The 115,343-nt window shown below is 61.2% G+C and carries 100 protein-coding genes and 3 pseudogenes (2 of these 103 only partly in view); 55 read left to right on the top strand and 48 right to left on the bottom strand.

The annotated features are described in order from the left end of the window. The 8 genes from BLU46_RS18935 to bioB all read right to left on the bottom strand — a co-directional run. Positions 1-883 carry the 5' portion of a GGDEF domain-containing protein gene (locus tag BLU46_RS18935; protein WP_063026713.1) on the bottom strand. Its footprint begins 407 nt before the window's first position, so 883 of the gene's 1,290 nt are visible here — the first part of the coding sequence; its start codon is at positions 881-883; its stop codon lies beyond the left edge, outside the window. Between the two features lie 263 nt (positions 884-1,146). Further along, positions 1,147-2,952, bottom strand: coding sequence for a phenylacyl-CoA dehydrogenase (locus tag BLU46_RS18930; RefSeq protein ID WP_003211060.1), 1,806 nt, complete (start codon positions 2,950-2,952; stop codon positions 1,147-1,149). 337 nt (positions 2,953-3,289) lie between these two features. Beyond that, the gene (locus BLU46_RS18925) at positions 3,290-3,571 is read right to left on the bottom strand and encodes a pyrroloquinoline quinone biosynthesis protein PqqE (RefSeq protein ID WP_093204363.1); all 282 of its coding nucleotides are present in this window, start codon (positions 3,569-3,571) and stop codon (positions 3,290-3,292) included. A gap of 107 nt (positions 3,572-3,678) precedes the next feature. Then, positions 3,679-4,359 carry a dethiobiotin synthase gene (gene bioD, locus BLU46_RS18920; RefSeq protein ID WP_063026711.1) on the bottom strand — a complete coding sequence of 227 codons (681 nt, stop codon included), beginning with the start codon at positions 4,357-4,359 and terminating at the stop codon, positions 3,679-3,681. After that, on the bottom strand, positions 4,356-5,165 hold the full coding sequence (gene bioC / locus BLU46_RS18915) for a malonyl-ACP O-methyltransferase BioC (protein WP_093204358.1): 810 nt from the start codon (positions 5,163-5,165) through the stop codon (positions 4,356-4,358). Before bioC ends, bioD begins: the two co-directional genes overlap by 4 nt. Continuing rightward, entirely contained in the window at positions 5,158-5,889 is a 732-nt protein-coding gene (locus tag BLU46_RS18910) for an alpha/beta fold hydrolase (RefSeq protein WP_093204354.1), read from the bottom strand. The genes bioC and BLU46_RS18910 overlap by 8 nt, the downstream gene beginning before the upstream one ends. Then, complete coding sequence (bioF, locus tag BLU46_RS18905) at positions 5,882-7,060, bottom strand: 8-amino-7-oxononanoate synthase (RefSeq protein ID WP_093204349.1); 1,179 nt, start codon at positions 7,058-7,060, stop codon at positions 5,882-5,884. The genes BLU46_RS18910 and bioF overlap by 8 nt, the downstream gene beginning before the upstream one ends. Before the next feature lie 155 nt (positions 7,061-7,215). After that, positions 7,216-8,271 (bottom strand): biotin synthase BioB, encoded by a 1,056-nt coding sequence (gene bioB, locus BLU46_RS18900; protein ID WP_063026704.1) that lies wholly within the window; start codon positions 8,269-8,271, stop codon positions 7,216-7,218. 90 nt (positions 8,272-8,361) lie between these two features. Between bioB and BLU46_RS18895 the strand changes: the two genes are divergently transcribed. From BLU46_RS18895 to rarD, 5 genes are all read left to right on the top strand, one after another. Further along, positions 8,362-9,099: a ComF family protein gene (locus tag BLU46_RS18895; protein ID WP_093204345.1), complete on the top strand. Its 738-nt coding sequence runs from the start codon at positions 8,362-8,364 to the stop codon at positions 9,097-9,099. 57 nt (positions 9,100-9,156) lie between these two features. Beyond that, entirely contained in the window at positions 9,157-9,921 is a 765-nt protein-coding gene (locus tag BLU46_RS18890; RefSeq protein WP_093204342.1) for a TOBE domain-containing protein, read from the top strand. 71 nt (positions 9,922-9,992) lie between these two features. Further along, positions 9,993-11,891, top strand: a complete 1,899-nt coding sequence (locus tag BLU46_RS18885) for a PhoX family protein (RefSeq protein ID WP_093204339.1) — start codon at positions 9,993-9,995, stop codon at positions 11,889-11,891. Between the two features lie 178 nt (positions 11,892-12,069). Further along, positions 12,070-13,044 (top strand): serine/threonine protein kinase, encoded by a 975-nt coding sequence (locus BLU46_RS18880; RefSeq protein WP_093204336.1) that lies wholly within the window; start codon positions 12,070-12,072, stop codon positions 13,042-13,044. 107 nt (positions 13,045-13,151) lie between these two features. Beyond that, positions 13,152-14,036, top strand: coding sequence for an EamA family transporter RarD (gene rarD / locus BLU46_RS18875; RefSeq protein WP_063026696.1), 885 nt, complete (start codon positions 13,152-13,154; stop codon positions 14,034-14,036). Between the two features lie 222 nt (positions 14,037-14,258). On the opposite strand, the gene BLU46_RS18870 is transcribed toward rarD, so the two are convergent. Further along, positions 14,259-14,777, bottom strand: coding sequence for a glycine cleavage system protein R (locus BLU46_RS18870; protein ID WP_093204332.1), 519 nt, complete (start codon positions 14,775-14,777; stop codon positions 14,259-14,261). A gap of 484 nt (positions 14,778-15,261) precedes the next feature. Between BLU46_RS18870 and BLU46_RS18860 the strand changes: the two genes are divergently transcribed. Further along, positions 15,262-17,439, top strand: coding sequence for a malate synthase G (locus BLU46_RS18860; protein WP_093204325.1), 2,178 nt, complete (start codon positions 15,262-15,264; stop codon positions 17,437-17,439). A gap of 159 nt (positions 17,440-17,598) precedes the next feature. Here the strand turns inward: BLU46_RS18860 and BLU46_RS18855 are convergent. Next, positions 17,599-18,039, bottom strand: a pseudogene (locus BLU46_RS18855) (response regulator); the annotation flags it as partial. Between the two features lie 246 nt (positions 18,040-18,285). Here BLU46_RS18855 and BLU46_RS18850 point away from each other — a divergent pair. The 8 genes from BLU46_RS18850 to BLU46_RS18815 all read left to right on the top strand — a co-directional run bounded on the left by BLU46_RS18850 (position 18,286) and on the right by BLU46_RS18815 (position 27,302). Then, positions 18,286-20,208, top strand: coding sequence for a putative nucleotidyltransferase substrate binding domain-containing protein (locus BLU46_RS18850; RefSeq protein WP_172834543.1), 1,923 nt, complete (start codon positions 18,286-18,288; stop codon positions 20,206-20,208). Then, positions 20,205-20,912 carry a 3'-5' exonuclease gene (locus BLU46_RS18845; protein ID WP_093204316.1) on the top strand — a complete coding sequence of 236 codons (708 nt, stop codon included), beginning with the start codon at positions 20,205-20,207 and terminating at the stop codon, positions 20,910-20,912. The genes BLU46_RS18850 and BLU46_RS18845 overlap by 4 nt, the downstream gene beginning before the upstream one ends. 261 nt (positions 20,913-21,173) lie before the next feature. After that, on the top strand, positions 21,174-21,692 hold the full coding sequence (locus BLU46_RS18840) for an RNA polymerase sigma factor (protein ID WP_010167452.1): 519 nt from the start codon (positions 21,174-21,176) through the stop codon (positions 21,690-21,692). After that, positions 21,689-22,657 (top strand): FecR domain-containing protein, encoded by a 969-nt coding sequence (locus BLU46_RS18835; protein WP_093204313.1) that lies wholly within the window; start codon positions 21,689-21,691, stop codon positions 22,655-22,657. Before BLU46_RS18840 ends, BLU46_RS18835 begins: the two co-directional genes overlap by 4 nt. A 211-nt stretch (positions 22,658-22,868) precedes the next feature. Further along, positions 22,869-25,298, top strand: coding sequence for a TonB-dependent siderophore receptor (locus BLU46_RS18830; RefSeq protein WP_093204309.1), 2,430 nt, complete (start codon positions 22,869-22,871; stop codon positions 25,296-25,298). Positions 25,299-25,360: 62 nt separating this feature from the next. After that, complete coding sequence (locus BLU46_RS18825; protein WP_093204304.1) at positions 25,361-26,464, top strand: PepSY-associated TM helix domain-containing protein; 1,104 nt, start codon at positions 25,361-25,363, stop codon at positions 26,462-26,464. Continuing rightward, positions 26,461-26,637 (top strand): hypothetical protein, encoded by a 177-nt coding sequence (locus BLU46_RS33065; protein ID WP_017476405.1) that lies wholly within the window; start codon positions 26,461-26,463, stop codon positions 26,635-26,637. Before BLU46_RS18825 ends, BLU46_RS33065 begins: the two co-directional genes overlap by 4 nt. Positions 26,638-26,672: 35 nt before the next feature. Further along, the gene (locus BLU46_RS18815) at positions 26,673-27,302 is read left to right on the top strand and encodes a glutathione S-transferase (protein WP_093204300.1); all 630 of its coding nucleotides are present in this window, start codon (positions 26,673-26,675) and stop codon (positions 27,300-27,302) included. Between the two features lie 219 nt (positions 27,303-27,521). On the opposite strand, the gene creD is transcribed toward BLU46_RS18815, so the two are convergent. The 4 genes from creD to rloA2 are packed head-to-tail and all read right to left on the bottom strand — an operon-like array spanning position 27,522 to position 31,541. Further along, a complete protein-coding gene (creD, locus tag BLU46_RS18805) occupies positions 27,522-28,871 on the bottom strand; it encodes a cell envelope integrity protein CreD (protein ID WP_093204293.1) in 1,350 nt (449 codons plus the stop codon). 52 nt (positions 28,872-28,923) lie between these two features. After that, a complete protein-coding gene (gene creC, locus BLU46_RS18800) occupies positions 28,924-30,363 on the bottom strand; it encodes a two-component system sensor histidine kinase CreC (RefSeq protein WP_063026676.1) in 1,440 nt (479 codons plus the stop codon). Beyond that, positions 30,363-31,031, bottom strand: a complete 669-nt coding sequence (gene creB, locus BLU46_RS18795; protein WP_063026674.1) for a two-component system response regulator CreB — start codon at positions 31,029-31,031, stop codon at positions 30,363-30,365. Before creB ends, creC begins: the two co-directional genes overlap by 1 nt. 9 nt (positions 31,032-31,040) lie before the next feature. Then, positions 31,041-31,541, bottom strand: coding sequence for a retropepsin-like aspartic peptidase RloA2 (rloA2, locus tag BLU46_RS18790; RefSeq protein WP_063026672.1), 501 nt, complete (start codon positions 31,539-31,541; stop codon positions 31,041-31,043). A gap of 171 nt (positions 31,542-31,712) precedes the next feature. Between rloA2 and BLU46_RS18785 the strand changes: the two genes are divergently transcribed. Beyond that, positions 31,713-32,600 (top strand): acyltransferase, encoded by an 888-nt coding sequence (locus BLU46_RS18785; protein WP_063026670.1) that lies wholly within the window; start codon positions 31,713-31,715, stop codon positions 32,598-32,600. On the opposite strand, the gene BLU46_RS18780 is transcribed toward BLU46_RS18785, so the two are convergent. Continuing rightward, positions 32,597-33,166: a DUF2780 domain-containing protein gene (locus BLU46_RS18780; RefSeq protein WP_017476413.1), complete on the bottom strand. Its 570-nt coding sequence runs from the start codon at positions 33,164-33,166 to the stop codon at positions 32,597-32,599. The genes BLU46_RS18785 and BLU46_RS18780 overlap by 4 nt on opposite strands. A gap of 153 nt (positions 33,167-33,319) precedes the next feature. On the opposite strand from BLU46_RS18780, the gene BLU46_RS18775 reads away from it, so the two are divergent. The 5 genes and pseudogenes from BLU46_RS18775 to BLU46_RS18760 all read left to right on the top strand — a co-directional run bounded on the left by BLU46_RS18775 (position 33,320) and on the right by BLU46_RS18760 (position 35,970). Further along, complete coding sequence (locus BLU46_RS18775) at positions 33,320-33,955, top strand: sigma-70 family RNA polymerase sigma factor (RefSeq protein ID WP_063026668.1); 636 nt, start codon at positions 33,320-33,322, stop codon at positions 33,953-33,955. Continuing rightward, positions 33,952-34,629, top strand: a complete 678-nt coding sequence (locus tag BLU46_RS18770) for an anti-sigma factor (RefSeq protein ID WP_093204282.1) — start codon at positions 33,952-33,954, stop codon at positions 34,627-34,629. The genes BLU46_RS18775 and BLU46_RS18770 overlap by 4 nt, the downstream gene beginning before the upstream one ends. Continuing rightward, positions 34,629-34,742, top strand: a pseudogene (locus BLU46_RS33435) (outer membrane lipoprotein carrier protein LolA); the annotation flags it as partial. The gene BLU46_RS18770 and the pseudogene BLU46_RS33435, both read left to right, overlap by 1 nt. A 123-nt stretch (positions 34,743-34,865) precedes the next feature. Further along, positions 34,866-35,387 (top strand): hypothetical protein, encoded by a 522-nt coding sequence (locus BLU46_RS18765; protein ID WP_063026664.1) that lies wholly within the window; start codon positions 34,866-34,868, stop codon positions 35,385-35,387. Between the two features lie 124 nt (positions 35,388-35,511). Then, complete coding sequence (locus BLU46_RS18760; RefSeq protein WP_063026662.1) at positions 35,512-35,970, top strand: anti-sigma factor domain-containing protein; 459 nt, start codon at positions 35,512-35,514, stop codon at positions 35,968-35,970. Between the two features lie 65 nt (positions 35,971-36,035). Here BLU46_RS18760 and fdhA read toward each other — a convergent pair whose 3' ends face one another. From fdhA to BLU46_RS18710, 8 genes are all read right to left on the bottom strand, one after another. Beyond that, positions 36,036-37,235: a formaldehyde dehydrogenase, glutathione-independent gene (gene fdhA / locus BLU46_RS18755; protein ID WP_003209194.1), complete on the bottom strand. Its 1,200-nt coding sequence runs from the start codon at positions 37,233-37,235 to the stop codon at positions 36,036-36,038. Positions 37,236-37,428: 193 nt separating this feature from the next. After that, on the bottom strand, positions 37,429-38,286 hold the full coding sequence (purU, locus tag BLU46_RS18750; protein WP_003209192.1) for a formyltetrahydrofolate deformylase: 858 nt from the start codon (positions 38,284-38,286) through the stop codon (positions 37,429-37,431). A 120-nt stretch (positions 38,287-38,406) separates the two neighbouring features. Beyond that, a complete protein-coding gene (locus tag BLU46_RS18740) occupies positions 38,407-39,039 on the bottom strand; it encodes a sarcosine oxidase subunit gamma (RefSeq protein ID WP_093204277.1) in 633 nt (210 codons plus the stop codon). Between the two features lie 132 nt (positions 39,040-39,171). Continuing rightward, positions 39,172-42,189 (bottom strand): sarcosine oxidase subunit alpha, encoded by a 3,018-nt coding sequence (locus BLU46_RS18735; protein WP_093204273.1) that lies wholly within the window; start codon positions 42,187-42,189, stop codon positions 39,172-39,174. Beyond that, positions 42,186-42,488 (bottom strand): sarcosine oxidase subunit delta, encoded by a 303-nt coding sequence (locus BLU46_RS18730; RefSeq protein WP_093204269.1) that lies wholly within the window; start codon positions 42,486-42,488, stop codon positions 42,186-42,188. Before BLU46_RS18730 ends, BLU46_RS18735 begins: the two co-directional genes overlap by 4 nt. 15 nt (positions 42,489-42,503) lie before the next feature. After that, positions 42,504-43,754 carry a sarcosine oxidase subunit beta gene (locus BLU46_RS18725; protein ID WP_003209185.1) on the bottom strand — a complete coding sequence of 417 codons (1,251 nt, stop codon included), beginning with the start codon at positions 43,752-43,754 and terminating at the stop codon, positions 42,504-42,506. A 22-nt stretch (positions 43,755-43,776) separates the two neighbouring features. Beyond that, positions 43,777-45,030 carry a serine hydroxymethyltransferase gene (gene glyA / locus BLU46_RS18720; RefSeq protein WP_063026656.1) on the bottom strand — a complete coding sequence of 418 codons (1,254 nt, stop codon included), beginning with the start codon at positions 45,028-45,030 and terminating at the stop codon, positions 43,777-43,779. 270 nt (positions 45,031-45,300) lie between these two features. Further along, positions 45,301-46,029: a TraX family protein gene (locus BLU46_RS18710; protein ID WP_093204262.1), complete on the bottom strand. Its 729-nt coding sequence runs from the start codon at positions 46,027-46,029 to the stop codon at positions 45,301-45,303. 90 nt (positions 46,030-46,119) lie between these two features. Between BLU46_RS18710 and BLU46_RS18705 the strand changes: the two genes are divergently transcribed. From BLU46_RS18705 to BLU46_RS18695, 3 genes and pseudogenes are all read left to right on the top strand, one after another. Then, positions 46,120-47,160 (top strand): threonine aldolase family protein, encoded by a 1,041-nt coding sequence (locus BLU46_RS18705; RefSeq protein WP_010167499.1) that lies wholly within the window; start codon positions 46,120-46,122, stop codon positions 47,158-47,160. A gap of 182 nt (positions 47,161-47,342) precedes the next feature. Next, a complete protein-coding gene (locus BLU46_RS18700; RefSeq protein ID WP_093204256.1) occupies positions 47,343-47,543 on the top strand; it encodes a hypothetical protein in 201 nt (66 codons plus the stop codon). Positions 47,544-47,631: 88 nt separating this feature from the next. Then, positions 47,632-48,165: pseudogene (locus BLU46_RS18695) on the top strand (REP-associated tyrosine transposase). A 113-nt stretch (positions 48,166-48,278) separates the two neighbouring features. Here the strand turns inward: BLU46_RS18695 and gbcB are convergent. Then, positions 48,279-49,379 (bottom strand): glycine-betaine demethylase subunit GbcB, encoded by a 1,101-nt coding sequence (gene gbcB / locus BLU46_RS18690; protein ID WP_048722255.1) that lies wholly within the window; start codon positions 49,377-49,379, stop codon positions 48,279-48,281. A 401-nt stretch (positions 49,380-49,780) separates the two neighbouring features. On the opposite strand from gbcB, the gene gbcA reads away from it, so the two are divergent. After that, positions 49,781-51,076, top strand: a complete 1,296-nt coding sequence (gene gbcA, locus BLU46_RS18680; RefSeq protein ID WP_003216945.1) for a glycine-betaine demethylase subunit GbcA — start codon at positions 49,781-49,783, stop codon at positions 51,074-51,076. Between the two features lie 863 nt (positions 51,077-51,939). Here the strand turns inward: gbcA and etfB are convergent. From etfB to BLU46_RS18650, 6 genes are all read right to left on the bottom strand, one after another. Further along, entirely contained in the window at positions 51,940-52,710 is a 771-nt protein-coding gene (gene etfB, locus BLU46_RS18675) for an electron transfer flavoprotein subunit beta (protein ID WP_093204251.1), read from the bottom strand. A 10-nt stretch (positions 52,711-52,720) separates the two neighbouring features. Continuing rightward, complete coding sequence (etfA, locus tag BLU46_RS18670) at positions 52,721-53,941, bottom strand: electron transfer flavoprotein subunit alpha (RefSeq protein WP_093204246.1); 1,221 nt, start codon at positions 53,939-53,941, stop codon at positions 52,721-52,723. Then, the gene (gene dgcB, locus BLU46_RS18665) at positions 53,941-55,881 is read right to left on the bottom strand and encodes a dimethylglycine demethylation protein DgcB (RefSeq protein WP_093204242.1); all 1,941 of its coding nucleotides are present in this window, start codon (positions 55,879-55,881) and stop codon (positions 53,941-53,943) included. The genes etfA and dgcB overlap by 1 nt, the downstream gene beginning before the upstream one ends. A 158-nt stretch (positions 55,882-56,039) precedes the next feature. Then, positions 56,040-58,100 (bottom strand): dimethylglycine demethylation protein DgcA, encoded by a 2,061-nt coding sequence (dgcA, locus tag BLU46_RS18660; RefSeq protein WP_063026642.1) that lies wholly within the window; start codon positions 58,098-58,100, stop codon positions 56,040-56,042. Positions 58,101-58,115: 15 nt separating this feature from the next. Then, positions 58,116-58,646 (bottom strand): DUF5943 domain-containing protein, encoded by a 531-nt coding sequence (locus BLU46_RS18655; protein ID WP_017476435.1) that lies wholly within the window; start codon positions 58,644-58,646, stop codon positions 58,116-58,118. A 77-nt stretch (positions 58,647-58,723) separates the two neighbouring features. Beyond that, positions 58,724-59,701, bottom strand: coding sequence for a dipeptidase (locus tag BLU46_RS18650; protein WP_003216932.1), 978 nt, complete (start codon positions 59,699-59,701; stop codon positions 58,724-58,726). A gap of 219 nt (positions 59,702-59,920) precedes the next feature. Between BLU46_RS18650 and BLU46_RS18645 the strand changes: the two genes are divergently transcribed. Then, positions 59,921-60,322, top strand: a complete 402-nt coding sequence (locus tag BLU46_RS18645; protein ID WP_063026640.1) for a lysozyme inhibitor LprI family protein — start codon at positions 59,921-59,923, stop codon at positions 60,320-60,322. A gap of 42 nt (positions 60,323-60,364) precedes the next feature. Further along, positions 60,365-60,781: a DUF3010 family protein gene (locus BLU46_RS18640; protein ID WP_093204237.1), complete on the top strand. Its 417-nt coding sequence runs from the start codon at positions 60,365-60,367 to the stop codon at positions 60,779-60,781. A 137-nt stretch (positions 60,782-60,918) separates the two neighbouring features. On the opposite strand, the gene BLU46_RS18635 is transcribed toward BLU46_RS18640, so the two are convergent. After that, positions 60,919-61,863 carry a GlxA family transcriptional regulator gene (locus tag BLU46_RS18635; RefSeq protein WP_093210169.1) on the bottom strand — a complete coding sequence of 315 codons (945 nt, stop codon included), beginning with the start codon at positions 61,861-61,863 and terminating at the stop codon, positions 60,919-60,921. A 193-nt stretch (positions 61,864-62,056) separates the two neighbouring features. Here BLU46_RS18635 and BLU46_RS18630 point away from each other — a divergent pair, with 193 nt between their 5' ends. The 6 genes from BLU46_RS18630 to BLU46_RS18605 all read left to right on the top strand — a co-directional run bounded on the left by BLU46_RS18630 (position 62,057) and on the right by BLU46_RS18605 (position 67,507). After that, a complete protein-coding gene (locus tag BLU46_RS18630; protein WP_093204233.1) occupies positions 62,057-63,001 on the top strand; it encodes a choline ABC transporter substrate-binding protein in 945 nt (314 codons plus the stop codon). A gap of 87 nt (positions 63,002-63,088) precedes the next feature. Continuing rightward, positions 63,089-63,976 (top strand): BKACE family enzyme, encoded by an 888-nt coding sequence (locus BLU46_RS18625; protein ID WP_003216924.1) that lies wholly within the window; start codon positions 63,089-63,091, stop codon positions 63,974-63,976. Between the two features lie 177 nt (positions 63,977-64,153). Continuing rightward, positions 64,154-65,119: an L-carnitine dehydrogenase gene (locus tag BLU46_RS18620; RefSeq protein WP_093204228.1), complete on the top strand. Its 966-nt coding sequence runs from the start codon at positions 64,154-64,156 to the stop codon at positions 65,117-65,119. Positions 65,120-65,237: 118 nt separating this feature from the next. Next, positions 65,238-65,714 carry a thioesterase family protein gene (locus tag BLU46_RS18615; protein ID WP_093204223.1) on the top strand — a complete coding sequence of 159 codons (477 nt, stop codon included), beginning with the start codon at positions 65,238-65,240 and terminating at the stop codon, positions 65,712-65,714. Positions 65,715-65,723: 9 nt separating this feature from the next. After that, the gene (locus BLU46_RS18610; protein ID WP_093204219.1) at positions 65,724-66,884 is read left to right on the top strand and encodes a gamma-butyrobetaine dioxygenase; all 1,161 of its coding nucleotides are present in this window, start codon (positions 65,724-65,726) and stop codon (positions 66,882-66,884) included. Positions 66,885-67,243: 359 nt separating this feature from the next. After that, complete coding sequence (locus BLU46_RS18605; RefSeq protein WP_017476443.1) at positions 67,244-67,507, top strand: hypothetical protein; 264 nt, start codon at positions 67,244-67,246, stop codon at positions 67,505-67,507. A gap of 106 nt (positions 67,508-67,613) precedes the next feature. Here BLU46_RS18605 and gbdR read toward each other — a convergent pair whose 3' ends face one another. Both gbdR and BLU46_RS18595 read right to left on the bottom strand, forming a co-directional pair. Then, positions 67,614-68,717, bottom strand: coding sequence for a choline metabolism transcriptional regulator GbdR (gene gbdR, locus BLU46_RS18600; protein WP_003216915.1), 1,104 nt, complete (start codon positions 68,715-68,717; stop codon positions 67,614-67,616). A 541-nt stretch (positions 68,718-69,258) separates the two neighbouring features. After that, positions 69,259-70,635 carry an L-serine ammonia-lyase gene (locus BLU46_RS18595; RefSeq protein WP_063026626.1) on the bottom strand — a complete coding sequence of 459 codons (1,377 nt, stop codon included), beginning with the start codon at positions 70,633-70,635 and terminating at the stop codon, positions 69,259-69,261. Between the two features lie 436 nt (positions 70,636-71,071). On the opposite strand from BLU46_RS18595, the gene BLU46_RS18590 reads away from it, so the two are divergent. From BLU46_RS18590 to choV, 3 genes are all read left to right on the top strand, one after another. Further along, positions 71,072-72,019, top strand: a complete 948-nt coding sequence (locus BLU46_RS18590; RefSeq protein WP_093204215.1) for a choline ABC transporter substrate-binding protein — start codon at positions 71,072-71,074, stop codon at positions 72,017-72,019. Positions 72,020-72,086: 67 nt separating this feature from the next. Continuing rightward, a complete protein-coding gene (choW, locus tag BLU46_RS18585) occupies positions 72,087-72,932 on the top strand; it encodes a choline ABC transporter permease subunit (RefSeq protein ID WP_003216909.1) in 846 nt (281 codons plus the stop codon). Beyond that, positions 72,929-74,107 (top strand): choline ABC transporter ATP-binding protein, encoded by a 1,179-nt coding sequence (choV, locus tag BLU46_RS18580; protein ID WP_063026624.1) that lies wholly within the window; start codon positions 72,929-72,931, stop codon positions 74,105-74,107. Before choW ends, choV begins: the two co-directional genes overlap by 4 nt. 274 nt (positions 74,108-74,381) lie before the next feature. Here the strand turns inward: choV and BLU46_RS18570 are convergent, their stop codons facing one another. Continuing rightward, positions 74,382-76,316, bottom strand: coding sequence for a BCCT family transporter (locus BLU46_RS18570; RefSeq protein ID WP_231988902.1), 1,935 nt, complete (start codon positions 76,314-76,316; stop codon positions 74,382-74,384). Between the two features lie 375 nt (positions 76,317-76,691). On the opposite strand from BLU46_RS18570, the gene betI reads away from it, so the two are divergent. From betI to yccS, 10 genes are all read left to right on the top strand, one after another. Further along, positions 76,692-77,285, top strand: coding sequence for a transcriptional regulator BetI (gene betI, locus BLU46_RS18565; RefSeq protein ID WP_010167549.1), 594 nt, complete (start codon positions 76,692-76,694; stop codon positions 77,283-77,285). A gap of 61 nt (positions 77,286-77,346) precedes the next feature. Next, on the top strand, positions 77,347-78,819 hold the full coding sequence (gene betB, locus BLU46_RS18560; protein ID WP_076017806.1) for a betaine-aldehyde dehydrogenase: 1,473 nt from the start codon (positions 77,347-77,349) through the stop codon (positions 78,817-78,819). A 157-nt stretch (positions 78,820-78,976) separates the two neighbouring features. Continuing rightward, positions 78,977-80,680, top strand: a complete 1,704-nt coding sequence (gene betA, locus BLU46_RS18555) for a choline dehydrogenase (protein ID WP_093204201.1) — start codon at positions 78,977-78,979, stop codon at positions 80,678-80,680. A 216-nt stretch (positions 80,681-80,896) separates the two neighbouring features. Continuing rightward, complete coding sequence (locus BLU46_RS18550) at positions 80,897-82,339, top strand: TldD/PmbA family protein (RefSeq protein WP_093204197.1); 1,443 nt, start codon at positions 80,897-80,899, stop codon at positions 82,337-82,339. Then, on the top strand, positions 82,339-83,655 hold the full coding sequence (locus tag BLU46_RS18545) for a TldD/PmbA family protein (RefSeq protein ID WP_093204192.1): 1,317 nt from the start codon (positions 82,339-82,341) through the stop codon (positions 83,653-83,655). Before BLU46_RS18550 ends, BLU46_RS18545 begins: the two co-directional genes overlap by 1 nt. 329 nt (positions 83,656-83,984) lie before the next feature. Further along, positions 83,985-84,875, top strand: a complete 891-nt coding sequence (locus tag BLU46_RS18540) for an alpha/beta fold hydrolase (RefSeq protein WP_017476453.1) — start codon at positions 83,985-83,987, stop codon at positions 84,873-84,875. A 36-nt stretch (positions 84,876-84,911) separates the two neighbouring features. Further along, entirely contained in the window at positions 84,912-86,339 is a 1,428-nt protein-coding gene (gene mdtD / locus BLU46_RS18535; RefSeq protein ID WP_003216894.1) for a multidrug transporter subunit MdtD, read from the top strand. Positions 86,340-86,469: 130 nt separating this feature from the next. Beyond that, positions 86,470-87,807, top strand: coding sequence for an ATP-dependent RNA helicase DbpA (gene dbpA / locus BLU46_RS18530; protein WP_231988901.1), 1,338 nt, complete (start codon positions 86,470-86,472; stop codon positions 87,805-87,807). 164 nt (positions 87,808-87,971) lie between these two features. Beyond that, positions 87,972-89,150: a BaiN/RdsA family NAD(P)/FAD-dependent oxidoreductase gene (locus BLU46_RS18525; RefSeq protein ID WP_093210168.1), complete on the top strand. Its 1,179-nt coding sequence runs from the start codon at positions 87,972-87,974 to the stop codon at positions 89,148-89,150. A gap of 238 nt (positions 89,151-89,388) precedes the next feature. Continuing rightward, positions 89,389-91,572, top strand: coding sequence for a YccS family putative transporter (gene yccS / locus BLU46_RS18520; protein ID WP_003216889.1), 2,184 nt, complete (start codon positions 89,389-89,391; stop codon positions 91,570-91,572). A gap of 104 nt (positions 91,573-91,676) precedes the next feature. Here the strand turns inward: yccS and BLU46_RS18515 are convergent, their stop codons facing one another. After that, on the bottom strand, positions 91,677-92,414 hold the full coding sequence (locus BLU46_RS18515; protein ID WP_093204188.1) for a substrate-binding periplasmic protein: 738 nt from the start codon (positions 92,412-92,414) through the stop codon (positions 91,677-91,679). A 221-nt stretch (positions 92,415-92,635) separates the two neighbouring features. Between BLU46_RS18515 and BLU46_RS18510 the strand changes: the two genes are divergently transcribed. Continuing rightward, positions 92,636-93,088, top strand: a complete 453-nt coding sequence (locus BLU46_RS18510; protein WP_063026602.1) for a GNAT family N-acetyltransferase — start codon at positions 92,636-92,638, stop codon at positions 93,086-93,088. Between the two features lie 115 nt (positions 93,089-93,203). On the opposite strand, the gene BLU46_RS18505 is transcribed toward BLU46_RS18510, so the two are convergent. From BLU46_RS18505 to BLU46_RS18495, 3 genes are read right to left on the bottom strand one after another with little or no spacing between them, the layout of a single operon-like run. Beyond that, positions 93,204-93,500, bottom strand: coding sequence for a winged helix-turn-helix domain-containing protein (locus BLU46_RS18505; RefSeq protein ID WP_008434063.1), 297 nt, complete (start codon positions 93,498-93,500; stop codon positions 93,204-93,206). A 19-nt stretch (positions 93,501-93,519) separates the two neighbouring features. After that, positions 93,520-94,020, bottom strand: a complete 501-nt coding sequence (locus tag BLU46_RS18500) for a M48 metallopeptidase family protein (RefSeq protein WP_010167569.1) — start codon at positions 94,018-94,020, stop codon at positions 93,520-93,522. A 43-nt stretch (positions 94,021-94,063) separates the two neighbouring features. Continuing rightward, positions 94,064-96,175: a putative bifunctional diguanylate cyclase/phosphodiesterase gene (locus BLU46_RS18495; RefSeq protein ID WP_093204183.1), complete on the bottom strand. Its 2,112-nt coding sequence runs from the start codon at positions 96,173-96,175 to the stop codon at positions 94,064-94,066. A gap of 308 nt (positions 96,176-96,483) precedes the next feature. Between BLU46_RS18495 and BLU46_RS18490 the strand changes: the two genes are divergently transcribed. Further along, positions 96,484-97,149, top strand: a complete 666-nt coding sequence (locus tag BLU46_RS18490; protein ID WP_063026596.1) for a polysaccharide lyase family 7 protein — start codon at positions 96,484-96,486, stop codon at positions 97,147-97,149. Positions 97,150-97,246: 97 nt separating this feature from the next. Here BLU46_RS18490 and fba read toward each other — a convergent pair whose 3' ends face one another. The 6 genes from fba to tkt all read right to left on the bottom strand — a co-directional run bounded on the left by fba (position 97,247) and on the right by tkt (position 103,457). After that, positions 97,247-98,311: a class II fructose-bisphosphate aldolase gene (fba, locus tag BLU46_RS18485; protein WP_003177554.1), complete on the bottom strand. Its 1,065-nt coding sequence runs from the start codon at positions 98,309-98,311 to the stop codon at positions 97,247-97,249. Positions 98,312-98,436: 125 nt separating this feature from the next. Further along, on the bottom strand, positions 98,437-98,772 hold the full coding sequence (locus tag BLU46_RS18480) for an MliC family protein (RefSeq protein WP_063026594.1): 336 nt from the start codon (positions 98,770-98,772) through the stop codon (positions 98,437-98,439). Between the two features lie 60 nt (positions 98,773-98,832). After that, positions 98,833-99,060 carry a hypothetical protein gene (locus BLU46_RS18475; protein WP_063026592.1) on the bottom strand — a complete coding sequence of 76 codons (228 nt, stop codon included), beginning with the start codon at positions 99,058-99,060 and terminating at the stop codon, positions 98,833-98,835. A 29-nt stretch (positions 99,061-99,089) separates the two neighbouring features. Next, positions 99,090-100,253: a phosphoglycerate kinase gene (locus BLU46_RS18470; RefSeq protein WP_063026590.1), complete on the bottom strand. Its 1,164-nt coding sequence runs from the start codon at positions 100,251-100,253 to the stop codon at positions 99,090-99,092. 19 nt (positions 100,254-100,272) lie between these two features. Further along, complete coding sequence (gene epd / locus BLU46_RS18465) at positions 100,273-101,322, bottom strand: erythrose-4-phosphate dehydrogenase (RefSeq protein ID WP_063026588.1); 1,050 nt, start codon at positions 101,320-101,322, stop codon at positions 100,273-100,275. A 137-nt stretch (positions 101,323-101,459) separates the two neighbouring features. Next, entirely contained in the window at positions 101,460-103,457 is a 1,998-nt protein-coding gene (gene tkt, locus BLU46_RS18460) for a transketolase (protein ID WP_063026586.1), read from the bottom strand. Between the two features lie 248 nt (positions 103,458-103,705). Here tkt and BLU46_RS18455 point away from each other — a divergent pair, with 248 nt between their 5' ends. From BLU46_RS18455 to BLU46_RS18435, 5 genes are all read left to right on the top strand, one after another. Beyond that, positions 103,706-104,701 carry an ArsR/SmtB family transcription factor gene (locus tag BLU46_RS18455; protein ID WP_017476469.1) on the top strand — a complete coding sequence of 332 codons (996 nt, stop codon included), beginning with the start codon at positions 103,706-103,708 and terminating at the stop codon, positions 104,699-104,701. Between the two features lie 19 nt (positions 104,702-104,720). Then, positions 104,721-105,911: a methionine adenosyltransferase gene (gene metK, locus BLU46_RS18450; RefSeq protein ID WP_017476470.1), complete on the top strand. Its 1,191-nt coding sequence runs from the start codon at positions 104,721-104,723 to the stop codon at positions 105,909-105,911. 222 nt (positions 105,912-106,133) lie between these two features. Continuing rightward, on the top strand, positions 106,134-106,475 hold the full coding sequence (locus BLU46_RS18445) for a hypothetical protein (protein ID WP_017476471.1): 342 nt from the start codon (positions 106,134-106,136) through the stop codon (positions 106,473-106,475). A gap of 110 nt (positions 106,476-106,585) precedes the next feature. Beyond that, entirely contained in the window at positions 106,586-108,259 is a 1,674-nt protein-coding gene (gene ligB, locus BLU46_RS18440) for an NAD-dependent DNA ligase LigB (RefSeq protein ID WP_172834598.1), read from the top strand. Between the two features lie 81 nt (positions 108,260-108,340). After that, positions 108,341-108,736, top strand: a complete 396-nt coding sequence (locus BLU46_RS18435) for a DUF1090 domain-containing protein (RefSeq protein WP_093204175.1) — start codon at positions 108,341-108,343, stop codon at positions 108,734-108,736. Between the two features lie 6 nt (positions 108,737-108,742). Here BLU46_RS18435 and BLU46_RS18430 read toward each other — a convergent pair whose 3' ends face one another. Beyond that, the gene (locus BLU46_RS18430) at positions 108,743-109,192 is read right to left on the bottom strand and encodes a c-type cytochrome (protein WP_017476474.1); all 450 of its coding nucleotides are present in this window, start codon (positions 109,190-109,192) and stop codon (positions 108,743-108,745) included. A 128-nt stretch (positions 109,193-109,320) separates the two neighbouring features. Between BLU46_RS18430 and mltA the strand changes: the two genes are divergently transcribed. Next, entirely contained in the window at positions 109,321-110,493 is a 1,173-nt protein-coding gene (mltA, locus tag BLU46_RS18425; protein WP_063026580.1) for a murein transglycosylase A, read from the top strand. A 78-nt stretch (positions 110,494-110,571) separates the two neighbouring features. On the opposite strand, the gene BLU46_RS18420 is transcribed toward mltA, so the two are convergent. Together BLU46_RS18420 and BLU46_RS18415 are read right to left on the bottom strand one after the other, a co-directional pair. After that, on the bottom strand, positions 110,572-110,958 hold the full coding sequence (locus BLU46_RS18420; RefSeq protein WP_017476476.1) for an MAPEG family protein: 387 nt from the start codon (positions 110,956-110,958) through the stop codon (positions 110,572-110,574). Positions 110,959-110,989: 31 nt separating this feature from the next. Next, positions 110,990-111,823: an EamA family transporter gene (locus BLU46_RS18415; RefSeq protein ID WP_063026578.1), complete on the bottom strand. Its 834-nt coding sequence runs from the start codon at positions 111,821-111,823 to the stop codon at positions 110,990-110,992. 198 nt (positions 111,824-112,021) lie between these two features. On the opposite strand from BLU46_RS18415, the gene BLU46_RS18410 reads away from it, so the two are divergent. After that, entirely contained in the window at positions 112,022-113,191 is a 1,170-nt protein-coding gene (locus BLU46_RS18410; RefSeq protein ID WP_093204171.1) for an MFS transporter, read from the top strand. Positions 113,192-113,264: 73 nt separating this feature from the next. Beyond that, entirely contained in the window at positions 113,265-114,530 is a 1,266-nt protein-coding gene (locus BLU46_RS18405; RefSeq protein ID WP_063026575.1) for a cation:proton antiporter, read from the top strand. Here BLU46_RS18405 and BLU46_RS18400 read toward each other — a convergent pair. Next, positions 114,524-115,343, bottom strand: partial view of a formate/nitrite transporter family protein gene (locus BLU46_RS18400; protein WP_093204166.1) — the 3' portion only. It continues 68 nt past the right edge of the window; the window shows 820 of its 888 coding nt (coding positions 69-888); its start codon lies off the right edge, out of view — the gene reads right to left on this strand; its stop codon occupies positions 114,524-114,526. The genes BLU46_RS18405 and BLU46_RS18400 overlap by 7 nt on opposite strands.

Raw genomic sequence — 115,343 nt, 5'->3', positions numbered from 1 at the left:
GGCGCAGTACCTGATCGCCCACATCGTGCCCATGGGTGTCGTTGAAGCGCTTGAAGTGATCGACGTCGCCCATGGCCAGCACGTAGTTGCGCCCCAGCCGCTGCATGCGTTCGTTGAGTGCGCGACGGCCCGGCAGCCCGGTCAGCTCGTCACGGAAGGCCATTTGATAAGCCTCGTGGGCCACACCGGCGGCAATCATCAGCATCACCTGGCTGCACATGATGTTCAGGGTGAACGGCAGGATGAAGGTCTGCGGCAACATCCAGAACAACCCCAGCAAGCCCACCAGTTGCGCGGCGTGCAGCGGTCTTGGCTGGTACCAGTACTGCGCGGCCAGAGTGACAAAACCAATCAGGAACATCGGGTAGGAAAGCTGGATCAGGCTCATCCAGCGGCCATGCAAGGCGGGCCAGCGAATCTCGGCCAACCAGCTCAACACGGCCTGGGGAAAACTTTGCTCAAGGGCCAGCGCCACGCTGCCGATCGCCAACAGCACCGCGCACCGTGCGATGAAGTCGCGAAACAGGTGGGTTTTTTCCTGCCAGAGCGCGTAGATGCTGAACAGCAGCGGCAACAACAGGCAGCACAGATGGAAAACCACCGCCGCGTCGTCCCGAACTCGGCCATGGTCGCGGTAATAATCGGTCTGGGTGTCCAGCAGGAAGTAGACCACGTACACCGTGATCATCAGGAACAGCTCGCGCTGGCGGCGGTAGACCGCGCAGTACGAACCGCCCAGCAGCAACACGAGGGTCGGCAGCACATTGAACAGTGAGGTGAAGAACACATTGAGGTCCTTCACATACGCAGCCGAGAGCCCCGCCATCAGCAACAGCAGTGAAGGTAAAAAATGACTGAAACGTAAAGCAGACACGCGTGGCAAGGGTAAAGCTCCGACCCACTAAAAAGATGGCACAGTGCCTTCACTGATCACAGTTAAGCACATTCGATGTGATGCGTATCACATTGCCATCACTTTAACGGCCGAGCGGCGCAATCCCTGAGTGCTGCGCTGTGGTTTTTTATTGACTGGCGTGGAGCGGGACGCAGAGCATCCCAGGCTGCATTCCCACGCGGAGCATGGGAACGAAAAAAAAGCCGCCGCTCCCTAAGGAGCGGCGGCTTTTGAAATGAACCCGCCGAGGCTTAGTAGCCCAGGTCGAAGTTCTCTTCTTTCATGTCCATCAGGTTGTTGGCGCCCGACAGCATGGTTGCAACGTGGGTGCGGGTACGCGGCAGGATGCGCTGGAAGTAGAAGCGCGCAGTCTGCAGCTTGGCGGTGTAGAAACCTTCTTCGGTGGTGCCGGCAGCCAGTTTCTCGGCGGCCAGGCGGGCCATGTCAGCCCAGAAGTAGGCCAGGCAGGCGTAGCCGGAGTACATCAGGTAATCCACCGAGGCGGCACCGACTTCTTCACGGTCTTTCATGGCCGCCATGCCGACCTTCATGGTCAACTCGCCCCACTCTTTGTTCAGTGCCGCCAGCGGTGCAACGAATTCCTGTACCGCTTCGTTGCCTTCGTTGGCCTGGCAGAACTTGTGGACGATCTTGGTGAAGCCCTTCAGCGCTTCGCCTTGGGTCATCAGCACTTTACGGCCCAGCAGGTCGAGGGCCTGGATACCAGTGGTGCCTTCGTACAGCATCGAAATGCGGCTGTCGCGAACGTTCTGCTCCATGCCCCACTCGGCGATGAAGCCGTGGCCGCCGTAGATTTGCACGCCGTGGTTGGCGGATTCAAAACCGACTTCGGTCATGAACGCCTTGGCAATCGGGGTCATGAACGCCAGCAGTGCGTCAGCCTGTTTCTTGGCTTCGTCGTCGGTGCCGTACTTGACCACGTCAACCTGCTTGGCGGTGAAGTACACCATCGCGCGGTTGCCTTCGGCGAAGGCTTTCATGGTCAGCAGCATGCGGCGCACGTCAGGGTGCACGATGATCGGGTCGGCAGCCTTGTCCGGTGCTTTCGGGCCAGTCAGGGAGCGCATTTGCAGGCGGTCGCGAGCGTATTTCAGGCCGCCCTGGAAGCCGATTTCAGCGTGGGACAGACCTTGCAGCGCGGTACCCAGGCGAGCGGTGTTCATAAAGGTGAACATGCAGTTCAGGCCTTTGTTCGCCGGGCCGATCAGGAAACCGGTGGCCGCGTCGAAGTTCATCACGCAGGTAGCGTTGCCGTGGATGCCCATCTTGTGCTCCAGGGAACCACAGGACACGGCATTGCGCTCGCCAATCGAACCGTCGGCGTTCGGTACGAACTTCGGAACGATGAACAGCGAAATGCCTTTGGTGCCAGCCGGTGCGTCCGGCAGGCGGGCCAGCACGATGTGGACGATGTTGTCGGCCATGTCGTGTTCGCCGGCCGAGATGAAGATCTTGGTGCCGGAAACCTTGTAGGAGCCATCAGCCTGAGGCTCGGCCTTGGTGCGCAGCATGCCCAGATCGGTGCCGCAGTGCGGTTCGGTCAGGCACATGGTGCCGGTCCACTCGCCCGACACCAGTTTGGTCAGGTAAGCCTCTTGCTGTTCCGGGGTGCCGTGCTCGGAAATGGTGTTCATCGCGCCGTGCGACAAGCCCGGGTACATGCCCCACGACCAGTTGGCTTCGCCGACCATTTCGCTGACTGCCAGGCCCAGGGACTCCGGCAGGCCTTGGCCACCGTGCGCCACGTCGTGGGCCAGGCTTGGCCAGCCGCCTTCAACGAACTGTTTGTAGGCTTCTTTGAAACCGGTAGGGGTTTTAACGCCTGACTCGCTCCAGGTGCAACCTTCGATGTCACCCACGCGGTTCAGCGGTGCCAGTACCTGCTCACAGAACTTGGCGCCTTCTTCGAGAATAGCGTCAACCATGTCCGGGGTAGCGTCCTGGCAAGCCGGCAGACTCTGATAGTGCGCTTCATAGCCGAGCAGTTCGTCACGAACGAAGCGAATATCACGCAAGGGGGCCTTGTAGTCAGGCATAGCGATAAACCTCTGCTGATGTATCTGGGATGAACAACCGCGTGGATTGTTGTAGCGGTCAAACAGTTGTTTGAAACATACGTTTACGACCTATCCTTGTCAAGCGTCGTGCAAATGCCGTTTGTCATGACGCAGGTCAACGTCAGGCACGGCAAGGCCTGCAGCGAAATGCCGCATGACGATTCAGGGGGAAAAAGATTATTGAGCGGTGAAGATCAATGTGGGAGCTGGCTTGCCTGCGATGCGGGCGCCGCGGTGTATCAGGAGGATCGAGGTGACGCTATCGCAGGCAAGCCAGCTCCCACAGAGAAGCCAGCTCGCACGATAAGAGGGGGGGTTATGCGTAAGTATCGATCAACGTGCCGAGCATTTCGTCGGAAGCCTTGGCCACTTTGGCGCCCAGCTCGACCTGGAACTTGCCTTGGGCCATCTCGACCATATTGCTCGCCGAGTTGCTGGCCTGATTGGCATCTACCGAACGCAAACGATCATTTTGCGCGTCCGAAGGCTGGGTAGTGGCGGCGCTGGCGATCTTGCCGGCGGCCTGGTCGACAAGGTTCTGCCCGGTCTGAATGGCGCTCAGTCCCGAGTAAAACGCACTGCTACCAGAGATTTCCATGGCGTGAACCTGCCTGAAAGAGAATCGTGAAACCTCATTGAAGCAGACATACCGGCAAAAGGCCCGTTAAAAACACTAATGGCATAATGCCTTATTGATAGGCAAAACTAGTCAAGCAGGTCCAGTTGCAAGTACTCGGCGACCGCTTCGGCGCTGGGATGCTTGAGCTTGGGCACCCTTCCCAGGCATGGCGCGGGGAGTCGCTCAGCCAGGGTTGCAAGGTTCTCTTCCAGACGAGAGGTCTTGGGATCGATGATATTGGCTACCCAACCCGCCAGCGGCAAACCGTCCCGGGCGATGGCTTCGGCGGTCAGCAACGCGTGACTGATACAACCCAGTCGCACCCCCACCACCAGGATCACCGGCAGCTTCAGCGCCTGGGCCAGGTCCGACAGATTGTCCTGATCCGCCAAGGGCACACGCCAACCGCCGGCGCCTTCAATCAAGGTGAAGTCTGCCTGCTTGGCCAGCACATGCTGCATCGGCTTCAACAACGACTGCACCGTCAGTGCCACACCGGCTTCGCGGGCTGCCAGATGCGGCGCGATGGCCGGCTCGAACGCCACCGGATTGACCTCGGCATAGGTCAAGGGCAGTGAACATTGCGCCAACAACGCCAGGGCATCCGAATTGCGCAGACCTTTGGGGGTCAGTTGGCACCCCGAGGCTACCGGTTTGCCCGCTGCCGTGCTTTTGCCCGCTTGCCGCGCGGCATGCAGCAGGCCGGCAGCGATGGTGGTCTTGCCGACGTCGGTGTCGGTCCCCGTGATGAAGTAAGCGGCATTCATAGAGGTTTCTCCAGGACGGCGTACACCACTTGATAAGTCGCCGGCAGGCCTTGGGCCTGGCGGAACTGCTCGTAGGCTTGCACCAGTGCAACAATCCGCGCCCGGCCCGTCAAGCCTCCGGGGCGCCCCGGGTTCAGATTGTGCGCACCCAATGCCTTCAGTTCGTGGGTCAGGCTGCGCACGTCGGGGTAGTGCAACACGTGGGGACACTGCTCCAGGCTGCGCACCCGCAAACCACTGGCTGCGCACAGTTGCTCATAAGCACTGAACGGCCGGAAGCGGTTCACGTGAACCATCCCATCCGCCGCGCGCCAGCTTTCGCGCAACTCATCCAGCGTACCTACGCAGAGACTGGCAAACGCCAGCACGCCACCCGGCTGCAACACCCGCCGCGCTTCGCTGAGTACTGCCGCAAAATCCGAACACCACTGCACGGCGAGGCTCGAATAGATCAGCCCGCAACTGGCATCCTGCAATGGCAAGCGCTCGGCATCCCCGGCGATAAAATGTTGCGCGCCACCCAAGGGCCGGGCGTGGTTGAGCATGCCCTCGGCGATATCCAGGGCCAAACCCTGGCTATCCGGAAATGACTGGCCCAACACACGACTGAAATAGCCCGTGCCACTGCCCAGGTCCAGCCAGCGTTGTGGAGAAAGACCTTCGGGCAAACGCCGCAACAGCTCGCTGCCCACCGCACGCTGCAACTCGGCAACACTGTCGTAACTGGCGGCTGCGCGGGAAAAGGAGGCCGCTACCTGGCGCTTGTCTGGCAAGCCGCCGGGTAGCACATGGGACAAATCAGTCATCACCGCACTCATGCAAAAAAGCCTGGATGGCCCCCGCCACACCGTGGGGGTCCTCCAGTAGAAAAGCGTGACCGGCCTGTTCAATCAGGCCGATTTCAACATCGGGCAACAAGGTCAGCAGGTCGCTGGCCGCCTCGGCCGGCACCAGGTCGTCCATGCCGGCAAACAGGTGCAACTGTGGGCCACGAAAGGCCAGCAACGCCTCACGGGTATCCAGTTGAGCGAGTAACTCAAGGCCATTCATCAGGACCGGGGACAGCGTATTCGGCGCCCCGCTGACCAACAAGCGCGCCAGCCCGCGAGGGTCTTCCGCGCCCTTGGCGCACAACAGGCCGAAGCGCTTGAGCGTGACCTGGGAATCGGCATTGCACCCGGCGAGAAACGCATCGAAGGTTTCGCCGGGCATTGCGCTCGGCCAGCCGTCATGGGCGACAAAACAGGGGTTGCTGGCCAAGGTCACCAGGCCACAGCAACGATCGCCCCGGCGAGCTGCAAGCTCCGAAGCCAGCATCCCGCCGAGGGACCAGCCGCCCAGCCAGGCGTTGTCCGGGAGGCTGGCGTCCAGCTCGTCCAGCCATTCGTCGAGGTCCGCGCCAGCCAGCGCCGGCAAGGGTTCGATATGCACCCGCAGGTGTTCATCCAGCCCTTGCAGCGCCGCCGCCAGCGGTTCCAGCGGCGAGATGCCGAGGCCCCAGCCAGGCAGCAATATCAGTCGATCACGCATGGTCGGGCTCCTGGCCTAACAAGCGGAAACACTCTTCCAATGCGTTTAACAATAGCTGCACCTGGGCTTCACTGTGGGCCGCCGTCAGGGTTACCCGCAGGCGAGCGCTGCCGGCGGGCACGGTTGGCGGACGGATCGCAGTCACCATCAGCCCACGCTCGCGCAGCATCTGCGACAAACGCACGGCACGGGCACTGTCGCCAATCATGATCGGCTGGATCGGCGTGAAACTGTCCATCAGCTCCAGGCCAATCTGCTCGGCGCCCTGGCGGAACTGGCGGATCAACCCGTTGAGATGCTCACGCCGCCAATGCTCGGTACGCAGCAATTCCAGGCTTTTCAGCGTGGCGCAGGCCAATGCCGGCGGTTGGCTGGTGGTGTAGATATACGGGCGGGCGAACTGGATCAGGCTTTCGATCAGCTCTTCGCTGCCCGCGACAAACGCGCCGGCAGTACCGAAGGCTTTGCCCAGAGTGCCCACCAACACCGGAACGTCTTCCTGGCTCAAACCGAAATGCTCGACGATCCCACCACCCTTGGCGCCCAAAGGCCCGAAGCCATGGGCGTCATCCACCATCAGCCATGCGCCCTTGGCTCGGGCTTCACGGGCCAGTGCCGGCAGGTCAGCCAGGTCGCCGTCCATGCTGAACACGCCATCGGTGACCACCAGCGTATTGCCGGTGGCTTTCTCCAGGCGCTTGGCCAGGCTGGCCGCTTCGTTGTGCAGGTAACGATTGAAGCGCGCCCCGGAGAGCAAACCGGCATCCAGCAATGAGGCATGATTGAGACGGTCTTCCAGCACCGTATCGCCCTGACCCACCAGCGCCGTGACGGCTCCGAGGTTGGCCATGTAACCGGTGGTGAACAGCAGCGCCCGCGGGCGGCCAGTCAGGTCGGCCAAGGCTTCTTCCAGTTCATGGTGCGGCGTGCTGTGGCCAATCACCAGATGCGAAGCACCGCCACCGACACCCCAACGCGCCGCGCCCGCGCGCCAGGCTTCAATCACTTGCGGGTGATTGGCCAGGCCCAGGTAATCGTTGTTGCAGAACGCCAGCAACGGCTGGCCATCGACCACCACGTCAGGGCCTTGAGGGCTCTGCAGCAGTGGACGTTGGCGATAAAGGTGTTCGGCACGACGAGCCGCAAGACGCGCGGCGAGATCGAAAGACATGCAGACCTCGGTTAAGCAGGCTAAACGCGGTCAACCCTGTGGGAGCTGGCTTGCCTGCGATTGCGACGACACATTCAACATCAATGTGTCTGACAGACCGCTATCGCAGGCAAGCCAGCTCCCACACTGGATCGCACTTCGGCAGGAGAAATGGCTTAAACAGCCGCGTTATAGAACTGCTCGCTGCTCTTCTGCTCCACCAGCGCCTGCTCGATCGCCGCCTGGTGCACTTCGTCGGCGTGCTCTTCGCGAGCCTCCGGCAAGATGCCCAGGCGCGAGAACAGTTGCATGTCCTTGTCCGCCTGCGGGTTGGCGGTGGTCAGCAGTTTGTCGCCGTAGAAAATCGAGTTGGCACCGGCAAAAAACGCCAGGGCCTGCATCTGCTCGTTCATCGCCTCACGCCCGGCCGACAGCCGCACATGGGACTGCGGCATCAGGATGCGCGCCACTGCCAGCATACGGATGAAGTCGAACGGGTCGATGTCGTCGGCGTTTTCCAGCGGCGTACCGGCGACTTTCACCAGCATGTTGATCGGCACCGATTCCGGATGCTCCGGCAGGTTGGCCAGCTGGATCAGCAGGTTGGCGCGGTCGTCCAGGGACTCGCCCATGCCGAGGATGCCGCCGGAGCAGATCTTCATCCCCGAATCACGCACGTACGCCAGGGTTTGCAGGCGCTCAGCGTAGGTACGGGTGGTGATGATCGAACCGTAGAACTCCGGCGACGTGTCGAGGTTGTGGTTGTAGTAATCGAGGCCAGCCTGGGCCAGGGCTTCGGTCTGGTCCTGGTCGAGGCGACCGAGGGTCATGCAGGTTTCCAGGCCCATGGCTTTCACGCCTTTGACCATCTCCAGCACGTAGGGCATGTCTTTGGCCGACGGGTGTTTCCAGGCGGCGCCCATGCAGAAACGGGTCGAGCCGATGGCCTTGGCGCGGGCGGCCTCTTCGAGGACCTTCTGCACTTCCATCAGCTTCTCTTTTTCCAGGCCCGTGTTGTAGTGGCCCGACTGCGGACAATATTTGCAATCTTCCGGGCAGGCGCCGGTCTTGATCGACAGCAGCGTGGAAACCTGGACGCGGTTGGCGTCGAAATGCGCGCGGTGCACGGTCTGCGCCTGGAACAACAGGTCGTTGAAAGGCTGGACAAACAGCGCTTTGACTTCGGCTAAAGACCAATCGTGACGCAGGTTGGCAGTGATGCTGGCGCTCATGGGCGATTCCTTGATTATGCTTTGGCAAGCCCTGCGGACAGTAATACCCACAGGCACGACACGGATGCTCGGCATATTTAAGGAAGATTCATGCACTGTCAACTTGAGAAGAAACACGAGGTTTACATCTGGTTAAAAAGCAACCAAATCTGTTTGATCTGTGATGAAAGCAGCGAAACGGCCCATTCCATCTGCAACACCTGCGAAACCGAACTGCCTTGGTTGATGGATCAATGCGAAGTGTGCGCGCTGCCATTGCCCATGTCAGGCCTGGTGTGTGGCCAATGTCTGAAGCGACCACCGGCGTTTAAACAGGTGGTTGCCCCCTGGATCTACAGCTTTCCCATCGACAGCTTGATCAGCCGCTTCAAGCATCAGGCCCGATGGCCGCTGGGCCATTTGCTCGCGCACCTGCTGGGGCAGTTTCTGCAACACCGTTATGACGATGCGCAGCTGACGCGCCCCGACTGCCTGCTACCCGTGCCCTTGGCTCGCAAACGCCTGCGGGAACGGGGTTACAACCAGTCAGCCATGCTCGCGCGCTGGCTGAGCAAGGACCTGAATATCCCCTACGATGAGCACCTGCTGTTACGGCCTCATGAAACGGTGGCGCAACAGGACCTGGACGCCAGGACCCGCCAGCGCAACCTGCTCCAGGCCTTTGCCTTGGCGGACGGTGCGCAAGTCAACGGCCGGCACCTGGCGCTGATCGATGACGTACTGACTACCGGCGCCACCGCCAACAGCCTGGCCAGCCTATTGACGGACGCCGGCGCCCGACAGGTGGATGTGTATTGCCTGGCACGCACGCCCAAGCCCGGCACATGACTTGACTCTCAGACGCCCTGCCCGCAACGTCTGCCCATTCCATCGAAGCGTGTCCCCATGTCCCTGCCTACCCTCTTGAGCCAACACATCGTCCGTCGCCCCCAGCGCATTGCGCTGCTGCAACACATTGCCGAGCAGGGCTCCATCACCCGCGCGGCAAAGAGTGCGGGCTTGAGCTACAAGGCAGCGTGGGACGCCATCGACGAGTTGAACAACCTGGCGCAAAAGCCCTTGGTGGAACGCAGTGTCGGCGGCAAGGGCGGTGGCGGCGCCAAGCTGACGGAGGAAGGCGAACGGGTGTTGCGCCTCTACCAGCGTCTGCAAGTGCTGCAAGCCCAGGTGCTGGATTCCGCCGAAGACGCCAGCGACTTCAACCTGTTGGGCCGCCTGATGCTGCGCACCAGCGCGCGCAACCAGTTGCACGGCAAGGTCATGGCCATCGACAGCCATGGCCGCAACGACCTGATTCGCCTGGAACTGGCCGGCGGGCTGAGCCTGGATGCACAGATCACCCACGACAGCACCTTGCATCTGGAGCTGGAGATCGGCACCGAAGTGGTGGCCCTGATCAAGGCTGGCTGGCTGGAAGTGCTGGCCGTCTCGCAGTCAGCAACACCAGGACACAATTGCTTGGAAGGAAAAATCGAGGCGATTCTCGACGCCGAAGACGGCCCCAGCGAGGTCCGTATCACTCTGCCCAATGGCCAGGTTTTGTGTGCCCTGGCCCGGCCCGACGCACTTGCGCAGATCAGTGCCGCCGAAGGCGTGCAGGTGAAGGTGCAGTTCTCCCCCAGCAACGTGCTGCTGGGCACCCCGGTGTAACGCTTCAAACTGCAACAATTTCGTCACGACCGCTCCTTAAGGTGTCTGCAAAAACCCGCAGGGAGCCTGAAATGAGCCTATTAGAAGAAAACCAAGCCACCGATCTGGAACAGATGGTCGGCCTCACCCGCCGGCGTTTTATCGGTGCCGGCGCCCTGTGCGGTGCCGCGATGTTCCTCGGCGGCAACCTGCTGACCCGCAGTGCCCTGGCGGTCAACGCCGCGTCGAACAGCCCATTGCTGGGTTTCACCAGCATCGCCGCAGCCACCAGCGACACCATCACCCTGCCGCCCGGCTACAGCGCCTCGGTACTGATCAGCTGGGGCCAGCCACTGCACAAAAACGCGCCGGCCTTCGACCCCAGCGGCAACGGCACCGCCAAGGCCCAGGAACAACAGTTCGGCGACAACAACGACGGCATGAGCCTGTTTGCTTTCCCCGGTGACGACAACCGCGCGCTGATGGCGATCAACAACGAATACACCAACTATCGCTACCTCTACGCCCACGGCGGCGCGCCGCAATCGGCGGAAGACGTGCGCAAGGCGCTGGCCAGCGAAGGGGTGTCGGTGATCGAAGTGCGGCGCAAAGGCGACACCTGGCAGTTCGTCCAGGACTCGCGCTACAACCGGCGCATCCACGGCAACTCGCCGATCCGCTTCGGTGGCCCCGCAGCGGGCCATGCCTGGCTGAAAACCAGCGCCGACAAAACCGGCAAAAAAGTCCTCGGCACCTTCCAGAATTGCGCCAACGGCAAGACCCCGTGGGGCACCTACCTGACCTGCGAAGAGAACTTCACCGATTGCTTCGGCAGCAGCAACCCGCAACAAACCTTCGACGCCGGGCAGAAACGCTACGGCGTGGTGGCCGCCAGCAAAGACATCAACTGGCACCCCCACGACCCGCGCTTCGACATGGCCAAGAACCCCAACGAACTCAACCGCCATGGCTGGGTGGTGGAAATCGACCCGTTCGACCCGCAATCCACACCGGTCAAACGCACCGCCCTGGGTCGCTTCAAGCACGAAAACGCCGCCCTGGCGGAAACCCGCGACGGCCGCGCCGTGGTGTACATGGGCGACGACGAACGCGGCGAGTTCATCTACAAGTTCATCAGCCGCGACAAGATCAATCACAAGAACCCCAAGGCCAACAAAGACCTGCTGGACCACGGCACCTTGTATGTGGCGATTTTCGACGCAGGCGACGGCAATGCCGACCATCCCAAGGGCCAGGGCCAATGGGTCGAACTGACCCACGGCAAGAACGGCATCGACGCCAACAGCGGTTTTGCCAGCCAGGCCGAAGTGCTGATCCACGCACGCCTGGCCGCCAGCGTGGTGAAAGCCACCCGCATGGACCGCCCGGAATGGATCGTGGTCAGCCCCACTGACGGCCAGGTGTATTGCACCCTGACCAACAACGCCAAGCGCGGCGAAGACGGCCAGCCGGTCGGCGGCCCGAACCCCCGGGAGAAAAACGTCTACGGGCAGATCCTTCGCTGGAAGGCCAACGCCAACGACCATGGCGCGCCGGATTTCAGCTGGGACCTGTTTGTGGTGGCCGGCAACCCGGCGGTGCATGCCGGAACGCCCAAGGGCGGCTCGTCCAACATCAACCCGCAGAACATGTTCAACAGCCCGGATGGGCTGGGTTTCGACAAGGCCGGGCGGTTGTGGATCCTGACCGATGGCGACTACAGCAACGGCGGCGACTTTGCCGGGATGGGTAATAACCAGATGCTGTGTGCCGACCCGTCGACCGGAGAGATTCGGCGGTTCATGGTGGGGCCGGTGGCGTGTGAAGTGACCGGGATCAGCTTCTCGCCGGACCAGAAAACCCTGTTTGTGGGGATTCAGCATCCGGGGGAAACCGGTGGTTCGACCTGGCCGGAGCACCTGCCGAATGGCAAGCCACGGTCGTCGGTGATGGCGATTCGTCGGGATGATGGCGGGATCGTCGGCGCCTGATAAGGCCTCTTCGCGAGCAAGCCCGCTCCCACATTAAACCGAGTCCCGGCTTTGGAATGCGGTCAAATGTGGGAGCGGGCTTGCTCGCGAAGGCATCAGAACAGTCACCACCTATCCAACCCTGGGTGCGTTACCATACCCGGCCGGACGCGGCGCCCTGCTGCGCGCAGGAGTTCGCATGGCACACCCGTTTGAAACACTGACCCCTGACCTGGTGCTCGACGCTGTCGAAAGCACCGGTTTCCTCAGCGACGCCCGCATCCTCGCGCTCAACAGCTACGAAAACCGTGTCTACCAGGTCGGCATCGAAGACTCCGAGCCCTTGATCGCCAAGTTCTACCGGCCACAGCGCTGGACCAACGAAGCGATCCTCGAAGAACACAGCTTCACCTTCGAACTGGCCGAGTGCGACGTGCCGGTGGTGGCGCCGATGATTCACAACGGCGAAAGCCTGTTCGAACACGCCGGCTTCCGCTTCACCCTGTTCCCGCGCCGGGGTGGCCGCGCGCCGGAGCCGGGCAACCTCGATCAGTTGTATCGCCTGGGCCAACTGCTCGGGCGCCTGCACGCGGTCGGTTCCACCCGCCCCTTCGAACACCGCGAAGCCCTGGGCGTGAAAAATTTCGGTCACGACTCCCTGAACACCCTGCTGGAAGGCAACTTCATTCCTCGCAGCCTGCTGCCAGCCTACGAGTCCGTGGCCCGCGACCTGCTCAAGCGTGTGGAAGAGGTCTACAAGGCCACGCCCCACAAGAACATCCGCATGCACGGCGATTGCCACCCCGGCAACATGATGTGCCGCGACGAGATGTTCCACATCGTCGACCTCGATGACTGCCGCATGGGCCCTGCCGTTCAGGACCTGTGGATGATGCTCGCCGGTGACCGCCAGGAATGCCTGGGGCAGCTGTCGGAATTGATGGACGGCTACCAGGAATTCCACGACTTCGACCCACGCGAACTGGCCCTGATCGAACCGCTGCGCGCCCTGCGCCTGATGCACTACAGCGCCTGGCTCGCGCGGCGCTGGGACGACCCGGCGTTCCCCCATAGCTTCCCGTGGTTCGGCAGCGAACGTTACTGGGGCGACCAGGTGCTGGCGTTGCGCGAGCAGTTGTCGGCGCTCAACGAAGAACCGTTGAAGCTGTTCTGATCACTACCGTCTGGGCCCTGACCTTGGGCCCTACACTTTCAACACACATCCCCTGACAAATATCCTTACAATCGCGGCTTTGTTAGCTGCCTAAGCAAGGATTCTGCATGCAAGCCGCCAACCCCCGTCGCGGATACATATTGGGCCTGAGTGCCTACGTCATCTGGGGCCTGTTCCCGATCTACTTCAAAGCCATCGCCAGCGTTCCCGCCGCAGAAATCATCGTCAACCGTGTGCTGTGGTCGGCACTGTTCGGCAGTTTGCTGCTGATGGTCTGGAAACACCCGGGCTGGCTCCGAGAACTGCGGGACAACCCCAAGCGCCTGGCAATCCTGGCCCTCAGCGGCACCTTGATCGCGGCCAACTGGCTGACCTATGTGTGGTCGGTGAACAGTGGCCGCATGCTCGAGGCCAGTCTCGGTTACTACATCAACCCGCTGGTGAACGTGCTGCTGGGCATGGTGATCCTGGGCGAGCGCCTGCGCCGCCTGCAATGGGTGGCCGTGGGCCTGGCAGCAGTGGGCGTGGCGCAACAGGTGTGGCAGGTCGGCAGCTTGCCGTGGGTGTCCCTGGTACTGGCAGCCACCTTTGGTTTCTACGGTTTGATTCGCAAGCAGGCGCCGGTCAAGGCATTGCCCGGGCTGGTGGTGGAAACCTGGATGCTGGTGCCGATTGCCATTGCTTGGCTACTGTTCAACCCGTCTGCCCACAGTGCACAGATGGAATTCTGGGGCACCTCCGAAGCGTGGTGGCTGGTGGCCGCTGGCCCGGTGACACTGATCCCGCTGGTGTGTTTCAACGCCGCCGCGCGGCATTTGCCCTACACCGCCCTGGGCTTCCTGCAATACGTTGCGCCGACACTGGTGCTGCTGGAAGCGGTGCTGCTGTTCAATGAACATCTGGCGCCGGCCACGTTGATCGCTTTCTGCTTTATCTGGGCCGGCCTGGTGGTTTACAGCCTCGACGCCTGGCTGACCGTGCGGAAAAACTGATCAAATAACGTACAGGCTCCTGCAAGCTACAGCCGGCGTGGCTTGCAGGCATTCACCCCAAGGTTATCCACAGCCTGATCCCCGGCGTTTGTGCACAAGCCCTTGAAACTGCTCGTTTTTTGCTCAGCCGGCGAAGAGCCGCGGCCCGCCTGGGCTGGACGCGGGGCTCTACAGGTTATCCACAGGCCCATGCAAGATTTCCATGCATAACCTTGTGGGCAACTATTCCTCGCTGCGCAGCTCCAGTTCCACCATCAGGTCGTCTGCCAGGGTTTCCAATGCCGCCTGCAAGATCTCCAGTGGCAGCGTCAACGGCACCGCCAACAAGGCTTCGGCGTGGAACAGCAGGTCGCTGCTCATCGGTGCCGGTCGCACGTCGGTGATCAAGCGCTCCAGGTTGACGCCCTGCTTGCTGAGCAGCGCGGTGATGTCGCGAACAATCCCCGGCCGGTCATTGCCCACCAACGCCATCGCGATCGGTTGCGACTCACTGGCGGCGACCGAACTGCTTTCGCCCTGCAGCACGCGAATGCCATGGGTGGACAAGTCTTCCAGCGCCCCAATCAAATCCAGACGATTTTCCGCCGGCACGCTCACCCGCAAGATCCCGGCAAACTGCCCAGCCATATGCGCCATGCGGCTTTCCAGCCAGTTGCCGCCATGGGACGCGATGCATTGGGCGATGCGTTCGACCACGCCGGGTTTGTCCGGGGCGATGACAGTCAGTACGAGATGGTCCATGGTGTGGTCCTCTTCTTATGATTCTTTAGGAGCGAGCTTGCTCGCGAAGAACGTGAGAGCACCGTTGGGTGTCAGGCATCCCGCGTTATCGTTAACGATCTTCGCGAGCAAGCTCGCTCCTACAAGGTGGACGCAGGCGCCCGCGAAAACAAATCGTGTACCATTTTTATATTTATCTGGAACAATCCAATAGTTTTTTGAGAACATCCCGTACCCCACTGTGACCGTACGACCAAAGTGGGTCGCTAAACGACGTATTTAGTCTAATTTTCACAACCGCAACTCATCATGTAGTATGCCCAATCGCGCACTACATAACGTTAGGTCGATGTCTGCCAAGGCAACCACGCACCGCGACGCAGCCCGCCCAGCCGCCTTCAACGGCATGTACTGGTGCGGCATGTTCGCGGTTTACATGGCCAGAGGCTTCATTGGTAAATTGAAAAGCTGAAAAGCGCATAAGCTCCGCAGAGTGAGGCAAGCAATGACTGAACACGTTCAAGTCGGTGGCCTGCAGGTCGCCAAAGTCCTGTTCGACTTCGTGAACAACGAAGCCATTCCTGGTACCGGCATTACCGCCGACCAGTTCTGGGCCGGTGCCGACAAGGTCATCCACGACCTGGCGCCGAAGAACAAAGCCCTACTCGCCAAACGCGACGATTTTCAAGCGCGGATCGACACCTGGCACCAGGCCCACGCCGGCCAGGCCCACGACGCGGTGGCCTACAAAGCCTTCCTTCAAGATATCGGATACCTGCTGCCAGAAGCTGCGGATTTCCAGGCCTCGACCCAAAACGTCGACGAAGAAATTGCCCACATGGCCGGCCCGCAGCTGGTAGTGCCGGTGATGAACGCCCGTTTCGCCCTCAACGCTTCGAATGCGCGCTGGGGCTCCCTGTATGACGCGCTGTATGGCACCGACGCCATCAGCGAAGCCGACGGCGCCGAAAAGGGCAAAGGCTACAACAAGGTGCGTGGCGACAAGGTCATCGCCTTCGCCCGCGCTTTCCTTGACGAAGCCGCGCCATTGGCTGCCGGCAGCCACGTGGACTCCACTGGCTACAAGATCGTCGACGGCAAGCTGGTGGTCAGCCTCAAGGGCGGCAGCAACAGCGGCCTGCGCAGCGATGCGCAACTGATCGGCTACCAGGGCGACGCTGCCAAGCCGACTGCCGTCCTGCTCAAGCACAATGGCCTGCACTTCGAAATCCAGATCGACGCCAGCACCCCGGTCGGCCAGACCGACGCCGCCGGCGTGAAAGACGTGCTGATGGAAGCCGCCCTGACCACCATCATGGACTGCGAAGACTCCGTCGCTGCCGTCGATGCCGATGACAAGGTGGTGATCTACCGCAACTGGCTCGGCCTGATGAAGGGCGACCTGTCGGAAGAAGTCGCCAAGGGTGGCAAGACTTTCACCCGCACCATGAACGCCGACCGCGTCTACACCGGTGCCGACGGCAAGGAAGTGACCCTGCACGGTCGTTCGCTGCTGTTCGTGCGCAACGTTGGCCACTTGATGACCATCGACGCCATCCTCGACAAAGACGGCAACGAAGTGCCGGAAGGCATTCTCGACGGCCTGCTCACCAGCCTGGCGGCGATCCACAGCCTCAACGGCAACACCAGCCGCAAGAACAGCCGCACCGGTTCGGTGTACATCGTTAAGCCGAAGATGCATGGCCCAGAAGAAGCCGCGTTCACCAACGAGCTGTTCGGCCGCATCGAAGACGTGCTGAACCTGCCACGCAACACCCTCAAAGTCGGGATCATGGACGAGGAGCGCCGCACCACGGTCAACCTCAAGGCCTGCATCAAGGCGGCCAGCGAGCGCGTGGTGTTTATCAACACCGGCTTCCTCGACCGTACCGGCGATGAAATCCACACCTCCATGGAGGCGGGCGCGATGGTGCGCAAGGCCGCCATGAAGGCTGAGAAATGGATCGGCGCCTACGAAAACTGGAACGTCGATATCGGCTTGAGCACCGGCCTGCAAGGCCGCGCACAAATCGGTAAAGGCATGTGGGCCATGCCCGACCTGATGGCCGCCATGCTCGAGCAGAAAATTGCTCACCCGCTGGCCGGCGCCAACACGGCATGGGTTCCTTCGCCAACGGCGGCTGCGCTGCACGCGCTGCACTACCACAAGGTTGACGTATTCGCCCGCCAGGCTGAGCTGGCCAAGCGCGAACGCGCGTCGGTCGACGATATCCTGACCATTCCTCTGGCCCAGAATACCGATTGGTCCGACGAAGAAATCCGCAACGAACTGGACAACAACGCCCAGGGCATCCTCGGTTACGTGGTGCGTTGGATCGACCAGGGCGTAGGTTGCTCGAAAGTGCCGGACATCAACGACGTCGGTCTGATGGAAGACCGCGCCACCCTGCGTATCTCCAGCCAGCATATTGCCAACTGGTTGCGCCATGGCATCGTCAATGAAGCCCAGGTGATGGAAAGCCTCAAGCGCATGGCGCCGGTGGTGGACCGTCAGAACGCCGGGGATGCGCTGTATCGCCCGCTGGCTCCGGATTTCGACAGCAACATCGCGTTCCAGGCGGCGGTGGAGTTGGTGATTGAAGGGACCAAGCAGCCGAACGGTTACACCGAGCCGGTGTTGCACCGCCGGCGTCGGGAGTTCAAGGCCAAGAATGGTCTGTGAGTAAGTGCTAGAAACGAAAAAGCCCTGATCGAAAGATCAGGGCTTTTTTGTGTGTGCTAAAAGCTATTTTTTCTTACTGATTGAGTGTTTCTGAGGCGTATGGGGACGATGCGGGGCAGGACGATACACCTTGTGGGGCTCGTCACTGCCTGGCGACGGGGCTATTCCCAACTCCCGCTTCACCATCTTCGCCAGCTTCACGCTATCAATGGGCTTGAGCAAAAAATCCACCACGCTCAAATGCATCGCATCAATAACGTCGGGCGCTTCAGCGTCCCCCGACATGATGATGATCGGCAGCGCCGCCCGGGTGGATTCGCGTACCTGGCGAATCAATTGCAACCCGTTGCTCGGTGCCATGCGCAGGTCAGTGATCAGTAAGCCAATGGAGCTGCTGGAGCTCAACAAGTCCCATGCCGCCTCACCGCTGTCGGCGGTCATGCAACGAATACCGTCCAAGCCAAGAATTTCTGCCAACAGTTCGCGCGCGTCCTTGTCGTCATCCACGATCAAAACCCGTTGTGGCGGTAAATCAGGCTCCTGCATAACCGCGCTCAGGGCCTCGCGCTCGGCGTCACTCAAAATATCGTGGTCGGACATACGTTTCTCGGCAGTTCTAAACAATCTCCCAGCACAGAAGTCAGACATCGCCGGAAGGGCGAACAATGTGCACTTCGTCGGAAAGTTTGCCTAGTGGGCGTTCTACGGGGTTTGGACGATATTCATGTAAGGTTTTTCCCTAGTCAGTGAGGGCGAATCGCTACCTAGACTTACGTCCAATGGGCACCCGCAGCGCAGGAGTCGACCATGGGGAACGATAACGACAAAAAAACTGCGGTCATAGGTATGAGTAAAGCTGATGCTTTCACACAAGCGGGGAAAACCGCTGTGTTGCAGAACATCCACGGCACCCTGCAATTCCTGCAACGCTTCCCGCCGTTCAACCAGATGGAGAACACCCACCTGGGGTTTCTGGTAGAGCAGTGCCAATTGCGCTTCTACGCCCCCGGCGAGAGCATCCTCAAGCCCTCTGGCGGGCCGGTGGAACACTTCTATATCGTCAAGCAGGGCCGCGTGGTCGGCGAGCGGCCGGATTCAGCCGAAACCACCTTTGAAATCACCACCGGTGAATGTTTTCCGCTGGCGGCCTTGCTGGGAGAACGGGCGACCCGCACCGAGCACAAAGCCGCCGAAGACACCTTCTGCCTGCAACTGAACAAGCCGGCCTTTATCAAGCTGTTCGCCCTTTCCAGCGCCTTCCGCGACTTCGCCTTGCGCGGGGTGAGCAGCCTGCTGGACCAGGTCAACCAGCAAGTCCAGCAAAAGGCCGTGGAAACCCTCGGCACGCAGTACTCGCTGAACACCCGCCTGGGCGAATTGGCCATGCGTCACCCGGTGACCTGCAGCCCGCTGACGCCGCTGCGTGAAGCGGTCACGCAAATGCACGAGCAGCAAGTGGGCAGCATCGTGATCGTCGACGAGCACAAGGCGCCCCTGGGGATTTTCACCCTGCGGGACCTGCGCCAGGTGGTGGCCGACGGCACCAGCGATTTCAGCCAGGGCATCGAGCGCCATATGACCCAGGCGCCGTTCTTTCTCACCCCGGACCACAGCGCCTTCGACGCTGCGATCGCGATGACCGAACGGCATATTGCCCACGTGTGCCTGGTCAAGGATCAGCGCCTGTGTGGCGTGGTGTCCGAGCGCGATCTGTTTTCCCTGCAACGGGTGGACCTGGTGCACTTGGCGCGCACCATTCGCAATGCGCCCAGGGTCGAAAACCTGGTGGCGATCCGTGGCGAAATCGGCCAGCTGGTGGAACGCATGCTGGCCCACGGTGCTTCGTCCACGCAGATCACCCACATCATCACCTTGCTCAATGACCACACGGTGTGCCGCGTCATCGAGTTGACCTTGGCTGACAAGGGCGACCCCGGCGTGCCGTTCAGTTGGTTGTGTTTCGGCAGCGAAGGCCGCCGCGAGCAGACGCTGTATACCGACCAGGACAACGGCATTCTGTTCGAAGCCAGGGACGCCGCCGAAGCCGCCGAGATTCGTGGCCGCCTGCTGCCCCTGGCACAGCAGATCAACCAGAGCCTGGCGCTGTGCGGCTTCACCCTGTGCAAGGGCAATATCATGGCCGGCAACCCTGAGCTGTGCCTGTCCCGAGCCGAATGGGCGCGGCGTTTTGCCGGGTTTATTCGCGAGGCAACGCCGGAGAACCTGCTGGGTTCGAGCATCTATTTTGATTTGCGGGTGGTCTGGGGCGATGAGCAAGGGTGCGAGCAATTGCGTCAGGGCATTCTCGACCAGGTGGCGGACAATCGTTTGTTCCAACGCATGCTGGCCGAAAACGCATTGCGCCAGCGCCCACCGGTGGGGCGTTTCCGGGATTTCGTGCTGACGCGAAAAGGCGCCGACAAGGCGACACTCGACCTCAAGGTGCAAGGCCTCACGCCCTTTGTCGACGGTGCTCGCCTGCTGGCATTGGCCAACGGGATCAGCGCCATCAACACCCTGGAGCGCTTGCGCCAGCTGGTGGCCAAGGAAGTCATCGAACGTCTCGACGGTGCGGCCTATGAAGAGGCCTACCACTTCATTCAACAAACCCGCATGCAGCAGCACCAACTGCAAACCCGCGAGAACCTGCCCTATTCCAACCGTGTCGACCCCGACAGCCTCAACCACCTGGACCGGCGCATCCTGCGTGAATCCCTGCGCCAGGCCCAACGCCTGCAAAGCAGTCTGACCTTGCGGTATCAGCTGTGAGCTTGTTTGGCTGGCTGCGCAAACCCAAACCTGGCCTGGACGCAGCGCAACAGCAGCGGGTTGAGCAATTGCCCAAGCCACGGGAGCTAGGGGACGGTTCGCTGCGAGACCAGCGCTGGGTAGTGGTGGACCTCGAAACCAGCGGCCTGAACCTCAATCGTGACCAAGTGCTTTCCATCGGCGCGGTGGTGATCGAAGACGGTGCTGTGGACTTCTCCCAGCTGTTCGAACGCACCCTGCAACGGGCCGAGACCAAGCTCAGCCCCAGTGTGCTGATCCACGGCCTGGGGCCCAGTGCCATCGCGGCGGGCAGTGATCCGGCTGAAGCGCTGATGGACTTCATGGAGTTTGTCGGCGACAGTCCGCTGCTGGCGTTTCATGCGCCCTTCGATCAACACATGCTGTGCCGGGCGCTCAAGGACAGCCTGGGCTATCGATTGAACCACCCGTTCCTGGACGTGGCCGACATCGCCCCGCTGCTGTGCCCTGATGCCAACATCCGCGAAGCGGGGCTGGATGACTGGATCACGCATTTCAAGCTGCAAGTGGGCGAGCGCCATCACGCCAGTGCGGACGCGTTGGCGACGGCGGAGTTGATGTTGATTTTGTTCAGCCGCGCACGGCAGCAACAGATCGACAGCCCGCACGCGTTACAACAGCGCCTGGGCCAATGGAAACGCCGCAAGCAAGCGCCCTCATTCTAAGTGTGGCGAGGGAGCTCGCTCCCGCCGGGGTGCGAAGCGCACCCAAAATCAGCCAACCCATTTCCAACTGAATAAAATGCACTGCCTGGATTACGACTGCTGCGCAGCGAGCGGGAGCAAGCTCCCTCGCCACAGCAAGCGGCATCATCATGATAGATATCATTACGCCGCCGCCCGACCAACGCCAATTGCACCCGCCTTACACCTCTGCCACAATCGCGAATAATTCTCGTTAGTTTAAACTTCCCGATCGGTGTCGCCTTGTCGTCCATCCAAAGTCCCCACAGTGAGCTTGTTGGCGCGTTATACCGCGACCATCGCAGCTGGCTGTTGGCGTGGCTGCGACGCAATGTGGCCTGCCCCAGCCGTGCCGAAGACCTGAGCCAGGACACCTTCATGCGCCTGCTGGGCCGTGAAGAACTGCGTGAGCCCCGCGAGCCGCGGGCATTTCTGGTGGCCATCGCCAAGGGTCTGCTGTTCGACTACTTCCGCCGCGCCGCGCTGGAACAGGCTTATCTCACCGAGCTGATGCTGATCCCGGAAAGCGAACACCCGTCCCCGGAAGAACAGCAATTGATCCTCGAAGACCTCAAGGCCATCGACCGCCTGCTGGGCAAACTCTCGAGCAAAGCCCGCGCGGCCTTCCTCTATAACCGCCTCGATGGCATGGGCCACGCCGAAATCGCCCAGCGTCTTGGGGTTTCCGTGCCTCGGGTACGGCAATACCTGGCTCAAGGCATTCGCCAGTGCTACATCGCCCTGTATGGCGAGCCGCTGTGAGCCCGGTCAGTTCCAAGCCGGTCTCGGCACGGGTGCTTGACGCCGCCATTGCCTGGCAACTGTCCCTCGATTCGGGCGACGGCAGCGCCGTGGAACAGGAAGAGTTCGCCAAATGGCTGGCCAGCAACGAAGAACACGCCCGGGCCTGGCGCCAACTGGGCATGCTCGATCAGCGTTTCAGTGTGGCCTCAGGCCCGGCCCGTGCGGCGTTGCTGCAATCGCGCGAAGGCATTCGCAAGCGCGTGCGCAAGCTCGGCAGCGGCCTGGCCAGTGTGGTGCTGGTATGCGGCCTGGTGCTCTTCGCCGGCCAGCGCTACGTGCCGCTCAACTATTGGCTGGCCGACCAGCGCACCGCCACCGGCGAACAGCGCACCCTGAAGCTGGCGGACGGCACGGTGATCAACCTCAATACCCACAGCGCCATCGACGTGCGCTTCGACGAAAAACGCCGGCTGATCGTGTTGCAGGAGGGCGAAATCCTCATCGAGACCGGCCACAACGACGCCCGCCCGTTTTTTGTCGAAACTCGCGAAGGCAGCCTGCGCGCCTTGGGTACGCGGTTTATCGTCAAGCGCGAAGACGACGGCACGCGCCTCAGCGTGTTGCAGTCTGCCGTCGGCGCGCAGCCTGAAGCGCTGCATCAGGAGCAGATCTTCAAGGAAGGTCAGCAAGTCCTGATGCGCCGCGACGGCCTCGGCCCGATGCTGGCTATCAGCCCCGGCACCGACGCCTGGACACGCGGCATGCTGGTGGTAGACAACGCGCGCCTCGGCGACGTGGTTGAGGAACTGAGCCGCTATCGCACCGGGTACCTGGGTGTGGATAAACACGTGGCCGACCTGCGGATCACCGGCAGCTTCCCGCTGCACGACACCAACCTGGCGCTGAATGCACTGCTGCCGACCTTGCCGGTGCAGATTCAACAACACACGCCGTGGTGGGTGACGGTGGCGCCCAAGCCGTAGGCTCCTGTGGTGCATAGGCCATTGTCATCGCAGGCAAGCCAGCTCCCACAGGTGGAATGCGTTCCCCTGTGGGAGCTGGCTTGCCTGCGATGAGGCCCTCAAAAACAGCACTCACCCACTAATAGAAATTATTTTCATTCGGCCCTATCACTTTTTGCATCTCGCTCGGCACATAGGCAATTGAGAAATATTTCCATTCAGGAGCCGCCGTATGTCCCGCACGCTAGACACCCTATTGCGCCCCAGCCTGTTAGCCGTGGCCATCGCCCTCAGCGCCCCGCTGGCCAGCACCCAGCTGATCGCCGCCGAACAGGCCTCCAGCGTGCGCGCCTACAACCTGCCGGCAGCGCCGCTGGCCACGACCCTGAACCAGATCGCCAGCCAAGCCGGTTTGGCGTTGACGCTGAACCCGGGCTTGGCGGCGGGCAAGACTTCCGCACCGGTGAAAGGCCAATTCGATGCGCAGGGCGCGTTGCGTGAAGCGCTGCGTGGGACCGGGCTGCAACTGGAGCAAAGCAGTGCAGGCACCTTCAGCCTGGTAGCGATTCCGGAGGGGGTTGTGGCGTTGCCGGAGACCAGTATTACCGGGCAGGCGGATGCGGAAAGTGCGTGGGGGCCGGTGAATGGCTACCTGGCGTCTCGCACCGCTGCCGGCACCAAGACCGATACCGCACTGGTCGAGGCCCCGCGTTCGATTTCCGTCGCCACTCGCCAGCAAATGCAGGACCGCAACGTCCAGAACCTGGATGACGCCGTCAAGTACATGCCCGGCATCGTGTCCGCCAGCTACGGCAGTGACACCCGCTACGACTGGATGCGTGTTCGTGGTTTCGAGCCCACCCAATTCCTCGATGGCCTGCCGCTGCCACGCGGCGTGTACGCCAACCCGAAAGCGGAAACCTGGAACCTCGACCGCCTCACGCTGCTGCGTGGGCCGGCTTCATCCGTCTACGGCCAGACCCCGCCAGGCGGCCTGCTGGATATGGTCAGCCGACGTCCCAGCGCTGAATCGAGCAATGCCATTCAGGTGCAATACGGCAGCGACAACTACCGCCAGATTAACTTCGCCAGCACCGGCAAGATCGATGATGAAGGCCAGTTTCTCTACGGCCTCAGCGGCGTGGTGCGCGATGCCGGCACTCAGGTCGATCACATCGACAACAAGCGCTACAACATCGCCCCCAGCCTGACCTGGAATATTGACACCGATACCAAGCTGACTTTCCTGTCGCAGTTCACTCGTGACGATACGGGCGCCACCAGCCAGTTCCTGCCGATTGTCGGCACCAAGATCCACTCGCCATTGGGCGAGGTGTCCCATCACAAAAATTTGGGTGACCCGGACTACGAGTATTACGACCGCACCTACTACGCACTGGGCTATGCCTTTGAGCATCGCTTCAACGACACCTGGCAGTTCAAGCAGAACCTGCGCTACACCAAGTCGGAGCTGGCTTTCCAGCAACTGACCGTGGGTTCCTACGGTTACTCGACGATTGATGCCGAGGGCAATACCAGCCGTTCGTCGACCAACGTGGACGAGAACATCGGCCAGTTCGCGGTCGACAACAATTTCCAGGCTGACTTCGCCACCGGTGACATCACCCACACCGTGCTGCTCGGCCTTGATCACCAGCGCACCGACACCTCGTACCTGTCGATCTTCGGTGACGGCGGAACGGTCAACCTCTATAACCCGGTCAACACCACGCCGGTGGTGCGCCCGGCGCGCTCCACGGCCTATTACGACTACAACCAGAAAACCATCCAGACCGGCCTGTACGCCCAAGACCAGATGGCTCTGGATAAGTGGCGCCTGACCTTGGGCGGCCGTGAAGACTGGGTGCACCAAGGCACCACGTACTTCAACAAAAACGATGCAACCAATACCGATCGCAGCAAGAATTTCAGTGGCAACGCCGCGCTGAGCTATGTGTTCGACTCGGGCTTCGTTCCGTACCTTTCCTACGCCGAATCGTTCCAGCCAGCGAGTAACGCCAGCGTCTCACCGACCGAGTCGTACAAACCCACCGAAGGCAAGCAATGGGAACTGGGGGTCAAGTACCAGCCGCCCGGCTCAAATACCCTGCTGAGTGCGGCCGTCTACGACCTGACCCAAAAGAACGTGCTCGTTACCAGCTTCGGTGCCGGTGGCCAGTCGATCACCAACCAGACCGGCGAAGTGAAGGTCAAGGGACTGGAACTGGAAGCCGTATCTGACGTGACCGAGAACCTCAAGGTCATTGCTGCGTACACCTTGGCCAAATCCGAAGTTCAAAAAGGCCAATACAAAGGCAACCGCCTGCAACTGATGCCGAACCAGCAAGCGTCCCTGTGGACCGACTACACCTGGCACGCCGGTGTACTCGACGGTTTCGGCATTGGCGCGGGTGCCCGCTACACCGGCAACACCTATGGCGACCAGGGCAACACCTGGCTGGGTAAGGCCAATGCCTACACCGTGTTCGATGCCTCCGTGCATTACGACCTCGGCCGCCTGGACAACAGTCTCAAAGGTGCATCGCTGAAACTGAACGCCACCAACCTGTTCGACAAGGACTACATTTCCACCTGTGATGCTTCCTACTGCTACTACGGCGACCAACGCAGCGTAGTCGCCAGTGCCACCTACCAGTGGTAATCGACTGAGCTAACAACCAGGCCGCCCCCGTGGGCGGCTTCGGTGTGTCTGAAGGCTAGAAAATGAAAAGCAAAACCATCCGCCGCTGGTCCTTCATCCACACTTGGACCAGCCTCGTCTGCACCGTGTTCCTGCTGCTGCTCGCCCTCACCGGCCTGCCGTTGATCTTCCACCACGAGATCGATCACCTGCTGGGCAACGAACCCGAACTGGCACACATGCCCGCCGACACTCCGCAGTTGAACCTCGAACAACTTGTTGCCAAGGCCCAGGCCCATCGCCCCGGCGAAGCCATGCAATACCTGGCCTGGGACGAGGACGACAAGAACGGCGTGATCGCGATCATGGCCGCCACCGCCGGGACCGAACCCAATTCCTCCCACACCTTCATGCTCGACGCCCGCACCGGTGAAGCCGTGGAAACGCCGTCGGCCAACGGTGGGCTGACGATGTTCCTGCTGCGCCTGCACGTCGATATGTTCGCCGGGCTGCCGGGCAAGTTGCTGCTGGCGTTCATGGGCATTCTGTTCGTGTTGGCGATCATCTCCGGCACGGTGTTGTACCTGCCGTTCATGCGCCGGCTGAAGTTCGCCACGGTGCGCCAGGACAAATCCACCCGCCTGCGTTGGCTCGACCTGCACAACCTGATCGGCGTAGTCACCCTGACCTGGGCGCTGGTGGTGGGCGTGACCGGCGTGATCAGCGCCTGCGCCGATCTGATCATCGCTGCCTGGCGTACCGACAGCCTCAGCGCGATGATCGAACCCTACAAAGACGCCCCCCCGCTGACCTTGCGCGCCCCCGCCACCGACCTGCTGACGATCGCCGCCAAGGCCGCGCCGGGCATGGAGCCGGACTTTATCGCGTTCCCCGGCACGCGCTTTTCCAGCGAGCATCACTACGCGGTGTTCATGAAAGGCAGCACGCACCTGACCTCGCACCTGCTGACACCGGTGTTGATCGACGCCAGCAACCTGCAGGTCACCGCCATTGCCGAACGGCCGTGGTACATGGACGCCATGGGCATGTCCCAACCGCTGCACTTCGGTGACTACGGCGGCATGCCGATGAAGATTCTCTGGGCGGTGCTGGATGTGCTGACCATTATCGTTCTGGGCAGTGGCGTGTACTTGTGGCTGGTGCGGCGCAAGGCGGCCAAGTCATGAAGCCACGGCAGTCGAATTTCTGGAAGGTGTTCGGCATCCCGCTGGCCATCGGGCTGCTGAGTGCCGCCGGGTTGTTTGCGGCGTTGCTGGGGGATGGGTTGTGGGACTCGTTGAGCTGGGTGGGGCTGGGCATTCCGGCTGTAATTGGTAGCTGGGCGTTGTTCAAGCGTTGAGATAGATTAGCGCTGCCCTTTTCCGAGGAATGCCCATGTCCACCTCCAGCATGACGTTGTTCCACAACCCTGCCTCGCCGTTTGTTCGCAAAGTACGGGTGCTGTTGCACGAGACCGGCCAACTGGATCGCGTGACCTTGCACGCCTGCGTGCCGACACCGGTCAAGCCTGACGCGGAGGTGATCCAGGACAACCCGCTGGGCAAGATCCCCGCCCTGCGCCTGGCCGATGGCAACGTATTGCATGACAGCCGGGTGATCCTCGATTACTTCGACTATCAACATACCGGGAGCCCGCTGATCCCCCGGAACGGCCCGGCCCGTTGGCGGCGCCTGACCCTGGCCTCCACCGCCGACGGCATCATGGATGCCGCCGTGCTGGTGCGCTATGAAACCGCCATGCGCCCCGAGGAGAAACACTGGGACCTGTGGCTGGAAGGCCAACGCGACAAGATCCGTCGCGCCCTCGACATGCTGGAACAGGACGCCATCGCCGAACTGGCCGGGCCGTTTGACGTGGCCGCGATCAGCGTGGCGTGTGCGTTGGCTTACCTGGACTTCCGCCACCCGGGCATGCAGTGGCGGTCGAGCCATCCGAAGCTGGCGGCGTGGTATGCCGAAGTGAGTCAGCGGCCGTCGATGCTCCAGACCCAGCCACCGGCTTAACCTGCTGCAAGGGTTCCTCTGTGGCGAGGGAGCTTGCTCCCGCTGGGCTGCGCAGCGGCCCCAAAAATCCTGGGAGCGCTTCGCACTTCAGCGGGAGCAAGCTCCCTCACCACAGCAAGCTCCCTCGCCACAAAAAGCTCCCGGGCTTCGGGAAACAGTGCGTTGATCCGCATCATCAACGTTGCTCCTACCTGCTGATCTTCCCGCAACCCCAACGACCTACTCATCACCCACCTCCTTGCGCTTGCCCACGCCATACCAATCCAGCTTGCGGGTCAGCACCATCACCGTGCCCAGCAACCCGAACAGCAGCAACGAGCCCATCAGCAACGCGTAATCCTCGGCACTCAGCAACCCGTACAGCAAGCCATACAACGCCGCCAACGCTGCCGAAAACCCCAGGCCATGGGCGACGCTGCGCAGTACATGGCAGACATAAAACCCGATCAACATCACACAGGCCGCCGCCGATATCAGGTACGCCGGACCAAACCCGATGTGCTCGGACAACGACAACAACAGCAGGTAGAAAAACGCCAGGGCAAACCCCACCAGCGCGTACTGGATCGGGTGCACCGCCAGGCTCTTGAGCACCTCGAACAGGAAGAAACCGGCAAACGTCAGGGCGATAAACAACAGCGCATATTTGATCGCCCGGTCACTCTTGAGGTACTGATCCACCGGGTCGATAAAGCTCACGCCAAAGCTGCGGCTGTTGAAGTCGTCACAGCCGCGCTCGGCCAGGCAACTGCTGAGTGCTTCTTCCAAATTGGTGGAGAAAAATGTGGTCTGCCAATGGGCGCTGAAGCCTTGTGCGGTGACCTCGCGCTGGGTCGGCAGGAAGTTGCCGATAAAGCTCGGGTGCGGCCAGTTGGACGCCAGCTTGACCTGGCTGGTCTTGCCCACCGGCACCACTTGCAGTTGCTCGGTGCCTTGCAGGCGCAGGTCAAAGGCGAAGTCAAAGGGTGCCGGCTTCTGGCTGTCCTGCTCGGGCAGCATCACGTGCACACCCTCCCCCAGCCACGCCACTTGAGTGCCCGGCGAAAACGCCAGTTGCTGGCTGCCCAACTCCAGCTTCAACGCATTTTCGATGCCACGAATGTCGCTGATACCCACCGCCAGATACGCCGGGTCAAAGCGGTAATCGGCAAAGTGTTCCTTGATGCCCAATTGCTCCGGCAATACAAACCGCCCACTGATCCGGCTGTCAGCGTGGAACAACCGCGCTTGGTAAATGCCCCGGGCGCGCACTTCGGTTTGCACCTGCCCGTCGAGGGCAAATTGCTCCGGCAGGAAATACAGATGACCGCGCACCTCACGGGTTTCTTCGTAGCGTTCGTTGAGCTTTTCATTGAGCTTCCACTCCCGGACAGTCTTGCGATAAGGCACCACCAGCACCGGGCCATTGAGGCGCTGGCTGTAGCTGGAACTGCGGGCGATATCCTGCAAGACGTCGTCGCGCAATTGCTGACGGTCGGTAATCACCCCGTGGATCATCAGCAACGGAATCAACAACAGCACGATCAGCAGCGCGATGGCGCCCAGTTTGAAAAGCAGATTGCGGTTCATGAAGCTCTCCCTGTTTTGATGGGGGAGAGTCTGGCGGGCGCTTAAGGGGGATTTATGAAGGGAATGTGGAGACTGTGTGGAGATGCAGTTTTACCTGCACGCCGCCGGGCACGTTGCCGATCTGCAGTGAGCCGCCGTGCAGCTTCATCACCTCTTCGACAAAATTCAGCCCAAGGCCGGTGCTCTTGCGCCCGCTGGCCGGGCGCGGCAGGGAATAGAAGCGCTCACTGAGGCGCGGCAAGGCGTATTCGGGAATCGGCTCGGCCTGGTTGAACAGGGTGAATTCGACGCCGTCATTCACAGCCTTGGCGCTGAACCGCAAGGTGCCACCGGGCGGGGTGAAATCCAGGGCGTTTTCCAGCAGATTCCCCAGGGCCTGACGCAGCAGGAACGGCTCGCCGTACACCTGTACATCCGCAGCAATCGCCTGCTGGACCTGCAACCCGGCGCCTTCGATGCGCGCGCATTGAGCCTTGAGTACTTCGTCTACCAACGCTGCCAGCGACAGGCTGCTCTGGTCTTCAAGGCCCTGGCGCTGCTCCACCTGCGCCAGGTTCAGCAGGCGTTCGATCAATTGCTGCAAGCGCGCACTTTCGCTGTCGATATTGCCCACGAAACGCTGCTGCTGATCCCGGGACATGTCGCCCTGCAACAGCTCCGCCGCCCCGCGAATCGCCGCCAATGGACTTTTCAGCTCGTGGGTCAGGGTGTGCACATAACGCTCGACGTACGCCTTGCCTTCCAGCTGGGTGCGCATGTGTTCCACGGCGGTGGACAACTGCTCCAGCTCACCGCCGCGATAGTGCGGCAACTCGGCACGCCGGCCTTCACTCACCGCTTGGGCATACGCCGTGAGCCGGCGCAGCGCGACACTCAACCACCACGACAGCAGCGCACCGAACAGCAAGCCCAGGCCCACCAGCCCGGCGCCGTACCACAGCAGCCGGTCTTCGGTGCGGTCCACATACGGCTGCAGCGAGCTGTTGGGCTTGGCCACGGTGACCACGCCGATGATCTGCCCGTTATCGCGAATCGGCGCGCCGACGTGCATCACCGACGAGGCCGGGTCATCCAGTTCGCTGCGGGTCGAACGGGCGCCGTATTCGCCGCGCAGGGTCAGGTACACGTCGTTCCACTTCGAATAGTCCTCGCCCACTGCCTCGCCGGTGGAATCCAGCAATACGATGCCCTTGGCGTCGGTGACGTAGATGCGGTGGTTGACCTGGTTTTTCGGCAGGCCCCAGATATTCGCGCCGGGCTGACGCTCGCCGTAGGCCTTGAGCAGTTCGGGCCAGTGGCTCTGGCCGAGGGTGCCGTTCTTCACATCCTCGCGCAGGATTTCCGCCAGCAGGTTGGCGGTGTCCACCAGGGTTTCCTCGGTGGACTGGCGCACACCGGGGCGGATTTCCTTCATCACGGTGCTGAGTACAAAGTAGCCGGTCAGGCCAATAAACAGCGCATACACCAGGAAGAACCGGATCCCCAGGCGCATCAGCTGTTGCCCGGGCTGTAGCTGTAGCCAAGGCCGCGATGGGTCTGGATCGGCTCAGACTCGGGCGCCACCGTACGCAATTTGCTGCGAACGCTTTTGATATGGCTGTCGATGTTGCGCTCGTACCCTGCATCGGCCGCCACGCCCACCGCATCCAGCAGTTGCTCGCGGCTGAACACCCGCTCGGGTTGCTCCAACAGGCTTTGCAGCAGGCGAAATTCATGGCGCGTAAGGTTAAGAGGCTGGCCGCGATAACTGATCTGCATGCGCTCCAGGTCCACCTGGAACACCGCCGGAGCCACACCGGGGCCAACCCGCTTGAGGATCGCCCGTACCCGCGCCGCCACTTCACGCGGGCTGAACGGCTTGACCACATAGTCGTCAGCACCGATCTCCAGGCCCACCACGCGGTCGATCTCGCCGTCCCGGGCACTGAGGAACATCACCGGCACTTCGCTGAAGCGCCGCAGCTGCTTGCAGGTTTCAAAGCCGGTGATATCCGGCAGGCCGATGTCGAGGATGATCAGGTCCGCCGGTGTCTGCCGCTGATGGGTCAGCGCCGCCTGGCCGAGGCTCAGCCAAGTGGTGGTGAAGCCTTCGCCTTGCAGGGCGAAAATCAGCGTATCGGCGATGGCCGCTTCGTCTTCGACAATCAGGATATGCGGCATGGTGGTCCGTCAGCAGTCCGGTTTGTCCGCAGTGTAACGGCGAGCCGGGTTTACCGCAGCGCCGAATTCACGCAGGGCCTTGGCGCCGATCAGCAGCGGGTAGTTGAAGCTGCTGCGGTCCGTGAGGTTGACCTCGACGGTACGCTTGACGTTGCCCAGGCACATTTCCAGGTCGATCACCGGGCGCTTGGCCACCGTGGCTTCGTCCTTGTCGTCATCTTCGTCGGCGCGGCTTTTGATTTTGCTGATGCGCGAGACCTTGTGCTCGTACACCTTGTTGCTGGCGTCCTTGCCGCCGAGGCGGAAGCGCACCCAGTCGTCACCATCACGGGTGAAGGTCTCGATGTCCCGGGCCGACAGCGAGGCGGTCAGCGCGCCGGTGTCCATCTTGGCCTTGAAGGTCTCGCCGATTTCCGGCAGTTGAATGTATTCGTAGCGACCGTAAAGGGTCGGCTCGGCGGCCATGACAGGCAAGGCCACAAGCGCTAGTAGGGCAAGGATGGATTTCACGTAGGAGGTTCCTTGAAATAGATGGGCCAATTCTAGACTGCAAAATCGCCGCTTAGTTAGATCACAGAGCATACCCAGCCCGCTGTGAAACATTCGTAAGCTTATTTGCGATTTGGCCTCTAGACCCAAGCTGCTTATCATGGCGGGCCAAAATGATTCCAAGAGTTACTTATGCGCCGCCTGCTCACCGGCTGTTTCGTCACATTGCTGCTATTGCTCAACACCTTGGTGCTGTTCGGGCCGCTGATGGTGTTCGCCCTGCTCAAGCTGGTGGCGCCCGGCCGCTTTCGCGACTACGCCTCCTGGGCCGTCATGTGGATCGCCGAAACCTGGGCCGAGATCGACAAGCTGATCTTCGCCTTGTGCATCCCCACCCAATGGGATATTCGCGGTGGCGAGGACCTGCGTGGTGACACGTCTTATCTGGTGATCAGCAACCACCAATCCTGGGTCGACATCCCCGCTTTGATCCAGGCCCTCAACCGACGCACGCCGTTCTTCAAGTTCTTCCTGAAAAAGGAACTGATCTGGGTACCCTTCCTGGGCCTGGCGTGGTGGGCACTGGATTACCCGTTCATGAAGCGCTACACCAAGGCGTTCCTGGCCAAGCACCCTGAGCTGGCAGGGCAGGACCTGAAAATCACCAAGGAGGCCTGCGAGCTGTTCAAGCGCCAGCCGGTCACGGTGGTGAATTACCTGGAAGGCACGCGGTTCACCCCGGCCAAGCGCAAACAGCAGGATTCACCCTTCGAGCGCCTGCTCAAGCCCAAGGCGGGAGGCGTGGCGTTCGTGCTCGCGGCGTTGGGTGAACAGTTGGATGCGGTGCTCGACGTCACCGTGGTTTATCCACAGGAAAACATTCCGGGCTTCTGGGACTTGATCAGTGGCGCAGTGCCGAAGGTGATCGTGGATATCCGCACCCGTGAACTGGATCCGGCGTTGTGGCAGGGGGATTACGAGAACGATCCGGTGTTTCGCCAGACCGTCCAGAACTGGGTCAACCAGCTCTGGATGGAGAAGGATGCGCGCATCGCCCAACTGCGCGCGGAGCGGTCTTAGCCGCCAGTGCCCCAGGCCGAAGCCAGTTTGCCCAGCACCGACTCGCTGGCGCCTTGGCCGCCCAGGTATTTCAGGATAACCGGCGCAAACTGGCCAACCATCCCACTGTCCATGCCCAGTGCGCTGAACGCGGTGTTCAGGTCGTTGGTGTTCTTCACGTTACCCAATACGCCATCCAGACCCGAGGTCTTGCTGCCGCCGCTCTGGCCGAGCATGCCGCTCAGGGCGCCGAGGCTGCCCAGGGAGTTGCTGCCGGAGAGCTTGTCCAGGCCCGGTACGCTTTTGGTCAGTTGCGAGTAATCACCGCCGCCCAATTTATTCTTGGCCAGGCCCAGCATTGCGCCGGTACCGCCGACAGCCTGCTCCGGCGTCACGTTCAATTGCGAGGTCAGGGCGCCCAGCAAGCCGGCGGTCTGTGAGGTCGGCGCAGCCGCTGCTGCCTTGTCGCCACCCTGTGCGCCCGAAACGGCATTGGCTACATCGCCGAGGCTGAAACCTGCCGCAAACACCGGGCTGGCCGCCACGGTCAACAGGCAGGACAGGGCAAAACCGCGTGAAATCTTCATCAAGACAACCTCTGAAAGTAAGCGCTAAAAGCAGGAGTTTGACTGGGTGTTACGAAAGATTGTTCCCACCTCACAGATTAGTTCAGAAAACCACTGCATCCGAACCGCCCTGCGCTGCGTATATCCATCACGAACCGCACGGAGGTTGATGGAATGAATGCCCAAGCTGGACTAACCTCAGCCTGCCGTCTTTACCGTCTGCCGTCCCATCGCCCTGTTGCACGTGCCTGGAGAAGCCCTATTTCGACCCACGATGCAGATCAGCTACGGCAATTGCTGGCCCAGTGCTCCCTGGGTAACCGCCAGGCGTTCGAAACGCTCTACCGCAGTGTTTCCCCGCGTTTGCACGGTATTGCCCTGCGTTTCATGGGCCGCCAGGACTTGGCCGAGGAAGTGTTACAGGAGAGCTTCGTGCGCATCTGGTTCAACGCCTCGCGCTATGAGGCCCATCTGTCGGCGCCCTTGACCTGGATGATTAACATCACCCGCAACCTGGCGATCGATCAGTTGCGCAAACACCGCGAACAGCCCTTGAGCGACGGCCAGCAAGACGCCATGGCCGACGAAAGCCCCAGCGCCCATGAATTGCTCGACAGCGAGCGCGAAGCCCACGCCCTGAACCGCTGCCTCGACAGCCTAGAAGGCATGCAGCGTCAATCGATCACCGTGGCTTACTTCCAGGGCTTGTCCTGCTCGGAGTTGGCCGACCACCTGGCCGCGCCCCTGGGCTCGGTCAAATCCTGGATTCGCCGCGGCATGGAGCGCTTGCGCAGGTGCCTTGAATCATGAACTACCAGACCACGTCCCTGCGCCGCGCCCTCGCGGCGGATTACGCCATCGGGTTGATGCCCGCCACCGCCCGTCGACGTTTTGAAGCGCTACTGTTGGACGATGCCGCCCTGCGCGTCGAGCTGGGACACTGGCAGGATGCCCTCCACAGCCTCACCGGGCCGTTACCTGAACGACCAGTGCCGGATCATGTGTGGGAAGGGATCAAAGCCCGGATTGAGCCGCAAGTGCTGCATATGCCGGCGAAGAGGCCATTCTGGATGAACCTGCGGTTGCTGGTAGCGGCATGCGGCGTAGTGATCGCGGTGTTGGTGGGAGTGTTGTACCAGCGCGACCTCGGGGTGGAGTACAACGCTACGCTGGTGGCGGCCAATCAACAGCCTGCGCTGAAGATTCAGGCGTATGCCGATCATCTGCAGGTGGAACCGCTGACCCTGGCGGCGGTGGAGCCGACCCGCGCGCTGGAACTGTGGGCAATCCCGGCGGGCGGCAAACCCATCTCCCTGGGGTTGTTGCCGGTGTCGGGTAAAGGCCGGATCCAGTTGAGCAAAGAACACCAGGCGCTGCTGACGGCACCGTTGACCCTGGCGGTGAGTCTTGAGCCTCAGGGTGGCTCGCCAACCGGACAACCGACGGGGCCGGTGTTGTATCAAGGCCAGTTGGCCTCACTCTAATTCCTGTAGGAGCGAGCTTGTTCGCGAAGGTCGTCAACGATAACGCGGAAAACCTGAAAGACCACGGCGCCCACAGGCTTTTCGCGAGCAAGCTCGCTCCTACAGTGGATTGCCCTTTTGAAATAACCCCTCTTGTTTTAATCCGAACTTGATCTACCCCGCTGTCAAATTTGACAGTATCTGCAACGCGTCCACACGCCCACCATGAAGTCTCCTATCACGTAAGGGAGTACGACATGAAGCTGATGAACATCGCGCTGAGCGCACTGGTACTTTCGACCCTTGTGGGCAATGCCCTGGCAGATGAGATTGCCATGTGCCCGCCCAAGGCAAGTATCAAACCGGAAGAGCCATGGGGGCCGTGGGATATTTTTTATGCCCCCGGCCCTCATAAGGGCGTCTGGGTGGGAGAGAACCCCTTTGGCGATGAAAACCTGCTCAAAAAGCTCCACTTCACGGGGGCGCTTTACCGGGATATCAGCTCAGAAGGAAATGCGTACGTAGTGTCCTGCGACTACGAGGGTGAAGGCTGGTTCGACTTTTTGAGGATGACGCTGTACTCCTTCAAAGGCTGGGCACCCGTGCCGGGGACAAAATGGGTGGATGAGTCGAAAACGGATGAGAGCAAAGCCAAGGCCGGGGCCTACAAAAAAGCCAAGGAGGTCCAATACTGCTATGCAGATTCCACCGAGCAGCATCCGGAAAAACAATGCGCATTCACGTACAAGGAACTGGTCCTCCCACCCAAGCACCATTGACGCTCGTTCTGCGGTTCAGGGCCAATTAATATCACGCAGCCCCAAGGCTCAATACGACGGATGAGGAACCGATCGCCGTTAACTAGGTCCATGAAAGACTACAAAACATGTCAGGAAGAGCCTAATGACTGCGATCAACCCCCAAGTGATTGAGCACAAGCCTTCATTCTGGAACCGCCCACGCCTGTTCATCGGCGCCTGTTTGGTGGTAGTTGCGGGCGTCGGCGGCGCCCTCTACACCCAGGACAGCGTCAAGGCTGCCGCACTGCTGGTGAACACTACCCAGCAACCGGCCACGCAAATCGTGGCCCACAAGGATTACCTCGAAGTGCAGCCGATTGCCGCCACGGCACCGGCCCCGGACCAAAGCCTGGAGCTGTGGGCGGTTCCGGCTGACGGTACGCCGGTGTCACTGGGCCTGTTGCCGGAAGACGGCAAAGGCATTATCGGCATCAACCCTCGCCAGCAGGCGTCGATCAGCAAGCCGGTGACACTGATGGTCAGCTCGGAAACCAAGGGCGGCTCGGTGAGCAAGCAGCCAACGGGGCCAACGGTGTATCAGGGGGCTTTGGCGATTCGCTGATTCTCCCACCCAACCGCAGATGCAAAAAAGGCGACCCTGAGGTCGCCTTTTTATTTGCCCGCGATTTAAGCCGCGCTGAACAACTTGTGCGGATCGATCACAAACTTCTTCGGCACGCCTGCATCGAACTCGCCGTACCCGCGTGGTGCATCATCCAGGCTGATGACTTCCACACCGACGATATCGGCAATGTTGATACGGTCCCACATGATCGCCTGCATCAGCTGGCGGTTGTACTTCATCACTGGGGTTTGCCCGGTGTGGAAGCTGTGGGACTTGGCCCAGCCCAGGCCGAAACGAATGCTCAGGCTGCCCATTTTCGCGGCAGCATCCACGGCACCCGGGTCTTCGGTCACGTACAGGCCCGGGATACCGATTTTGCCGGCCACCCGCACCACGCCCATCAACGAGTTGAGTACGGTGGCCGGAGCCTCCGCCTTGGCCCCTTCATGGCCATGGCCGCGCGCTTCGAAACCCACGGCATCGACGGCGCAATCCACTTCCGGCTCGCCCAGCAACGCAGCGATCTGTTCGTGCAGCGGGGTGTCCTTCGACAGGTCGGCAATTTCAAAACCCTGGGCCTTGGCGTGGGCCAGGCGGATCGGGTTGACGTCACCAATGATCACCACCGCAGCGCCCAGCAGACGAGCGGACGCGGCAGCCGCCAGGCCCACCGGACCGGCACCGGCGATGTAGACCGTGCTGCCTGGGCCAACGCCCGCAGTGACTGCGCCGTGGTAGCCGGTGGGCAGGATGTCGGAGAGGCACGTCAGGTCGCGGATCTTCTCCATGGCCTTGTCGCGGTCCGGCAGTTTCAGCAGGTTGAAGTCAGCGTAAGGCACCAGCACGTATTCGGCCTGGCCGCCGGTCCAGTCGCCCATGTCCACATAGCCGTAGGCGCCACCGGCACGGGCCGGGTTGACGGTCAGGCACACGCCCGTGTGTTGCTCTTTGCAGGAACGGCAACGGCCGCATGCAACGTTGAACGGCACGGACACCAGGTCGCCGATCTTCAGGTTCTCGACGTCGCTGCCCTTCTCGATCACTTCGCCGGTGATTTCGTGGCCCAGGACCAGGCCGGTCTGGGCAGTAGTGCGGCCGCGCACCATGTGTTGGTCGGAGCCGCAGATGTTGGTGGAGACCACGCGCAGGATGACGCCGTGCTCAATCTTCCTGCCACGGGGGTCCTGCATTTTGGGATAGTCGATTTTCTGTACTTCGACCTTGCCGTTGCCGAGATACACGACACCACGATTACCAGACATGCTTTCACCTCGCTGTTGTTTTTATGGAACCGCGTTGCCCAGGCAGGCAGCGCGTTTAAGTGCTCGGGTACAGATGCTGTTTTGCGTTGTTAGTGATGGCCTCTTCGCGAGCAAGCCCGCTCCCACAGTTGACCGAGTTCTACCTTTGAAATGCGGTCGAATGTGGGAGCGGGCTTGCTCGCGAAGGCGTCCATCAGAGCACCACTGTCCGATTGGCGTTCAAAAACACTCGCCGCTCAATGTGATACCCCACGGCCCGTGCCAGGGTCAGGCCTTCGATATCCCGTCCCTTGGCAATCAAATCTTCCGGATAGTGACTGTGGTCCACCACCTCCACGCCCTGGGCGATGATCGGGCCTTCATCCAAATCGTTGTTGATGTAATGCGCGGTGGCGCCCACTAGTTTCACGCCCTTGTTGTAGGCCTGGTGATACGGCTTGGCGCCCTTGAAACCGGGCAGCAGGGAGTGGTGGATGTTGATGGCTTTACCATCGAGCTTGCGGCACAGCTCCGGCGACAGCACTTGCATGTAGCGCGCAAGAATCACCAGCTCGGCGCCGGACTCTTCGATCACCTGCCACACCTGGCGCTCTTGCGACGGCTTGTCGTTAGGGTCCAGGGGAAAGTGGTAATAGGGAATCTGGTGCCAGTCAGCCAGGGGCTTGAGGTCGGGGTGGTTGGAGACCACGGCGACCACGTCCATCGACAGTTGGCCGATGCGCTGGCGGTAGAGCAAATCGTTGAGGCAGTGATCGGCCTTGGAGACCATGATCACCACTTTCGGCCGGTAGTTCGGCGCGGTCAGTTCGAAGATCATGCCGAACGCCTCGCCGCGAGTGGCCAGGCCGTCGCGGAAGGCTTGTTCATCAAAACCGTCGGGCTGGCGGAACTCCACGCGGATGAAGAAACGGCCCGAAAGCCGGTCATCAAACGAGTGGTGCTCCGTGACGTAGCAGCCCTGCTCGAACAGATAGCGGGTCACCGCGTCCACCGTGCCGAGCACGCTGGGGCAGTCGGCGGTCAAAATCCATGTATCGGGTACGCGGCTCATTATTCGTGACTCCTTGATCGTTCCCACGCTCTGCGTGGGAACGCCGCAATGGACGCTCTGCGTCCGCTCTTGGGACGCGGAGCGTCCCGGGATGCATTCCCACGCGGAGCGTGGGAACGATCAGGCCTGGACGCTTAAACCATATTCAGCCGCCGCATCCTGCAACCACAGCCACCAGTAATCCGAGAAGCTGCGACGAATCAGCAGCTCCCAGGTGTCTTCAGCGGTATGGCGAATCACCAGTTGCGACTTGGCGAACACCGTGCCCACCGCCTTGCCTACCGGGAAGCTGTCGGGGTGCACGTCGTAGCTGGTGGACTTCATCAGCACATCCCGCACATTGGGGCCGCTGAGTTCGAGGATCTGCTGGCCGCCGCTGACGTTGACGATCTGGATATGCAAATCACCCAGCGCCTCGCGCAAACTTTTCTCGGCGGCGAATTCTTCACCGCTCGGCACCACCAGCAGCCACTCGTCCGGGCCCAGCCATTGCAGGCTGGTTTCACCCTTGACGATCACTGCCAGGGCGCCGGGCAATTCGATGCCCAGAGCCTTGTGCACGCCGGCGGCGAAGGCGGCGTCGTGGCCATCGCCACGAATGGTCAAGTGGCCGAGGAGTTTCTTTTCACGCACGGTCACGCCGGCGTTCTTGCGACCCTTGCCTACCAGGCTGGCGAGGTCGGCATGGTGCAGCGACGACTCGGCCTTGGCTCCGGAGGTGGGGCGTTGCTGGTAAACATTGGCTGCTGTCATAAAGCACCTGTTTGAATTCTGTAGGTCTTGCGGTGACTGTTCTGGCCTCATCGCGGGCAAGCCCGGCTCCCACAGGGGAATGCATTCCAACTGTGGGAGCTGGCTTGCCTGCGATGCAGGCGACTCGGTCTGTCAGATGTTCTGGCGATCGCCTTTAGGGTCAAAGAACACCGAAGAAACAATCTCCGCCTCGATCACGCTGCCATCCGCCAACGGTGCAAACACCCGCTCGCCGATGCGTTTCAAGCCGCCCTTCACCACGCCCATGGCAAACGAATAGCCGAGGGAGTTGTGGGCATAACTGGAGGTGACGTGGCCGACCATCTTCATCGGAATCGTCTGCTTGGCGTCGAACACCAACTGCGCGCCTTCCGGCAGCCACACGTTGGGGTCAATCGGCTTCAGGCCCACCAGTTGCTTGCGGTCTTCACGCACGCAATCTTCGCGATTCATCCCGCGCCAGCCGATCCACGAGAACGGTTTGGTGCGACCTACACACCAGCCCATGTTCAGGTCGTCCGGGGTCATCGACCCGTCGGTATCCTGGCCGACGATGATGAAGCCCTTCTCGGCCCGCAGCACGTGCATGGTTTCGGTGCCGTATGGCGTCAGGTTGTACTGCTTGCCAGCCTCGACGATTTTCTCGAGCACGCCCATGGCGTAGTCGGCCTGCACGTTGACTTCGTACGACAGCTCACCGGTAAACGAAATCCGGAACACCCGCGCCGGCACGCCGCCCACCAGGCCTTCTTTCCAGGTCATGAACGGGAAGCCGTCCTTGTCCAGGTCGATGTCGGTGACTTCGCTCAACAGCTTACGGCTGTTGGGGCCGGACAACGTCATGGTTGCCCAGTGGTCGGTGACCGAGGTGAAGTACACCTTGAGGTCTGGCCATTCGGTCTGCTGGTAGATTTCCAGCCACTGCAGTACGCGCGCTGCGCCGCCGGTGGTGGTGGTCATCAGGAAGTGGTTGTCGGCCAGACAAGCGGTGACGCCGTCGTCGAAGACCATGCCGTCCTCCTTGCACATCAGGCCGTAGCGGGCCTTGCCCACGTCGAGCTTGGTCCAGGCGTTGCTGTAGATGCGGTTGAGGAACTCGCGGGCATCCGGGCCCTGGATGTCAATCTTGCCAAGGGTGGACGCGTCCAGCAGGCCGACGCTGTCGCGCACGGCCAGGCATTCGCGTTTCACGGCGGCGTGCAGGTCTTCACCGTTGCGCGGGAAATACCACGGACGCTTCCACTGGCCGACGTCTTCAAACTCGGCGCCGTTTTTCACGTGCCAGGCTTGCAGCGCGGTGTAGCGCACCGGCTCGAAGATGTGCCCACAGTGGCGGCCCGCTACTGCGCCGAACGTCACCGGCGTGTAGTTGGGGCGGAACATGGTGGTGCCCATCTGCGGGATGGTCACGTTCAGCGAACGGGCCGCGATGGCCAGGCCGTTGACGTTGCCGAGCTTGCCCTGGTCCGTGCCGAAGCCCAGTGCGGTGTAGCGTTTGACGTGCTCTACCGACTCGAAACCTTCGCGGGTGGCGAGTTCGATGGCGGCCGCGGTGACGTCGTTTTGCAGGTCGACAAATTGCTTCGGCGCCCGTGCGGTAGCTTTCTCGTGAGGCACCTGGAACAGCGCCAGGGTCGGCTCTTCCAGACGGCTCAAGGCTTTGGGCAGCGTCCCTTCCACCGGCGCAAACCCGGCTTCGCTGGCGGCGCGCACGCCACCTTCAAAACCGTCAGCCAGGGAATCGCCGAGGCCATAGACGCCATTGACCCCACCGACGCACACGCGTTTTTGCGGTGCTTCGCCCGGCACAAAACCGAGGATGTCTTCACGCCAGGTCGGCTTGCCGCCCAGGTGCGAGGCCAGGTGAACCACCGGGCTATAACCGCCGGAGCTGGCGACCAGGTCGCAGTCCAGCCATTCGCCGGGACTGGTGACTTTATGGGCTTTCACATCAATGGCCGCAACGCGGGCGCCAGTGACATGCTTGCTGCCACGGGCTTCGATCACGGCGCTGCCGGTGAGGATACGAATCCCCTTGGCGCGAGCTTCTTCAACCAGTGCACCACGTGGGTTGTGGCGTGCATCAGCCACCGCCACCACGGCGAGGCCTGCATCAAACCAGTCCAGCGCAACGCGGTAGGCGTGATCGTTGTTGGTCGACAGCACCAGCTTCTTGCCCGGTGCCACGCCGTAGCGACGCACGTAAGTGGAGACCGCACCCGCCAGCATGTTGCCCGGTACGTCGTTGTTGCCGTACACCAGCGGACGTTCACACGCGCCGGTCGCCAGCACCACACGCTTGGCGCGAACCCGGTGAATGCGCTGGCGCACCTGGCCAATCGGCGCACGGTCACCGAGGTGATCGGTGAGGCGCTCGTGAATGGTCAGGAAGTTATGGTCGTGGTAACCGTTGACGGTGGCGCGAGGCAGCAGCACCACGTCCGGCAGGGATTTCAGTTCCGCAATAACACTGGCAACCCACTCGGCCGCCGGCTTGCCATCGAGGCTTTCGCGGGAATCCAGCAAGGAACCGCCGAACTCTTCCTGCTCGTCCGCGATGATCACCCGGGCGCCACTGCGGGCAGCGGCCAATGCAGCGGACAGGCCGGCAGGGCCAGCGCCCACAATCAGCACGTCGCAATGACGGTTCATGTAATCGTAGGTGTCCGGGTCGTTCTCGGTCGGCGAGCGGCCAAGACCGGCAGCCTTACGAATGTACTTCTCGTAAGTCATCCAGAACGATTGCGGGTACATGAAGGTTTTGTAGTAGAAACCCGGCGGCATCAGCTTGCCGCCGACCTTGCCGAGAATGCCCATCATGTCGTTGTTCACGCTCGGCCAGCCGTTGGTGCTGGTGGCGACCAAACCCTGGTACAGCGCCTGTTGCGTGGCGCGCACGTTGGGGATTTGCGTGGCTTCGGTGGCGCCGATCTGCAGCACCGCGTTCGGCTCTTCGGCACCGGCGGCGAAGATGCCGCGCGGACGGGAATACTTGAAGCTGCGACCGATGATGTCGACGCCGTTGGCCAGCAATGCAGCGGCCAATGTGTCGCCCTCAAAGCCTTTGTAGCTCTGGCCGTTGAAGGTAAAGCTCAGGGCTTTGTTACGGTCGATGCGGCCACCGTTGGACAGGCGATTGATCTGGCTCATACCTTCTCTCCAGAAGCCTTGGCGGTGAATTGCGGCTTGCTGCCAATCTTGTAGGTTTCAAGAATTTCGTAGGTCACGGTGTCGCGGGTCGCGTTGAAATACTGGCGGCAGCCGGCGGCGTGAATCCACAGTTCGTGGTGCAGGCCGCGCGGGTTGTCGCGGAAGAACATGTAGTCGCCCCACTCCTCGTCGGTGCAGGTGTTCGGGTCCAGCGGGCGCGGGATGTGCGCTTGGCCGGACGCGTGGAATTCCTCTTCGGAGCGCAGTTCGCCACAGTGAGGACAGAAGATATGCAACATAGGGAATTTCTCCTGTTAGTGGGCGACGGCCGCAGCGCCGTGTTCGTCGATCAGCGCACCATTGTGGAAACGGTCGATGGAGAATGGAGCAGCCAACGGGTGCATTTCACCCTTGGCGAGGCTTGCGGCAAACACGTTGCCTGAGCCTGGCGTGGCCTTGAAGCCACCGGTGCCCCAACCGCAGTTGAAGAACATGTTCGGGACCGGGGTCTTGGAGATGATCGGGCAGGCGTCCGGCGTGGTGTCGACGATGCCGCCCCACTGGCGGTTCATGCGCACGCGGGACAGCACCGGGAACATCTCGACGATGGCCTGGATGGTGTGTTCGATCACCGGGTACGAACCACGCTGGCCATAGCCGTTGTAACCGTCAATACCGGCGCCGATCACCAGGTCGCCCTTGTCGGACTGGCTGATGTAACCGTGCACGGCGTTGGACATGATCACGCTGTCGATGATGGGTTTGATCGGCTCCGACACCAACGCTTGCAGCGGGTGGGATTCGATCGGCAGGCGGAAGCCCGCCAGGGATGCCATGTGGCCGGAGTTACCGGCGGTCACTACGCCGACACGCTTGGCGCCGATGAAACCCTTGTTGGTTTCCACGCCGATGCACACGCCGTTTTCCTTGCGAAAACCGATGACTTCGGTCTGCTGGATCAGGTCCACGCCCAGTGCGTCAGCGGCGCGGGCAAAGCCCCAGGCCACGGCATCGTGACGGGCCACGCCGCCGCGACGTTGCACGGTGGCGCCCATTACCGGGTAGCGGGTGTTTTTCGAGCAGTCGAGGTAAGGGATCTCGTCGGCCACTTGCTTGGCGTTGAGCAGTTCGCCGTCCACGCCGTTGAGGCGGTTGGCACTGACGCGACGCTCGGAGTCACGGATGTCCTGCAGGGTGTGGCACAGGTTGTAGACGCCACGCTGGGAAAACATCACGTTGTAGTTCAAATCCTGGGACAGACCTTCCCAGAGTTTCATCGCGTGTTCGTACAGGTGCGCCGACTCGTCCCACAGGTAGTTGGAACGCACGATGGTGGTGTTGCGTGCGGTGTTACCGCCGCCCAGCCAGCCTTTCTCGACCACGGCCACATTAGTGATGCCGTGTTCCTTGGCCAGGTAGTAAGCCGTCGCCAGACCATGCCCGCCGCCGCCGACGATGACCACGTCGTAGACCTTTTTAGGGGTCGGCGTGCGCCACATTTTCTGCCAGTTTTCGTGGTGGCTGAGTGAGTGCTTGAAGAGGCCGAAGCCCGAGTAGCGTTGCATAGTCATTACTCCAAAACCGCGCTCAGCGATAAACCGGGAAATCAGCGCACAGGGCGGCCACATGCTTGGCGACGTTGGCCTCCACATCGGCGTCGCCGAGGTTGTCGAGGATGTCGCAGATCCAGCCGGCCAGCTCCAGGCATTGGGTCACTTTGAAACCACGTGTGGTCACCGCCGGTGTGCCGATGCGCAGCCCCGAAGTCACGAAGGGCGACTGCGGGTCGTTAGGCACGGCATTCTTGTTGACGGTGATGTGGGCGCGACCGAGGGCTGCGTCCGCGTCCTTGCCGGTGAGGCCCTGACGGATCAGGCTGACCAGGAACAAGTGGTTATCGGTGCCGCCGGACACTACATCGTAGCCGCGCTTGATAAATACGCCGGCCATGGCTTGGGCGTTTTCGATCACTTGCTGTTGGTAAGCCTTGAAACCTGGCTCCTGGGCTTCCTTGAAGCACACCGCCTTGCCGGCGATCACGTGCATCAACGGGCCGCCCTGGGCGCCTGGGAATACCGCAGAGTTGAGTTTCTTTTCAATTTCTTCATTGGACTTCGCCAGGATCAACCCGCCACGTGGACCGCGCAGGGTCTTGTGGGTGGTGGTGGTGACCACATCGGCGTAGGGCAGCGGGTTCGGGTACAGACCAGCGGCCACCAGGCCGGCGACGTGGGCCATGTCGACGAACAGCAGCGCACCGACCTTGTCGGCAATCTGACGGAAGCGCGGGAAATCCAGGGTCTTGGAGTAGGCGGAGAAACCGGCCACAACCATCTTCGGCTTGTGCTCCACGGCCAGGCGCTCGACTTCGTCGTAGTCGATCAGGCCGGTGGCGGTGTCGATGCCGTATTGCACCGCGTTGTACAGCTTGCCCGAGGACGACACTTTGGCACCGTGGGTCAGGTGACCGCCGTGGGCCAGGCTCATGCCGAGGATGGTGTCTCCGGCGTTCAGCAGCGCCAGGTACACCGCGCTGTTGGCGGACGAACCGGAGTGCGGCTGCACGTTGGCGTAATCGGCACCAAACAGCTGCTTGGCGCGTTCGATGGCCAGCACTTCGACCTTGTCTACATGCTCGCAGCCACCGTAGTAACGCTTGCCCGGATAACCTTCGGCGTACTTGTTGGTGAGGCCGCTGCCCTGGGCTTCCATGACACGCTTGCTGGTGTAGTTCTCTGACGCGATCAGCTCGATATGATCTTCCTGGCGCTGCTCCTCGGCATTCATGGCCGCCAGCAGTGCATCGTCATAACCCTGGATCTGGTCTTGCTTGCTGAACATCGCGTCTCTCCCAGCGGCGGCGGTGCGCCAATCGTATTGTTGGGGCCGCCGCACGACGGAGGGGCCCTTTGATGCGATGGTAGGGCTGGCGCAGAGAGGTCAAATGCCTATGGACGCCACGCAAAGGTGCGTTTACGACATGGCCGGAACAACACAGAACAAATGTGGGAGCGGGCTTGTGTGGGAGCTGGCTTGCCTGCGATAGCATCCCCTCGGTGCAACGGGTACACCGAGGCGTCTGCATCGCAGGCAAGCCAGCTCCCACAAGGGTTATACGATGATCTTTCGAAGGAGTAGCAGCAGCAGGAAATGCGCAGGATAAAGCGCATACGCCCAGCGCCGCATGGCCGGCGGCGACACCTGCCTGGCCTGTCGCAACAAGACCAATCCGGCCAGTGGCGCAATCAGGCATGTCGCCAATCCCAGCATCGCCACCAGCGTGCCGCTGTCGAGCAGGATCTGCCATTGATTGGCAGCCAGGCACACCACACCCGGCAGCACGCTGAAATACCAGGGCCGGCGAAACACCAGCAACATCGCCAGCGGCAGCAGTACGCCAAAGAAACCGAACATCAACTGCGCCGAGAAAAACCCCGCCAAAACCAGCGCGATCAACGCCAATCCTCGATCAATAACCGTCTTCTGCTGCCATCCCCGGGCAACCAGCAAGCCCAGTGCCAGGGTCGGCAGCACGTTGAGCGTATCGGCGTCGTCAATGAATATCCGATACGGCACCTCACTGATCACACTGAACAGCAGCAACCAGCCCAGATAGCGCCACTGCCCCGTCACCGGCGCGTCCTTGACCCGATGCAGATTCGCCGCAATCGCCAGGCAAAACCACGGGAACGCCAGGCGGCCCGGCACATACAGCCCGTCCAGACTCAAACCGACATACCGCAGGTGGTCCAGCACCATACTCAGCAGCGCCAGCCACTTGAGCAGGTCCAGGGCGCCATCGCGGACGCGGCTTACAGGAACGCGTTCAGAACCGTGCATAATTCCCCAATGACTTTGCATTAACAGTGCGTGCGCCCGCCCGACAATCTTGGGTAAAGTGCGCACCAACATCGACCACAGGACTGGGCCATGACCGACAAGAGCCAACAATTCGCCAGCGACAACTATTCCGGCATCTGCCCGGAAGCCTGGGCCGCCATGGAACTCGCCAACCAGGGCCATCAACGCGCCTATGGCGATGATGAATGGACCCACCGCGCCGCCGACGGTTTCCGCAAACTGTTCGAAACCGACTGCGAAGTGTTCTTCGCCTTCAACGGCACCGCGGCCAACTCCCTGGCGCTGTCCTCCTTGTGCCAGAGCTACCATAGCGTGATTTGCTCGGAAACCGCCCACGTCGAAACAGACGAATGCGGCGCGCCGGAGTTTTTCTCCAACGGCTCCAAGCTGCTCACCGCCCGCACCGAAAACGGCAAGCTGACCCCGGAGTCGATCCGCGAGATCGCCCTCAAGCGTCAGGACATCCACTACCCGAAACCCCGCGTCGTGACCCTGACCCAGGCCACCGAAGTCGGCAGCGTCTACACCCCGGAAGAGATCCGCGCCATCAGCGTCACCTGCAAGGAACTGGGGCTGAACCTGCACATGGACGGCGCACGGTTCTCCAACGCCTGCGCATTCCTCGGCTGCTCGCCTGCCGACCTGACCTGGAAAGCCGGCGTCGACGTGCTGTGCTTTGGCGGCACCAAGAATGGCATGGCCGTGGGTGAGGCGATCCTGTTCTTCAACCACAAGCTGGCTGAAGACTTCGACTACCGCTGCAAACAGGCCGGGCAGCTTGCCTCAAAGATGCGCTTCCTCTCCGCCCCGTGGGTGGGCCTGCTGGAAAACGACGCCTGGCTCAAACACGCCCGCCACGCCAACCACTGCGCGCAATTGCTCAGCAGCCTGGTGGCGGATATTCCGGGGGTGGAGTTGATGTTCCCGGTGCAGGCCAACGGCGTGTTCCTGCAACTGTCGGAACCGGCGATTGCCGCGCTGACGGCCAAGGGCTGGCGCTTCTACACCTTCATTGGCAAAGGTGGCGCGCGGTTCATGTGTGCGTGGGATACCGAGGAAGAGCGCGTAAGAGAATTAGCCGCTGATATCCGGGAAGTGATGAGCGCCTGAAATAGTCATCGGGCCCTCAGATAATGGCGAAATGCCGAGACTGTTTTTTGATATTTCTGACAGCAACCAACTCCGCTTTCATTGACTAGCCTCTTGGAACCCGAAAGGAAAAGGCCGCCTTTCGGGACTAACCGCCAGCCGAACAGTCGGCCGGAAACGGAAATCCAGCAGAGGGCAATACCATGGAAGCACAACGCTACGGAAACAACCTGCTAGGCGAAGGCACTATCAGCACCACCGTCATCGACTGGGATGAATTCAGAAAATCCGCGAAAATCGGTGACACCATCAGCGAGCCGACGAGGACATTGCAGATCACTGACAAAGTCTATGAAATGACAGCATCAGGCCAGCACTTCGTCGTGCACATCTACGCCCAATAACCTCTAACTGATCGTTCCCACGCTCTGCGTGGGAATGCCTCCCCGGACGCTCCGCGTCCAGGCCACACCACGGTTCAAGGACGAATTGATGGGCAGAAGCCGCTACACCATTACCGAACCTGAAAAACCACACTTCCTGACATGCACTGTCATGGAATGGATACCGCTATTTACCCGCGACTACCTTGTCGGCCACCTGTTGAGTTGCTGGCGATATCAACAAACCCACGAAGATTTCAATCTCTACGGCTACGTCGTTCTCGAAAACCATCTGCACTTCGTCGCTCAAGCACCTGACCTGGGTAAATGTGTCAGCCAGTTCAAATCCTTCACCGCCCGAACCATCATTGACGACCTGCAGAAACGAGGAGCGGAGCGAGTGTTGCAGCGTTTGTGTTTCAGCAAACGGGCGCATAAAACGGACCGGGTTTATCAGCTATAGCAAGAGGGGTCACACGCCGAGTTGGTGTACAGCGAAGCGGTGATGCGCCAAAAGCTTGATTACATTCACCACAACCCTGTGAAGCGGGGTTATGTGGACTTGGCCGAGCACTGGCGGTATTCCAGCGCTCGCAACTATGCAGGACAGGATGGCCTGATTGAGATTCAGCGCTGGGCCTGATCGTTCCCACGCTCTGCGTGGGAATGCAGCCAGTGACGCTCCGCGTCACACAGCGGGACGCGGAGCGTCCAAAGAGGCATTCCCACGCGGAGCGTGGGAACGATCAGGCGGGGTCAGAACTCGATGCGCACATCGCCCTTCGGCACGCTGCAGCACGACAGGATGTAACCCTCGGCTTCGTCTTCCTCGGTGATCCCGCCGTTGTGGTCCATCTCGACCTCCCCGCCCAGTTTCATCACCTTGCACGTCCCGCAAATCCCCATGCCGCAGGCTTTCGGAATCAGCAGGCCAAGCTTGGCCGCCGCTGCGTGTACGGTCTCGCCCGGTGCCACGCGGATGCTCTTGCCAGAGGCAATGAATTCCACCTGGTGCAGGTCCGCCAGGTCGATTTCCGGTGCGTCCGCTGCTTGTTCGGCTTGTTCCACCGCGTCGGCCCGGGCTTCCGGTGGCGTCGCGCCGAAGGATTCCTCGTGATAACGCGTCATGTCGAAGCCGGCAGCTTCCAGCAGGCGCTTCACCGCGTTCATATAAGGCGTCGGCCCGCAGCAGAAGACTTCCCGCTCCAGGAAGTCCGGCACCATCAGTTCGAGCATCTTGTGGTTCAGGTATCCGCGATAACCGGCCCAGGGCTCACCCAGGCCGTGTTTTTCGCAAATCAGGTGCAGGCTGAAGTTATCAATCCGCGACGCCATATGCTCCAGCTCGCGGTGGTAAATGATGTCTTTCGGCGAGCGGGCGCTGTGGATAAACGTCATGTCGACATTGGCGTTGGTGTCGTAGTACCAGCGCGCCATGGACATGACCGGCGTGATCCCGACGCCACCGCTCAGATACAGGACTTTCGGGTTGCTGAAGTCGATGGCATTGAACAACCCCACCGGCCCGTGCACCGCCAGCTCCTGGCCTTCGTGCAGCGTGTCGTGCAGCCAGTTGGACACCTTGCCGCCCGGCACACGCTTGATGGTCACCGAAAAGCTGTAAGGCACCGACGGCGAACTGGAAATGGTGTACGAACGCATGATCGGCTGGCCGTCGATTTCCAGCTCCAAGGTGACGAACTGCCCGGGCTTGAAAAAGAACAGGATCGGCTGGTCGGCCATAAAGCAGAAGGTGCGCACGTCCCAGGTTTCCTGGATGACTTTGACGCAACGGACGATGTGCCGACCATTGGCCCAGGTCTGGGTAGTTACCGGATTCAGGAAGCTGTTGGACATGCTGTTCTCCACCGCCGATGGTCGGCCTTATGGTGGCGATTCTGCGTAACGCGCGAATCACCCATTTACCTATCTGCGACATTCACATACTTATCGCGACCAGCCCCCATACCACGGGGGTTGCGCGTCGGGAACAGAGTGGGCCATGTCGCTCATGGATAAGGTTCTGGCCTTTGTGGGGCCCACACTCGCTCCCAACAAAGACGCTTTCTTTACGCCTTGCTGCACCGGTGGCTGGAGTGAAGGGTTTGGGCGGGACAGGGGCGGATGCATGAAGGTCTGAGCGGCAACGCAGGATCAGAGCTTCAGGCGCCGCACCTGCCCGCCCAAACCCTCCACTCCAGCCACATAGATCAGCCACTATTCGCCGGCCACACAGAATGGCCATGAGGACACACACGATGGACGTCACCGCAACCTTAAGCTTGGGCGATCCGCTGGAACCCGCACGCAAGGCCACCGCGCAAATGCTGCAAGAGCGCGAGCGCACCTTTTCGCTGCCGCAGCCGTTTTACTCTGATGAGCGGCTGTTCGATATCGACATGCAGGAAATTTTCCAGAAAGAGTGGTTGATCGCCGGCATGACCTGCGAAATTCCCGCCAAAGGCAACTACATCACCCTGCAAGTGGGCAAGAACCCGATCATCGTGATCCGTGGCGCCGACGGCGTGGTGCATGCGTTCCATAACGTGTGCCGCCATCGCGGTTCGCGCTTGTGCACAAGCGACAAGGGCAAGGTCGCCAAGCTGGTGTGCCATTACCACCAGTGGACATACGAGCTGGACGGCCGCCTGCTGTTCGCCGGTACCGAGATGGGCGCCGATTTCGACATGAAGCAGTACGGCTTGAAGCCTGTGAACGTGAAGACCGCTGGTGGCTACATCTTTATCAGCCTGTCGGAGAATCCACCGGCCATCGACGACTTCCTGTCGACCCTGAGCCACTACATGGAACCCTACGACATGGAAAACACCAAGGTGGCGATCCAGACCACCTTGTTTGAAAAAGCCAACTGGAAGCTGGTGCTGGAAAACAACCGCGAGTGCTACCACTGCAACGCGTCGCACCCGGAACTGTTGAAAACCCTGCTGGAATGGGACGACGTCACCGACCCGCGGGCCGACCAGGCCTTCAAGGACCACGTGGCCGCTTCCGCCGCCGCCTGGGATGCCGAGAAGATCCCTTACGCCCACGCCAGCTTCGGCCTGCGTAACCGCATCGTGCGCATGCCGCTGCTCAAGGGCACCGTGTCGATGACCCTCGACGGCAAGCAAGGCTGCAACAAGCTGATGGGCCGCATCAAGAACCCGGACCTGGGCTCGATGCGCATCCTGCACCTGCCTCACTCTTGGAACCACTGCATGGGCGACCACATCATCGTGTTCACCGTGTGGCCGATCAGCGCCCAGGAAACCATGGTCACCACCAAGTGGATCGTGCACAAGGACGCTGTGGAAGGTGTGGATTACGACGTCGAGCGCATGCGTAAAGTGTGGGACGCCACCAATGACCAGGACCGTCGCCTGGCCGAAGAGAACCAGCGCGGCATCAACTCCACCGCGTACCAGCCAGGGCCGTACTCCAAGACTTATGAGTTTGGTGTGGTCAACTTCGTGGACTGGTACAGCGAGCGGATGCTGAGCAACCTGGGGGCGGCACCAGCGCCGTATCTGAAAGGTGTCGCCGTACACGAGTAACCGCCCGACACGCCGCCGGTCAAAATGTGGGAGCCGGGCTTGCCCGCGATAGCGATTTAACATTCAACCCCTCTGTTGGCTGTTACTCCGTCATCGCGGGCAAGCCCGGCTCCCACACTGGCTTGTGACTGTACAAAATTCATCCAACACCCTGACAGACCGCTGCCCGCCTTACTTCCAGCCATTGCCCAACAACTTATCCACAAAGCCACCCACAGCAATTGTGGGCAACTGCGCTCTCCCGTCGAAATAAAACCAAGAAAATCCGTGACTTATTCAAAGGTACCGGTTTTATCCCACATTGATCGTTTTTTGACCTGAAGCCTGAAAGCCACGTCCTGCGTGGGCTACAGAGGAACGCAAACACCTTATCCACAGAAGCGCCAACAGACTTTGGGGGCAACTTTGGACCATCTGTGGAAAACCGGCTTAAATCGAGGAAAATCGCGGCTTTGAGAGCAGAACTCAGCCGGAATGGCGATATTGGTTACATTTCAACCAACACACTGTAAGCCACGCGTTATATGGCCTACAGCGGATAGCGAACATCTTATCCACAGAAGCACCAACAGACTTTGGGGGCAACTCTGTACTGGGCATTTTCCTTATCCACAGAAAAAACCAAGGAAAAACCGTCAGTTAGGTTGGTTGTTTTTCGTACAGCGAGCTGGAGGGCTTGATTTGCATGGGGTGTGGACAGCCGCGAACAGGTTATCCACAGGTGGGTTAACAGGGATTGTGGGTAAAGCCACAATCGCCGCAAAACAGTGTGGGAGCGGGCTTGCTCGCGAATACGGTGGGTCAGTCAATAGATGTGCCGACTGACACGCCGCCTTCGCGAGCAAGCCCGCTCCCACATTGGATTAGCGCACCACACCTTCTTCTATGAGCAATTTAAGAATGGCGTCAGCGCCGGCCTCAGGGCTAACACCCTTGAGCACTTGCCCACCGCCGCCGCTGGCCTTGGCCGTGGCGGCCTTCATGCGGTCGGCGCCGCTCTTGGCCTTGATCACCTTGAGGCGCTTGGGTCGAGGCTTGGCCGGCTGCAGCACAGCGCCTGTGAATAACTCATCGTCCAGCACCTGCACGTCGTGGGCTTCCAGCACCCCGCGCTGAGCCGGGCCGTAGGCGCTTTGCCGTGGTTTGGGCGCGGCGTTATCCACCGTGGCCAGAAACGGCAGGCGCACCTTCAGGCGCCGCCGTTGGCCACGAGGCAAGGCTTGCAGCACATGGGCCACGCCGCCTTCGATGGATTCCACCTGGGCCAGGCCGACAATCAGCGGCCAACCCAGTTGTTCGGCCAGCAGGAACGGCAACATTCCCGAGCCTTCGCCGGTTTCCGCCTGGCTGCCGGTGAGCACCACCTGGGCGCCCGCGTCCCGCAGATAGTCGCCGAGCACCGGCAAGGCGTCCGCCCCGGCCGGTTGTTCAAGCACGTGCAACTGCGGCAAGCCCATGCCCAGGTAAGCGCGCAGGGTGGGTTCGCCGATGTCGCCGGCGTGCAGCACTTGCAGGTTATCCCCAGCCAGTTGCAGGCCCAGTTCCACAGCGCGCGCGTCTTGCTCGGCGCGACGCGGGCGGCCTGAAGTCGGGTGGGCGCCGATGGACACCAGGCTGATTACATTCGTCGTCATGGCCATTTCCTTAAGCCGCATCGCGCTTGGCGCCGTTGCGGTAGGCCTCGACCGCAAGGATCAAGGCTTGCAGAATCGCGGCGCTTTCGCCGATCACCGACAAGTCGGCACGCTTGATCATGTCGCAACCCGGGTCGAGGTTGATGGCCACCACCTTGTCGCAGGCACCAATGCCTTGCAGGTGCTGGATCGCCCCGGAAATCCCCACCGCCACGTAAACCCGCGCGGTGACCCAGGTACCGCTGGCGCCGACCTGGCGATCCCGGGCCATGAAACCGTCGTCCACCGCCACCCGCGAGGCGCCTTCTGTAGCGCCCAACGCGGCAGCAGTCTTGTGGAACAGTGCCCAGTCCTTGACCCCGTTGCCGCCCGAGAAGATGAACTCGGCTTCGGCCATGGGAATTGCCCCCGGGTCCACGGCCACCGCGCCCAAATCCTCAATGCGCGGCAAGCTGCGGGCCAGGCTTGTGGATAACTCCACCGGCAACACTTCGTGACGGGTATCGCTGACAGGCTCGGCGCATTCCGCCGCGGCCAGGATCATGCGTGGCAATGGCCGGGCCAGATCTTGCTGGCCGGCACCCGCACGGCCAATACATTCCTCGCCCTTGATCTGCCAGACCCGCGTGGCCGGGCGCTCCTTGAGGCTTGCGGCAAAGCGCCGGCCCAATTCCCCGCCACCGCTGCGACTGTCCGGCAGCAACCAGTGGCGCGGGTTGAACTGGTTATCCACAGCCCGCAGGCCGTGAACCCGTTGCTCCGGTGAATAACCGTCGAACTCATGCCCATCCAACACCAGCAGCCGATCCACACCCGCGGTGGCGAAGGCGTTTTCCTTGTGTTCGCCGAACACCACGGCCAATACCGCACCGTCGTCGCCGGCCAGCTGCCGGGCCAGACCCAGCAAGTCGCGGTCGTGGCTGCTCAGGCGGCCGCCGACCATGTCCGGCACCACGTTGATGTAGAAAGCGGGCGCCGGTACCTGATGCAGCGGCAACTGCACTTCCACCGCTGCCGTACGCTTGGCCGCGCCGCCCTGCTGGGCGCCGCTGCGGTCAATACGCTTGATGCCGTTGGGGCCGATAAAACCGACACCGTGCACGTTCTTGCGGATGACCCCATTGGGCCCCATCCAGCTGTATTGCACCGGCTGCATCGCCGCGTGCAGCGGGTGCAGGCGGTTACGGGCGATCCATTCGGCCCGTGGGTCGCGGCGGATAATGTCGCTCATCAATGCACCTCCGCAGGTTCGCGTTTCGGGGTCTTGACCGGTGCGGCGTCTTCGAGCAAAGCGTCGGCCACCAGCTCGGCGATGTCCTTGATCAACGGACGCGGCTCAACCACGCCCTCAAGCATCGCCGTGCACTGTGGACAACCCACGGCCACCAGCTCGGCGCCGGTTTCGCGGATGTCTTCCATGCGCATGTCGGGAATCCGCTGCTTGCCGGGAATGTCGGTGATCGGCGCCCCGCCACCGCCGCCGCAGCAGCGGGAACGGAAACCGGAACGTTGCATTTCCTTGACCTCGATCCCCAGCGCCCGCAGCACTTGGCGCGGAGCTTCGTACTCGCCGTTGTAGCGGCCCAGGTAGCAGGGGTCGTGATAGGTCACGCTGTTGCCTTTGTGCTGGCCCAGGTTCAGGGCGCCGGCGTCGATCAGCTCGGCCATGTAGGTGCTGTGGTGCTGCACGAGGTAGTTGCCATCGAAGGCGCCGTATTCGTTTTTCAGCACGTGGAAACTGTGGGGGTCGCAGGTGACGATGCGCTTGAAGCTGTACTTGGCCAGGGTCTGGATATTGCGCGCGGCCAGCAGCTGGAAGGTGGCTTCATCGCCCAGACGCCGGGCCACGTCACCGCTGTCGCGCTCTTCAAGGCCCAGTACGGCGAAGTCGACCTTGGCCGCTTTCAGGACTTTGACGAACGAACGCAGGGTGCGCTGGTTGCGCATGTCGAAGGCGCCGTCGCCGACCCAAAAGAGTACGTCGACGGCTTTCTTGTCGCTGAGCAAGGGCAGGTTCAAATCCGCCGCCCAGTTCATCCGCCCGCCGGGTGCAAAGCCGCCGGGGTTGTCGGTGGCGATCAGGTTTTCCAGGACTTCGGCGCCCTTGTTCGGGGTCGCGCCTTTTTCCAGGGTGAGGTGACGGCGCATGTCGACGATGGCGTCCACGTGCTCGATCATCATCGGGCACTCCTCCACGCAAGCGCGGCAGGTGGTGCAGGACCACAGGGTTTCCGCATCCACCAGGCCGTTGACGATTGGCTGGTGCGGGTTGCCACTGTGTTCGCCGATGGCTTTGCCAGGATAAGGACTGCCGGCGAACTTGGCGTCGGTGCCACCGGCCAGGCCGACCACCATGTCCTGGATGAGTTTTTTCGGGTTCAGCGGCTGGCCGGCGGCGAACGCCGGGCACGCCGCTTCGCACTTGCCGCACTGCACGCAGGCGTCGAAGCCGAGCAGTTGGTTCCAGGTGAAATCCACCGGTTTTTCCACACCCAGGGGCGCGGTTTTATCGGTGAGGTCCAGAGGCTTCAAACCGGTGGAACGGCCACCGCCGAAACGCTCGGCGCGGCGGTGCCAGGCCAGGTGCAGGGCACCGGCGAAGGCGTGTTTCATCGGGCCGCCCCAGGTCATGCCGAAGAACATCTCGGACACGCCCCACAACACGCCCAGGCTCAGCAGCGCGGCGAGCAGCCAGCCGCCGAAGTCCGCCGGCAGAATCCCGGCCACCGGCAAGGTCACCAGGAAGAAGCTCACCGAGAACGCCATCAGGCTTTTCGGCAGGCGCATCCACGGGCCTTTCGACAGGCGCGCAGGTGGATTGCGACGACGCAGGTAGACGAACGTGGCGCCGACAAACATCAGCACCGAGGCCAGCAGCAAGGCGTAGCCGAGGATGCGGTTATGCAGGCCGAAACCGTGCACCAGGATCGCCAGCAACGCCGAGAGCACAAAGCCCAGGGCGGTGGCGACGTGGGTGTTGGCGATGTATTTGTCGCGGGCGACGACGTGGTGCAGGTCGACCATGTAGCGCTTGGGCATGGCCAGCAGGCCGCCGATCAGGTCGACGTTGGAGGAGCGGCCACGGCGCCACATGTTCACCCGGCGCAGGGCGCCGAGGACGGCAAGGCCCAGGGCGGCGAAGAGCAGGATGGGAAGAAGGGTGTTCAGCATGGTGAAGCTCCCAAAGACCACACAGGTCTACTGTGAAACTGGCCCGAAATGTGGGAGCGGGCTTGCTCGCGAAGGCAGCGTGTCAGCCGATGCATCCAGTGGCTGACACACCGCTTTCGCGAGCAAGCCCGCTCCCACATTTGACCGAGTACACCTCGTCAGAAATCCTTGCACAGGCGCAGGGCGTCATAGATGGCAGCGTGGGTATTACGCTGGGCCACGCAGTCACCGATGCGGAACAGCAAGTACCCCTCGCCCGGCTCGCTCAGGCACGGCTGCGGCTTGATCGCGAACAAGGCTTCGACGTCTATCTGGCCCTTGTTACGCGAACCTTCCTTGAGCCCGTAGTAGATCTCTTCATCCGGACGCACGCCGTTCTCGACCACCACCTGATCGACCACCCGTTCCTCTTTGGCCCCGGTATATTCGTTCTCCAGCACCGCCACCAGCTTGTCGCCTTCGCGATAGACCTTTTCCAGCATCATGTCGCCGGTCATGATCACTTCCTTCGGGTACATGCTGCGGTAGTACGTCGGGAAAGACGTACCGCCGATGGCCACGCCCGGCTTGATGTCGTCGGTGACGATCTCCACCTGGCACCCCTTGTCCGCCAGGAAGTCCGCCACCGACATGCCGGTGAACTCGCAGATGGTGTCGTACACCAGCACGTTCTTGCCCGGCGCGACCTTGCCGTCAAGCACGTCCCAGCTGCTGACCACCAGGCCTTCGGCCGCGCCCCAGTGTTCGTTCTGTTCCAGGAACGGATGACCGCCCACCGCCAGCACCACCACGTCCGGACGCAGGTCCAGGATGGTGGCCGCGTCTGCCGCCACGCCCAGGCGCAGGTCAACGTTCAGGCGTGCCAGTTCCAGCTGGAACCAGCGGGTGATCCCGGCAATCTGGTCGCGCTGCGGCGCCTTGGAAGCGGTCGTGATTTGCCCGCCGATAAATTCTTTCTTCTCGAACAGCGTCACGTCGTGGCCGCGCTCAGCAGCAACCCGCGCAGCTTCCATCCCGGCAGGGCCGGCACCTACCACCACGACTTTGCGTTTCGGCCCGGTGGATTTTTCGATGATGTGCGGCACGCCCATGTATTCGCGGGAAGTGGCGGCGTTCTGGATGCACAGCACGTCCAGCCCTTGGTACTGACGGTCGATGCAATAGTTGGCGCCCACGCACTGTTTGATCTGGTCGATCTGGCCCATCTTGATCTTGGCGATCAGGTGCGGGTCGGCGATGTGGGCGCGGGTCATGCCGACCATGTCCACATAGCCGCCTTCGAGGATGCGCGTGGCCTGGTTCGGGTCCTTGATGTTCTGCGCGTGCAGCACCGGGACCTTGACCACTTCCTTGATACCGGCCGCCAAGTGCAGGAACGGCTCCGGTGGATAACTCATGTTGGGGATAACGTTGGCCAGGGTGTTGTGGGTGTCGCAGCCCGAGCCGACGACGCCGATGAAATCGAGCATGCCGGTGTCGTCGTAGTACTTGGCGATCTGCTTCATGTCCTCGTGGGACAGGCCGTCCGGATGGAACTCATCGCCGCACAGGCGCATGCCCACGCAGAAGTCGTCACCGACTTCGGCGCGCACCGCTTTCAACACTTCCAGGCCGAACTTCATGCGGCCTTCGAAGGTGCCACCCCACTCGTCGGTACGTTTGTTGACCCGTGGGCTCCAGAACTGGTCGATCATGTGCTGGTGCACGGCGGACAGTTCCACACCGTCCAGGCCACCCGCCTTGGCACGCTTGGCGGCGCTGGCGTAGTTGCCGATCACACGCCAGATCTCTTCCGGCTCGATGGTCTTGCAGGTGGCACGGTGCACCGGCTCACGCACGCCGGACGGCGACATCAGGGTCGGCCAGTTAAAGCCATCCCAACGCGAGCGACGGCCCATGTGGGTAATCTGGATCATGATCTTGGCGCCATGCTTGTGCATGGCGTCGGCCAGGTTCTGGAAGTGCGGGATGATGCGGTCGGTGGACAGGTTCACCGAACTCCACCATTCCTGGGGGCTGTCGATGGCGACCACCGAGGAACCGCCACAGATCGCCAGGCCAATGCCGCCCTTGGCTTTCTCTTCGTAGTACTTCACATAGCGGTCGGTGGTCATCCCACCGTCGGTGGCATACACCTCGGCGTGGGCGGTACTGAGCACGCGGTTGCGGATGGTCAGTTTGCCGATCTGGATCGGCGCAAACATTGCTTCGAAAGCCATGGCTGGGTCCTCGACTTACAACGGCTTGACGGTGAACAGGCCGTCGTCGTGGCCCTCTTCGGAGCCGCCGTAGACCTGTTGCGCAACGGTGCGGATCTTGCTGCCGCGGGCTTCGAGAATCTGGTCCATCGCACCGGCAAACCAGCCGGTGAACATGTAGTCGACCTTGCGCCCGACCTTGCCGTACACGTAGACGAATGCCGAGTGCTCGAGCTTGACGCTGGCCGTGCCTTTATCGAGGTCGATGTCCTGGATCTTGAACAGGCCCCAACCGCGCTGCGACAGGCGCTTCATGTAGTGCTCGAACACCGCGACGCCTTCCAGGCCGTGGCATTCAGCTTCTTTTTCACACCAGTGCCAGGCGGATTTGTAGCCGGCCTTGTAGAGGATCTCGGCGTAGGCGTCGGCGCCCAGGACTTCTTCGATCCCCATGTGGTTGTTGACGAAGAAATGGCGAGGCACGTACAGCATCGGCAGGGCGTCGGACGTCCAGACACCGGTTTCGCTGTCGACTTCGATAGGCAATTGAGGGGCGATCTTGGCCATGGAAACTTAACTCCGGAAAATTCTTTGGTAAGCCCCCCGACGCATAAGGTTGGGGGAAAAGATGCGTGAGTGGTGGCTTATTCGCCCCAAACGTCCTTCAAGACGTTGACCCAGTTTTCGCCCATGATCTTGCGCACCACGCGCTCGGGATGGCCGCGCTTGAGCAGGGTCTCGGTGAGGTTGGGGAACTCGCCCACGGTGCGGATGCCCAGCGGGTTGATGATCTTGCCGAAGCTGGTCAGGCGGCGGGCGTAGCCCTTGTCGTGGGTCAGCATTTCGAAGAAATCCTGGCCATGGCCCTGGGTGAAGTCGGTGCCGATGCCGATGGCGTCTTCGCCCACGATGTTCATGGTGTATTCGATGGCTTCGGCGTAGTCGTCGATGGTCGAGTCGATGCCCTTCGCGAGGAACGGCGCGAACATGGTCACGCCGACAAAGCCGCCGTGGTCGGCGATGAACTTCAGCTCTTCATCGGACTTGTTGCGCGGGTGCTCTTTAAGGCCCGACGGCAGGCAGTGGGAGTAGCACACCGGCTTTTTCGATTCGAGGATGACTTCTTCGGATGTCTTGGAACCCACGTGGGACAGGTCGCACATGATGCCCACGCGGTTCATCTCGGCGACGACCTCGCGACCGAAGCCCGACAGGCCGCCGTCACGCTCATAGCAGCCGGTGCCCACCAGGTTCTGGGTGTTGTAGCACATCTGCACCACGCCAACCCCGAGCTGCTTGAAGATCTCGACATAGCCGAGTTGGTCTTCAAATGCATGGGCGTTCTGGAAGCCGAAGATGATGCCGGTCTTGCCCTGTTCCTTGGCGCGACGGATATCGGCGGTGGTTTTCACCGGGATCACCAGGTCACTGTTTTCGCGAATCAGGGTCTGGCTGGCCACGATGTTGTTAATGGTGGCCTGGAACCCTTCCCAGACCGACACCGTGCAGTTGGCAGCCGTGAGGCCACCCTTGCGCATGTCTTCGAACAGGTCGCGGTTCCACTTGGCAATGATCAGCCCGTCGATAACGATGCTGTCGGCGTGCAATTCGGCTGGGCTCATCAGGCGTCCCCTTATTGGCGATTCATGCGCCGAATCGTCTGCCGGCGCTTTGGGGCCAGCATATGCCCCGGGGCAGAAGGAGCCGGGTGCAAAAACGACAAGGGAATTGCCGAAAGCGTCAATCCGCGACAAAGGCCAACATGACATCTCTGACGGGTGTCTGTTCTTTGTCTTACGCTTGAGCCAGAATTTGCCCATTAACTGATATGAGACGGCGCAATGAAATCGATTTTCCTGGCTTTGGCACTCATCGCAACCGGCGTACACGCCGCTGAAGACACCGATAACACGCCTTGCGATGGCATCGAGAACGACAAGCAAACCCTGGAATGCGCCACCTACAACAAAACCACCGCCGAGCAACTGCTCAAGGATAACTACCAGGGGCTGCTGGAACGCATGGGTTCGACCTATGGCAGCAACAAGACGCAGCTGGCAGACATTACCGCTCGTCTGAAGGATGCCCAGCAGAAGTGGGAAAAGTTACGCGACGCGGATTGCGCCGTGGATACCTTCCCGGCGGTGGCGGGAAGCAAGGATTATGCGATCCAGCAGAATGATTGCCTGGCGCGGATGAGTGATGAACGGTCGGAGTTTTTGGAGTCGATTGGGCAGGAATAAGCGACAATCCCCTCCACTCTTTACTCAGAATCAAGGCTACTCATGACAATCTGCGGCATCGAAATCAAAGGCAGTGAAGCCATTATCGCTGTCGCCTCGCTGGACGGTCAGGCATTGAGCCATGTAGCCCTGGCCACCAAGAAAATCGCCCTTGAAGACGACGATGAGGCGGCCAATGTCAAAGCGTTCGCCGCCCAGGTGAGTGCGTTTGTGCGGGAAAACGCCATCACTCGCATCGCCATCAAGAAGCGCAGCAAGAAAGGCGAATTCGCCGGTGGCCCGACCACGTTCAAGATAGAAGGCGTGTTTCAGCTGCTGGAGGGTGTTGAGGTGACGCTACTGTCGCCGCAGACCATCAATGCGCAGAACAAGAAACACGACTTCGCCCTGCCGGCGACGCTGAACAAGTATCAGCATGAGGCCTTCAAAGCCGCGTGTTCGGCATTGATGAAGAAATAAGCCACACCACATATCTAATGTGGGAGCCGGCTTGCCTGCGATAGCAGTGTATCAGCCAGTACATCTGGCACTGAAAGACCGCTATCGCAGGCAAGCCAGCTCCCACATTTGATCTGTGTTGTTCTCGAGAGCGGTGCTCATACCGCTTCCCGTCGCCGATCCTCCCTTGGGCACTTGGCAAACCTAGCCCGGTAACTGCGGGTGAAATACGACGGCGACTCAAACCCGCACGCAATACTCACCTCCAGCACACTCAGGTCGCTCTGGCGCAATAGCTGCCGGGCCTTCTCCAGGCGCAAGCCCAGGTAGAAATTACTCGGCGTGTCGTTCAGGTGCAGCCGAAACAGTCGCTCCAACTGCCGCCGCGTGACCTTGATCGCTTCCGCCAACGCCAAGGTGCTCAGCGGCGGTTCCGTGTGCTGTTCCATCTCCCCAATCACCTGCACCAACTTCTTGTTGTTGATGCCGTAGCGCGTGGCGATCTGCATGCGTTGGTGGTCTTTGCGCGGGCGGATGCGGCCGAGCACGAACTGTTCGGACACCTGGATCGCCAATTCGGGCCCGTGGGCCTGGCTGATCAGGTCGAGCATCAGGTCGATGGAGGCGGTGCCGCCCGCCGAGGTGATGCGCCGGCGGTCGATCTCGAACAGCTCCTGGGTCACTGCCAGCTGTGGATAAGACTCCTTGAAGGCGTCGATGGCTTCCCAGTGCAGGGTCAGGCGGTGGCCGTCGAGCAGGCCGGCTTCAGCGAGGACGCAAGCACCGGTGTCGATGGCGCCGAGGGTCACGCCGTCGTGATCGAGGCGGCGCAGCCAGTGCTCCAGCGCTGGCGTGGCGAACTTCAGCGGTTCGAAGCCGGCCACCACCAATAAGGTAGCGCCTTTTTTCAGCGGCTCCAGTGCGGCGTCGGCGTTGACCGACATGCCATTGCTCGCCAGCACCGCGCCGCCGTCGGCACTCAAGACGTGCCAGCGGTACAGCTCGCCACGAAAACGATTGGCGACACGCAAAGGTTCGATCGCGGAGATAAAGCCGATGGCAGAGAAGCCCGGCATCAGCAGAAAGTAGAAATCCTGGGACATGGAGCGCTCTCGTAGGACGGACAGCGTGGTCACTGTGATACGCCAGTTCATTCGGTCATTCAAGGGGGCAGGTCGCTGCAGTGCAAGAGCTGGTCGCCGCCGTGCGTTTTGTCGGGGACCAAGCTGCGTAACTTGGCTGCACGGTGCACAAAGACGCCGGAACCCACAATAACAACCTGCCGAGGGAACCACCATGAACCGACTGATCAGCCGCTGCGTGCTCGCACTCAGCGCCAGCGCCATTTTGAGCACCAACGTCATGGCAGCCGATGCGGCTTCTTGCCAGAACGTGCGCATGGGCGTGGTGAACTGGACCGACGTAATCGCCACCAGCGCCATGACCCAAGTGTTGCTCGACGGCCTCGGCTACAAGACCAAACAGACCAGCGCGTCCCAGCAAATCATCTTTGCCGGGATTCGCGACCAGCGCCTGGACATGTTCCTGGGCTACTGGAACCCGCTGATGACTCAGACCATCACCCCGTTTGTCGAGGCCAAGCAGGTCAAGGTGCTCGACAAACCGTCGCTGGAAGACGCCCGCGCTACGTTGGCGGTGCCGACTTACCTGGCCGACAAAGGCCTGAAGACCTTCGCCGACATCGCCAAGTTTGAAAAAGAACTGGGCGGCAAGATCTACGGCATTGAACCAGGCTCGGGCGCCAACACCCAGATCAAGGCGATGATTGCCAAGAATCAGTTTGGCCTCGGCAAGTTCCAACTGGTGGAATCCAGCGAGGCCGGCATGCTCGCCGCCGTCGACCGCGCCGTGCGTCGCAAGGAGGACGTGGTGTTCTTCGGCTGGGCGCCGCACCCGATGAACGTCAACGTGGCGATGACTTACCTCACCGGCAGTGATGACGCGCTGGGCCCGAACGAAGGCATGGCCACCGTGTGGTCTGTCACGTCGCCGACCTACGCCGAGCAATGCCCCAACGTGCACAAGTTGCTCAGCAACCTGACCTTCACCGCCGCCGACGAGAGCCGGATGATGCAGCCGCTGCTGGATCACAAGGACGCTTTCGAATCGGCCAAGCAATGGCTCAAGGACCACCCGCAAGACCAGCAGCGCTGGCTGGAAGGCGTGACCACCTTCGACGGCAAACCCGCCGCGGCCAACCTGCAATTGACCAGAAAATAACCCGTTTTGAATCACCGTTTCGCAGCCGCTCCTGACTGCGAACGGTATGACTACGCCTGAAAATCACGCCTGCAAGGAACCTGCCCCATGAACCATGACGTCATCATCACCTGCGCACTCACCGGTGCTGGCGACACGACCGCCAGAAGCCCTCACGTGCCGGTCACTCCGAAACAAATCGCTGCCGCGGCGGTGGAAGCAGCCAAGGCCGGTGCCACCGTGGTGCATTGCCACGTACGTGACCCCGAGACCGGCAAGTTCAGCCGCGACGTGGCGCTGTACCGCGAAGTGATGGAGCGCATCCGCGAGGCGGACGTCGACATCATCGTCAACCTCACCGCCGGCATGGGTGGTGACCTGGAAATCGGTGGCGGAGAAAACCCCATGGAGTTCGGCCCCAACACCGACCTGGTGGGCCCGCTGACCCGCCTGGCCCACGTGGAAGAGCTACTGCCGGAAATCTGCACCCTCGATTGCGGCACCCTGAATTTCGGCGATGGCGACACCATTTACGTCTCCACCCCGGCGCAGCTGCGAGCGGGCGCGAAACGAATCCAGGAGCTGGGCGTTAAAGCCGAGCTGGAAATTTTCGACACCGGTCACCTGTGGTTCGCCAAGCAGATGATCAAGGAAGGCTTGCTCGACAACCCGCTGTTCCAGCTGTGCCTGGGCATCCCGTGGGGCGCACCGGCCGACACCACCACCATGAAAGCCATGGTCGACAACCTGCCGGCAGACGCGGTGTGGGCCGGCTTCGGGATTGGCCGCATGCAGATGCCGATGGCGGCCCAAGCGGTACTGCTGGGCGGCAACGTGCGGGTCGGCCTGGAAGACAACCTGTGGCTGGACAAGGGCGTGCTGGCGACCAACGGCCAGTTGGTGGAACGCGCCAGCGAAATCCTCAGCCGCTTGGGTGCGCGGGTCATGACCCCGGCTGAAGGCCGCGTGAAGATGGGCCTGACCAAGCGCGGCTAAGGCTCACCACACGACGCCCTGCAGGAACCGAATCAAATGTGGGAGCGGGCTTGCTCGCGAAAGCGGTGGATCAGCCACCGAATGCATCAACTGACACACCGCTTTCGCGAGCAAGCCCGCTCCCACATTTTGATCTTGGCTCTCACACAGAATCACCGAACTCTTTAGGAATTTGCCATGAGCTTTATCACTGGAATCAAAACCTTCGCCGCGCTGGGCAGCGGCGTTATCGGCAGCGGCTGGGTATCCCGCGCCCTGGCCCATGGCCTGGATGTGGTGGCCTGGGACCCGGCGCCTGGTGCCGAAGCGGCCCTGCGCAAACGTGTCGCGAATGCCTGGGGCGCACTCGAGAAACAAGGCCTGGCACCCGGCGCCTCGCAAGACCGCTTGCGCTTTGTGGCCACGATTGAAGAGTGCGTGAAAGACGCCGACTTCATCCAGGAAAGCGCCCCGGAACGCCTGGAATTGAAGCTGGAATTGCACAGCAAGATCAGCGCGGCGGCCAAGCCGAATGCCTTGATTGGCTCGAGTACTTCGGGGCTGTTGCCGAGCGAGTTTTATGAAGGTTCCACGCACCCGGAACGCTGCGTAGTAGGCCATCCATTCAACCCGGTTTACCTGTTGCCATTGGTTGAAGTGGTTGGCGGAAAGAACACCGCGCCGGAAGCGATTCAGGCAGCGATCAACGTGTACGAATCCCTCGGCATGCGCCCTTTGCATGTGCGTAAGGAAGTGCCCGGTTTTATCGCTGACCGTCTGCTGGAAGCCTTGTGGCGTGAGGCGTTGCACTTGGTCAACGATGGCGTGGCAACCACCGGCGAGATTGACGATGCGATTCGCTTTGGCGCCGGTTTGCGCTGGTCATTCATGGGGACGTTCCTGACCTATACCCTGGCCGGCGGTGATGCCGGGATGCGCCACTTCATGGCGCAGTTCGGCCCGGCGTTGCAGTTGCCGTGGACCTATTTGCCGGCCCCGGAACTGACCGACAAGTTGATTGACGACGTGGTGGATGGAACCAGCGATCAGTTGGGCAAACACAGCATTTCGGCCCTGGAGCGCTATCGTGATGATTGCCTGCTGGCGGTGCTGGAAGCAGTGAAGACGACCAAGGAAAAACACGGTATGACCTTCGCCGAATAATCGCTGTTGATTCTCTGTGGGCGCTGGCTTGCCTGCGATAGCGATGTTGGATTCACCGCCGCCATCGCAGGCAAGCCAGCTCCCACATTTTGACCGAGTACCTACCGGGAACCGAACCATGGCCGCATTGACCACCTACACCACCAAAATCCTCCCCGAGTGGGTCGACTACAACGGCCACCTGCGCGATGCGTTCTACCTGCTGATCTTCAGCTACGCCACCGATGCGCTGATGGACATCCTGGGCCTGGACAGCGAAAACCGCGAAGCCAGCGGCAACTCGCTGTTCACCCTGGAGTTGCACCTCAACTACCTGCACGAAGTAAAGCTGGGCGCCGCCGTCGAAGTGCACACCCAACTCATCGCCCACGACCGCAAACGCTTGCACCTCTATCACAGCCTGCATCTGGTGGGCGACGAAAAGGAGCTGGCCGGCAACGAGCAAATGTTGCTCCACGTCGACCTCGCCGGCCCGCACTCAGCGCCGTTCAGCGAGGCAGTGCTGGGCAAGCTTGCAAGTATCCGCGCCGAACAGACCGACCTGCCGAAACCCGCCTTGCTCGGCCGCGTGATTGGACTGCCACCCCAAAAATAAGGAATCGCCATGCAAACCGCCGCTGCTGTTGCCGACTTCCGTACTTACCCACTGATCAGCGACCTGGCCGAGGTGCAGGTGCACAACGACCACCTCAGCGTGCAATGGGCCGATGGGCGGGTCAGCCCGTTCCATCACCAGTGGCTGCGGGACAACTGCCCGTGCCCGTCCTGTGTGTACAGCGTGACCCGTGAGCAGGTGCTGGAAATCGTCGATGTGGACGAACACCTCACGGCTGTCAGCGCGCGTATCGACCAGGGTTTGCTGACGGTTGAATGGAGTGGCGGGCATCACAGCCAGTACGATCCCGGCTGGCTGCGGGCGCACGCCTACGACGATGAGTCCCGCGCTGAACGCCGGGCGGCCAAGCCGAAATCCAGACTGTGGGACCGTAGTTTCGAGCTGCCCGTATTCGACTACGCAGCACTGATGGAAGACCCGAAAGCCCTGCTGCACTGGCTGCTGGCCCTGCGTGACAGCGGCCTTACGCAAGTGCGTGGCGTGCCCACAGAACCCGGCTCCCTGGCACTGATCGCCAAGCGCATTTCGTTCATCCGCGAGAGCAACTTCGGTGTGTTGTTCAACGTGCAATCCAAGGCCGATGCCGACAGCAACGCCTACACCGCTTTCAACCTGCCGCTGCACAGTGATTTGCCGACGCGGGAGCTGCAACCCGGGCTGCAGTTTTTGCATTGCCTGGTGAACGACGCCGACGGTGGCGAGAGTATTTTCGTTGATGGTTTCGCCATCGCCCGGGCGTTGCGCGATGAAGACCCCGAAGCCTTTCGCGCGCTGTGCGAGATCCCGGTGGAGTTTCGCAACAAGGACCGTCACAGCGACTATCGCCGGCTGGCGCCAATCATTGCGCTGGATGCGTTGGGGGAGGTCGCCGAGATTCGCATGGCCAACTTTCTGCGCGGGCCATTTGAGGCACCGGCAGAGCAGATGCCCTTGCTGTATCGCGCCTATCGGCGGTTTATTGCGATGACCCGGGAGGAGCGTTTTCGGCTGGTCAAACGGCTGAATCCGGGCGAGCTGTGGTGCTTTGATAATCGCCGGACCCTGCATGCGCGCAATGCCTTCGACCCGGCGTCCGGCGCCCGGCATTTCCAGGGCTGCTACATCGACCGCGATGAACTGCTGTCCAGGATATTGGTGTTGCAGAGGTAGACCGCTATCGCAGGCAAGCCAGCTCCCACATTTTGATTTGTGAATACCTTCAAATGTGGGAGCTGGCTTGCCTGCGATGAGGCCAGTTGCGCCCCCACAAATCCCAGCCAAAAAAAGCCCCGATCCAGCCGTGACAGGATCGGGGCAGAGTGCTTTGTTTGAGCTGCGCATCCCGAGGGTGACCAAACCTTCAAGCTGCTTGCTTGGTGCCAGTGTGCACACTCCCCTGCCTTGCGAGTTAGCCGAAAACGACCTGTTCATAGGTGTGCCGGACATTCGCGAATTCAGGCCTTGCCGACTCGGTGATGGCCTACCAGAATCGACCTCAGTCCCCCGCTCCCCTAACAAGGATAAACGTCATGATGCACGCGGATTTGATTGACCAGGATGACCTGCTGGGCCAGCTGCGGTCGTTGGGTTTCGAAGTGTCCAGCGGCGCTACCGCCGAGCAGGCTTGTGAATGTGCGGTGCGCGGCTTGAGTGAAGCGCGGGCCAAGGCGCTGAAGAACATGGTTGAGCAGATGTACACCGGCAGCGCGACGATCTTGCCGGCGGTGAGGCAGGCGATCGACAAGCAGTTGTTGCCGGCGTTGGTGCAGTTTCGGCAGAACTCTGGCGCCTGATATACCGCATTCGCGAGCAAGCCCGCTCCCACATTCGACCGCGTTCCTACTGAAAAAACGCGGTCAAGTGTGAGAGCTGGCTTGCCTGCGATGCAGGCGACGCGGTCTAGAGCCTTACGCTGGCGAAAGTCGACTCATTCCTGGCCTGGCTCAACGCCGACAACGGCCCGGACAACGGTGACAACACCAGCGCCTGCGGAATCGGCATCATCGCCACCTGCTGCGTGGTATTGGAACCCACGCGCTCATCCCGCGGCGGAATGCCGAAGTATTCGCGGTAGCACTTGGAGAAGTGCGGCGTGGAGACAAACCCGCACACCGACGCCACTTCGATGATCGACATCGGCGTTTGCTTGAGCAACTGCCGAGCACGGATCAGGCGCAACTTGAGGTAGTAGCGCGACGGCGAACAGTGCAGGTATTTCTGGAACAGCCGCTCCAGCTGACGCCGGGAAACCGCGACGTACACCGCCAGTTCGTCGAGGTCGATCGGCTCTTCCAGGTTGGCTTCCATCAGCGCGACGATTTCCTGCAGTTTCGGCTGGTTGGTGCCGAGCATGTGCTTGAGCGGCACACGCTGGTGATCCTGTTCGTTGCGGATGCGCTCGTACACAAACATCTCGGAGATCGCCGCCGACAATTCACGGCCGTGGTCGCGGCTGATCAGGTGCAGCATCATGTCCAGCGGCGCGGTGCCGCCGGAGCTGGTGAAGCGGTTGCGGTCGAGGGTGAACAGGCGTGTGCTCATGGCCACGCGAGGGAAAGCTTCCTGCATCGACGCCAGGCATTCCCAGTGCACGCTGCAATCAAAACCGTCCAGCAGGCCGGCGCAGGCCAGGGCCCAGCTGCCGGTGCACACGGCGCCAAGGCGACGGGACTGGCGCGCCTGGCTTTGCAGCCACGACACGTGTTCACGGGTCACGGTGCGCTGGATACCCACGCCGCCGCAGACGATCACAGTGTCCAGGGCCGGGGCTTTGTGCATGGAGGCATCGGGGGTGATTTGCAGACCGTCGCTGGCCCACACCTGGTTTCCGTCCACACTCAACGTCGTCCAGCGATACAGCTCGCGGCCGGAGAGTTGGTTGGCCATGCGCAGGGGTTCGACTGCGGAGGCCAGGGAAATCAGCGTGAAATTGTCCAGCAGCAAAAAGCCGATGGATTGAGGCGCACGGTTCTGGGGTTGAGCCCCTGAGTTGAACGACGTCATCGCGGTATCTCCTCACACAAAGCGGGTGATGGCCTCAGGCGAGGCTCTTGTTATTGCGCTCACCACCTTAAGGAAACTCCTATGGCGAGAGGCTTTGTATTGATAGAGCAAATGCCATGCCTAAAGTTGAATGCGTATTCAATAACTCCTGAAAACGACCTCATGACGTGTCTATATAAGCCCGCGCATGGAGTGGGGGATATGACCCGAAAAAGACGTCAGAGGACGCAGGCTCAGGGTGTGTGAGCAGATCGGTAGCACTTGTGGGAAGGGAGCGAAACGACGTGGGAAAAGTCTGTCACCACAAGCACGAGTGACAGAGGGTCGGGGCGGGAAATCGTTTGGGAGCTACTTATCTAATTGCGACGCGCTAAAAGGTGGCGCTTGTGGGTGTCGGTGTTCACTTTATGAGCAGTGTTGCCTGGTCTACCGCATTCTCGAGCAAGCCCGCTCCCACACTTGACCGCGTTTTTTCAGTAGGAACTCGGTCGAATGTGGGAGCGGGCTTGCTCGCGAATGCAGGCGACGCGGTCTGTCTGGATCAACACTCCACCGCACTCACCGCCAACCCGCCCCGCGATGTTTCCTTGTACTTGTCATGCATATCCGCCCCGGTATCCCGCATGGTGCGGATCACCCGGTCCAGGGAGATAAAGTGCTGGCCATCACCCCGCAGCGCCATCTGCGCCGCGTTGATCGCCTTCACCGCTGCAATCGCATTACGCTCGATGCATGGCACCTGCACCAACCCGCCTACCGGATCGCAGGTCAGGCCGAGGTTGTGTTCCAGGCCGATCTCCGCCGCGTTGCACAATTGCTCCGGCGTAGCACCGAGGATTTCCGCCAGCCCCGCCGCCGCCATGGCGCACGCCGAACCGACTTCACCCTGGCAACCGACTTCGGCACCCGAAATCGACGCGTTCTTTTTACACAGGATGCCCACCGCCGCCGCGCCGAGGAAATAGTCGACGACGTTGGCCTCGGTCACCTCTTCGCTGAACTTCATAAAGTAGTGCAGCACCGCCGGGATGATCCCCGCCGCGCCGTTGGTCGGTGCCGTGACCATGCGCCCGCCGGCGGCGTTTTCTTCATTCACCGCCAGGGCGAACAGGTTGACCCACTCCATCGCGCTCAAGGTCGAGCCGATCACATTCGGTTTGCCCAGCTCCTGCAAGCTGCGGTGCAACTTGGCTGCACGCCGCCTTACATTGAGGCCGCCGGGAAGGATGCCTTCGTGCTTGAGGCCTTGCTCCACGCAATCCTGCATGGCGCGCCAAAGCTTCATCAGCCCGCTGCGGATCTCTTCTTCCGAGCGCCAGGTTTTTTCGTTCGCCAACATCAGCTCAGCGACCCGCAGGTTGTGGGTCTTGCACAACTGCAGCAACTCCACCGCACTGGAAAAATCATAGGGCAACTCGGTGCGGTCCATGTCCGCCACGCCGCTGTTGGCCTGGGCTTCATCCACCACAAACCCGCCGCCCACCGAGTAGTAGGTGTCACGGTGCAGCTCGCCGTTATCACCGAACACCACCAGGGTCATGGCATTGGGGTGGAACGGCAGGTTTTCGTCGATCAGGCGCATGTCCCGCGCCCATAAGAAAGGCACCGGCAAATGTCCGTCCAGCAGCAGTGTGTGGGTCTCGCGCAGGGTTTCGATGCGGACGCCGATCTGCGATGGATCGATCGCATCCGGCCACTCGCCCATCAGGCCCATGATCACGGCGTTATCACTGCCGTGACCGATGCCGGTGGCCGATAAGGAGCCATACAGCTGAACTTCGATGCGCCTGACTTGTTCCAACACATCACGTTCACGTAATCCTTGAACGAACAACGCCGCGGCGCGCATGGGGCCGACGGTGTGAGAACTCGAAGGCCCAATGCCGATCTTGAACAGGTCGAAAACGCTGATAGCCATTGACGTGAAACTCCTCGATGAGCACAGGCCAGGCGCAAATAACGCCTGGTGACGGAGCTGCTACGCTCATGTCGCAATCCGCCCAGATGCGGCCATCATCAAGCTTTTGTTGGCGCTCACGGCGTCTCACACCGACGTACCCATGCTCATCAGCGCCGCTGTTGTGGAAGGCGACGTTTTGGCCGTTTTTTGCGGTTCAGATCGGTAAAAAGTGCAGTTTTGCCGTTGAAAAAATCTGTAAGCGACGTCACCGACACTGGATACGACCATCCCTGTACTGGATACGACGCCCCCTGTAGGCGTCAGATTTTCACTGGTACATGATCAGTCTCGACTCGTTTGCACAGTTGCGTGGCAGAGCTGTGCCGCACGCCCAACCGCAACACCTATAAGCGCGGTGTTATCGCCGCCAGAAAAACACCAGGAGTCCACCCCCATGAAAGGTTCCCCGTCGTTGTTGTTGGCCGCCATGCTGAGTCTGCCAGTCCTGGCTCACGCTGCAGAACCGGCGCAATGCCAGACCGTCAACTTCTCCGATGTCGGCTGGACCGACATCACCGTCACCACCGCCACCACCAGCGAAGTCCTCAAGGGCCTCGGCTACAAACCCCGCACCACGATGATTTCCGTACCGGTGACCTACAAGTCCCTGGCCGACGGCAAGAACATGGACATCTTCCTCGGCAACTGGATGCCGACCATGGAAAACGACATCAAGCAGTACCGTGATGCCGGCACCGTGGAAACCGTGCGCGCCAACCTGGAAAACGCCAAGTACACCCTGGCCGTACCGGAAGCGCTGTACAACAAGGGCCTGAAAGACTTCGCCGACATCGTCAAATTCAAGGATGAGCTGGGCGGCAAGATCTACGGGATCGAGCCGGGTAACGATGGCAACCGCACCATCCAGACCCTTATCGACAAAGACGCTTTCGGCCTGAAAACCGCAGGCTTCAAAGTGGTCGAATCCAGCGAAGCCGGGATGCTCTCGCAGGTGGAACGCGCCACCAAGCGCGACCAGGCCATCGTGTTCCTCGGCTGGGAACCGCACCCGATGAACACCCGCTTCAAGATGAAGTACCTGACCGGGGGTGATGATTCATTCGGCCCCAACTACGGCCAGGCCACCATCTACACCAACGTCCGCAAGGGCTACACCCAGGAATGCACCAACGTGGGCCAGTTGCTGAAAAACCTGTCGTTCACCCTGAACATGGAAAGCACCCTGATGGGTAACGTCCTGGACGACAAAATGAAGCCTGACGCCGCCGCCAAGGCGTGGCTGAAGAAGAACCCGCAAGTGCTCGACACCTGGTTGGCTGGTGTCACCACCGTCGATGGCAAACCCGGTCTGGAGGCCGTCAAAGCGTATCTCGCCAAGTAAGTGCTGACCCCGGGCCGGCACGCTGGCCCGGGATGTTTTTCCTCTTCGCATGTGGACATTCACTACCATGCTGACTGAACATAAAATCCCGCTAGGCCAGTACATCGCTGCCTTCGTTGAATGGTTGACCCAACACGGGGCCGCCTACTTCGACGCAATCGCATCGACCCTGGAAACGATGATCCACGGCGTGACGTTCGCGCTGACCTGGTTCAATCCACTGGCATTGATCGGTCTGATTGCGCTGCTCGCTCATTTCATTCAACGCAAATGGGGCCTGACAGTGTTTGTCATCGCCTCCTTCCTGCTGATCCTGAACCTGGGGTACTGGCAGGAAACCATGGAGACCCTGGCGCAGGTGCTGTTCGCCACCCTGGTCTGCGTGGTGATCGGCGTGCCGCTGGGCATTGTTGCCGCGCACAAACCGATGTTCTACACCCTGATGCGGCCGGTGCTCGATCTGATGCAGACCGTACCGACCTTCGTCTACCTCATCCCTACCCTGACCCTCTTCGGGCTGGGTGTGGTGCCCGGGCTGATTTCCACGGTGGTGTTTGCGATTGCCGCGCCTATCCGTCTGACTTACCTGGGTATCCGTGATGTGCCGCAAGAGTTGATGGACGCCGGCAAGGCCTTTGGCTGCTCGCGCCGTCAGTTGCTTTCGCGGATTGAACTGCCCCACGCCATGCCGAGCATCGCCGCCGGCATTACCCAATGCATCATGCTGTCGTTGTCGATGGTGGTTATCGCAGCCCTGGTGGGCGCCGACGGCCTCGGCAAACCGGTGGTCAACGCACTGAACACCGCCGACATCGCCCTGGGCTTTGAAGCGGGCCTGGCGATCGTACTGCTGGCCATCATGCTCGACCGCATCTGCAAACAACCCGACGCCAAAGTAGGGGGTGATGCATGAGCATTATCCGATTCGAAAATGTCGACGTGATCTTCTCCAAAGACCCACGCGAGGCGCTCAAGCTGCTGGACCAGGGCATGACGCGCAACGAGATCCTGAAAAAGACCGGGCAGATTGTCGGCGTCGAAAACGCCAGCCTGGATGTCGAGAAAGGCGAGATCTGCGTGCTGATGGGCCTGTCCGGCTCGGGCAAGTCGAGCTTGCTGCGCTGCATCAATGGCTTGAACACCGTCAGCCGCGGCAAGCTGTTTGTGGAGCATGAAGGTCGGCAGATCGACATCGCTTCCTGCACCCCCGCCGAGCTGAAAATGATGCGCACCCAGCGCATCGCCATGGTCTTCCAGAAATTTGCCCTGATGCCTTGGCTGACGGTGCGTGAAAACATCAGCTTCGGCCTGGAGATGCAGGGCCGTCCGGAGAAAGAACGGCGCAAGCTGGTGGATGACAAGCTGGAATTGGTGGGCCTGTCGCAGTGGCGCAACAAGAAGCCAGACGAGCTTTCCGGTGGCATGCAGCAGCGTGTCGGCCTGGCCCGGGCGTTGGCGATGGACGCCGATATCCTGCTGATGGACGAACCCTTCTCCGCACTCGACCCGCTGATCCGCCAGGGCTTGCAGGATGAGTTGCTGGAGCTGCAACGCAAGCTGAGCAAGACCATCGTATTTGTAAGCCACGACCTGGATGAGGCGCTGAAACTCGGCAGCCGCATCGCGATCATGAAAGACGGCCGGATCATCCAGTACAGCGTGCCGGAAGAGATCGTGCTGAACCCGGCGGATGACTATGTGCGGACCTTCGTGGCCCACACCAACCCGCTGAATGTGCTGTGTGGCCGCAGCCTGATGCGCACGGTGGACAACTGCACCCACGTCAACGGCTCCATCAGCCTGGACCCGGGTGGCGACTCGTGGCTGGACCTGGCCGAAGGCAACACCATCAAGGGCGCACGGCAGAACGGCTCGGTGCTGAACCTGCAGAACTGGGCACCGGGGCAAGCCGTGGAAGGTTTGGGGCGGATGCCGACGTTGGTGGATTCCAATATCGGGATGCGTGAGGCGTTGCAGATTCGCTATCAGACAGGCAACAAGCTGGTGCTGCAGGACAACAACAAGGTGGTGGGGATTTTGGGTGACAGCGAGTTGTATCACGCGCTGCTGGGCAAGAACCTGGGGTAGATCCTCCTGAAGGAAATGGGTCAATGTGGGAGCTGGCTTGCCTGCGATAGCTGCAGTGAATTCACCACTGCTATAGCAGGCAAGCCAGCTCCCACATTTGACCCCATTCCAACCTTGGAACAGCGGCGCCAGTGAAGGCGCCGCATTGATCGTTCCCACGCTCTGCGTGGGAATGCCGCCATGGACGCTCTGCGTCCGCTCTTGAAATCGTGACGCGGAGCGTCACAGGATGCGTTCCCACGCGGAGCGTGGGAACGATCATCACCACCCACTCTTAGCTATAGACACGGCCAAGGAGCTGCCGATGGCTTTCAAACTGATCGAGCACGTCCCGGGTGATCTGTTCCTGGGCAAAGCCCATCAGGTCGTACTCTTGAGGCCCGTTGTGCAGGTAAACCTCGGCGCGGTAGTAGCGCGTGCGCTCTTCCTCGGGCAAGTCGTTCGGTGCCGACGAATAAGCATCCAGGCTCACCTCGTAGACAAACGGATTACCCTCTTCCATCTCGATGCGCACACCAATGCAGCGCTTGGATTTGCCCAGCAGGGTCTGCACTTCCAGCCCCTGATCACGCAACGCAGTCGCTGCCTCTTCCAGCGCCGGCGTGACGTGCTTGTCCATAAAGCGTTGCACGGTACCCTGGCTCGGTTGCAGGTCCAGGGCCGTCAAACGCTCGCTGAAACCACGCCGACCACGTTCAGCCAATTGCGCCTGCTCCAGCTCGATCGCCACGTCCTGGCGCATTGCCTTGTGCAGGCCGAACATGAACAGGATCAGCACCACCGAGAATGGCAGGCCGGCCAGCACCACCATGGTTTGCATGGCTTCGAAGTTACCGGCGAACAACAGGCCGATGGTCACCAGGGTGATCACCGCCGACCAGAAGATCCGCAACCAGTGGGGCGCATCTTCGTCAACATTGCCGCCTTTGCAGGACAGGTTCGCCATCATCACCGCGCCGGAATCCGCCGGGGTCAGGAAGAGTACGAAGCCCACAAAGATCGACACACCGATGACGATTTTCGACGCCGGGTAATGCTCAAGCAGTTGGTAGATCGCCATGGACGGCTGTTCCAGTGCGGTCTTGCCCAACTCCACCGCGCCATGGTTGACCACCAGGTCCAGGGCCGAGTTACCGAAGATCGACAGCCATGCCAGGGTGAAGCCCAGCGGGATCAGCAGCACGCCGGCCACCAGTTCACGCACGGTGCGGCCACGGGAAATACGCGCGATGAACATGCCCACGAATGGCGCCCAGGAAATCCACCAGGCCCAGTAGAACAGGGTCCACAGGCCCATCCAGCGCTCGGTCTTGTCGGCGTCGCCTTCGTACACGTACAGGTCGAAGGTCTTCAGCACGATGCCGTTCATGTAGTCGCCGATGTTCTGCACGAAGCCGTTGAGCAGGTGCAAAGTCGGGCCAAACAGCAATACAAAAATCAGCAGGCCGCTGAACAGCACGATGTTCAGGTTGGACAGGCGGCGAATGCCGTTCTCCACACCCGACACGGCAGCGATGGTCGCCACGGTGCTCATCACGATGATCACGATCAGCAGGTTGGTGTTGCTGTGCTCCATGCCGAACAGGTTTTCCAGCCCGGACGACACTTGCATCGAACCAATCCCCAGGTTCGTCACCAGGCCCAGCAGCGTGACGAACATGCCGAAGCCGTCCACCGCGTGACCGGCCGCACCTTTGACCCAACGCTCGCCCACCAGCGGGTACAGCGCCGAACGCAAGGCCAGCGGCTGGTTATGACGGTAGGCAAAGTACGCCACGGCCAGGCCGACCAGTGCGTAGATCGCCCAGCCGTGCAGGCCCCAGTGCAGGAACGTCAACTGCAAGGCCTGCCGTGCGGCTTCGCCGGTGGCCGACGCGCCTTCAGGCGGGTTGAAGTAGTGGTCCAGCGGCTCGGACGCGCCGAAGTACAGCAGCGAGATGCCGATGCCCGACGAGAAGAGCATGCCGGCCCAGGCGCCGTAGCTGAAGTCCGGGGTGTCGTCCTTGCTGCCCAGTTTCAATTTTCCGTAGGACGAAAACGCCAGGCCCACCACAAACACCAGGTAGGCGGCGATCACGACCATGTAGTACCAGCCAAAGCTTTTCGACAACCAGGCTTGGGCCACACCGAGCATCCTGCCGGCTTCCTGCGGGGCGATGATCAGAATCGCGGTCAACAACAGAATCAGCGCGGTGGAGGTGTAGAACACCCAACCGTTGACCCGCACCTTTTCCGGCGGGGTCTTTATAAGAGAGGCAGAACTCATGGCACAGATGCTCCGGGCAGTGCAGAGAAACACAAGGCAACGCATGACCCGAGCCATCGATTTTTCGGCAGTCGACGGACGGGTGTATAAAGACACCCCGAAAAACCATGAACCCCGGCGAACCGCTGTGCCGGGCTGTTTCATGGGGTTTCCCGATGTCAGGTGGCGCCACATGCACGTAGGAAATACCTGTAGGCAGCGACCATTTGTCGCAGATCTTATTCTTTGTTGATTGAACGTTCAATCAAAACAAAATAGACTGGCCCATAAGCCGACGGACGTTTATCGCCCGTTGGCAGGCCTAAGGAGAGGTGCACGATGCCCAAGGTCGGTATGCAACCCATACGCCGCCAGCAGTTGATCGAAGCCACATTGACTGCGGTCGATCAGGTCGGAATGGGGGATGCCAGCATTGCGCTGATCGCCCGTCTGGCCGGTGTCTCGAATGGCATCATCAGTCACTACTTTCAGGACAAGAATGGCCTGATCGCCGCCACGATGCGGTACCTGATGAACGTCCTGATCGAGAACGTCACCGAGCGCCGGTTGGCGCTGAAAGATGACAGCCCGCGGGCTCATCTTCAGGTGATCATCGAAGGCAACTTCGACGCCAGCCAAGTCAACGGCCCGGCTATGAAAACCTGGCTGGCCTTCTGGGCCACCAGCATGCACCACCCGTCATTGCACAGGTTGCAGCGGATCAACGATCACCGTCTGTATTCCAACCTGTGTTGCCAGTTCCGCCGAGCGTTGCCGTTGTCCGAGGCACGCAGCGCAGCCCGAGGCCTGGCGGCCCTGATCGACGGTTTGTGGTTGCGCGGTGCCCTGTCGGGAGACGCTTTCGACACGGAGCAGGCGCAACGGATCGCTTACGAATACATGGATTTCCAATTGGCCAAGCAGGTGAGTTAGAGCACACATAACCGCTCAACTCCCGAACCGCGCCAACCACTTATGCACTTGCGAGGACTTTATGGCCCGTTTCGAACTGCAAAAACTCTACATTGACGGCGGCTACTCCGACGCTGGCAGCGATGCCACTTTCGAAGCCATCAACCCGGCTAACGGTGAAGTTCTCGCCAATGTGCAACGCGCCACTAAAGAAGACGTTGAGCGCGCTGTAGTCAGCGCCGAAAAGGGCCAGAAAATCTGGGCCGCCATGACTGCCATGGAGCGTTCGCGCATCCTGCGTCGCGCCGTCGACATCCTGCGCGAGCGCAACGATGAGCTGGCCGCCCTGGAAACTCTGGACACCGGCAAGCCGTACTCCGAAACCCAATACGTCGACATCGTCACCGGCGCCGACGTGCTGGAATACTACGCAGGCCTGGTGCCCGCCATCGAAGGCGAGCAGATCCCGCTGCGTGACACCTCGTTCGTCTACACCCGTCGCGAGCCGCTGGGCGTCGTGGCCGGTATCGGCGCGTGGAACTACCCGATCCAGATCGCCCTGTGGAAATCCGCACCTGCCCTGGCGGCCGGTAACGCGATGATCTTCAAGCCAAGCGAAGTCACCTCGCTGACCACCCTGAAACTGGCTGAAATCTACACCGCAGCCGGCGTTCCGGATGGTGTGTTCAACGTTCTGACCGGCAGCGGCCGTGAAGTCGGCACCTGGCTGACCGAGCACCCGCGCATCGAGAAAGTCTCTTTCACCGGCGGCACCGACACCGGCAAGAAAGTCATGGCCAGCGCTTCGAGCTCCTCGCTCAAAGAAGTCACCATGGAACTGGGCGGCAAATCCCCGCTGATCATTTTCGACGACGCCGACCTCGACCGCGCCGCCGATATCGCGATGATGGCCAACTTCTACAGCTCGGGCCAGGTCTGCACCAACGGCACTCGCGTATTCGTTCCGACCGCCCTCAAAGGCGCGTTCGAAGCCAAGATCGCCGAGCGCGTTGCCCGCATCCGCATCGGCAACCCGGAAGATGAAAACACCAACTTCGGCCCGCTGGTCAGCTTCGCCCACATGGAAAGCGTGCTCGGCTACATCGCCAAAGGTAAAGAGCAAGGCGCGCGCCTGCTGTGCGGCGGCGACCGCCTGACCGACGGCGAATTCGCCAAGGGTGCCTACGTGGCCCCGACCGTGTTCACTGACTGCACCGACGAGATGACCATCGTCCGTGAAGAAATCTTCGGCCCGGTGATGAGCATCCTCACCTACGACACCGAAGAAGAAGTGATCCGCCGCGCCAACGACACCGACTTCGGCCTGGCCGCTGGCTTGGTGACCAAGGACCTGAACCGCGCCCACCGCGTGATTCATCAGCTGGAAGCCGGTATCTGCTGGATCAACGCCTGGGGCGAGTCCGACGCGAAGATGCCGGTGGGCGGCTACAAGCAGTCGGGCGTTGGCCGTGAAAACGGGATCAGCTCGCTGAACAACTTCACTCGCATCAAATCGGTACAGGTTGAGCTGGGCGACTACGCCTCGGTGTTCTAACCCCTGGGTTTTGTATTGCCCGCGAGGCCGCCATCGCGGGCAAGCCCGGCTCCCACATCTTGACCGTGTGAACCCGGTCAACTGTGGGAGCTGGCTTGCCTGCGATGAGTGCGAAGCACTCGCCTGACCTGACCATATCTAAATGAGGGTGCATTTAATGTCCCAAGAATACGACTACATCATTGTGGGTGCCGGCTCCGCCGGTAACACCCTGGCGACCCGTCTGACCGAAGACGAAGGCGTCACCGTCCTGTTGCTGGAAGCCGGCGGCCCGGACTACCGTCTTGATTTCCGTACCCAGATGCCAGCCGCCCTGGCGTTCCCGCTGCAAGGCCGCCGCTACAACTGGGCCTACGAAACCGATCCAGAGCCACACATGGACGGTCGCCGGATGGAATGCGGTCGCGGCAAAGGCCTCGGCGGTTCTTCGCTGATCAACGGCATGTGCTACATCCGCGGCAACGCGATGGACTACGACAACTGGTCGAAACTGCCGGGCCTGGAAGACTGGACCTACCTGGACTGCCTGCCGTATTTCCGTAAAGCAGAAACCCGCGATATCGGCCCGAACGACTACCACGGTGGCGAAGGCCCGGTCAGCGTGACCACGCCAAAAGCCGGCAACAACCCGCTGTTCCACGCGATGGTTGAAGCAGGCGTACAGGCCGGTTACCCACGCACCGAAGACTTGAACGGCTACCAGCAGGAAGGCTTCGGCCCGATGGACCGTACCGTGACGCCAAACGGTCGTCGCGCCAGCACCGCTCGCGGTTACCTGGACACGGCCAAGAAGCGCTCGACGCTGACCATCGTCACCCACGCCCTGACCGACAAAGTACTGTTCGAAGGCAAGCGTGCCGTCGGCGTGCGTTACCTGATCGGTGCTGCTGAAGAACGCGTTGAAGCCCGTGCCCGCAAGGAAGTCCTGGTGTGCAGCGGCGCAATCGCTTCGCCGCAACTGCTGCAACGTTCCGGCGTCGGCCCGGCGAAGCTGCTGGAAAGCCTCGACATCCCGGTGGTCCACGACCTGCCAGGCGTCGGCGAAAACCTGCAGGATCACCTTGAGCTGTACCTGCAATACGCCTGCACCCAACCGGTCTCGCTGTACCCGGCGCTGCTCTGGTACAACCAGCCGGCCATTGGTGCCGAGTGGCTGTTCAACGGCACCGGCATCGGCGCCAGCAACCAGTTCGAAGCGGGCGGTTTCATCCGTACCCGTGAAGACTTCGATTGGCCGAACATCCAGTACCACTTCCTGCCGGTAGCGATTAACTACAACGGCAGCAACGGTGTGAAAGAGCACGGTTTCCAGGCGCACATGGGCTCCATGCGTTCGCCGAGCCGCGGTCGCGTGCAGTTGAAGTCGAAGAACCCACGGGAATACCCGAGCATCCTCTTCAACTACATGTCTACCGAACAGGACTGGCAGGAATTCCGCGACGGCATCCGCCTGACCCGTGAAATCATGCAACAGCCGGCACTCGACCAATACCGTGGCCGCGAAATCAGCCCGGGCATCGACGTACAGACCGACGAGCAACTGGATAAATTTATCCGTGAGCACGCCGAGACGGCGTTCCACCCGTCCTGCTCGTGCAAGATGGGCACCGACGAGATGGCCGTGGTTGACGCCGAAGGCCGTGTGCATGGCATGCAGGGTCTGCGCGTGGTTGACGCCTCGATCATGCCGATCATCACCACCGGCAACCTGAACGCGCCGACGATCATGATCGCCGAGAAAATCGCCGACAAGATCCGTGGCCGCCAGCCACTGCCGCGCAGCACTGCGGATTACTACGTGGCAGGCGATGCGCCGGTGCGTGGCAAGCCGATGCGTGAAGTAGGTCCTACTGCGCAGTAACTGATACACCGCGGTGCCTGCATCGCAGGCAAGCCAGCTCCCACATTTGACCTCGTTCGCCAGAACAACTCGGTCAAATGTGGGAGCCGGGCTTGCCCGCGATGAGGCCCGACCAGACACTGCAAAACCCCTCTCCTACACTTTCCTTGATCAGCTCCCCAGCCCAGGCCTACTCTATTTGCCTGCCCGCGCCGAGCCGCCCACAAGGAAGGCCCCATGTTCGAACACCACGCCACACTCAAAAAGCAATTCAGTGCCCTGCGCACCAACGCCGAATTCTTCTCCCTGCGCTATGTCCGCGAGTCCGGCCAGTACCTGTCGGTACGCAAGAACATCGCCGAGCCGCCACACCTGAGCCAGGACGAAGGCGCGATGCTTACCGTGCGCCTCAACGGCGTCGAAGCCTATGCCGCCACCCACGATATTTCCCTGCCCGGCCTGCAAGCCGCCCTTGAGCGCGCCGAACAGCAAGCCCGGTTGATCAAGCCCCACGCCCTGCTCGACCTGCGCGACCAGCCGGTGTCCAGCGACATCGCCGACTACCTGTCGCCGAGCCTCGACCAGCCCTTCCCGTCCCTGCGCGACTGCTACCAGCTGCTCGGCGCCGAATCCGCCGCCGTGCCCAAGGACGAGCGCCTGGTGAACTGGGAAGTCAGCCTGGGCACCACCCACGTCGAACAGATCTACCTCAACAGCGCCGGCGCCGAACTGCGCCAGGCCCAGCGGTTTGTGTTCCCGGGTGTCAACGTCACGGCCTACGACGGCAACGACAGCCAGACCCGCACCCTGGGCGGCACCAACTTCGGCCAGCAAGGCGGCTTCGACGTGATCAGCCGCTTCGGCTTGGTGGGCGCCGCGCCGCAGATTGCGGACCAGGCACTGCAACTGCTGCTGGCCCCGAACACGCCCCAGGGCCCGCGCGACCTGCTACTGATGCCCGATCAGATGATCCTGCAGATCCACGAATCCATCGGCCACCCGCTGGAACTCGACCGCATCCTCGGCGACGAGCGCAATTACGCCGGCACCAGCTTCGTCAAGGCCAGCGACTTCGGCCACCTGCAATACGGCTCCAGGCTGCTGAACGTAACCTTCGACCCGGACATTCCCGAGCAGCTCGCCAGCTACGGGCATGACGACGACGGTACGAAGGCCAGCAAACAATTCCTGATCCGCGAAGGCCTGCTGCTCAAGCCGTTGGGCGGTGCGTTGTCGCAATACCGCTCCGGCATGCAAGGCGTGGCCAACAGCCGTGCCTGCAGCTGGAACCGCGCGCCGATCGACCGCATGGCCAACCTGAATATTGAGGCCGGCGACCAGAACATGGCGCAACTGATTGGCGGTATCGAGCATGGCATCCTGATGTCCACCAACCGATCCTGGTCGATTGACGATGCACGCAACAAATTCCAGTTCGGTTGCGAATGGGGCCAGTTGATTGAAAACGGCGAGCTCAAAGGTGTGGTGAAGAACCCCAACTACCGGGCGATTTCCGCGCAGTTCTGGCGCAACCTCAGCGCCGTTGGCGACGCCAGCACCTTCAAGGTGCTGGGCACGCCTAACTGCGGCAAGGGCGAACCCAACCAGGTGATCCGAGTCGGCCATGCGTCGCCGGCCTGTGTGTTCAGCAACGTGGACGTGTTCGGGGGAGACGCCTGATGAATAATTTCAAAGCCTTGGTGGACTGGCTCAAGCAAGCCATCACCGACCACGAACAATTCCACCTCGGCTACGCCAACGAATCGTCCGAGTTTGTGCGTTTCAATCAGGGCAAAGTGCGCCAGGCCGGCCAGGTGCAACAGGCCAGCCTGAACCTGAAGCTGATCAACGACGGGCGCCACGCCGACCTCGGCATCACCCTGGCGGGCGAGCCTGAACTGGACCGCCAGCGCCTGGCCGACGGCCTGCAACAACTGCGCGAGACCTTGCCGTTGCTGCCGCAGGATCCGTACCTGCTGCTCAACCACAATGCCTGGCAAAACAAGGACCAGCAGGACCGACCACTGCCAGACCTGGCCCAGGTGCTGGAAGCAATCAGCGTGGCCGCCGAAGGTGTGGACATGGTCGGCTTCTACGCCGCTGGCCCTATCAGCCGCGGGTTTGCAAGCTCTTCAGGTGCCTTTGGCTGGCACCAGGACAACAGTTTCAACTTCGACTTCAGCCTGTTCCACGCCAACGGCGAAGCGGTGAAAGCCAGTTACGCCGGCAACGATTGGGACAGCGCGGCCTTCGCCCAACGTTTCCAGCAGGCCCGCGAGCAACTGGAATTCCTCGGCCGCCCGCTGCACCCACTGGCACCGGGGCAATACCGCGCCTACTTGGCCCCGGCGGCCATGGAAGAGATCATCAGCATGCTGACCTGGGGCGGGTTTTCCGCCCAGGCCATCGCCAGCAAGGGCAGCCCGCTGCAACGCTTGTACAACGGTGATCAAGCCTTGAACCCGCTGGTGACACTGGATGAGCAGGTCAGCGGCTCCCTGAGCTCGGCGTTTTCCCGTGACGGCTATCCACGCAGCGACGTGAAGCTGATCAGTGCCGGCAAGGCTGAAGGCCAACTGGTCAACTCCCGCAGCGCGGCCGAATACGGTTTGAGCACCAACGGCGCCAGCGGTGATGAGTCCCCCAGCGCGTTGCAGATGGCCGCCGGCAACCTGGCCCAGGCCGATATCCTCAAGCAATTGGGTACCGGCTTGTACATCAGCAACCTGTGGTACCTGAACTACTCCGACCAGCCCGCCGCGCGCCTGACCGGCATGACCCGCTTCGCCACGTTCTGGGTCGAGGACGGCGAGATCAAGGCGCCGGTCAGCACCATGCGTTTTGATGACAGCGTGTACAGCCTGCTGGGCTCGCAACTGGAAGCGCTGACCGCTGATCGGGAATTGCTGCTGTCGGCGAGTACGTATAGCCAGCGCAATACCTCGTCCAACCTATTACCGGGCGCATTGGTAAAGCGCCTGACCCTGACCTTATAAGCAACGCAAAACCCATGTGGGAGCTGGCTTGCCTGCGATAGCGGTGTATCAGTGCCAGATCTGCTAAATGACACGGCGCTATCGCAGGCAAGCCAGCTCCCACAGTTGATTGCATTCCACATTTTGATCGAGCCCGCCCTCAAAACCCCACTCCAGACACCTGGCCGTCCGGCCAGTTGTCGCTCGCGAAAAACCTCGTTATAAAGGTTGGTGGCATCTAGCCACGTCCGCGCGGTAAAAAAACTCAAACAACACCCCGCCGTCCTCAACCCACTTGATTTCAAGTGATGCACGACCTTGCCCGGGATAGGGCAAGCTGGAGCGTTGACATGAACCATGGAAGTTTTGTCATTGAAAAGCTGTTCAAGCACTACAACGTTCACGTAGAGCAGCTTGGTAACAACCCAGAGAAGAAAACCGTGCTGTTGGTCAATGGCGCGCTGTCCACCACCCGCTCATTTGCCCGTACCAGCAAGTGCCTGTCCGAGCACTTCAATGTGCTGATGTTCGACTTGCCGTTCTCCGGCTATTCACGCCCGCACAACACCGACCTGGACCTTGTGACCAAGGACGATGAAGTGCAGATCCTGCGGGCATTGGTGGAACGCTTTCAGGTCAACCACCTGGTGTCTGCCTCTTGGGGCGGGATTTCCACGCTGCTGACCCTCGCGCATAACCCGCCTTCGATTGAAAGCTCGGTGGTGATGGCGCTGGCGCCCAACCTCAACCAGGCGATGCTCGAATATGTGGAACGGGTGCGCGTGCTGATCGAAGCCGATGACAAATCCGCCGTCGGCCATCTGCTGAATGAAACCGTCGGCAAATACCTGTCGCCACGGCTCAAGCGCAACAACCACCGGCACCTGTCGACCATGGCCACCACCGAGTATCGCCAGGCGCGGTTCCATATCCATCAGGTGCTGGCGCTGGGTGACGGCAACTACCTGCCGCAATTGACCCGAATCGAAACCCCGGTGCACTTCCTCAACGGCGTGCTGGACGAGTACACCCCGGCAGACGAAGCCCAACTGTTCAAAAAATACGTAGGCCGCAGCAGCTTCGCCACCGCCGAGCACACCGGCCATTTGCTCGACCTGGAATCCCGCGAAGCGGCCCTGGCCGTGCACCGGGCGCTGATTGATTTCCTGGTGGGCAAAGACGTGGCGTTGTCAGATATAGACGAAGCGCCAGTGGGAAAAGGAGTTGCCGATGGCGCATAATCGCCGACACATAGGCTGCTAACAAAAAGGTAACTCATGCCGAATCGCGCCCCTCTCGATGCCAAGACCGCCCGCTGGCTACCCTGGGTGGTAGCGATTGCCTTCTTCATGCAGTCGCTGGATGGGACGATTCTCAACACCGCATTGCCGGCCATGGCCCGAGACCTGGCGGAGAACCCCTTGCGCATGCAAGGCGTGGTGATCGCCTACATGCTGACCGTGGCGTTGCTGATCCCGGCCTCCGGTTGGGTCGCCGACCGCTTCGGCACCAAGAAGATTTTCTTCGGCGCGATCATGCTGTTCAGCATTGGCTCGTTGCTCTGCGCACTCTCCAGCACGCTGACCATGCTGGTGGGCGCCCGGGTGATCCAGGGCCTGGGCGGTGCGTTGATGTTGCCGGTGGGCAGGCTGGTGGTGTTGCGCGCCTACCCGCGTTCGGAGCTGGTGCGGATCATGGGTTTCATCACCATTCCAGGGCTGCTGGGCCCACTGCTCGGCCCGACCATGGGTGGCTGGATGGTGCAATACCTGACCTGGCACTGGATCTTCCTGATCAACCTGCCGGTGGGCATCATCGGCTGCTACGCCGTCTGGAAATTCATCCCCGACCTGCGCGGCAGCGAACGCACCCGTTTCGACGGCGTGGGTTTCCTGCTGTTCGGCGCGGCGATGGTGCTGATCACCATCGCCATGGAAGGCCTCGGCGAATTGCACCTGCCGCACCTGCGGGTGATGTTGCTGCTGTTCGGCGGCCTCGCGTGCCTGGCGGCGTATTGGTTGCGGGCCGGGCATATCGACAATCCACTGTTCTCGCCGGTGCTGTTCAAGACCCGGACCTTTGCCGTGGGCATCCTTGGCAACCTGTTCGCTCGCCTGGGCAGCGGCGCGTTGCCGTTCCTGGTGCCGCTGCTGTTGCAGGTGGCGCTGGGCTATTCGCCGTCCGAAGCGGGGATGAGCATGCTGCCCCTGGCGGCAGCGGCGATGTTTGCCAAGTCCATCGCCCGGCCGCTGATCGAGCGCCTGGGCTACCGAGTGGTGCTGACCGGCAACACCCTGGCGCTGGGCATCATGCTGGCGAGCATGGGCCTGGTCAGCGAACACACGCCCTACCCGCTGCTGCTGAGCATGCTGGCGATCCTCGGGGCGATCAACTCGCTGCAATTTACCGCGATGAACACCGTGACCCTGATCGACCTAGACGACGCCCAGGCCAGCAGCGGCAACAGTTTGCTGTCGGTGGTGGCGCAGTTGTCCCTGAGCCTTGGGGTGGCCTGCGCCGGTGCGCTGCTGGGTGGTTTTACCGCCGAAGTGGGCAACGACGGGGTCGACACGGTGCTTGGGGCGTTCCAGTTGACCTTCGTCACCGTGGGCATCATGGCGATGCTGGCGGCGGCGATCTTCCTGCAATTGTCGCCAAAAGACGGCAAACGCGTGGTCAGCCGTGAGCACGACATTGAGCATTAACAGGCTTCTCGTCTAGAACTTGCAGGGAAAATCCCACGAGGCTGGTACACTGCGCGACATTTTGTTTTGCAGAGCCAGTCCCGTGACTACCATCGCCACCGCTTTTAATACTTTGCCCCTGTCCGCCGCCATGCTGGCTAACCTCGACTCGCTGGGTTATGTCGAGATGACGCAGATCCAGGCGCAAAGCTTGCCGGTGATCCTCAAAGGGCTGGACCTGATTGCCCAGGCCAAGACCGGCAGCGGCAAGACCGCAGCCTTCGGCATCGGCCTGTTGAACCCGATCAACCCGCGCTACTTCGGCTGCCAGGCACTCGTTATGTGCCCGACACGCGAACTGGCGGACCAGGTGGCCAAGGAAATCCGCCGCCTGGCCCGCGCCGAAGACAACATCAAGGTGCTGACCCTGTGCGGCGGCGTGTCCCTCGGCCCACAGATCGCCTCCCTTGAGCACGGCGCCCACGTCATCGTCGGCACCCCGGGCCGTATCCAGCAGCACCTGCGCAAGGGTTCGCTGGTCCTGGACGGTTTGAACACGCTGATCCTCGACGAAGCCGACCGCATGCTCGACATGGGCTTCTACGACGCCATCGAAGACATCATCAGCAAGACCCCGGCCCGCCGCCAGACCCTGCTGTTCTCGGCCACCTACCCGGTGAGCATCAAGCAACTGGCCTCGAAATTCATGCGCGCGCCGCAGCAGGTCAAGGCCGAAGCCTTCCACTCGGACGATCAGATCGAGCAGCGCTTCTACGAGATTTCCCCGGAAGAGCGCATGGACGCGGTGACCAAGGTCCTGGCGCATTTCCGTCCGGCTTCTTGCGTAGCCTTCTGCTTCACCAAGCAGCAAGTGCAGGAAACCGTGGATCACCTGACCTCCAAGGGCATCTCCGCCGTCGGCCTGCATGGCGACCTGGAACAGCGCGACCGTGACCAGGTGCTGGCAATGTTCGCCAACCGTAGTACATCGGTACTGGTGGCCACCGACGTAGCCGCCCGTGGCTTGGACATTGATGCACTGGACATGGTGATCAACGTCGAACTGGCCCGCGACTCGGAAATCCACATTCACCGCGTGGGCCGTACTGGTCGTGCCGGTGAGACTGGCATTGCTATCAGCCTCGTCGCACCGTCCGAAGCCCATCGCGCCCAGGCCATCGAGCAACTGCAGAAGTCGCCGCTGAACTGGGACCAACTGGACAACCTCAAGCCTCAGAGCGGCGGCCCGTTGCTGCCGGTGATGAGCACCCTGTGCATTGCCGCCGGCCGTAAGGACAAGGTTCGCCCGGGCGACATCCTTGGCGCACTGACCGGTGAAGCCGGGATTCCGGGGGCTCAGGTCGGCAAGATCGCGATCTTTGATTTCCAGGCCTTTGTGGCCGTGGAACGCGGGATCGCCAAGCAGGCGCTGCAGCGCTTGAATGACGGCAAGATCAAAGGCCGTTCGTTGCGCGTGCGTATCCTGTAAAAACACCGCGTTCCTGTTGAAGGAACCGAATCAATGTGGGAGCCGGGCTTGCCCGCGATGCAGGCGACTCGGTCTGACAGATTGACCGAATTGATGCCATCGCAGGCAAGCCAGCTCCCACATTTGATTGCATTTCAGATCAATATTTGTATGAGGACATGGCTGTGCGCTCGACCGAAGTTGTGATCATTGGCGCCGGCGCCGCAGGCTTGATGTGTGCGCTGACCGCCGCCGGGCGTGGGCGCAAGGTGATGTTGATCGACCACGCGAACAAGGCCGGCAAAAAGATCCTGATGTCCGGCGGTGGCCGCTGCAACTTCACCAACATGTACACGGAGCCTGCCAACTTCCTCTCCCACAACGCGCACTTCTGCAAGTCCGCCCTGGCCCGCTACACCCAGTGGGATTTCATCGCGCTGGTGGCCAAGCACGGCGTGCCGTACCACGAGAAGAAACTCGGCCAGCTGTTCTGCGACAACAAGTCCAGCGACATCCTCGGGATGCTGCTGGATGAGTGCATCCAGGTCGGCGTAAGCATGCACCTGGACACGTCAGTGCAGGAGATCGCCAAACTGGAAGCCGGCTATCAGTTGCAAACCACCCTGGGTGAGTTGCGCTGCGAATCGCTGGTGATCGCCACCGGCGGCCTGTCGATCCCGACCCTGGGCGCCACTGGCTTTGGTTATCAAGTGGCCAAGCAGTTCGGCCATGAATTGCTGCCAACCCGCGCCGGGCTGGTGCCGTTCACCATCACCGATCAGCTCAAGGAATTGTGCGGTGAGTTATCCGGTACTTCCGTGGATTGCCTGGTGAGCTGCAACGACCAGAGCTTTCGCGAGAACATCCTGTTTACCCACCGCGGCCTGAGCGGGCCGGCGATCCTGCAGATTTCCTCATACTGGGAATCCGGCGACACCGTGGAAATCAACCTGCTGCCGGATCACGACGCCCACACCTGGCTGCAAGAGCAACAGGTGGAGCGCCCGAACAGCGAGCTGAAAACCCTGCTGGGTGAGATCTTCACCAAGAAGATGGCCAACCTGCTGGCTGAAACCTGGTTCGTTTCCAAGCCAATGAAGCAGTACACCCACGCAGAGATTGCCGACATCGCCAGCAAACTGGGGAGCTGGCAGTTGGTTCCGGCGGGCACTGAAGGCTATCGCACCGCCGAAGTCACCCTGGGTGGCGTGGACACCCGGGAGGTTTCGTCCAAGACCATGGAATCCCTGAAAAGCCCCGGTTTGTACTTCATCGGCGAAGTGTTGGATGTGACCGGTCACCTGGGCGGGTTCAATTTCCAGTGGGCGTGGGCTTCCGGTTATGCCGCTGCCCAATTTGCCTGATTCAAGGATGTACTCGGTCAAACTGTGGGAGCTGGCTTGCCTGCGATGAGGCCGGCACCTCCAACATCTTGATTGATTGACACGCCGCCATCGCAGGCAAGCCAGCTCCCACATTGGTTTGGGGTGTTCTTGAGAGAATGCCTGTAATAAATTTTGCTGTTAGATGTGATCGCCACGCTTGCCGTGGCGTCATTACTGGCTCAATTTAGCGGCATCGTCCCGGAAGACCCCAGACTTCATGTCATCGACCTCCTTCAAGCAGTCCATGCGGCGCCTTTGGGCACTGGATAAGTTCAGTTACAGCGTACGGGTATTCATCGCCCTGACCGGCAGCATGGCGCTGTGCTGGTACCAGAATGAAATGGCGCTGCTGATCCCGCTGTTCCTGGGGATTATCGCCAGCGCCCTGGCCGAGACCGATGACAACTGGCAGGGCCGGCTTAACGCCCTGGCCGTGACACTGGTGTGCTTCAGCACCGCGGCACTGTCCGTCGAACTGCTCTTCCCTTATCCCTGGATCTTCGCGATCTTCCTGGCCCTGTCCAGCTTCGGCCTGACCATGCTCGGTGCGCTGGGGGAGCGTTATGGGGCGATCGCCTCGGCCACCCTGATTCTCTCGGTCTACACCATGATCGGCGTGGACCAGCGCGGTGGTGCGGTCACGGACTTCTGGCATGAACCTTTGCTGCTGGTGGCCGGTGCCGCGTGGTATGGCGCGCTGTCGGTGCTGTGGCAGGTGCTGTTTTCCAACCAGCCAGTGCAACAGAGCCTGGCGCGGTTGTTTCGTGAGCTGGGGCGCTACCTCAAGCTCAAGTCCTCATTGTTCGAACCGATCCGCCAGCTGGATGTGGAGGCGCGGCGCCTGGAACTGGCGCAGCAAAACGGCCGGGTGGTGGCGGCGCTGAATGCCGCCAAAGAAATCATCCTGCACCGGGTCGGCAATGGCCGCCCGGGCTCCAAGGTCAGCCGCTACCTCAAGCTGTATTTCCTGGCCCAGGACATCCACGAACGCGCCAGCTCCTCGCACTACCCTTACAACGCACTCGCCGAGGCCTTCTTCCACAGCGACGTGCTGTTCCGCTGCCAGCGTCTGCTGCGCCAGCAAGGCAAGGCCTGCCAGACCCTCGCCGAATCGATCCAGATGCGCCAGCCCTTCGTCTATGACGACAGCTTTGCCGAAGCCCTGGGCGACCTGAATGCCTCCCTGGAACACCTGCGCATCCAGAGCAACCCGGCCTGGCGCGGCCTGCTGCGCTCCCTGCGTGCCCTGGCCGCCAACCTGTCGACCCTGGACCGCCTGCTGGGCGACGCCGCCAATCCCGACAGCCTGGCCGACGCCACGGATAGCAGCCTGCTGGACCGTGCACCGCGCAACCTCAAGGAGATGTGGACCCGACTGCGCACGCAGCTGACACCAACCTCCTTGCTGTTCCGCCACGCCCTGCGCCTGCCCTTGGCACTGAGCATCGGCTATTGGATGGTGCACCTGATTCACCCGTCCCAGGGCTACTGGATCATCCTCACCACCCTGTTCGTGTGCCAGCCGAACTACGGCGCCACCCGGCGCAAACTGGGCCAGCGGATCATCGGCACCGCCATCGGCCTGACCATCGCCTGGGCGCTGTTCGACCTGTTCCCCAACCCGCTGATCCAGTCAATGTTCGCCATTGCCGCCGGCCTGGTGTTCTTTATCAACCGCACCACGCGCTACACCCTGGCGACTGCCGCGATCACGCTGATGGTGCTGTTCTGCTTCAACCAGGTGGGCGATGGCTACGGGCTGTTCCTGCCACGGCTGTTCGATACCTTGCTCGGCAGCCTGATCGCCGGGCTGGCGGTGTTCCTGTTCCTGCCGGACTGGCAGGGCCGACGCCTGAACAAGGTGCTGGCCAACACCCTGACCTGCAACAGCATCTACCTGCGCCAGATCATGCAGCAGTACGCCGCCGGCAAGAGCGACGACCTGGCTTACCGCCTGGCCCGGCGCAACGCCCACAACGCCGACGCCGCACTGTCCACCACCCTGGCGAATATGCTGATGGAGCCGGGGCATTTCCGTAAGGAGGCGGATGTGGGGTTCAGGTTTCTGGTGCTGTCCCACACGCTGCTCAGCTACCTGTCGGGGCTGGGTGCACACCGGGAAACCCAATTGCCGGCGGAGGTGCGCGAGCACTTGATCGAAGGCGCCGGGAAGACGCTGGCGGCGAGCATCGACGAGATCGCCACGGGCCTGGCCAACAAACAGCCGATCGCGATCCAGAGTGATGCGGAAGAAGCCTTGGCGGTGGACCTGGAGCAGATGCCGGATGAGATTGATGAAGGACAGCGGTTGGTGCAGACGCAGTTGGCGTTGATCTGCCGGCAACTGGGGCCGTTGCGCACGTTGGCGGCTCACCTGATCAAAGACACCAGCGAAGCCTGAACCCCTTTCGCGAGCAAGCCCGCTCCCACACTCGACCGCATCCCAAAGGTGGAACTCGGTCGAATGTGGGAGCGGGCTTGCTCGCGAAGGGGCCATTAGCCTCACTACATCCCATGCTGCTTCATCAACCGCGCATAACTGCCATCCACTTTCATCTTGGCAATCTCCCGATCAAACCCGGCAACAATCTGCTCATGCTGGGGATTTTTCAGGCTGACCAGAATGTGCAGGCTGTTCTCGCTCAGCGGTACCGGCAAAAACTCCACCGCATTGCGCACCGTGGCGGACTCCCGCGCCAGGTAGTAGCGGGCGACGAACTCATCTTCCACCGTCAGCCGCACCCGCCGTGCCGCCAACATGCGCACGGCCATGGCGAAGTTATGCACCGGGACTTTCTGCAATTGCACATCGGCGTCGAACGCCGCCGAATAAGCGTACCCACGCACCACTGCGACGGGATAATCGTGCAATTGCTCAAGGTTCTGGAACTCGATGGGGTCATCCCGACGCTTTAGAAACAGCACCCGATTGAGCAAGTATTCGCCGGAAAACTGCCCCAGCTGAGTTCGCGCGTCGTCGTACCAGGCGTTGATGAGTACGTCGTAACGCCCATCGCCTACCCCCATCAGCGCGCGAGCCCAGGGCACCTGTTCAAAGTCACTGGCGTAGCCGGCGCGGGCCAGGGCGGTAGTGACGATGTCGGTGGCCAACCCGCCATTGATCAGGGTGGCATCGGTAAACGGCGACCAGGCATCCGCCACCAGGCGCAAGCGTTCTGCCGCCGCCGTCTGGGCCAGCAACAACAAACCGATCAAAGCAACGGCACGAGAAAATCGCGGCATGCTCAAGTCCTTGGCGGGCGTTCTATGGCCTGACCTCAGGGTTGAACCCGAGGGTTTAACAGTAGCTCATCAATGAGCCTGTACTGCAGATTACACAAAGACGGCAGCGGTGCACGCACAGAATGATGGCAAATTGATCTCACTCACAAAAACGGCGCAATTTAGACACCCGCCTCCCACGCGCTTACTATCCTGACCAGACAATTAGCCGAGAGAACACCATGACAGTCGAATGGGTCTGCAAACACCACAGTGATCTGGGCAAGGAGCAGCTGTACGCCATTTTGCGCCTGCGCTCGGAGGTCTTCGTTGTCGAGCAGAAATGCGTCTACCAGGACATTGATGGCCAGGACCTGGACGGTGACACCCACCACCTGATGGCCTGGAGCGACGGTCAATTGCAGGCCTACCTGCGCCTGCTGGATCCTGAATCCCAGGGCGGCGACGTGGTGATCGGCCGGGTGATCGTTGCACCGAGTGCACGAGGCACCGGGCTGGGCCACCAGATGATGGATGAGGCGCTCAGGCAGGCGGAGAAACAGTGGCCCGACGTGCCGATCTATCTGTCGGCCCAGGCGCATTTGCAGGGGTATTACGGGCGGTACGGGTTTGTGGTGGCGGGTGAGGAATACCTGGAGGATGACATTCCACATATAGGCATGCGCCGGGCATGAGGGCCTCTTCGCGAGCAAGCCCGCTCCCACATTTGACCGAGTTCCACCGTTGGAATGCGGTCGAAGGTGGGAGCGGGCTTGCTCGCGAAGGCGTCAGCCCGGCCACCACAAACCTTCAGGGGTAACCCAACACCTGTTTAATGCTCGCCAGGTTCGCCTCGATCCAGCGCCGATCAATCGCGCCCCAATCACGAATCCGATAGCGCCCGGCATGGTTGCGAGCGCCGTCTTCCTGCTCAAACTCACACACAATGTCCAGGTCCGCCAACGCCGCAATGGTGTCCTGGGCGGTGCGTCGGGGCATGCCGGTCACTTCGGTCAATGCCGGGACGCTGCTGGCCAACTGGCTGTCGATCAGATACGCCACATACAGGCGCCGGTAGAAGCTGCTTTTGGTCTTGCTCACATCCATGCTCGATCGCCTTTGAAGGTTAGGGCTTGCCCTGCAGGTCCCGCCAGGTCAGGTAAACCCGCAGGTCGAATTCCACCTGATGGTAGCCCGGCAGCATGTATTCACAGAGTTTGTAGAACGCCTTGTTGTGGTCCGATTCCTTGAAGTGCGCCAGCTCGTGTACCACGATCATGCGCAGAAACTCCGGCGCGGCTTCCTTGAACAGCGAGGCGATGCGGATTTCTTTCTTCGACTTGAGGTTGCCACCCTGCACCCGGGAAATGGTGGTGTGCAGGCCAAGGGCGCGGTGGGTCAGGTCCAGGCGGTTATCGAACAGCACTTTGTCGATGGCCGGGGCATTGCGCAGGTGTTCCTGCTTCAGGGCCTGGGCGTAGCTGTACAGGGCTTTGTCGCTCTGCACGCCATGACGCTCGGGGTAACGCTGGGTCAGGTAGTCGCCGAGTTGGTCCTTGGCAATCAACTGGCGCACTTGCTCCTGCAATGCTGCGGGGTAGGCCTGGAGGTATTTCAGCGCGGTCATGGGGTCAACAACGGGGATTTGAATGGGCGCCAGTGTAGCGAATTCAGCGCAGTGCTGCGCGTTGGTGCCAGTCGGCAATTTCATCGGCCATCAACGGTGGCGCTATCTGCGGCCCCTGGATGAACTGGCAACCATTGGCCTTTAGCCACTCCGCTTGCTCCTGGGTCTCGACGCCCTCGGCAATCACCAGCAGGTCGAAGTGCCGGCACAGTTCGATGATGCTCCGCGCCATTGCCGCGTCCCGGGAAGAGCCTGGCAGGCGGGCCACCAGCTTCGGGTCGAGCTTGAGGGTGTCGAACTCAAGGTCCCGCAGGTGCGCCAGGGAGCAGTTGCCCGCGCCGAAGTCATCGAGGGCGATCCGCACCCCTGCCCGGCGCAACAGCTTGAGCTGCTTGGTGGACTCGTCCAGGTTGTGCATCAGGCTTTCTTCGCTGATCTCCACCTCAAGCTGCCGGCCCTGCAGCCCATGTCGTTCAAGCACCTGCTGCAGCTGGCTGGCCAGGTTCGGCATGTTGAACTGGCTGCTGCTCAAGCTCACGCTCAGCACCAGCCCGTCGCTGAACACTGCTTTCCATTCTTGCCGCTGGGCGGCCACCTGCTGATAGATCCACGAGCTTAATTGGCTGATCAGCCGCGCTTCTTCCAGCAGCGGCAGAAACAGCCCCGGCGGCACATCGCCGACACTCGGATGCTGCCAGCGCAATAGCGCCTCGACACCCCGCAAGTGACCGTCGTGCAGCGAGACCTGCGGCTGGTACACCAGAGTGAAATCCTTGCTGTCGATGGCGTTGCGCACGCTGTCTTCGAGCATCAACCGCGAGCGAGCCCTGCCGTTCATTTCCTGGTCGTAATAGCGATATTGCTGACGCCCGGCGCGCTTGGCCTCGTACATGGCGACGTCCGCAGCCCGCAGCAGGCCGTTGAGGTCCGAGCCGCAGTCCGGGAAGGTGGCGATGCCGATACTGACGCCCAGCATCACATCCAGACCGTCGACCTGCTGACAGATCGACACCCGTTCGATCAATTTTTCCGCAATCTTGGCCGCCTGCTCCGGGAATTCCAGTTCCAGCAACGCGGTGAATTCATCCCCGCCCATTCGGCCAAGAATGTCGTAGGAGCGCAGGCACGCCTTCAACTGCTCCGAGACCCAGCGCAGCACCCGGTCACCGGCGTCGTGCCCTAGGGAATCATTGACCCGCTTGAACCCGTCGAGGTCCAGGTACAGCAGCACCAGCGACTGTTCGCTGCGCTCACTGCGCAACAGCACATTCTCCACAGCCTGGTGAAACCCGCGCCGGTTGAGCAAGCCGGTCAGCGGGTCGGTAACCGCCTGGAACTCCAGCTGCTGATGCAGATGGCGCACCTCGGACATGTCCAGCACCGTGACCACCATGGCTTTCTGCTCGGCCGGCAGCGGCGCGCACGACATCGCCACCGGCAGTTGCTGGCCAGGCGCGGTACGCAAGATCGCGTCGTGCAGGCGCCAGGTTTCGCCGCGCTTGTAGCCTTCGTACAAGGCCGAGTCAGGCCAGCCAGGCACGTGGGGCTTTTGCAGAAAAGCGAGGAACTCGGCGCCCTGCAACTCGGCGACCGGCGCATTCAGCAGCCGCGAAATCGCCGGGTTGGCGTAGCTGATCACGCCGTCCTCGCCCACCACCAGGATGCCTTCGGCGGCGTTGTCGAGCACCGAGGCATTGAAGGCCCGGGCTGACTCCAGGTCATGACTCAGGCGCTGCAAGGCCCGGCGATTACGCTGGTGCTCCAGCAGGGCCTGGACCTTGGGCTTGAGGATATTGGGGTCGAACGGTTTGAGCAGGTAATCGATCGCGCCGCTGGCATACCCTTCCAGCACCGCCGCCGGCGATTGGGCGTGGGCGCTGAGAAAGATGATCGGGGTCATTTGCGTGCGCTGGCTGCCGCGCATCAGCCGGGCGACTTCAAAACCGTCCATGCCGGGCATCATCACATCCAGCAACACCAGGTCGACGTCATGTTCCAGCAGTAACCCCAGGGCTTCAATCCCGGACGCCGCTGTCACTACATGCCAGTCTTCACGCTGCAATAGTGCACGCATGCTGATCAGGTTCTCGGGATAGTCATCGACCACCAAAAGCACTGAACAACCATCGCGAGGCTTGATTGGAGCGCATTCCATTGCTGCTTCTCTTTCGTCGGCGTCACTCCGGTCATTTTTGCGACAAAACCGGATAAACAATAAGGGCTCACTCTATCCCTGGATCCCATAAAGCAGAAGCCACGACGGTGCCATCATCGCGCCAAAGTCCAGGCAACCGACTAACGGTCAGTGTCTACAGCCCACGGTTTACGGGAAACATGGCTTTTTGACATTTAGCTGACGCCAACAAACCGCCACAAAATCATTAACAATCCATTTCGAGCCACCTATAAAGAAAGTGCCGGCTCCCGAGCCAAGGCCTTCTCTCTCCGTTAAAGGCGTATTCAATGATTGACCTGTCCACCTGGAACCTGAGCATCCCCGTCGGCTCCCCGCCCTCGACCATCGACACCCCGAAACTGCTCAGCGGGTTCAAGGACCAATACTTCCAGGCCGAAGGCAGCAGCGTGCAATTCTGGACGCCGGTCACCGGCACGCGTACCGAAAACGCCGTTTACCCTCGCAGCGAACTGCGGGAAACCTACGCCGACGGCCGCTTGCGCAACTGGCTGTACAGCGACGCCGACAACTACCTGCGTGCCACGTTGGCGGTCAACCAGGTGCCGTCTTCCGGCAAGATCGTAATCGGTCAAATTCACGCCTATGACAGCCAGAAACCGCTGATCAAGGTCGAGTACCAGTACAAGGAAAAAACCCAGACCGGCAACATCGTTGCCAAAGTGCGCATGCGCCCCGACGAGTCAGAAGGACGAGTGATCATCGTCGCCGAGAACGTACCGCTGGACCGTGACTTCACCTACGTTATCCACCTGAACAAGGCCGGATTGTTGAGCGTCGACGCCGCCAATGGCCAATGGAACGAACGAATCGGCGCTGCGTGGGGCAAACAACCGCTGTACTTCAAGGCCGGTGCCTACGTGCAGGACAACAGCGGCAACAGCAAGGAAGGCGCCCGGGTGACGTTTGCCAAGCTGGATATTGATCACGAGTGATCTTCCAAGGTGGGTGCGCTTTACCCTGACCGGTTGATGGGCTCTCAGCCACAAAAAAGCCCGCATCGCTGCGGGCTTTTTCATTAACGCGTAAGGCTTAGTTGACCTTGGCGTTCAACTCACCTTTCAGGTAACGCTGGTACATCGCTTCCAGGGAGATCGGCTTGATCTTCGAAGCGTTGCCCGCAGTACCGAAGGCTTCGTAACGTGCGATACATACGTCACGCATGGCGGTCACGGTAGCGCCGAAGAATTTACGTGGGTCAAATTCGCTCGGGTTGGTGGCCATCAGGCGACGCATCGCACCGGTGGAGGCCAGGCGCAGGTCGGTGTCGATGTTGACCTTGCGCACGCCGTACTTGATGCCTTCGACGATTTCTTCAACCGGCACGCCGTAGGTTTCTTTGATGTCGCCGCCGTACTGGTTGATGATCGCCAGCCACTCTTGCGGTACCGAGGAAGAACCGTGCATCACCAGGTGGGTGTTCGGGATGCGCTTGTGGATTTCCTTGATGCGGTCGATGGCCAACACGTCGCCGGTAGGTGGCTTGGTGAATTTGTAGGCGCCGTGGCTGGTGCCGATGGCGATGGCCAGGGCGTCAACTTGGGTCTTTTTCACGAAGTCAGCGGCTTCTTCCGGATCGGTCAGCATTTGGCTGTGATCCAGTACGCCTTCGGCGCCGATGCCGTCTTCTTCACCGGCCATGCCGGTTTCCAGGGAACCCAGGCAGCCCAGCTCGCCTTCAACCGAAACGCCGCAGGCGTGAGCCATGGCCACGGTTTGTTGGGTGACGCGTACGTTGTATTCGTAGTCGGTCGGGGTCTTGCCGTCTTCACCCAGGGAACCGTCCATCATCACCGAGCTGAAACCCAGTTGGATGGAGCGCTGGCACACGTCAGGGCTGGTGCCGTGATCCTGGTGCATGCACACCGGGATGTGCGGGAATTCTTCGATCGCGGCGAGGATCAGGTGACGCAGGAACGGAGCGCCGGCGTATTTGCGTGCGCCGGCCGAAGCCTGGACGATCACTGGAGAGTCAGTCTTGTCAGCGGCTTCCATGATGGCGCGCATCTGCTCAAGGTTGTTGACGTTGAAGGCTGGAACGCCATAGCCGAATTCGGCTGCGTGGTCCAACATCTGGCGCATGCTGATAAGTGCCATTGTGAGTCTCTCTCCCGGTCGAGGGTCGTTAATCGTGCAAGCCTGCCGTAGCGGCGGCTGCTATTCAAGTTATTGAAGGTCAGGCTTTCAATGCCTGGCCTGCTGAATCGTTATTGCTGTCGGGGTTACTGCGCTTTACAGCCGCGCCCGATCAAATCGTCGGTGGCAACCCAGTAAACCAGGCCTTCCTCACCCTTTGTGTGAAACGCCAACTGGCCATCGCTGTACAGCACGCCCGAAGCCGCCACATCCTGCTTGAGGCGATACACCTGGTCTGAGCCGCCGAGGCGTACATCCACCTGGGTGCGGGCCGGGTCGGCAAAGCGCCAGTTGACTTGCGCCTGGCTGTCACACGTCCAGGTGGTCCACTTGTCTACCGGCTCTGCCTTCTTGTCGAACATGTTCAGGTTGGTGCATCCGGCCAATAACGCCAGTGCTGCCAGGGCGAAAACGCCTTTCATTGCCAATCCTCAAGCGGCAACCTGCGGCCACCGCTGCTGTCGGTTAGTGAATCAGACCCGTCAAGGGCAACCCTGTTCCTGACCGTTGGGCGCAGAGTCGTATTTCTCCAACCCGTCCGGCCCGATGCGCTTGTTGATCACCGGCATGGTTTCGGCCTGCCAGTCAGCCTGGTAGCAACTCTTCTGCCGCGCCGCGCCGGCCTTTTCAGACTCGGGGGGCGCTTTCGGCGTGCTGCCGCAGCCGGCCAACAGGCCCGCTGCAATCACCAGTGCTAACGACCTGATCATCGGAATGCTCCTTTTCCTCAGCAAGTGCTTCAGCCCTTCGCTCGGCTTTCCAGCACTTCGACAGCCGGCAGTACCTTGCCTTCGACGAATTCGAGGAACGCACCACCACCGGTAGAAATGTAGGAGATCTGGTCAGCAACGCCATATTTATCGATGGCTGCCAGGGTATCGCCACCGCCGGCGATGGAGAAGGCCGAGCTTTCAGCGATGGCGTGGGCCAGCACTTTGGTGCCGTTGCCGAACTGGTCGAACTCGAACACGCCGACCGGACCGTTCCACAGGATGGTCTTGGACGACTTCAGCAGTTCAGCGAAGTTGGCTGCAGTTTGCGGGCCGATGTCCAGGATCATGTCGTCGGCGGCCACATCAGCGATCAGCTTGACGGTGGCTTCGGCGCTTTCAGCGAATTCCTTGGCCACGACTACGTCCACCGGCAGCGGCACGCTGACCTTGGCCGCGATGGCGCGGGCGGTGTCCAGCAGGTCCGGCTCGTACAGCGATTTGCCCACCGGGTGACCGGCAGCGGCCAGGAAGGTGTTGGCAATGCCGCCGCCGACGATCAGCTGGTTGCAGATCTGGCTCAGGCTGTTCAGTACGTCGAGCTTGGTGGAGACCTTGGAGCCGGCGACGATGGCGGCCATCGGTTGGGCCGGAGCACCCAGCGCCTTGCCCAGTGCGTCCAGCTCTGCCGCCAGCAACGGGCCAGCGGCAGCAACTTTGGCAAACTTGGCCACGCCGTGGGTCGAACCCTCGGCGCGATGCGCGGTACCAAAGGCATCCATCACGAACACGTCGCACAGGGCGGCGTATTGCTGGGCCAGTTCGTCGCTGTTCTTTTTCTCGCCCTTGTTGAAGCGCACGTTTTCGAACAGCACGATGTCGCCAGCCTTCACGTCTACACCGTTCAGATAGTCGGCGACCAGCGGCACGTCGCGGCCCAGGGCCTTGCTCAGGTAATCGGCTACAGGCTTGAGGCTGTTTTCTGCCGAGAACTCACCTTCGGTCGGACGACCCAGGTGGGAGCAGACCATCACGGCCGCGCCTTTTTCCAGGGCCAGCTTGATGGTCGGCAGCGAAGCCAGGATTCGCGCATCGCTGGTGACAACACCGTCCTTGACTGGGACGTTGAGGTCTTCGCGGATCAGTACGCGCTTACCTTGCAGATCGAGGTCGGTCATCTTCAACACGGTCATGGGTGGCAATTCCTGAGAGCTAAAGTTGTGGAGAGGCTGTTTGCAGATAATGTTCTGCAACGTCCAGCATTCGGTTGGCAAAACCCCATTCGTTATCGAACCACGCCAGGATGTTCACCAGCCGTGGGCCGGAAACGCGGGTCTGGCTGGCATCGACGATGGCCGAATGCGGGTCATGGTTGAAATCACAGCTGGCGTGAGGCAACTCGGTGTAGGCCAACAGGCCTTTGAGCGGGCCGCTGGTGGCGGCGTCGCGCAGGATCCGGTTGACCTCGCCGGCGTCGGTGTCGCTGACGGTTTGCATGGTGATGTCCAGGCAGGACACGTTCACCGTCGGTACCCGTACGGCTTTGGCCTGGATTCGCCCGGCAAGTTCCGGCAACAGTCGCTCGATACCACGCGCCAGCCCGGTGGACACCGGAATCACTGACTGAAACGCCGAACGCGTGCGGCGCAGGTCTTCATGGTGGTAGGCATCGATCACCGGCTGATCGTTCATCGCCGAGTGAATGGTGGTGATCGACACGTATTCCAGGCCGATCGCCTGGTCCAGCAGGCGCAACAGCGGCACGCCGCAGTTGGTGGTGCAGGAGGCGTTGGACACCAGCAATTCAGCGCCGGTCAGGCAATCCTGGTTCACGCCATACACGATGGTGGCGTCGACATCCGCCTCGCTGGCCATCGGCTGGGAGAACAGGACCCGCGGTGCGCCGGCGTCGAGAAACCGCTGGCCATCGGCACGGGTGTGGTAGGCACCGGAGCATTCCAGCACCAGGTCGACGTCCAGCGCCGCCCAGTCGATGCCCTCGGGAGTGGCACTGCGCAGGACCTTCACGCAGTTGCCATTAATATGCAGACAATCGTCCTCGACTCGCACTTCGCCGGGGAATCGGCCGTGGGTGGAGTCAAAGCGTGTCAGGTATTCGATGCTGGCCATGTCAGCCAGATCGTTGATCGCAACAATTTCAAACCCGGCCGCCGCCCCTCGCTCAAACAGAGCACGCAAGACGCAACGACCAATCCGGCCGTAGCCGTTGAGTGCAACTTTGTAGGGCCGCGGTTGAGGCATGGGGTTCTCGATTAATGTTCGTTCAGTGTTGAATGTTCCATCGCCATCGCGGGCAAGCCCGCTCCCACATTAGACCGAGATCAAATGTGGGAGCGGGCTTGCCCGCGATAGCAACAGCACAGACAACGCAGACTTACTTAGTCTTCCAGCAGCTCTTCAGCCTGACCCAGGATGTTTTCCAGGGTGAAGCCGAACTCTTCAAACAACGCTGGCGCCGGCGCCGACTCACCGTAGGTGGTCATGCCGATCACGCGGCCTTCCAGGCCCACGTACTTGTACCAGTAGTCGGCGTGAGCCGCTTCGATGGCGATACGTGCGCTGACCTGCAACGGCAACACCGATTGCTTGTAGTCGGCATCCTGGGCTTCGAAGACGCTGGTGCACGGCATGGAAACCACACGCACATTGCGACCGGCAGCGGTCAGCTTGTCGTACGCCTGAACCGCCAGGCCCACTTCGGAACCGGTGGAGATCAGGATCAGCTCCGGCTCGCCGATGCAGTCTTTCAGCACATAGCCACCACGGCTGATGCCTTCGATCTGCGCCGCGTCGCGGGTTTGATGCTGCAGGTTCTGACGGGAGAAGATCAGCGCCGAAGGGCCGTCTTTACGCTCGATCGCGTGCTTCCAGGCCACAGCCGATTCGACCGCGTCCGATGGGCGCCAGGTGTCCAGGTTCGGCGTGGTGCGCAGGCTGGTCAGTTGCTCGACCGGCTGGTGCGTCGGGCCGTCTTCGCCCAGGCCGATGGAGTCGTGGGTGTAGACGAAGATCACACGCTTCTTCATCAGCGACGCCATGCGTACGGCGTTGCGCGCGTATTCCATGAACATCAGGAAAGTCGCGCCGTAAGGCACCAGGCCGCCGTGCAGGGCGACGCCGTTCATGATGGCGCTCATGCCGAACTCACGCACGCCGTAGTACATGTAGTTGCCGCTGGCGTCTTCTGCCGAGACACCTTTGCAACCTTTCCACAAGGTCAGGTTGGAACCGGCCAGGTCAGCCGAACCGCCGAGGAACTCAGGCAGCAACGGGCCGAATGCGTTCAGGGTGTTCTGGCTGGCTTTACGGCTGGCGATGGTTTCGCCCTTGGCAGCCACTTCGGCGATGTAGGCCGAGGCTTTTTCCGAGAAGTCGGCAGGCAGGTCGCCGGCCAGGCGGCGAACCAGTTCGTTGGCCAACTCAGGGAATTCGGCGGAGTAGGCCGCGAAACGCTGGTCCCACTCGGCTTCGACAGCCAGGCCGGCTTCCTTGGCGTCCCACTCGGCGTAGATGTCAGCCGGGACTTCGAACGGGCCGTGGTTCCACTTCAGCGCAGCGCGGGTCAGGGCGATTTCCGCGTCACCCAGTGGGGCGCCGTGGCAGTCTTCTTTACCTTGCTTGTTCGGCGAACCGAAGCCGATGGTGGTCTTGCAGCAGATCAGGGTCGGCTGCTCGCTCTTGCGGGCGGTGTCGATGGCGGTCTTGATCTCTTCAGGATCGTGGCCGTCGACGTTGCGGATCACCTGCCAGTTGTAGGCTTCGAAACGCTTTGGCGTGTCGTCGGTGAACCAGCCTTCGACTTCGCCGTCGATGGAGATGCCGTTGTCGTCGTAGAAGGCAATCAGCTTGCCCAGGCCCAGGGTACCGGCCAGGGAAGCGACTTCGTGGGAAATGCCTTCCATCATGCAGCCATCACCCAGGAACACGTAGGTGTGGTGGTCGACAATATTGTGGTTCGGGCGGTTGAACTGCGCACCCAACACTTTTTCAGCCAGGGCAAAACCCACGGCGTTGGCCAGGCCCTGGCCCAGTGGACCGGTGGTGGTCTCGACACCCGGGGTGTAGCCGTATTCCGGGTGGCCCGGGGTGCGGCTGTGGATCTGGCGGAAGTTTTTCAGGTCGTCGATGGTGACGTCGTAGCCGGTCAGGTGCAGCAACGAGTAGATCAGCATCGAGCCGTGGCCATTGGACAGGATGAACCGGTCACGGTCGGCGAACGACGGGTTGCTTGGATTGTGTTTCAGGTAGTCACGCCAAAGTACCTCGGCGATATCCGCCATGCCCATCGGGGCACCGGGATGGCCGCTGTTGGCTTTTTGCACGGCATCCATGCTGAGGGCACGAATGGCGTTGGCACGCTCACGACGGCTGGGCATCGCTGATCTCCTGGAGTTGAATAAAAGAAACGGAAAAAAGGATCGGCATTTTCCCTCAGCCACGGCCCTCGGGGCAATGACAGATAGTCACTTGAGGGTGTTTTTCCTGCGGATTGGCTGGAGAAACGGTTTACCGCTTCGTCTATGGGTTATAGCGGCTGCTTATAACCACCGATTATCGACCAATATCAAAACTTTTTGATATTGCCCTTGCGGGGTTTTCCCACCCTCACTAGACTGCTGGCCTTATGAACCTGAGCGCATCTTCCATTCGCCCCGACGACAGCGACGAGCTGGCAGCCCTGTGCAAGGCCGGCGGTGATCCGTTGCGCCTGAATGTACTGCGCGCGCTGACCAACGATTCGTTCGGAGTGTTGGAGCTGGCGCAGATCTTCGCCATCGGCCAGTCCGGCATGAGCCATCACTTGAAGGTACTGGCCCAGGCCGACCTGGTGGCAACCCGCCGTGAAGGCAATGCGATTTTTTACCGTCGCGCCCTGCCCCATACCGAACAGTTGGGCGGCAAGCTGCACGCTGCGCTGCTGGAAGAAATAGACAGCCTGGCCCTGCCGGCCGAGGTCCAGTCGCGCATCAGCCAGGTGCACGGACAACGCGCTGCAGCCAGCCAGGACTTTTTCTCACGGGTAGCCGAGAAGTTTCGCGCCCAGCAGGATCTGATCGCCGGCCTGGCGCAATACCGCGAAAGCGTGCTGGCACTTTTGGACAAGCTGAGCTTCAGTAATGAAGCCACGGCGGTTGAAGTGGGTCCCGGTGACGGCGGTTTTCTGCCGGAGCTGGCCCGGCGCTTTCATCAGGTCACGGCGCTGGACAACAGCCCGGCGATGCTGGAGCTGGCCCGCCAACTGTGTGAACGCGAGGCACTGGGCAACGTCCACCTGCAGTTGGCGGACGCCCTGAATGACACCAGCCTGCGGGCCGATTGCGTGGTGCTGAACATGGTCCTGCACCATTTCGCAGCCCCGGCAGAAGCCCTCAAGCAGATGGCGAATTTGCTGCAACCAGGCGGCAGCCTGTTGGTCACGGATTTATGCAGCCACAACCAGAGCTGGGCCAGGGAGGCCTGCGGTGATCTCTGGCTGGGTTTTGAACAGGACGATCTGGCCCGTTGGGCCACCGCTGCGGGACTCGTTCCCGGGGAAAGCCTCTATGTAGGTTTACGTAATGGTTTCCAGATTCAGGTCCGCCATTTTCAGCGGCCGGCTGGCGACACTCACCATCGGTAAATATCAGGAAAACATCGAGATGAGCGAATACTCCCTTTTCACCTCCGAGTCCGTGTCTGAAGGGCATCCGGACAAAATCGCCGACCAGATCTCTGACGCGGTGCTGGACGCCATCATTGCTGAAGACAAGTTCGCCCGAGTGGCGTGCGAGACTCTGGTGAAAACGGGCGTGGCGATCATCGCCGGCGAAGTCACCACCTCTGCCTGGGTAGACCTGGAGCAGATCGTTCGTGACGTGATCATCGACATTGGCTACAACAGCTCCGACGTCGGCTTCGACGGCGCGACCTGCGGCGTGATGAACATCATCGGCAAGCAGTCCCCGGACATCAACCAGGGTGTCGACCGTGCCAAGCCTGAAGATCAGGGCGCCGGCGACCAGGGCCTGATGTTCGGCTACGCCAGCAACGAAACCGACGTGCTGATGCCAGCACCGATCACCTTCTCCCACCAGTTGGTGAAGCGCCAGGCCGAAGCCCGTAAATCGGGTGCGTTGCCATGGCTGCGCCCGGACGCCAAGTCCCAGGTGACCTGCCGTTATGAAGGCGGCAAAGTCGTCGCCATCGACGCCGTCGTGCTGTCGACCCAGCACAACCCGGACGTGTCCTACAGCGACCTGCGCGAAGGCGTCATGGAGCTGATCGTCAAGCACGTACTGCCTGCCGAACTGCTGACCAAGGACACCCAGTTCCACATCAACCCCACCGGCCAGTTCATCATCGGTGGCCCGGTGGGCGACTGCGGCCTGACCGGTCGCAAGATCATCGTCGACAGCTACGGCGGCATGGCCCGTCACGGCGGCGGTGCGTTCTCCGGCAAGGATCCATCCAAGGTTGACCGTTCCGCCGCCTACGCCGGTCGTTATGTAGCCAAGAACATCGTGGCTGCCGGCCTGGCCGAGCGTTGCGAGATCCAGGTGTCCTACGCCATCGGTGTGGCTCAGCCTACGTCGATCTCGCTGAACACCTTCGGTACCGGCAAGATCAGCGACGACAAGATCGTCAAGCTGGTGCGTGAAATCTTCGACCTGCGCCCTTACGCAATCACCACCATGCTCGACCTGCTGCACCCGATGTACCAGGACACCGCGGCCTACGGCCACTTCGGTCGCACCCCAGAGCAGAAGACTGTTGGCAACGACACCTTCACCACGTTCACCTGGGAAAAGACCGACCGCGCCAACGACCTGCGGACCGCCGCCGGCCTGTAATCGCCTTACGGTGTACACAAAGCCCTGCCGGGTTATCCCGGCGGGGCTTTTTATTGCCGGATGAGTTGCGGGCAATGCTCACTTTTTTGGATCCAATGCTTGCAGGCTAAATGATGGCCCACTAGAATCCGCGCCCTCCCGGGCCTTCACCTCTTATTGGATATTGCACTGCGCCTGCCCGGGGTCGATAAGCGCGCAGGCAATCGTACATTGAGGTTTTCCATGCGCATTTCCACACTCGCCCCTGCCGCCCTTCTGCTCAGCCTGTTTGCCCTGCCGGCGCACGCCGACTTGAGCGCACTCAGCGGCCTGACTTCCCAGTTGGGCGTGTCTTCCGGCGATTGCGAAAAACAGGGCAAAGACCTGCAAGCCAAGGTCGACGCAGCCAAAGCCAATGGCGAAGAATTGAAAGTGAAGGCCATGCAGGCCGCCCTGGATCAAGTAAACAAAGGTTGCAAAAAAGTCGGCGAATCCCAGGCCAAGCTCGATGCCAGCCAACAAAAGCAGCAGGCCAAGGCGGACAGCAACGACACCGTGAAAGCCCTGGGTGGTCTGTTCAAGTAAACCGAAACATCGGGTAAAAAGCCTCGCGGTTGCGGGGCTTTTTTATGCCCGCAGGGATGACTTAGGCTGGGCGCCCTTTCAGAGCAAGGATGCTCATGATGACGTTGCCTATGCGCTTACTGTTCTTCTTTTTACTCAGCGTCTCGTCGCTTATTGCGTGGGCGCAGGAATGTCCCGACTGGGAGGCCGATCACGCCCAGGCTCAGATCGCCACCCTGGCGCAGCAAGTCCACCTCTGGGATGACAGCTATCACCGACTCGGCCAGTCATTGATCAGCGATGAACTCTATGACCAGGCCCGCCAGCGCCTTGCCCAATGGCGCAGTTGTTTCGCCCCCTCCGCGCCGGCCAAGGACAATCCGCTGGCCAGCGCGCGAGGCACCATCGCTCACCCGACGCCACACACCGGCCTGGAAAAACTGCTGGACGACAATGCCGTTCAAACCTGGCTGAGCTCTCGCCAGGACGTGTGGATTCAGCCCAAGGTCGATGGCGTCGCCGTCACCCTGGTTTACCGCAAAGGCCGACTGAGCCGGGTCATCAGTCGTGGCGATGGCCGGCTGGGGCAGGATTGGTCAGCCTCCGCCCGCAGGATTCCCGGGATCGTCCAGCAACTGCCCGAACCCGTAGACCTGTTGTTGCAAGGCGAACTCTATTGGCGACTGAATGACCACGTTCAGGCCGCCAAAGGTGGCCTCGGCGCCCGCAGCAAAGTGGCTGGGCTGATGAACCGCCGTCAGTTGAGCGAAGCCGAAGCCGCCGGAATCGGCCTGTTTGTATGGGCCTGGCCCCACGGTCCCGAGGATTTTCCCAAACGACTGAGCCAGCTTGCGCAATGGGGCTTCACCGACAGTAGGCGCTACAGCCACCCGATCAAGGACTTTACCGAAGCGGCGCACTGGCGCAGCTACTGGCAAAGCCACCCACTGCCCTTTGCCAGCGACGGCGTGGTGTTGCATCAAAGCCAGCGGGCGCCGGCCGAGCGCTGGCGGGTCAGTTCGCCCTATTGGGCGGTTGCCTGGAAATACCCGGTCGTCAAGGCGCTGGCCCATGTGCGCAAGGTACATTTCAAGATTGGTCGCACCGGGCGCATTACCTCCATCCTGGAGTTGGAGCCGGTACTGCTGGATGACCGGAAAATCAGCAGGGTCAGTGTTGGCTCCCTGAAACGCTGGCGGGAACTGGATATTCGCCCGGGCGACCAGGTGTCCATCAGCCTTGCCGGCCAGGTCATTCCGCGTCTTGACCACGTCGTGCTGCGCAGCCAGCCACGGGTCGAGCTGCAGATCCCCCAGGCCAACAACTTTCATCCGCTGAGTTGCTGGAAACTGGCCCCAGGCTGTGAGGAACAATTGCTCGCGCGCCTGACCTGGCTGAGCGGCGCCCAGGGGCTGGCCCTGCCACATATCGGCCGTGAAACCTGGAACACTTTGATTCAGGCCGGTCTAATCGGCGGGCTGCTCGATTGGTTAACCCTGGATGAGGCAGAGCTTGCTAACATTGATGGCTTAGGTGAACGCAGCAGCGCACGTTTACTCGACAGCTTGCGCAGCGCCCGGCAGCGACCGTTCGCGCAATGGCTGATGGCCCTGGGAGTACCGCCCACGGCCCGCAACAATCTACAAGGCGGCTGGCAAACCCTGGCCGCCAAAGACACTCAAGCCTGGCTGGCCGAAGACGGCATAGGCCCGGGCCGCGCGGCGCAACTGAGCGCTTTTTTTCGCGACCCGCAGGTGCTGGCCTTGGGTGAAACATTACGGGCTGTCGGGATAGATGGTTTTTGACCTCTGCCCCACAGCATTAACCGGTGCCGGCAGAATTCATCCTGCCCACCTGATTGCGACCTTGTTTGCCTTGGAGTCTTTATGAAGTTTCTCGCACCTTTTGCCCTGTTGACCGTCGCAACCTTTATGGCCAAACCACTGCTGGCGGCCGACGAAGCCCCGCAACTCACCGGCTGCGCCGCCAAGCGCCAGGCCATCAGCACCCAGATCGAACAAGCCAAGGCCCACGGCAACAGCGAGCAGCAAGCCGGCCTGGAAAAAGCCTTGAGTGAAGTCACTGCCAATTGCACCGACGCCTCCTTGAAAAAGGAGCGCGAAAACAAGGTGCTCGACGCCAAGCACGAGGTCAGCCGCCGTCAGGCCGACCTCGACAAGGCGATGAAAAAAGGTGATTCCGACAAGATCAACAAGCGCAAGGACAAGCTGGCCCAGTCACGCAAGGACCTGCAGGAAGCCCTGGACGAACTGGACAAGTAAGACGCCTCAGTGATCGCGGAACTGTTTATGGCACGCGGTGCAGGCATCTTCGACTTTCTGCACGGCCGGCCCCAGGTTGCTGGCCTTGTAGGGCTGGACCTGGCTGGCGATCACCAATTCACCGGTGGCCGCTTCAAGGTTGCGGGCCATCTCCTGGAAGCGTGCCTGTTGCTGCCACACGTCGTCCTTGGCGCTGGTGTGGTCTTCCTCACGCACGCTCGGGAAATGTTTCCACGGTTCATGGGACAACGCATCAAGCTTGACCGCGCCTTCGGCAAATTTGGCGCCGTCGAACGGAATGCGCCCGCGCAGCATACCGCCCAGGTCTTCGCCGGTCTTGAGCATCTGCTTGAAAATGGCCTTGCGCTGGCCAAGGGGCGAATTCGGATCAACCCCGCCGCAGGCGGACAGTGTCAGGCAGGCCAGCAATACAATGGTCAGTCTTTTAAAAGTCATGATGGCTCAAGGTCACGGGAAACGGCGGCCAGTATCCTCGCCCCGCCCGCAAACACCAATACCCCCATTAATAATAAGGGTTGCTCGAGCAACAACCAGCGCGGGCAATCGCTTCAGGAATTGATTGTATGAGTATCCGCTTTAAACCCTGGAGCCGCCGACTGGCGTGGGCTCTTCCAATGATCGCGTTGCTGGCCGGTTGCGACACCGGCAAGGACGAAAAAGCCAAGCCCCACGCCATCGCCACCTACGTCGGCGCTACCTGGGAAAACCTGCCGGCCGTGTCGGACAGCGACCTGCAAGCCGGCTTTGAATCCTGGCGCAGCGCCTGTCAACGGCTCAAGGCTGACCCGGTGTGGGGCACAACGTGCGCGGCATCAGCCACTGTGCCGTCGACGGCAGTGGCGATTCGCGACTTCCTCAAGGCCAACCTCGATGTCTACGGCCTGCGCTCGGCCGACAACAGCCCCAATGGCCTGATCACCGGCTACTACGAACCGGTTTACCCCGGCAGCCTGACCGAAACCGCCACCGCCCATGTGCCGGTGTTCGGCGTGCCGGATGACCTGATCATCGTCAACCTGGAAAGCATCTACCCGGAGCTCAAGGGCAAACGCCTGCGCGGCCGCCTGGAAGGTCGGGTACTCAAACCCTATGACGACGCCAGCGCCATCAACCAGCAAGGCTCAACCGCCAAGCCCATCGCCTGGCTGACCAATCCGATGGACCTGCAATTCCTGCAGATTCAGGGTTCGGGCCGCATCCAACTGGCCGATGGCCGCCAATTGCGCGTCGGTTACGGCGACCAAAACGGCTACCCGTACCGCCCCATCGGCCGCTGGCTGGTGGAGCAAGGCGAACTGAAAAAAGAAGACGTGACCATGGGCGCCATCGCGGCCTGGGCCAAGGCGCATCCGCAGCGTATTCCTGAATTGCTGGCAAGCAACCCCAGCTACGTGTTCTTCAGCGCCCGCCCCGACAGCAACGAAGGCCCCCGCGGTTCGCTGAACGTGCCGCTGACTGCGGGTTATAGCGTCGCGGTGGATCGCAAGGTGATTCCCCTGGGCAGCCTGTTATGGCTATCGACTACGCGACCCGACGGCGCACCGATTGCCCGCCCCGTGGCCGCGCAGGATACCGGTGGTGCAATTACCGGTGAAGTGCGGGCCGACCTGTTCTGGGGAACCGGTGATGCCGCTGGTGAGTTGGCGGGCAACATGAAGCAGCAGGGCCAGATCTGGATGCTGTGGCCCAAAGGCGCAGCGCTGCCGAAAGTGCCCGATGCGCCGACAGGTACCTGAAGAACACCACGGTCTATGTGGGAGCGGGCTTGTGTGGGAGCGGACTTGCTCGCTCCCACATTTGAACAGTGTCAGGCTTCAGATCGAGACAAAGAAGAAACTCGCAATCAACGCCATCCCCACCGCCCATACCACCGACCGCAGAATCGCCCAGTCCGCCAGGTAGCAGATGATGTAAAGCAGCCGGCTGGTAATAAACAGCACCGCCAATACGTTGATCGTCACCAGCGACGCAGCGCCGGCCAAATGGGCAATGATCACCGCCGCCGCGAAGGCCGGGGTCACTTCAAAGCTGTTGAGTTGCGCACTGTGGGCACGCTTGGCGAACCCCTCGAGGGTTTCCAGGAAAGCTCGGGGGTCATGGTTCTGCCGGGGCCCGAACTTGCCACCGCTGAACTTGGCCACGCCCGTGCACAGATACGGCAGAAAAATAGCGATCAACACACACCAGAAAGCGACTGTCATAACCCATTCCTTTTTTAGTTTTGTCCGACGGTTAGAGTTTCATCACGAACATGCCGATCAGCACCAACCCACAGGCTATGAGCCGTGGGCGGCCGAAAGGTTCTTTCAGGTAACGCATGCCGAACAGCACCACCAGAATCACGCTGACTTCCCGCAGCGCGGCAGCCTCGGCAATCGAGCCCAACTGCATGGCCCAAAGCACCAGAGCGTAGCTCAACAACACGCATAACCCGACGCTCAGCCCCAGTCGCCACTGCGTGCGCCAGAACAGCCCGAACGCCGCCCGCTTGCGCACCATCGCCAGCAACGGAAACGGCCACGCACTGATCAGCGTCAGCCACACCAGGTAGTCCAGCGGGTGTGACCAGCGCCGCAGCGCCTGCCCATCCAGAAAGGTGTAGCAGCCAATACACAGGCCGATCAACGCCACCACCGGCAGCATCGACCAAGGCAACCGGTCGCCGCCGCCGCCCTGCCACAACAGGCACAACATGCCGAACGGGATCAGCAGAATGCCAAGGATCTGCTGGGTACTGAGCACCTCACCGGCAAACACCAACGTCAACGCCAGCACCACCAGAGGCGACAAGCCACGCATCAGCGGGTACACCAACCCCAGGTCACCGACGCGATAGGCCTGGATCAGCAGGTAGCGGTAGAGCAATTCAAACAGTGCCGAGGCGATGATCCACGGCCAGATTTCCAGCGGTGGAAACGATACAAACCCCACCGCCAGCACCACAAACAACAACGCCACCGTGTCCATGCACGCGATGACCAACAGGCGCTCGCCGCTGAATTTGATCAAGGTGTTCCACGTCGCGTGCAACAACGCCGCTACCAGTACCAGAGCTGTTGCGATCACGGTGACTCCCCAGTCAGAAAAAGCAGATTTGATTCGCCATATTTCAGCACCTGTTTATACTAAAGCCGACCACGCCGCACTCAGTTGCGCAAAGACCTAGACCAATAAATTTCTGCTGCTGCCCAATCCTCACCGACTCGGGCCTCGGCATGCGTATGCCTGATCAGAGCGTCACGATTACCGACAGGAGATCCTCGCATGCCGCTCGCCTTGCTTGCACTGGCCGTTGCCGCCTTTGGCATCGGTACCACCGAGTTTGTCATCATGGGCTTGCTGCCCGATGTCGCCCGCGACCTGTCCGTGAGCATTCCAAACGCCGGCCTGCTGATCACCGGCTACGCCCTGGGCGTGGTGTTCGGCGCACCGATCCTGGCGATCGGTACTGCCAACATGCCGCGCAAGGCCACGCTGCTGGGCATGACCGTGATGTTCATCCTCGGCAATGTGCTGTGCGCCCTGGCGCCGAACTACGCGACGCTGATGGCCGCCCGGGTGGTTACCGCGCTGTGTCATGGGGCGTTCTTCGGCATCGGGTCGGTGGTGGCCGCCGGCCTGGTGGCGCCGAACAAACGGGCGCAGGCGATTGCGATGATGTTCACCGGCCTGACCCTGGCCAACGTGCTCGGCGTACCGCTGGGCACCGCGCTGGGCCAATACGCCGGCTGGCGCTCGACGTTCTGGGCGGTGTCGGTGATCGGCGTGATTGCCGCCGTGGCCCAATGGCTGTGGTTGCCCAAGCACATCGTGATGGACAAAGCCAACCTCGCCAGCGAGTTCAAGGTGCTGACCAAACCCAACGTGCTGCTGGCCCTGGGCATGAGTGCTCTGGCGTCCACCAGTCTGTTCAGCGTCTTCACCTATATCGCACCGATCCTGCAGGACATCACTGGCGTCAGCCCCCACGGCATCACCCTGATGTTGCTGTTGTTCGGCGTCGGCCTTACGGCGGGCAGCATGCTTGGCGGTCGCCTGGCCGACAGCCGCCTGCTGCCTTCGCTGGTAGGCATGGCCCTGGCGGTGGTGCTGATACTCGCGGTGTTCACCCAAACCAGCCACTCGGTGATTCCGGCCGCGATTACCTTGCTGCTGTGGGGCGTGTTCGCCTTTGCCCTGTGCCCGATCCTGCAACTGCTGATCATCGACCAGGCCCACGAAGCTCCTAACCTGGGCTCGACCCTGAACCAAAGCGCCTTCAACCTGGGCAACGCGGCCGGCGCCTGGATCGGCGGGATGGTGGTGGCCAGCGGTGCCGACCTGTCGGACTTACCGTGGACCGGCGCACTGCTCGGCTGCCTGACGGTGCTGGCGGCACTTTTCTTCATCTACCTGCAACGTCGCAGTACAACTGCGGTCAACGTACCCAACTGATAAATGTGTTCTGTGTGGGAGCTCTCCAGCCCCACAGTTGATCTCCACTCACTCCTCCATCCAAGGACCCCGGATGCTTGAACTTGTCGCTGCGTTTATTTGCCTGACCACCCTGCTCACTTACGTGAACTACCGCTTCATCGGCCTGCCGCCAACTATCGGTGTGATGGTGACGGCGCTGATGTTTTCCCTGCTGCTGCAAGGCTTGAGCTTTATCGGCTACCCCGGCCTTGAAGAGCGCATCCAGCAGTTGATCGGCCAGATCGACTTCGGCGACTTGCTGATGAACTGGATGCTCTCGTTCCTGCTGTTCGCCGGCGCCTTGCACGTAAACCTGAGCGACCTGCGCAGCTACCGCTGGCCCATCGGCCTGCTCGCCACCTTCGGCGTATTGATTGCCACCGTGGTGATCGGCAGCCTGGCCTTCTACATCTTTGCCCTGTTCGGCTGGCATGTGAGCTTCCTGTACTGCCTGCTGTTCGGTGCGCTGATTTCTCCCACCGACCCGATTGCCGTACTCGGGGTGCTGCGGACCGCCAACGCGTCGAAACCACTGAAGACCACCATCGTCGGCGAATCGCTGTTCAACGACGGCACGGCGGTGGTGGTGTTCACCGTGTTGCTGGGCATCGCGCAACTGGGTGAAACGCCTACGGTCGGCGCGACGGCCATGCTGTTTGCCCATGAGGCGATCGGTGGCGTGGTGTTCGGCGGGCTGATCGGCTACATCGTGTACCTGATGATCAAGAGCATCGAGCAGTACCAGATCGAAGTAATGCTCACCCTCGCCCTGGTGATCGGCGGTTCGGCGATGGCCACCGAGCTGCACGTCTCGGCACCGATTGCGATGGTGGTCGCCGGGCTGATCATCGGCAACCTGGGCCGCAAGCTGGCAATGAACGACATGACCCGCCGCTACCTGGACGGTTTCTGGGAACTGCTCGATGACATGCTCAACGCCCTGCTGTTCGCGCTGATCGGCATGGAGCTTTTGCTGTTGCCGTTCAACTGGCTGCACGTGTTGGCGGCAAGTTTGCTGGCGGTGGCGATCCTGTTGTCACGCCTGCTGACGGTGGCCCCGGCGATCCTGCTGCTGCGGCGCTGGCGCACAGTGCCCCGCGGCACTATCCGCATCCTCACCTGGGGCGGCCTGCGCGGCGGGGTTTCCGTGGCACTGGCACTGGCCCTGCCGCTGGGCCCGGAGCGCGACTTGCTGCTGAGCATCACCTACATCGTGGTGCTGTCGTCCATCCTGTTGCAGGGCTTGAGCATCGGCAAGCTGGTCAAGCATGTGACCAAGGATGAGCCAGCGCCTGCTGCGGTGCCGGAGACTCACTGATCCTTTTTGATCTGCTGCGGATGCCTCGGGTCCGCAGCAGCCTTGCCCGGCAAGCTGCTTTCACTGCGAATCTGCGCATGGCTGATCAGCGCAAAAATAAAGCTGCCGCCGATGATATTGCCCGCCAATGTCGGCCCGGCGAACACCAGCCAGAAGTCTTTCCACGGCAGCTCGCCGGCAAATACCAGGTACGACACTTCCGCCGAGCCCACCACGATGTGGGTGAAGTCTCCCAGTGCCATCAGGTAGGTGATCAGGATGATGATCCAGATTTTGGCGCTTTCCATGGAGGGGATCATCCAGACCATGGTGGCGATCATCCAGCCCGACACGATGCCCTTGGCGAACATCTGGTAGGCGTCGTTTTCCATGACCTTGCGCCCGATTTCCAGGAAGGCCAGGTCGGTCTTGGCGTCAAAGATCGGCAAGTGCAGCATCACGTACGCCACCAGCAAGGTGCCGCACAGGTTGCCCACCAGCACCACGGCCCATAAGCGCAGCAGGCGTGCGAAATTCTTCAGCGTGGGTTTGCTCATCACCGGCAACACCGCGGTCAGGGTGTTTTCGGTGAATAACTGCTGACGGGCGAGGATCACGGCAAGAAAGCCGGCGCAGTAACCAAAACTGGCGATCACCTTGAACTCTTCGCCATCCGGCAGGCGCGAGTTGAGCAAGCCCATGCCCATCAGCGACAGGCCCATGGTCAGGCCGGCGGCCAGCGCCGACCACCACAACGCGGCGACGTTGCGCTCCAGTTCCTGATCGCCTTGAGTACGGATGATCTCATGCAGAACCGCCGCGCGAGGCGGCTGG

This window comes from Pseudomonas yamanorum, assembly GCF_900105735.1.
Classification (GTDB): domain Bacteria; phylum Pseudomonadota; class Gammaproteobacteria; order Pseudomonadales; family Pseudomonadaceae; genus Aquipseudomonas; species Aquipseudomonas yamanorum.
The sequence above is the reverse complement of the archived record's forward strand: the minus strand, read 5'-3'. Positions and strand labels throughout refer to the sequence as shown.

Coding starts and splice junctions, on each gene's coding strand:
- purU (WP_003209192.1), bottom strand. CDS start 38,286: ATGAGCCGCGTACCCGATACATGGATTTTGACCGCCGACTGCCCCAGC.
- BLU46_RS18620 (WP_093204228.1), top strand. CDS start 64,154: ATGAGCTTTATCACTGGAATCAAAACCTTCGCCGCGCTGGGCAGCGGC.
- epd (WP_063026588.1), bottom strand. CDS start 101,322: ATGCCTCAACCGCGGCCCTACAAAGTTGCACTCAACGGCTACGGCCGG.
- BLU46_RS18510 (WP_063026602.1), top strand. CDS start 92,636: ATGACAGTCGAATGGGTCTGCAAACACCACAGTGATCTGGGCAAGGAG.
- BLU46_RS18735 (WP_093204273.1), bottom strand. CDS start 42,189: ATGAGCCAGATCAATCGCCTGTCCAACGGTGGCCGCATCGACCGTAAC.
- BLU46_RS18410 (WP_093204171.1), top strand. CDS start 112,022: ATGCCGCTCGCCTTGCTTGCACTGGCCGTTGCCGCCTTTGGCATCGGT.
- BLU46_RS18420 (WP_017476476.1), bottom strand. CDS start 110,958: ATGACAGTCGCTTTCTGGTGTGTGTTGATCGCTATTTTTCTGCCGTAT.
- fba (WP_003177554.1), bottom strand. CDS start 98,311: ATGGCACTTATCAGCATGCGCCAGATGTTGGACCACGCAGCCGAATTC.
- rarD (WP_063026696.1), top strand. CDS start 13,152: ATGCAAGCCGCCAACCCCCGTCGCGGATACATATTGGGCCTGAGTGCC.
- BLU46_RS18880 (WP_093204336.1), top strand. CDS start 12,070: ATGGCACACCCGTTTGAAACACTGACCCCTGACCTGGTGCTCGACGCT.
- BLU46_RS18910 (WP_093204354.1), bottom strand. CDS start 5,889: ATGCGTGATCGACTGATATTGCTGCCTGGCTGGGGCCTCGGCATCTCG.
- BLU46_RS18730 (WP_093204269.1), bottom strand. CDS start 42,488: ATGTTGCATATCTTCTGTCCTCACTGTGGCGAACTGCGCTCCGAAGAG.
- BLU46_RS18435 (WP_093204175.1), top strand. CDS start 108,341: ATGAAGTTTCTCGCACCTTTTGCCCTGTTGACCGTCGCAACCTTTATG.
- ligB (WP_172834598.1), top strand. CDS start 106,586: ATGCGCTTACTGTTCTTCTTTTTACTCAGCGTCTCGTCGCTTATTGCG.
- dgcA (WP_063026642.1), bottom strand. CDS start 58,100: ATGGCTTTCGAAGCAATGTTTGCGCCGATCCAGATCGGCAAACTGACC.
- BLU46_RS18780 (WP_017476413.1), bottom strand. CDS start 33,166: ATGAAGATTTCACGCGGTTTTGCCCTGTCCTGCCTGTTGACCGTGGCG.
- BLU46_RS18490 (WP_063026596.1), top strand. CDS start 96,484: ATGATTGACCTGTCCACCTGGAACCTGAGCATCCCCGTCGGCTCCCCG.
- BLU46_RS18610 (WP_093204219.1), top strand. CDS start 65,724: ATGCAAACCGCCGCTGCTGTTGCCGACTTCCGTACTTACCCACTGATC.
- betA (WP_093204201.1), top strand. CDS start 78,977: ATGTCCCAAGAATACGACTACATCATTGTGGGTGCCGGCTCCGCCGGT.
- BLU46_RS18500 (WP_010167569.1), bottom strand. CDS start 94,020: ATGACCGCGCTGAAATACCTCCAGGCCTACCCCGCAGCATTGCAGGAG.
- glyA (WP_063026656.1), bottom strand. CDS start 45,030: ATGTTCAGCAAGCAAGACCAGATCCAGGGTTATGACGATGCACTGCTG.
- BLU46_RS18850 (WP_172834543.1), top strand. CDS start 18,286: ATGAGTAAAGCTGATGCTTTCACACAAGCGGGGAAAACCGCTGTGTTG.
- BLU46_RS18650 (WP_003216932.1), bottom strand. CDS start 59,701: ATGAGCCCAGCCGAATTGCACGCCGACAGCATCGTTATCGACGGGCTG.
- creD (WP_093204293.1), bottom strand. CDS start 28,871: ATGAACCGCAATCTGCTTTTCAAACTGGGCGCCATCGCGCTGCTGATC.
- BLU46_RS18445 (WP_017476471.1), top strand. CDS start 106,134: ATGCGCATTTCCACACTCGCCCCTGCCGCCCTTCTGCTCAGCCTGTTT.
- dgcB (WP_093204242.1), bottom strand. CDS start 55,881: ATGCTGAACACCCTTCTTCCCATCCTGCTCTTCGCCGCCCTGGGCCTT.
- bioC (WP_093204358.1), bottom strand. CDS start 5,165: ATGACTGATTTGTCCCATGTGCTACCCGGCGGCTTGCCAGACAAGCGC.
- BLU46_RS18725 (WP_003209185.1), bottom strand. CDS start 43,754: ATGCAACGCTACTCGGGCTTCGGCCTCTTCAAGCACTCACTCAGCCAC.
- BLU46_RS18635 (WP_093210169.1), bottom strand. CDS start 61,863: ATGTCCCAGGATTTCTACTTTCTGCTGATGCCGGGCTTCTCTGCCATC.
- BLU46_RS18890 (WP_093204342.1), top strand. CDS start 9,157: ATGTCCCTGCCTACCCTCTTGAGCCAACACATCGTCCGTCGCCCCCAG.
- BLU46_RS18430 (WP_017476474.1), bottom strand. CDS start 109,192: ATGACTTTTAAAAGACTGACCATTGTATTGCTGGCCTGCCTGACACTG.
- bioD (WP_063026711.1), bottom strand. CDS start 4,359: ATGAATGCCGCTTACTTCATCACGGGGACCGACACCGACGTCGGCAAG.
- choW (WP_003216909.1), top strand. CDS start 72,087: ATGCTGACTGAACATAAAATCCCGCTAGGCCAGTACATCGCTGCCTTC.
- BLU46_RS18770 (WP_093204282.1), top strand. CDS start 33,952: ATGAACTACCAGACCACGTCCCTGCGCCGCGCCCTCGCGGCGGATTAC.
- mltA (WP_063026580.1), top strand. CDS start 109,321: ATGAGTATCCGCTTTAAACCCTGGAGCCGCCGACTGGCGTGGGCTCTT.
- BLU46_RS18860 (WP_093204325.1), top strand. CDS start 15,262: ATGACTGAACACGTTCAAGTCGGTGGCCTGCAGGTCGCCAAAGTCCTG.
- BLU46_RS18885 (WP_093204339.1), top strand. CDS start 9,993: ATGAGCCTATTAGAAGAAAACCAAGCCACCGATCTGGAACAGATGGTC.
- BLU46_RS18480 (WP_063026594.1), bottom strand. CDS start 98,772: ATGAAAGGCGTTTTCGCCCTGGCAGCACTGGCGTTATTGGCCGGATGC.
- etfB (WP_093204251.1), bottom strand. CDS start 52,710: ATGACGACGAATGTAATCAGCCTGGTGTCCATCGGCGCCCACCCGACT.
- gbcB (WP_048722255.1), bottom strand. CDS start 49,379: ATGTCCAACAGCTTCCTGAATCCGGTAACTACCCAGACCTGGGCCAAT.
- bioB (WP_063026704.1), bottom strand. CDS start 8,271: ATGAGCGCCAGCATCACTGCCAACCTGCGTCACGATTGGTCTTTAGCC.
- gbcA (WP_003216945.1), top strand. CDS start 49,781: ATGGACGTCACCGCAACCTTAAGCTTGGGCGATCCGCTGGAACCCGCA.
- BLU46_RS18765 (WP_063026664.1), top strand. CDS start 34,866: ATGAAGCTGATGAACATCGCGCTGAGCGCACTGGTACTTTCGACCCTT.
- etfA (WP_093204246.1), bottom strand. CDS start 53,941: ATGAGCGACATTATCCGCCGCGACCCACGGGCCGAATGGATCGCCCGT.
- tkt (WP_063026586.1), bottom strand. CDS start 103,457: ATGCCCAGCCGTCGTGAGCGTGCCAACGCCATTCGTGCCCTCAGCATG.
- BLU46_RS18710 (WP_093204262.1), bottom strand. CDS start 46,029: ATGCACGGTTCTGAACGCGTTCCTGTAAGCCGCGTCCGCGATGGCGCC.
- BLU46_RS18815 (WP_093204300.1), top strand. CDS start 26,673: ATGTCCACCTCCAGCATGACGTTGTTCCACAACCCTGCCTCGCCGTTT.
- BLU46_RS18740 (WP_093204277.1), bottom strand. CDS start 39,039: ATGACAGCAGCCAATGTTTACCAGCAACGCCCCACCTCCGGAGCCAAG.
- BLU46_RS33065 (WP_017476405.1), top strand. CDS start 26,461: ATGAAGCCACGGCAGTCGAATTTCTGGAAGGTGTTCGGCATCCCGCTG.
- BLU46_RS18625 (WP_003216924.1), top strand. CDS start 63,089: ATGAACCATGACGTCATCATCACCTGCGCACTCACCGGTGCTGGCGAC.
- BLU46_RS18550 (WP_093204197.1), top strand. CDS start 80,897: ATGTTCGAACACCACGCCACACTCAAAAAGCAATTCAGTGCCCTGCGC.
- BLU46_RS18545 (WP_093204192.1), top strand. CDS start 82,339: ATGAATAATTTCAAAGCCTTGGTGGACTGGCTCAAGCAAGCCATCACC.
- BLU46_RS18760 (WP_063026662.1), top strand. CDS start 35,512: ATGACTGCGATCAACCCCCAAGTGATTGAGCACAAGCCTTCATTCTGG.
- bioF (WP_093204349.1), bottom strand. CDS start 7,060: ATGTCTTTCGATCTCGCCGCGCGTCTTGCGGCTCGTCGTGCCGAACAC.
- BLU46_RS18475 (WP_063026592.1), bottom strand. CDS start 99,060: ATGATCAGGTCGTTAGCACTGGTGATTGCAGCGGGCCTGTTGGCCGGC.
- BLU46_RS18515 (WP_093204188.1), bottom strand. CDS start 92,414: ATGCCGCGATTTTCTCGTGCCGTTGCTTTGATCGGTTTGTTGTTGCTG.
- yccS (WP_003216889.1), top strand. CDS start 89,389: ATGTCATCGACCTCCTTCAAGCAGTCCATGCGGCGCCTTTGGGCACTG.
- BLU46_RS18630 (WP_093204233.1), top strand. CDS start 62,057: ATGAACCGACTGATCAGCCGCTGCGTGCTCGCACTCAGCGCCAGCGCC.
- betI (WP_010167549.1), top strand. CDS start 76,692: ATGCCCAAGGTCGGTATGCAACCCATACGCCGCCAGCAGTTGATCGAA.
- choV (WP_063026624.1), top strand. CDS start 72,929: ATGAGCATTATCCGATTCGAAAATGTCGACGTGATCTTCTCCAAAGAC.
- BLU46_RS18655 (WP_017476435.1), bottom strand. CDS start 58,646: ATGGCCAAGATCGCCCCTCAATTGCCTATCGAAGTCGACAGCGAAACC.
- creC (WP_063026676.1), bottom strand. CDS start 30,363: ATGCGCCTGGGGATCCGGTTCTTCCTGGTGTATGCGCTGTTTATTGGC.
- BLU46_RS18870 (WP_093204332.1), bottom strand. CDS start 14,777: ATGGACCATCTCGTACTGACTGTCATCGCCCCGGACAAACCCGGCGTG.
- BLU46_RS18495 (WP_093204183.1), bottom strand. CDS start 96,175: ATGGAATGCGCTCCAATCAAGCCTCGCGATGGTTGTTCAGTGCTTTTG.
- dbpA (WP_231988901.1), top strand. CDS start 86,470: ATGCTGGCTAACCTCGACTCGCTGGGTTATGTCGAGATGACGCAGATC.
- BLU46_RS18405 (WP_063026575.1), top strand. CDS start 113,265: ATGCTTGAACTTGTCGCTGCGTTTATTTGCCTGACCACCCTGCTCACT.
- BLU46_RS18640 (WP_093204237.1), top strand. CDS start 60,365: ATGACAATCTGCGGCATCGAAATCAAAGGCAGTGAAGCCATTATCGCT.
- BLU46_RS18645 (WP_063026640.1), top strand. CDS start 59,921: ATGAAATCGATTTTCCTGGCTTTGGCACTCATCGCAACCGGCGTACAC.
- BLU46_RS18895 (WP_093204345.1), top strand. CDS start 8,362: ATGCACTGTCAACTTGAGAAGAAACACGAGGTTTACATCTGGTTAAAA.
- BLU46_RS18700 (WP_093204256.1), top strand. CDS start 47,343: ATGGAAGCACAACGCTACGGAAACAACCTGCTAGGCGAAGGCACTATC.
- BLU46_RS18825 (WP_093204304.1), top strand. CDS start 25,361: ATGAAAAGCAAAACCATCCGCCGCTGGTCCTTCATCCACACTTGGACC.
- metK (WP_017476470.1), top strand. CDS start 104,721: ATGAGCGAATACTCCCTTTTCACCTCCGAGTCCGTGTCTGAAGGGCAT.
- BLU46_RS18470 (WP_063026590.1), bottom strand. CDS start 100,253: ATGACCGTGTTGAAGATGACCGACCTCGATCTGCAAGGTAAGCGCGTA.
- fdhA (WP_003209194.1), bottom strand. CDS start 37,235: ATGTCTGGTAATCGTGGTGTCGTGTATCTCGGCAACGGCAAGGTCGAA.
- gbdR (WP_003216915.1), bottom strand. CDS start 68,717: ATGACGTCGTTCAACTCAGGGGCTCAACCCCAGAACCGTGCGCCTCAA.
- BLU46_RS18785 (WP_063026670.1), top strand. CDS start 31,713: ATGCGCCGCCTGCTCACCGGCTGTTTCGTCACATTGCTGCTATTGCTC.
- BLU46_RS18775 (WP_063026668.1), top strand. CDS start 33,320: ATGAATGCCCAAGCTGGACTAACCTCAGCCTGCCGTCTTTACCGTCTG.
- BLU46_RS18540 (WP_017476453.1), top strand. CDS start 83,985: ATGAACCATGGAAGTTTTGTCATTGAAAAGCTGTTCAAGCACTACAAC.
- mdtD (WP_003216894.1), top strand. CDS start 84,912: ATGCCGAATCGCGCCCCTCTCGATGCCAAGACCGCCCGCTGGCTACCC.
- BLU46_RS18925 (WP_093204363.1), bottom strand. CDS start 3,571: ATGGAAATCTCTGGTAGCAGTGCGTTTTACTCGGGACTGAGCGCCATT.
- betB (WP_076017806.1), top strand. CDS start 77,347: ATGGCCCGTTTCGAACTGCAAAAACTCTACATTGACGGCGGCTACTCC.
- BLU46_RS18705 (WP_010167499.1), top strand. CDS start 46,120: ATGACCGACAAGAGCCAACAATTCGCCAGCGACAACTATTCCGGCATC.
- BLU46_RS18615 (WP_093204223.1), top strand. CDS start 65,238: ATGGCCGCATTGACCACCTACACCACCAAAATCCTCCCCGAGTGGGTC.
- BLU46_RS18605 (WP_017476443.1), top strand. CDS start 67,244: ATGATGCACGCGGATTTGATTGACCAGGATGACCTGCTGGGCCAGCTG.
- BLU46_RS18830 (WP_093204309.1), top strand. CDS start 22,869: ATGTCCCGCACGCTAGACACCCTATTGCGCCCCAGCCTGTTAGCCGTG.
- BLU46_RS18505 (WP_008434063.1), bottom strand. CDS start 93,500: ATGGATGTGAGCAAGACCAAAAGCAGCTTCTACCGGCGCCTGTATGTG.
- BLU46_RS18595 (WP_063026626.1), bottom strand. CDS start 70,635: ATGGCTATCAGCGTTTTCGACCTGTTCAAGATCGGCATTGGGCCTTCG.
- BLU46_RS18590 (WP_093204215.1), top strand. CDS start 71,072: ATGAAAGGTTCCCCGTCGTTGTTGTTGGCCGCCATGCTGAGTCTGCCA.
- creB (WP_063026674.1), bottom strand. CDS start 31,031: ATGCCGCATATCCTGATTGTCGAAGACGAAGCGGCCATCGCCGATACG.
- BLU46_RS18455 (WP_017476469.1), top strand. CDS start 103,706: ATGAACCTGAGCGCATCTTCCATTCGCCCCGACGACAGCGACGAGCTG.
- BLU46_RS18930 (WP_003211060.1), bottom strand. CDS start 2,952: ATGCCTGACTACAAGGCCCCCTTGCGTGATATTCGCTTCGTTCGTGAC.